The organism is Nocardioides phosphati (assembly GCF_014646375.1).
GTDB lineage: Bacteria > Actinomycetota > Actinomycetes > Propionibacteriales > Nocardioidaceae > Nocardioides > Nocardioides phosphati.
Genome location: NZ_BMNI01000008.1, coordinates 1 through 114,139, shown reverse-complemented (window position 1 = coordinate 114,139; position 114,139 = coordinate 1). Strand labels below are relative to the sequence as shown.

The window sequence follows — 114,139 nt, the reverse complement described above, 5'->3', positions numbered from 1 at the left end:
TCTCCTGCAGCAGGATCACCATCGCGGAGATGTTCTGCTCGTAGGTGTGGAGCGGGCGCTGCACCGAGACCCCGGCGTACTTGTAGCCGGCGACGTGGACGACGCCGTCGACGCCCTGCACCGCCTCGCGGACGGCGTCGCGGTCGAGCAGGGTTGCCTTGATGAGCGGCACGCCGTCGGGCACGAACGCCTCGAAGCCGGTGGAGAGGTCGTCGAGGACGCTCGCCTCGATGCCGGCCGCCTGGAACGCCCGCACCACGTGCGCCCCGATGTAGCCCGCGCCTCCGGTCACCAGCCAGCCCATGCCCACTCCTCCGTCGTACGTCGTGGGGCGCCGCCGCGCGATCGCTGCGGGTTCCGCCCGTGAGCAGCCTAGTCAGTGATACTGGCCCGGTGAGATCCCTCGTGGCTGGTGTGCCGATCCTCGCCGCGCTCGGCGCGGGGAGCCTGGCGGGCTGCGCACCCGCGGCTGCTCCTGCCCTGCAGGAGGTCTCGTCGACGACGCTGGCCGGCAAGACGATCGTGATCGATCCCGGCCACCAGCTCGGCAACCACAACTACCCCGACCAGATCAACGCGCCGGTCGACGCGGGTGGCTTCCAGAAGCCGTGCAACACGACCGGCACCGCGACCAACGGTGGCTACCCGGAGGCGACGTTCGCGTGGCAGGTGAGCCTGCTGCTCAAGGCGAAGCTCGAGGCCCGCGGCGCACGCGTCGTGCTGACCCGCACGAGCAACCGCCAGGACCGCTGGGGGCCGTGCGTCGCCTACCGCGGCCGCCGCGGCAACCGGTTCGCCGACGGCACCCACGCCAACCTCAAGATCTCGATCCACGGCGACGGGTGCAACGGCTGCGGTGCCGGCTTCCACGTCATCGCGCCCCAGTCGCGTGCCGGCTGGACCGACGACATCGCCACCTCGTCGCTCGCCTTCGCCAAGCAGGTGCTGGCCGCGCTGCACAACGCCGGGCTGCCCTACGCGCCGTACGTCTCGGGTGGCGACGGCCTCGACGTCCGCGGAGACCTGGGCACCCTGAACTGGTCGGACCGACCGGCCGTGATGGTCGAGCTCGGCAACATGCGCAACGCGACCGACGCCGCGCGGATGACCAGCTCGACCGGCCGCGATCGTTACGCCACCGCCCTCACCCGGGCCATCGTCCAGCGCCTCACCTGACCCCGCCGAGGCGGCACATCTGGTGGGCCGAGGCGGCACATCTGGAACGGCGAGAGGGCAGATGTGGCGCGCATCCGCACCACATCTGCCCTCTCGGCACGCAGCTCCTGCCGTCTCGGCAGGAGAGCGGATCAGCGCGGGGCGAGGCGGATCGCGCCGTCCATGCGGATGACCTCGCCGTTGAGGTAGTCGTGCTCGACGATGAACGCCGCGAGCTGGGCGTACTCGTCCGGGCGGCCGAGCCGCTTCGGGAACGGCACGCCGGCGGCGAGCGTCTTCTGGAACTCCTCGTTGACGCCCGCGAGCATCGGCGTCTCGACGATGCCGGGAGCGATCGTGCAGACCCGGATGCCGTACGTCGCGAGGTCACGCGCCGCGGGGAGCATCAGGCCGACGACGCCGCCCTTGGACGACGAGTAGCCGGCCTGGCCGACCTGGCCCTCGAAGGCGGCGACCGAGGCGGTGTTGATGATGACGCCGCGCGCGTCGTCCGCGAGCGGCGCGGTCTTCGCGATCTGCTCGGCGGCGAGCGCGAGCACGTTGTAGGTGCCGACCAGGTTGATGTTGATGACCATCGCGTACTTCGCGAGGTCGCCGACCGAGCCGTCCTTGTTGAGGATCCGGCCGGCGGTGCCGACGCCCGCGCAGTTGACGACGGTGCGGAGCGGGACGCCCGCGTTGGCAGCGGTCGCGACGGCCTCACGCACCTGGTCGACGTTCGTCACGTCGACGGCGACGTAGTGGACACCGGCGACCTCGGGGGCCTTCTCGATCGAGCCGGCGAGGTCGAACGCGAAGACGGTCGCGCCCTTCTCGGCCAGCGCCTTCGCGGTCGCGGCGCCGAGTCCGGACGCGCCACCGGTGACGATCGCGGCGGTGTTCTCTACCTGCATCTGTGTCTCCTCATGAAGTCTGGTGCGCCCATTCTGGCCCGCGCCTCCCCGCCGGGTACGCCGGGTCCCCGGCGCGTGAGATCGGGACCCTCGACAACGCCCCCCAACGACGTACGCCTCGCGGCGTGAGCGGCGCGCCCGCTACTCGTCCACGAGGCTCGACGCGCCCGCAGAACCGAGCGCTGTACGTCGGGTGAGGGCTGTGGAGAGGCGTTCTGTGGAACTCGTGTGACTCGGCCTCGATCACCAGGCGCAGCAGCCGCTCCACGCACGGAGAAGGCGGCGTTCCGCTACGACTGTCGGCGCTACACCGCGATGGTGCGCGCGGGGTGGCGCGTCGTGCGCTTCGTCTACGAGGACGTCATGGCCCGGCAGGACGACGTGCGGGAGGTGCTCACCGATCTCGTGGCGCTCGGCCCTCAGACGACGTACGTCGATCACGTCCCAGGTCTGGACCGCCGGGTGATGGGCGGCATCTGACCGCGCGAGGTGTACGTCGTCCGAGGGGCGCTGCCGCAAATGCGCGACGGCGCCGCACCCGGAGGGATGCGGCGCCGCTGCGGCGTACGAAAGCGATCAGCCCTTGCGTGCCCGCGAGGTGATCTTCGCGCGCTCGTTCTTGTCGAGGACGACCTTGCGGATGCGGGTCATCTCCGGGGTGACCTCGACGCACTCGTCGTCGCGGCAGAACTCCAGGCACTGCTCGAGGGAGAGCTCGCGCGGGGGCGTGAGCTTCTCGAAGTTGTCGGAGGTCGCGGACCGGATGTTGGTCTGCTGCTTCTCCTTGGTGATGTTGACGTCCATGTCGTCCTGGCGGGAGTTCTCGCCGATGATCATGCCCTCGTAGACCTCGGTGCCCGGCTTCACGAAGATGACGCCACGCTCCTGCAGGGAGGTCATCGCGTGGGCGGTGGCCGAGCCGGCGCGGTCGGCGACGAGCGAGCCGTTGTTGCGGGCGCGGATCTCGCCGGCCCACGGCATCATGCCCTCGGAGATGGACGACGCCATGCCGGTGCCGCGGGTCTCGGTGAGGAAGTCGGTGCGGAAGCCGATCAGGCCACGCGCCGGGACGACGAAGTCCATGCGGACCCAGCCGGTGCCGTGGTTGGTCATGTTCTCCATGCGGCCCTTGCGGACGGCGAGGAGCTCGGTGATCGCGCCGAGGTACTCCTCGGGGGCGTCGATCGTCAGGCGCTCGACGGGCTCGTGGCGCTTGCCGTCGATCTCCTGGGTGACGACCTGCGGCTTGCCGACGGTGAGCTCGTAGCCCTCGCGGCGCATCTGCTCGACGAGGATCGCGAGCGCCAGCTCGCCACGGCCCTGGACCTCCCAGGCGTCGGGACGCTCGGTCGGGAGGACCTTGAGCGACACGTTGCCGATGAGCTCCTGGTCGAGGCGGTCCTTGACCATGCGGGCGGTGACCTTGGAGCCCTTGACCTTGCCGACGAGCGGCGAGGTGTTGGTGCCGATGGTCATGGAGATCGCCGGGTCGTCGACCTTGATCAGCGGCAGCGCGACGGGGTTCTCCGGGTCGGCGATGGTCTCGCCGATCATGATGTCCGGGATGCCGGCGATGGCGACGATGTCGCCCGGGCCCGCGGACTCACCGGGGACGCGCTCGAGGCCCTCGGTCACGAGGAGCTCGGTGAGCTTGACGTTCTTGATGGTGCCGTCGGCCCTCATCCAGGCGACCTGCTGGCCCTTCTTGAGGTTGCCCTGCTTGATGCGCAGCAGCGCCAGGCGACCGAGGAACGGCGAGGCGTCGAGGTTGGTGACGTGGGCCTGCAGCGGCGCCTCGTCGTCGTACGCCGGCGCGGGGATCGTGTCGAGGATCGTCTTGAAGAGCGGCTCGAGGTTGTCGCCCGCGGGGAGGGAGGCGTTGGCCGGCTTCTCCAGGGAGGCGATGCCCGCCTTGCCCGAGGCGTAGATGACCGGGAAGTCGAGCGCGTCGTGGCTGTGCGAGTCGTCGAGCAGGTCCATGAAGAGCTCGTAGCACTCGTCGACGACCTCGTCGATGCGCGCGTCGCCACGGTCGGTCTTGTTGACGACCAGGATCACGGGCATGTCGGCGTTGAGCGCCTTGCGAAGCACGAAGCGGGTCTGGGGGAGCGGGCCCTCGGAGGCGTCGACGAGGAGGACGATGCCGTCGACCATCGACAGGCCGCGCTCGACCTCGCCACCGAAGTCGGCGTGGCCGGGGGTGTCGATGATGTTGATGGTCATGCCGCCGGCGGGGGCGTGCTCGCCGTTGTAGGCGATGGCGGTGTTCTTCGCGAGGATCGTGATGCCCTTCTCGCGCTCGAGGTCACCGGAGTCCATGACGCGGTCCTCGACGCCCGACTCCACCTGGTGGGCGGAGAACGCGCCACCCTGCTTGAGCATCGCGTCGACGAGCGTGGTCTTGCCGTGGTCGACGTGCGCGACGATGGCGACGTTGCGGATGTCGTTGCGGGTGGTTGCGGCCATGCGGAGGCAGCCTGCTTTCAAGTGGGATTCAAAGAACGGTGAAACGGTCTGGGGTGCCCGAAGACAGGCGGGCAACCTCGCGATTCTATCGGCGCTCGGGGTGTGCTCTGGCATCGTGAGCGTGACGTCACAGTGGAGGGGGCGCGGATGGCCGGCGCAGCCGAGGTCGAGCGGCGCATCGAGGAGTACGCCGAGCGGCTCGCGCAGCTGTCGTAGTCCACCGCTCAGGCGAAGCCGGGCGCGTGCTCCTCGAGCAGGCCACGGAAGCCGATCTCGACCTCGAGCTGGCACAGGACGCCGATGCCGCCCATCCAGACCCGGTGGATCAGCATGTACTCCGGCGGCAGGTTGATCTTGAACGCCCGGCTGAGGTTCTCCGGGGTCGGGATCGCGACGCGCGTGGCCTCCCCGCGGAGCCAGTCGCGGGAGAACGCGAAGGTCCTCTCGCGGGCGGGTGCGAGCAGCGGGCGGAGGTAGTCACGCAGCGCGCTGCTCTCGAAGCGGGTGTGGGGGAGCAGCCAGCCCTGGGCGCGCATCTCGTCGGCGACGCCGTCCCAGTCGTCGTCCGCGGCGAGGCGGAGCAGGCCGCCGAGGGGTGCCGGCAGGCCGTCGGGCAGGCGGGCGGCGGCACCGAAGTCGACGACGCCGAGCCGGCCGTCGGTCATCACGCGGAAGTTGCCCGGGTGCGGGTCGGCGTGGAGCAGGCCGGTGCGCGCCGGGCCGCTGATCAGGAAGCGGGCGTACTGCTCGCCGACGCGCTGGCGCTCCTCCGGGGTGCCGTCCTTGATCACGTGGGCGAGCGAGTGCGGGCTGTCCAGCCAGGTGGTGATCAGCACCCGCTTGCTGGCGTGGACGACGGCCGGCACGGTCACCGATGCGTCGCCCTCGAACTCGGCCGCGAAGACCCGCTGGGCCGACGCCTCGAGCTCGTAGTCGAGCTCCTCCACGGCGCGGTCGGCGATCTCCTCCAGCAGCGGCTTGATGTCGACGCCGGGCGCGATCAGGCCGATCAGCCGGGCGACCCGGGAGAGCGTGCGCAGGTCGGAGGCGAGCGCCTTCGCGGCACCGGGGTACTGCACCTTGACCGCCACCGGGGTGCCGTCGGCCCACACCGCCTTGTGCACCTGGCCCAGGCTGGCGGCCGCCGCCGGCCTGTCGTCGAAGCTCGCGAACTCCTCGCGCCAGCCCGCGCCCAGCTCCTCGCTCAGGACCTCGTCGAGCATCCGGATCGTCATCGGGGGAGCGGCGTCCTGGAGCTTCGTGAGGACCTCGCGGTACGGCCCGGCGATCTCCTCGGGCAGCGCCGACTCGAAGATCGAGAGCGCCTGGCCGAGCTTCATCGCCCCGCCCTTGAGCTCGCCCAGGACCGTGAAGAGCTGGTCGGCGGTCCGGCGCTGGACCTCGCTCAGGACCGCCTCGGCCGGCTTGCCGCCGATCCGCTTGCCGACCCCGAGCGCCGTGCGACCGGCGTACGCCGCCGGCAGCGCCGCGAGCCGCGCCGTACGGCCGAGGGAGCTCTTGCGCATGCGGGAGCGTTCGTCGTCTGCCACGCCCCCGAACCTACGCGCCCGGCCGAAGCCGCGCTGGTGGTCACGCGAAGCCGCGCCTGTGGCCATGCAAGGATGTGCCGCCGTGACGATCATCGCGGCAGCAGACGGCTCGGCCCTCGGCAACCCCGGCCCGGCCGGCTGGGCCTGGTACGTCGACGAGGAGCACTGGGCCTGCGGTGGCTGGGCGCACGGCACCAACAACATGGGCGAGCTGACCGGGGTGCTCGACCTGCTCCAGCAGACCGCGCACCTCGACGAGGACCTGCTGATCTACTGCGACAGCCGCTACGCGATCGACTCGATCACGAAGTGGATGCCCGGCTGGAAGCGCAAGGGCTGGAAGAAGGCCGACGGCAAGCCGGTCATGAACGTCGAGATCATGAAGGCGCTCGACGCCGCCATGCGCCCCAACGTCCGCTTCGAGTGGGTCAAGGGACACGCGGGCCACGAGCTCAACGAGGCCGCCGACAAGCTCGCGAACGCGGCAGCCGCCTCCTGGAAGCTCGGCGTCGCCCCCGACCCGGGCCCCGGCTACAGCGGCACCGGCGTCGCCGAGGTCGCCCGCGGCGAGGCCCACGCGGCGTACGCCCCGACGGTGGTCGCGCCCGAGCCCGACCTCTTCGGCGAGGTCCTCACCGACGAGGAGGAGGTCGTCGCGCTGGAGCGCTCCCTCCTCACCGACGAGGTACGCCGCGACCCCGCCGCGGTCGCCCGCCTCCTGGACCCCTCGTGGAGCGGCATCCCCGCCTCGGGCGTGCTCTGGTCACGCGCCGACGCCATCGAGGCCATCGCTCCCTACGACAGCGAGGTGAGCTTCGACCTGACCCGCGTCGAGCGCCTGGCGCCCGGCGCGCTGCTCGTCCTCGGCCGGATCATCGGCGACGACGGTGCGGTGCTGACCAGCTCGCTCTGGATCCGCGCCGGTCACACCTGGGCCCAGCGCTTCCACCAGTCCACACCCGAGGCCTGAGGGTCGGCTGCGGGTCTCCGGCCTGCGCTGGGCTCCCGCCCGGCTCAAGGTTCGCGCTGCGCTCGCTGGCGCTCGCTCCGGCTCACTGAGCCGGGCAGGAGCCCGGCTCCGGCCTGAGGTCCGCTCCCGGCTTCAGGCGAGCGCGCGGTCCAGCGCAGCGCTCACGTGGAGCGTCGTGCCCGGGAAGACGGGGACGTCGACGTCCGACTGCTTCACGAGGAGCTCCAGCTCGGTGCAGCCGAGGATGACGCCGCCGGCGCCCTGCTCCCAGAGGCTGTCGATGAGCTTGATGGCGCGCTTGCGGGAGGAGTCGACGACCTTGCCGTGGACCAGCTCGTCGTAGATGACGCGGTTGATCTCCTCGTGCGTGTCGGCCGAGGGGACGATCACCTCGAGGCCGTGGGAGGCGATGCGGTCGGTGAAGAAGGTGCGCGACATGGCGAACGTCGTGCCGATGAGGGCGACCTTCTCGATGCCCTGCGCCTTCACGGCCTCGGCGACGACGTCACCGAGGTGGAGGAGCGGGATGCCGACGGCGGCCTCGACCTGCTCCGCGACGCGGTGGAAGGTCGTGGTGCAGAGCATGAGGAAGTCGGCTCCGGCTGCCTCGACGCCGCGAGCGGCCTTCGCGAGGATCTCGGCGACGTCGTCCCAGCGCTCCTCCTCCTGGAGGGCGGTGAGCTCGGCGAACTCGACCGACGCCATCACCGTGCGGGCCGAGTGCAGGCCGCCCAGGCGTGACTCCACGCCCGTGTTGAGCAGCTTGTAGTACTCCGCGCTGGACTCCCAGCTCATGCCACCGACAAGACCGATCGTCTGCATGCGGGGAGTCTGCCAGATCGGTCGCCGCGCGATCGACGGCCGGTCCGCGGAAAGGTCGTCGATCGCGCGGCGACTCGGGCATTCTGGGCGAATGAACGAGGCGGCTGGCGGTGCGACCCGACGGATCGCCGCCCTCCTCGCCGTGGCGCTGGCCTACTACGTCGGCGCACGTCTGGGGCTCGGGCTCTCCCTGGTCGCGGACAACGTGACGCCCCTGTGGCCACCGACCGGCATCGCGGTGGCGGCGTTCGTTCTCTTCGGGCGGTCGATGTGGCCGGCGGTGGTGATCGCGGCGTTCCTGGTCAACCTGCCGATCAGCGCGAACCCGCTCGCTGCCGGCGTCACGGCCGTGGGCAACCTGCTGGCGCCGCTCGCCGCCGCGCTGCTGCTGCAGCGGTTCGGCTTCCGGCGCGAGCTCGACCGGCAGCGCGACGCCCACCTGGTCGTGGTCTGCGCCCTGGCGAGTGGCGTGGTCAGCGCGACCATTGGCACCGCGACCCTCGTCGCCTCCGGAGCCGTCGCGAGCGAGCGGTTCCTCGGGGCCTGGGCGGTCTGGTGGACCGGCGACACCATGGGAGTCCTCCTGGTTGCGCCGATGCTCCTCGCCGTGCCGCTCTTCTGGGAGCAGCCCGCCTGGCGCCTGCGCGAGTGGGTCGAGGCCGGGGCGATCTGCGTGTGCGTCGCGGTGATCTCCCTGCTCGGGCTCCGTGCGGACCTGCCGGTGCTCTTCCCGATGCTGCCGTTCCTCGGGCTGGCGGCCTGGCGGCTGCAGCTGCGCGGGGCCGCGCCGGCGGCGCTGGCCGCCTCGGTGGCGACCACGTGGTCGGCGGCCCAGGGGGTCGGCACCTTCGACCACGGCAGCCTCCTCGCCCGGATGCTGACCCTGCAGGCGTTCAACGCGAGCGTCGCCCTGATGTCGTTCTTCCTGGCCGCCGTGGTGACCGAGCGGCGGCGTACGGCTGCGCTCCTGCTCGTCCGCGCCGACGCGCGCCGCGAGCGTGAGCACGAGATCGCGGTGGCGCTGCAGCAGACCCTGCTGCCGGGGCGCCTGCCGGCGACGCCTGGCGTCGAGATCGCGGCCCGCTACATCCCCGCCAGCTCCGACATGCAGGTCGGCGGCGACTGGTACGACGTGGTGCCGCTGTCCGCGGGCCGGCTCGGCCTGGTGATCGGCGACGTCGCCGGCCATGGCCTCGAGGCCGCCGCGACCATGGGCCAGGTGCGGATGGCCGTGCGGGCCTACGCGCTGCAGGACCCGTCCCCGGTCTCCGTGATGGCCGGCCTGCAGCAGCTCGCCGCGCAGTCGCCCGGCGCCACGATGACGACCCTGCTCTACCTGCTCTACGACCCGGCCTCGAGCATCGTCAGGTTCGCCAACGCCGGCCATCCGCCGGCCCTCGTGGTCGATGCCGAGGGTGCGGCGTTCACGGTCGAGGCGTCGTCTCCGCCGCTCGCGGTCTCGGCCACGACCAGGTACGCCGAGGGCAGCCTCGTGCTCCGTCCCGGCGCCACGCTGGTGATGTACACCGACGGCCTCGTCGAGCAGCGTGGCATCTCGATCCAGGTCGGGCTCGACCAGTTGCGGGCGAGCGCCGCGACGTTGGCCGGAGCCGGCGTCGAGGAGATGTGCAACGGTCTCCTGGCCCTGCTGGAGGACCAGGAGACCGTCGGGGACGACGTCGCGCTCCTCGTGCTGCGGACACACCCGTCGGACGGCGCGCCCCTGCACATCGACGTCCCCGCGGAGCCGGAGTTGCTGGTCCAGGTCCGGCTCGCCATGCGGCGGTGGCTGCGCGAGGCCGGCGTCGACGACGAGGTCGCGGGAGAGGTCCTTCTCGCCTGTGGCGAGGCGTGCAACAACGTCGTCGAGCACGCCTACGGCGGCGTGTCCGGGACCCTGGAGCTCGACGTACGGCGGGCCGGGTCCGGCATCGAGGTCGTGGTCCGGGACCGGGGCGTGTGGCGTCCCGAGGCCGACCGCGGCGGCGGCTGGGGACTCCACCTCGCGCGTGCCGTGATGGACGAGGTGGAGGTGCGCCGCATGGCGAACGGGACCGAGGTCGTCATGCGCCGGGACCTCCGGCCGGAGGAGGGGACATGAGCGAGATCGCCGACGTGGTGGCCCTGGACGTCGCCGACATGCGGGTGGTGCAGGTGAGGGGCGAGATCGACCTCTCCAACGCGCGCGACGTGCTCGACGAGATCGGCGACGCGGTCCGCAGCGGGGCCACGACGATCACGGTCGACCTCTCCGCGGTGTCCTTCCTGGACAGCTCCGGGATCGCGATGCTCTTCCAGCTCCGCCAGCGGATCGCCTACAGCCGCCAGGAGCTGCGGCTCGTCGTGCCGCCCGGCTCGCCGATCCGGCGGGTGCTGGAGCTGACCGGCGTGCCGCAGGTGATCCCGGTCATGGACACGCTCGAGGGAGGGCCGCCCGGACCTCCGTGACGCAGATCGCGGCGACACAGGTAAGGCTTACCTCATATCATCGTCCGGTGTCCGTCACCCATCCCCTCGAGCTGCCCGCCGGCGAACGCCGTGTCGCGCCGCTCGTGCGCCTCCTCGCCCGCCACGGCGAGCAGACGGCGCTGACGGGCAACGGCGCCGGATCCGGCCTCTCGTACGCCGACCTGGCCGGCCGCGTCGAGGCCTTCGCCGCCGCGCTCGGCCCGGCTCGCCGGCTGGTGCTCGTCGAGGCGGCCAACGACGCCGACACCCTCGTCGCCTGGCTGGGCGCTGCGGCCGCCGGCTGCCCCGTGCTGCTCACCGGGCCCGGGGCCGCGCGTGACGCGCTCGTGGCGGCGTACGACCCGGACGTGGTGTGGGACGGGTCCGGCCTCGAGGAGCGCCGTGCGACCTCTGCGCACGAGCTCCACCCCGACCTCGCGCTGCTGCTCTCCACCTCCGGCTCGACGGGCTCGCCGAAGCTGGTCCGCCTGAGCCACGACAACCTGCTCTCCAACGCCCGCGCGATCGCCGACTACCTCGGGGTGCGCGCCTCCGACGTCGCTGCGACGACGCTCCCCGTGCACTACTGCTACGGCCTCAGCGTCGTCCACAGCCACCTGGTCGCGGGTGCGACGGTCCACCTGACCGACCGCTCGGTGACCGACGCGGCCTTCTGGGAGGAGGCGCGCGCGGCCGGCGTGACCACGTTCCCCGGCGTGCCGCACACCTTCGAGATGCTCGAGACGCTGGGCTTCACCGGCGCCGAGCTGCCGACGCTGCGCTACCTCACCCAGGCCGGCGGGCGGCTCGCCCCCGAGGCGGTCGAGCGGCACGCGCGGCGCGGCGCCGCGCACGGCTGGGACCTCGTCGTCATGTACGGCGCGACCGAGGCCACCGCGCGGATGGCCTTCCTGCCGCCGCACCTCGCCGAGGCCGCCCCGGAGACGATCGGCATCCCGATCCCCGGCGGCTCGCTCACGGTCGAGCACCGCCCCGACCTGCACGCGGACCCGGAGATCGGCGAGCTGGTCTACCGCGGCGACAACGTGATGCTCGGCTACGCGACGACGCCGGACGACCTCGCGCTGGGCCGCACGGTCCACGAGCTGCGCACCGGCGACCTCGGCCGCCAGCGCGACGACGGCCTCTTCGAGGTGGTCGGCCGCTGCTCCCGCATCGCGAAGGTCTTCGGCCTCCGGGTCGACCTCGACAGGGTCGAGCGGGCCCTGCTCGCCGCCGGCACGGTGGCTGCGGCCGCCGACGGGGGAGACGCCCTCGTCGTCGCGGTCGCCTCGGGTGCTGCTGCGGTCGACACCGCGCGCGTGCGCGACGCGGTGCGTGAGGCGACCGGCCTCCCGCCCGCCGGCGTACGCATCGTCACGCCGGCCGACCTCCCGCGGCTGGCCAGCGGCAAGGTCGACTACCGGTCGATCGCGGCGCTGGGGGCCGCGGACGTCGCCCTGCCCGGCGCCGTGCCCGATGCCGTCACCGGCGCGCACGTCGCCGCGCTCTTCGCCACGTTGCTCGGACGACCCGCCACCGAGGCCGACTCCTTCCGCTCGCTCGGCGGCGACTCCCTGTCGTACGTCGAGGCGTCGCTGCGGCTCGAGGCACTGCTCGGGGGCCTCCCGGGTGACTGGACCTCGCGCAGCGCGGAGGAGCTCGCCGGGCACGCGTCGACCGACCGTGCCCACGCGCGGCCGTCCCGCTGGTTCCGCAGCTCGCGGACCGTCGAGACGACCGTCCTGTTGCGTGCGCTCGCGATCGTCACGATCGTCGGCAGCCACGCCAACCTCTTCGTGCTGCTGGGCGGCGCCCACACGCTCTTCGCCGTGCTCGGCTTCAACTTCTCCCGCTTCCACGCCGACCTGCCGCGCGCCGAGCGGACACGTGCGGTCCTCCGCAGCGCGGCCCGCATCGCAGGCCCCGCCGTGCTCGTGATCGGCATCGTGTCGACGTACAAGGCGGGCGTCGGGTGGAAGCAGGTGCTGCTCCTCAACTGGCTGCTCGGTCCCGACCACTGGGTCAACCCGCAGTGGCGCTACTGGTTCATCGAGGTCGCGCTGCTGCTGATGCTCGCTGCTGCGGCGCTCCTCGCGGTGCCGGCGCTCGACCGGCTCAACCGGCGGCACCCGTTCGGCTTCCCCCTGGCGCTCGTACTGGTCGGGCTGGTGCCGCGCTACGGCCTGCGCGCCTGGCCGGGCGGCGACCTCGACCAGCGCGCGTTCGTGCTCGGCCCGCTCCACCTCGGGGGCGGCGACTACATGCACCGCGCCCAGATCGTCTTCTTCATCTTCGCCCTCGGCTGGGCCGCCGCCCGTGCGGCGTCGACGCGCCAGCGGCTGCTGGTCAGTGCCCTCGCGGCCGGCACGCTCTGGAGCTTCTTCGAGCACGAGCCCGCGCGCGACGCCTACGTGGTCCTCGGCGTGCTCGCGCTGACCTGGCTCCGCGACGTGCGGGTGCCGGCGCGGGTCGTGCCGGTGGTCGGCGCGCTGGCGTCGTCGTCGATGTGGATCTACCTCGTGCACTGGGAGATCTACCCGCACCTGGAGAACCGGATCCCCGTCCTCGCCACCCTGCTCTCGCTCGTCGCCGGCGTCCTCGCCTGGCGGCTGTGGACCCGCGGAGAGGCGGCGCTCAAGCGGCGTGCAGCATGATGGGGGCCGTTATGGACCGCTACGTGCTCACCCTCCGCTGCCCCGACCAGCCCGGCATCATCCGCGCCTTCGCCGAGGGCGTCGTGCAGGCGCAGGGCAACATCGTCGACAACAAGCAGTACTCCGACCCGGACACGGGCACGTTCAGCATGCGCACGGAGTTCGACAGCCCGCTGGCCGACGCCGGGGCGGTGCGGAGCCTGATCGACGAGGCACTGGCGGCGTACGACGTGACGATCACGCTGCGGCCGGAGTCGCAGAGGCGGCGCGTCCTGCTGATGGTGAGCAAGGCGGACCACTGCCTGCTCGACCTCCTCTACCGCTGGGAGAACGGCGAGCTGCCGGTCGACATCCCGGTGATCGTCTCCAACCACACCGACCTGCAGCCGATCGCGGAGCGCCACGGCATCCCGTTCGTGCACGTCCCGGTGACGCGCGAGACGAAGCCGGCGGCCGAGGCGCAGCTGCTTGCGCTCGTCGAGGAGCACGCCGTCGACTTCGTCGTGCTGGCCCGCTACATGCAGGTGCTCTCCGACGACCTCTGCTCGCAGCTGCCCGGCCGGATCATCAACATCCACCACTCGTTCCTGCCCGGCTTCAAGGGTGCGAAGCCCTACCACCAGGCGCACGCGCGGGGCGTGAAGCTGATCGGCGCGACCGCCCACTACGTCACGGCCGACCTCGACGAGGGGCCGATCATCGAGCAGGACGTGACCCGCGTCGACCACGCGTGGACCGCCGACCAGCTCGTCGCCCACGGCCGCGACGTCGAGCGGCTCGTGCTCTCGCGCGCCGTCGCCCGTCACGCCGAGGACCGCGTCCTGATGGTGGGCGTCCGCACGATCGTCTTCGCCTGACCGCAGCCGGCCGCGGGTGGTTGCGGGAATGCCGGCACGGGGTACGTGGTTGTCGCCGCTGGAGCCCCCGCATGTCGCGTCGGGCCCGCCGTCTGCTCGAGGAGGAGGACGCATGACCCGCATCGCGATGGTCAGCATGCACACCTCCCCGCTCGACCAGCCCGGCACCGGTGACGCCGGCGGCATGAACGTCTACGTCCTCGAGCTCTCGCGCCGCCTCGCCGAGCGCGGCATCGGGGTCGACGTCTTCACCCGGGCCACCTCCAGTCGCGCCCCGCAGGTCGTCGAGGTCGGCGACCGGATCCTGGTGCGCAACATCCACGCCGGCCCGTTCGAGGGGCTCGGCAAGGTGGAGCTGCCCGGCCAGATGTGCACCTTCGCCCGCGAGGTCATGCGCGTCGAGGCCTCCGCCCGCCCTGGTCGCTACGCCGCGATCCACTCCCACTACTGGCTCTCCGGCCAGGTCGGCGCGCTCGCGCGCGACCGCTGGGGCGTGCCGCTCGTCCACTCGATGCACACGATGGCGAAGGTCAAGAACGAGTCCCTCGCCGAGGGCGACACCCCCGAGCCGTCGGCCCGCGTCATCGGCGAGGAGCAGGTCGTCGAGTCCGCCGACATGCTGATCGCCAACACCGACATCGAGGCCAAGCAGCTCATCAACCTGTACGACGCGGAGCCCGGCCGCGTCGAGGTCGTCCACCCCGGCGTGGACCTCCACCGCTTCCGCCCCGTCGACAAGGCCGCCGCCCGCGAGGCGCTCGGGCTGCCCGTCGACGCCCACGTGCTGCTCTTCGCCGGCCGGATCCAGCCGCTCAAGGCTCCCGACGTGCTGCTCCGCGCGGTCGCGGTGCTGCTCGCCGAGTCGCCCGCGCTCCGCTCGCGCCTCGTCGTGCCGGTCGTCGGCGGCCCCTCCGGCTCCGGCCTCGAGCACCCCACGGCACTCGCCGACCTCGCGCGCGACCTCCGGATCGACGACGTCGTCCGCTTCGTGCCGCCGGTCCGGCAGGACCAGCTCGCGCTGTGGATGGCGGCGGCCACGCTCGTGGCCGTGCCGAGCTACAACGAGTCCTTCGGGCTCGTCGCGGTCGAGGCGCAGGCGACGGGGACCCCGGTGGTCGCGGCCGACGTCGGCGGGCTCCCGACGGTCGTACGGCAGGGGCACTCGGGGCTCCTCGTGCCGACGCACGAGCCCCGCGACTGGGCCAACGCCCTGCGCCGGGTCATCGAGGACCCCGTCCTCGAGCTGAACCTCGCGATCGGTGCGCGCGAGCAGGCGCGACACTTCTCCTGGGAACGAACCGCGGACCGCACGCTCGAGGTCTATGAGCAGGCGGCCCGCCTGATGCGTGAGGAGCTGGCTGTCGGATGACATCGCCCGCGGAGCTGCCCGACGACCTGTCCGGTCTGGCCAACCAGATCCCCGAGCAGGAGGCCGCCGTCGTGCGCGCCTGGCTCGACGACAACGGCATCGACTACGAGGAGAAGGTCCCCGGCCAGCTCTCCTTCGCGCTGCCCGGCGAGAAGAAGCTGCAGACCCCGGTCCGCCTCGACCTCGGTCCGCACGCGCTCGGCATCCACGCGTTCGTCTGCCGCAACCCCGACGAGAACCACGTCGGCGTCTACCGGTGGCTGCTCGAGAAGAACCTCCGCCTGTACGCCGTGGCGTTCGCGGTCGACAAGGACGGCGACATCTACCTCGACGCGCGGCTGCCGCTGAGCAGCGTGACGACCGACGACCTCGACCGGATCCTCGGCACGGTGCTCAACGTCGCCGACAACTCGTTCAACACGATCCTCGACCTGGGCTTCGCCTCGTCCATCCGCAAGGAGTGGGAGTGGCGGCTCTCGCACGGCGAGTCGACGAAGAACCTCGAGGCGTTCCAGCACCTGCGCCCCGACGCCGGCTGACCGAGGGGCAGCAGCGGCGCCGGGACGCGCGGGGCTCAGAGCCCCATGTCCTTGGCGATGATCGTCTTCATCACCTCGGTCGTGCCGCCGTAGATGCGGTTGACGCGGTTGTCGGCGTACAGCCGGGCGATGGGGTACTCGTTGATGAAGCCGTAGCCGCCGTGGAGCTGCAGGCAGCGGTCGATCACGCGGTGCGCGACCTCGGTGCAGAAGACCTTCGCGGACGCCGCCTCGGCGGGGGTCAGCTCGCCGGCGTCGAGCGCCTCGAGGGCGCGGTCGGCGACGGCCTGGGCGGCGTCGACCTCCGCCTTGCAGGCGGCCAGCTCGAACTTGGTGTTCTGGAACGACGCCACCGTCTTGCCGAAGATCGTGCGCTGCTGGACGTAGTCCTTGGCGAAGCGGACCGCGGCCTCGGCCTGCGCGTAGGCGCCGTGGGCGATGCCCCAGCGCTCCGAGGGCAGGTTGCGACCGAGGTAGGAGAAGCCCTGGTTCTCCTCGCCGAGGAGGTCCTCGACGGGGACCCGGACGTCCTCGAAGGAGAGCTCGGCGGTGTCGGAGGTGCGCAGGCCGAGCTTGTCGAGCTTGCGGCCGACCGTGTAGCCGTCGGAGTGGGCGTCGACGGCGAAGAGCGAGATGCCGAAGCGGCGGTCGTCGTCGCGCGGCGGGCTGGTGCGGGCGCAGACGATCACCCGGTCGGCGAGGACGCCGCCGGTGATGAAGGTCTTGGCGCCGTTGAGCACGTAGTGGTCGCCGTCGCGCTTGGCCGTCGTGCGCATGCCGGCGAGGTCGGAGCCGGCTCCGGGCTCGGTCATCGCGAGTGCCCACATCTCCTCGGCGGAGACGAAGTTCGGCAGGTAGCGCTGCTTCTGCTCCTCGGTCGCGAGCATCTTGATGTACGGCAGGGCGAGCAGCACGTGGACGCCGGAGCCGCCGAAGGTCACGCCCGCGCGGGCGGTCTCCTCGTACTGGATCGCGGTGAACTTGTGGCTCTCGATGCCGGCGCCGCCGTACTCCTCGGGCACCTCGATGCCGAAGATGCCGAGCTCCGCGAGCTTGGTGTAGAGCTCGCGCGGCACGATGCCGGCCTGGAACCACTCGTCGTAGTGGGGCACGACCTCCGCGTCGATGAAGGCGCGAAGGGTCTGGCGGAACGACTCGTGGTCCTCGTCGTAGACGGTGCGGTGCATCGATTTCCTCCGGGGGATGAGGGCTGCGCGTGGAAGTGCCCGCCGGACGCCCGGCGGGACAGGTCTGGTGTAGCACGCCGCGGCTAGGGTGTGGTCCCGACCCCGACCCGAAGTGGAGGACCCGTGGCACCCGCCGAGCCCGTACGCCGCCTCGGTCGGCCGCCCTCGACGGTCGACGGCCGGACCGTGCCCGAGCGCCTCGTGAGCGCCGCGCTGCGGCTCTTCGCCGAGAAGGGGTTCGAGGGCACGTCGGTCCAGGACGTCGTGACCGCGGCCGGGGTCACCAAGGGCGCGATGTACCACTACTTCGGCTCCAAGGAGGACCTCCTCCACGAGATCTACGCCCGCGTGCTGCGGATGCAGATGGAGCGCCTCGAGCGGGTCGCCGCGCAGGACCTCCCGATCGCCGAGCGGGTCCACGCCGCCGCCACCGACGTCGTCGCCACCACGATCGAGAACATCGAGAGCGCGACGATCTTCTTCCGCTCCCTGCACCAGCTCGGCGAGGCCCAGCAGCGCGCCGTACGCCGTGACCGTCGCCGCTACCACGAGCTCTTCCGCTCGATGGTGGTCGCGGGCCAGGAGGCCGGGGCGTTCCGTGCCGAGGTCGACCCCGAGCTCGCTGTCGACTACTTCTTCGGCTCGGTCCACCACCTGCCGATGTGGTGGAACCCGCGGGGGCGGCTCAGTGGCGCCGAGGTCGGACGCTCGTTCGCCGACCTCTTCCTCGCCGGCATCACCGCGGGCTGACTCCGCCCCTTCGGGCAGGCCGTTGACAGCGGACGACGCCGTCCTCCACGCTATACCGACCGGATGGTATGAAAGTCTGGTCATCCGTCGAGGGAACTGAGAGGTTGGGTCACATGAGCATGCGCTTCGAGGGGAAGACCGCGATCGTCACCGGAGCGAGCCGCGGCATCGGCCTGGCCATCGCCGAGCGGCTGGTCACCGAGGGCGCCCGCGTCGTCATCACCGCCCGCAAGAAGGAGGCGCTCGACGAAGCCGTCGCCGCGCTCGGCGGGCCCTCCGTCGCGCTGGGCGTCGCGGGCAAGGCCGACGACGCGGAGCACCAGGCCGACACGGTCCGGCAGGCGATCGCGACCTTCGGCAGCCTCGACATCCTGGTCAACAACACCGGCATCAACCCGGCGTACGGGCCGCTGGTCGACCTGGACCTCGACGTCGCGCGCAAGGTGGTCGAGGTCAACTGCATCGCCGCCGTCGCGTGGGTGCAGCAGGCATGGCGAGCGTGGATGCAGGAGCACGGCGGCGCGATCGTCAACGTCTCCTCGTTCTCGGCCGTCCGGCCTGCTCCCGGCATCGGCTTCTACGGAGCCAGCAAGGCGATGCTCGCCTCGCTCACCGAGCTGATGGCGGTCGAGATGGCGCCGTCGGTCCGGGTCAACGCCGTCGCGCCAGCGGTGGTCAAGACCCGCTTCGCGGAGAAGCTGTACGACGGGCGTGAGGACGCCGTCGCTGCGGGCTACCCGCTCAAGCGACTCGGCGAGCCGGAGGACATCGGCAGCCTCGTCGCGTTCCTGCTGTCGGACGAGGCCTCGTGGCTGACCGGTCAGCTGGTCGTCGCCGACGGCGGCCTCAAGCTGGCCGGGGCGATCGAGTGAGCCACCCCCTGAAGGACAGCGGCGTCGTCGTCACCGGCGCGGCCGGCGGCATCGGCAGGGCGCTCGCCGCCCGCCTGGTCGCCGGGGGCGCGCGGGTCGTCGTCAACGACATCGACGCCGAGCGCCTCGCCGTGACCGCCGCCGAGATCGGCGCCCACGCCGTGCCCGGCGACGCGGCCTCCGAGGCCGGCGTGGCCGCCCTCGTGAAGGCCGCCGAGGAGCACCTCGGGCAGGTCGACGCGTGGTTCGGCAACGCGGGCGTGGTCCGGGGCCTCGGGCTCGACGCGAGCGAGGCCGAGTGGGCCGCCAGCTGGGAGATCAACACGATGGCGCACGTCCGCGCCGCCCGGCTCCTGGTCCCCGGCTGGATCGAGCGCGGCGGCGGTCGCTACGTCGTCACCGCCTCGGCCGCGGGCCTGCTGACGGCGCTGGGCACGGCGACGTACTCGGTGACCAAGCACGGTGCGGTCGCCTTCGCGGAGTGGCTCTCCGCGACCTACCGCCACCAGGGCGTCGTCGTGCAGGCGATCTGCCCGCAGGGCGTCGACACCGCGATGCTCGCCGACAGCGGCCCGATGCGGCCGATCCTCGTCGGCGACGGAGCACGTACGCCGGAGGAGGTCGCCGAGATGACCTGGGCGGCGCTCCAGGACGACCGGTTCCTCGTCCTCCCGCACCCCGAGGCGGGCGACTACTACCGGGCCCGCGTCGCAGACACCGATCGGTGGCTCGGCAGCATGAACAGGCTGCAGCAGGCGATGGACTCCCAGGAGGGTGCTCGATGAAGGCATGGCAGGTGGGCGAGCTCGGCGAGCCCGCGAAGGTGATGCAGCTGGTCGACGTCCCCGACCCCGAGCCGGGGCCGCGGCAGCTCGTCGTCCGCGTCCTGGCGTCGCCGGCGAACTTCCCCGACGCGCTGATGTGCCGTGGGCTCTACCAGGTCAAGCCGGAGCTGCCCTTCACGCCGGGCGTCGAGCTCTGCGGCGAGGTCGTGGCGCTGGGTCCCGACGTGAGCGGGTTCGAGGTCGGTGACCGCGTCGTCGGGGCGTCCGTGCTGCCGCACGGGGGCTTCGCCGAGCTCGCCGTGATGGACGTGGGCCTCACCTTCCCCGCCCCGGCCGTGCTCGACGACGCCGAGGCCGCGAGCCTCTACATCGGCTACCAGACCGGCTGGTTCGGCCTGCACCGTCGCGCGCAGCTGAAGGCGGGCGAGACCCTGCTCGTCCACGCCGCGGCCGGTGGCGTCGGCAGCGCCGCCGTCCAGCTCGGCAAGGCCGCCGGCGCCCGCGTGATCGGCGTCGTCGGAGGCCCGGACAAGGCCGAGGTCGCCCGCAGGCTCGGCGCCGACGTGGTGATCGACCGCCACACCCAGGACTTCGTCGAGGTCGTGAAGGCCGAGACCGGCGGCCGCGGTGCCGACGTCATCTACGACCCGGTCGGCGGTGACACCTACGCCCGCTCGACCAAGTGCATCGCCTTCGAGGGCCGGATCCTCGTGGTCGGCTTCGCCGGTGGCGACATCCAGTCGGCCGCGCTCAACCACGCGCTGGTCAAGAACTACTCGATCGTCGGCCTCCACTGGGGCCTCTACAACCTCTACGACCCGCCCGCCGTCCAGGAGTGCCACCGCGCGCTCACCGAGCTGGCCGACCAGGGCCTGGTCAAGCCGCTCGTCAGCGAGCGGCTCGCCCTCGCCGACGTGGCCGACGGCGTACAGCGTCTCGCCGACGGCGTCACCGTCGGCCGGGTCGTGTACGCCGCAGGGCCGGCGTCGTGAGCGGAGCAGGCCCCGAGCCGCTCGTCGACGCGGTCCTCTTCGACTACGGCGGCGTGATGACCGGCCCCGTGGGCGAGTCGATCCGGGCGTGGCACGCGGCCGACGGCATCGACCCGGCGTCGTTCACGCGGACCCTGAAGCAGTGGCTCTCCCGCACCGTCGACTGGGAGACGCCGATCCACCGCCTCGAGACCGGCGCGATCAGCATCGAGGAGTTCGAGCAGCTCTTCGCCGCCGAGCTGACCACCGTCGAGGGGGAGGTGCCCGAGCCGACGGGCATCCTCGGCCGGATGTTCGCCGAGATGCGGCCCGAAGCCGCGATGTTCGCGCTGGCCGAGGAGCTCCGTGCCTGCGGAGTCCGCGTCGGCCTGCTCTCCAACAGCTGGGGCAACACCTACCCCCGCAAGCGGATCGACACGCTCTTCGACCCGATCGTCATCTCCGGCGAGGTCGGGCTGCGCAAGCCGCAGGCGGCGATCTACGCGCACGCCGTCGCGCGCCTCGGCCTCCCCGCTGACCGCGTCCTCTTCGTCGACGACGCCGAGCCCAACGTCCTCGGCGCCCGCGCCGCCGGCCTCCGGGCCCTCCTCCACACGGATCCGGCCGGCACCCGGGCCGCCCTCGCGGCCCTCGTGCCCGCACTCGCCCCCACCTCCCGAGAGGCACACGCATGACCACCACCGACTCCGCGTCCGGCTCGCCCCGCGGCCTCGACCTGGCGAAGCTCGGCGCCTGGTTCGCCGCGGAGATCCCCGGCGCGGGCTCCTCGCTGAGCGCGACCATGATCGCCGGCGGCAAGTCCAACCTCACGTACGTCGTCTCCGACGGCGCCCAGGAGTGGGTGGTCCGCCGCCCGCCGCTGGGTCACGTGCTCGCGACGGCCCACGACATGTCGCGTGAGTACCGCGTCATGACCGCCCTGCGCGACACCGCCGTGCCGGTACCGCGGACCTTCGGGCTCTGCGCCGACGACAGCGTCCTCGGTGCGCCGTTCTACGTGATGGAGCGGGTGACCGGCACGCCGTACCGGCTCGCCGATGAGCTGGTCGCGCTCGGGCGTGAGCGCACCCGCACGATCTCCGAGCGGCTGGTCGACACCCTCGCCGCCCTGCACGCGGTCGACCCGGTGGCGGTCGGGCTCGGCGACTTCGGCAAGGCCGAGGGCTACCTCGGCCGTCAGGTCGCCCGGTGGAAGAAGCAGATGGACGCGTCGTACTGCCGCGACCTGCCGGCGGCCGACGAGCTCCACGCACTGCTCGCGGCCGACGTGCCGGAGGAGTCCGCGGCGGGCATCGTGCACGGTGACTACCGCCTCGACAACGTCCTCGTCGACGACCACGACCAGTGCACCGCCGTGCTCGACTGGGAGATGGCGACGCTGGGCGACCCGCTCGCTGACCTCGCCCTGATGCTGATGTACCACCGGCTCGGCGAGGCCGACGGCGGCCTCGCGGTCACCAACGCCTCGGCCGCCCCGGGCTTCCTGTCCGAGGAGGAGATCGTCGAGCGTTACGCCCAGGGCAGTGACCGTGACCTGTCCCGTTTCGGGTTTTACCTGGGGCTGGCGGCGTACAAGCTCGCCGCGATCCTCGAGGGCATCCACTTCCGCTTCCTCCAGGGCCAGACGGTCGGGGAGGGCTTTGACACCATCGGCGACGCGATCCATCCGCTTCTCGACGCCGGCCTTGCTGCTATGAAGGAGAACCACTGATGGACTTCGCGTTCGACGCCCGTACCGAGGAGCTCCGCGCCTCGATGCTCGACTTCATGGAGCACCACGTCTACCCGGCGGAGAAGGTCTTCCACGACCAGCTCGAGGAGCTCGACGACCGCTGGGCCTGGGACTCCGCACCGGTCATCGGCGAGCTCCGTGCCGAGGCCCGCAGGCGCGGCCTGTGGAACCTCTTCCTCCCCGGCGAGGAGGGCGGCGGCCTGACCAACGTCCAGTACGCCACGCTCGCCGAGATCTCCGGCCGCAGCATGCACCTGGCGCCCGCCGCGATGAACTGTGCCGCCCCCGACACCGGCAACATGGAGGTGCTCGCGGTCGCCGGCAGCGACGCCCAGAAGAAGAAGTGGCTCGAGCCGCTGCTCAACGGCGAGATCCGCTCGGCGTTCGCGATGACCGAGCCCGACGTGGCCTCGTCCGACGCGACGAACGTCGAGCTCAGCATCGTGCGCGACGGTGACTCCTACGTGCTCAACGGGCGCAAGTGGTGGATCACCGGCGCGATGAACCCCAACGCGAAGATCTTCGTGGTGATGGGCAAGACCGACCCCACGGCCGACCGGCACCGCCAGCAGTCGATGATCCTCGTCGAGCGCGACACCCCCGGCTTCGAGGTGGTCCGCGCGATGCACGTGCTCGGCTACGACGACCACGAGCACGGCGGCCACGCCGAGCTGCGCTTCACCGACGTACGCGTCCCGGCGGAGAACCTCCTGATGGGCGAGGGCGACGGCTTCGCGATCGCGCAGATGCGCCTCGGCCCGGGCCGGATCCACCACTGCATGCGGTCGATCGGCATCGCGGAGCGGGCCGTCGAGCTGATGTGTGAGCGCGCCGACAGCCGCGTCGCGTTCGGCAGGAAGCTCTCGGAGCAGGGCGTCATCCGCGACTGGATCGCCGAGTCGCGGGTCCGGATCGAGCAGCTCCGCCTGCTCTGCCTCAAGGCCGCCTGGCTGATGGACACCCAGGGCAACAAGGCCGCGCACACCGAGATCCAGATGATCAAGATCGCCACGCCAGCGGCGGTCGAGTGGATCCTCGACAAGGCGATCCAGACCCACGGCGCCGGCGGCCTGTCCCAGGACTTCCCCCTGGCCAACATGATCGCCGGCATCCGCACGCTGCGCTTCGCCGACGGTCCCGACGAGGTCCACAAGAACGCCCTCGCCCGTGCCGAGCTCCGGCGCCAGGCGGACCGCCGCGAGGGCCGCTCATGACCACCATCGACACCGTCCGCGGCCCCGTCGACAGCGCCGACCTCGGCGTCACGCTCATGCACGAGCACGTCTTCGTCCTGACCTCCGACGTGCAGGCCAACTACCCGGACGAGTGGGGCTCGGAGGACGCGCGGGTCGCCGACGCCGTCGTGAAGCTGCAGCGCGCCTGGGACGCCGGCGTACGCACGATCGTGGACCCGACCGTGGTGGGGCTGGGGCGCTACCTCCCGCGCATCCAGCGGATCGCCGAGCAGGTGCCGCTCCAGATCGTCGTGGCGACCGGCATGTACACCTACAACGACGTGCCCTGGTTCTTCCACTACCGCGGGCCGGCGCTCGACGAGATGGTCGGCGCGTCGGTGCCCGACCCGATGGTCGACATGTTCGTGGGCGACATCCGCGACGGCATCGCCGGCACGGGCGTCAAGGCCGGCATGCTCAAGTGCGCCATCGACGAGCCGGGGCTGACGCCGGGGGTGGAGCGCGTGATGCGGGCCGTCGCCAAGGCCCACCTGCAGACCGGCGTCCCGATCACCGTGCACACCCACCCCGGCACGCGTGCGGGCCTCCACGTGAAGCGCGTGATGTGCGACGAGGAGGGCGTGGACCCGGGCCGGATCGTGCTCGGGCACAGCGGCGACACCAGCGACTGCGACCACCTCGCCGAGCTGGCCGACGCCGGCTTCGTCCTCGGGATGGACCGCTTCGGCATCAACCTCGAGGTGAGCTTCGAGGACCGCGCCGCCACGCTCCTCGAGATGGTGCGCCGCGGCTACACCGACCGGATGGTCCTCTCGCAGGACGCCAGCTGCCACATCGACTGGGTGGACCCCGGTGTGATGGCCTTCCTGCCGCAGTGGCACTACACGCACCTCTTCGAGGACGTCTTCCCCTACGTGCTCGAGCACGGGATGACCCAGGAGCAGATCGACACGATGCTCGTCGACGTGCCCCGCACGTTCTTCGAGGGGAAGTAGCCGATGGCCGTCACCACCACCCAGGTCCGGCTGGCGTCGCGACCCGTCGCCGAGCCGCTCGACAGCGACTTCGAGATCGTTACCGAGGAGCTCCCCGAGCCTGCGGAGGACCAGGTCGTGCTCCGCACGCTCTACCTCTCGCTCGACCCCTACATGCGCGGCCGGATGAGCGACGCCGAGTCGTACGCCGACCCCGTCCCGCTCGGCGGCGTGATGGTCGGCCAGACCGTCTCCGAGGTCATCGCCTCGCGCTCCGACCGTCGTGCCGTGGGTGACGTCGTGCTCGCCTACACCGGCTGGCAGAGCCACGCCGTGGTCGACGCCCGCATGACGAAGAAGCTCGACCCCGACGCGGCGCCGGTCACGACGGCGCTCGGCGTGCTCGGCATGCCCGGCTTCACGGCGTACGGCGGGCTGCTGGCGATCGGCCAGCCGAAGCCGGGGGAGACCGTGGTCGTCGCGGCGGCCACGGGTCCTGTCGGCTCGGCGGTCGGGCAGATCGCGAAGGCGAAGGGCGCGCGTGCCGTCGGCATCGCCGGTGGCCCGGAGAAGTGCCGGCTGCTGCTCGAGGAGTTCGGCTTCGACGCGGCCGTCGACCATCGCTCACCGACGCTGCGCGACGACCTCGCCGCCGCGACGCCGGACGGCATCGACGTCTACTTCGAGAACGTCGGCGGCCATGTCGCGACCGAGGTGACCCGGCGACTCAACCGCTTCGCGCGGGTGCCGGTCTGCGGCCTGGTCGCGGGCTACAACGGCACCGAGCCGGTGGGCGACCACGACCGGCTGCCCGCGTTCATGCGGCGGGTTCTGACGAAGAGCCTCACGGTGCGCGGCTTCATCCAGGACGAGTTCCTGCCGACCCACGGCGCGGAGTTCCAGCGCGACATGACCGGGTGGATCGCCGACGGCACCGTGCGGTACCTCGAGGACGTCGTCGACGGCCTGGAGAACACGCCGGAGGCGTTCCGCGGGCTGCCGGCGGGGCGCAACGTCGGCAAGCTCCTGGTCAAGGTCGCCGACTGACCTCACCGCAACGACGGCCGGGCGGGCTGCTCCTCCCGAGGAGCGGCCCGTCGGCGCGGGTGCGTCAGAGGTCGAGCTTGTAGCCCAGGCCGCGGACGGTGACGAGGTACTTCGGGTCGGACGGGTCCGGCTCGAGCTTGGCGCGCAGCCGCTTCACGTGGACGTCGAGGGTCTTGGTGTCGCCGACGTAGTCGGAGCCCCAGACCCGGTCGATCAGCTGGCCACGGGTGAGCACGCGGCCGGGGTTGCGCAGGAACATCTCGAGGAGCTCGAACTCCTTGAGCGGCAGCCGGGTGTCGACGCCGTCGACGGTCACGACGTGGCGCTCGACGTCCATGCGAACCGGGCCGGCCTCGAGCGTCTGCGGGGCGAGGTCGCCGGTGTCGCTGCCGCGGCGGAGGACCGCGCGGATCCGGGCGACCAGCTCGCGCGGGGAGTACGGCTTGGTGACGTAGTCGTCGGCGCCGAGCTCGAGGCCGACCACCTTGTCGACCTCGTCGTCCTTGGCGCTCACCATGATCACGGGGACCGAGGAGGTCTGCCGGATCTGGCGGCACACCTCGGTGCCGGGCAGGCCGGGGAGCATGAGGTCGAGCAGGACGATGTCGGCACCGTTGCGGTCGAACTCGGTCAGCGCGTCGTTGCCGTTGGTGGCGACCGCGACCTCGAACCCCTCCTTGCGCAGCATGTACGTCAGGGCGTCGATGTAGCTCTCTTCGTCCTCGACGACGAGTACGCGGGTCATGAGCTCTCCTCCTGGTGGGGGATGAAACGGGGAAGGGTCAGGGTGAAGGTCGATCCCTCGCCCTCGACGGACCAGACCTTGATCTCGCCGCCGTGGGTGGCGGCGACGTGCTTGACGATGGAGAGGCCGAGGCCGGTGCCGCCGGTGGAGCGGTGGCGGGCGGGGTCGACGCGGTAGAACCGCTCGAAGATCCGGTCGAGGTCGCCGGCGGGGATGCCGATGCCCTGGTCGGTGACGGCGATCTCGAGGGTCTCGTCGAGGCCACGCACGGCGACCGCGACGGAGGAGCCCTCGCGCGAGTAGTGGACGGCGTTCGCGACGAGGTTGCTGACCGCGACGGTCAGCTGGTCCTTGCTGCCGTTGAGGAGGAGACCGGTGTCGCCCCCGCTGACCACGGCGATGCCCTTGGCCTGGGCGTCGATGGCGCTGGTGTCGACGGCGACCGCGACGATCTCGTCGACGGCGACCGGCTCGGGCTGGGCGACGGGCTCGTCGCCCTGGAGCCGCGAGAGGTCGATGATCTGCTGGACCAGGTGGCTGAGCCGGTCGCTCTCCTTGAGCATCCGGCCCGCGAACCGCTCGACCGCCTCCGGGTCGTCGGACGCGTCGTGGACCGCCTCGCTGAGCAGCCGGATGGCGCCGACCGGGGTCTTGAGCTCGTGGCTGACGTTCGCGACGAAGTCGCGGCGGATCGAGTCGACGCGGCGCTCGCGGGTGCGGTCCTCGAGGAGGGCGAGGACCAGGCGCGAGCCGAGCGGTGCGACGCGGGCGGTGACGTGGCGGACCTGGCCGCGGGTGCCCATCGCGAGCTCGAACTCCGCCTCGCGGATCTGGCCGTCGCGCCGCACCTGGCGGATCAGCGCGGCCAGGGCGTCGTCGCGGATCCCGCTGCCGTGCACCAGCCCGAAGGCGTACGCCGGCGCGCTCGCGCGCAGCACCACGTCCTGGTCGTCGACGACGACGGCGCTCTGCCGCAGGACGGAGAGGACCGAGGTGATGCCGGGCGGTACGGCCGGCGCGGGGGTCTCGGGCTCGCGGTTGAGGATCCGGTCGCTGTAGTGCCACGCGAGGGTGGCGCCTCCGCCGACGGCAAGGCCTGCGGCAGCGGCGATCGTCGCCTGCAGCAGGTCGGTGGTCACGCCGCGATCGTACGCACTCCGTCATCCTGTGTTGCCCGTCTGGACGCCTCCCGGCAAGAATTCGCCGGCCGTTCACCGGTCGGCCCCAAGTCGTCACCCGGCTTCCCTACGGTGGCCGGATGCGCCACCACTTCTCCGAGCAGCTCGACGTCGTCTTCGACGACCTCGCTGGTCTCGCCGCCTCTGTCCAGACCGCCGTACGCCGTGCCACCGAGGCCCTCGTCAACGCGGACGGCCCGCTTGCCGAGGGCGTGATCAGCGGCGATGCCGACATCGACGCGCGCCGCGACCGCACGGAGGAGAAGTGCTTCCGCATCCTGTCGCTGCAGCAGCCGGTCGCCGGTGACCTGCGCACGGTCGTCGCCGCGCTCCGCATGGGCACCGAGCTCGAGCGTGCCGGTGACCTGGCCACCCACGTCGCCAAGGTCGCCCGCATGCGGGTGCCCGGCCACGCCGTGCCCGACGACCTCGCGCCCGTCGTGGCGCGCATGGCGGAGATCGCCGTCGAGATGATGGGCAGCTGTGGCGAGATCATCGCCGGGCGCGACGTCGCCGGGCTGGTCGCCCTCGGCGCCCTCGACGACGAGATGGACGAGCTGCGCGCCCGCACCCTCACGGCGCTCGTGGACGGCGACGGCCGCCACGGCGTCGAGGCTGTCATCGACCTCGCCCTGATCAGCCGCTACTACGAGCGGATCGGCGACCACGCGGTCTCCGTCGCCAAACGCGTCGCGTACGTCGTCACCGGCGAGCGCCCCTGACCCGCCGCCCGCACCCACGGCGAAGGGCCCCTCTCCCGCGGTGGGAGAGGGGCCCTTCGGCGTACGGCGGGTGGGTCAGCGACCCTGGTTGGCGACCGCGGCGGCAGCGGCGGCAGCAGCCTCGGGGTCGAGGTACTCACCACCGGCGACGAGCGGCGTGAGCGACTCGTCGAGGCGGTAGACCAGCGGCTGCGCGGTCGGGATGTTGAGCGCGGCGATGTCCTCGTCGGAGATGCCGTCGAGGTGCTTCACCAGCGCGCGCAGCGAGTTGCCGTGGGCGGTGACGAGGACGGTCTTGCCGGCCTTGAGGTCGGGCACGATCTCGCCCTCCCAGTAGGGGACCAGACGCTCGACGACGTCCTTGAGGCACTCGGTGCGCGGGACGTCGATGTCGGCGTAGCGGACGTCGTCGGCCTGCGAGAACTCCGAGCTGTCGTCGAGCTCCGGCGGCGGGACGTCGTACGAACGGCGCCACAGCTGGAACTGCTCCTCGCCGAACTTCTGCAGGGTCTCCTTCTTGTTCTTGCCCTGCAGGGCGCCGTAGTGGCGCTCGTTGAGCCGCCAGTCGCGCTTGACCGGGATCCAGTGGCGGTCGGCGGTGTCGAGCGCGAGGTTGGCGGTGTTGATCGCGCGGCGCAGCAGCGAGGTGTGGACGATGTCCGGGAGGACGCCGGCCTCCTTGAGCAGCGTGCCGCCGTTGACGGCCTCGGCGCGACCCTTGTCGGTCAGGTTGACGTCGACCCAGCCCGTGGAGAGGTTGAGCGCGTTCCACTCGCTCTCGCCGTGGCGGAGCAGGACGAGCGTGTACGTCATCAGTTGCCGTCGCCCTCGGTGGAGCTCGACTCGTGGCTGTTCTTCTGCATCTCCTCGACGGTCTCGCCGTGCATCGGCACAGCCGCGTCGGGGGCGCCGTTCTGCCCGGCCCACTGGCCGCCCTCGGAGTTGTGGACGACCGGGACGCCGAGCGTCACCGCGCCGGCGTTGGCGAAGTCGAACTCGACGTCGACGACGTCACCGAGCGAGAAGTTGCCGGTCACCGGGATGCCGCCGACACCGTTGGGGATGTCGACCGTGCTGGTCGCCAGGGTGACGTGGCCACCCGGCGCGATCGCGACGGGCTTCTTGAGCATGCCCGTGACGTCGCCGGAGACACCGGTGAGCTTGTCGGTGACGTCCTTCGTGGAGCCCACGGCGTCGACCTTGTTGTTGACGACCGTGAACACGAGGGTGCCCTTGCCCGGCTGGTCGTCGTTGGCCACGATCACGGCGTCGAGCACGTCGACCGCGGCGTCGCGGTGGTTCGTGCCGGCGGCCGGCGTGTAGATGTGGTCGGTCGCCTGCTCCGTGCAGGAGGCGAGCGCCGGGGCGGCGAGAAGGAGCGCGCCGGCGCCGAGGAGGCGCGCGGTCCGGTTGCTGATCAGCATCTATGAGGCCTTCGTCAAAGTCGTCAGTGCGGGCTAAGAGTAGCGTCAGCGGGCCACGCCGAGGGTCGCGCCCGTGATGAGAATGCCCACTCCGAGCAGCCCCGTCCACACACCGGCCACGAGCAGCAGCCTCGGAGCGCCCGTGCGGAGGGCCAGCAGGAGCGGGAAGTGGCGGATTCCGTCGGCGTTGTCGGCGACCAGGCCGGGCAGTGCGACGAGCACGTGGACGCCCAGGCCGAGCAGCGCGGCGAGGATCGTGATGAGGATGCCGGGCGGGTCGCCGCCCTCGGTGCCGTGCGCGCCGCCGTACGACAGGAAGGCGGGCCAGAGCGCGAAGCTGAGCATCCACGGCACGAAGGAGAACCGGGTCCGGCGCAGCACGCCGGAGTTGGTCAGCATTGCGATGCCCAGGATGAAGAGGTGGGTCGCGCCGGCGATCACGCCGTTGGCCACCGACAGGGGTACGACGAGGAGCACCGCGATCGTGAGGGCGAACCACACGGTGCCGTGGTCGACGACGCCCTGGGCGATCGGCTTGCCCGGGAAGCCGTGGCGGCGGTCGCGCTGCACGTCGATGAGGTCGTTGTGCCAGCCGAGGATCACCTGGCCGGTCAGCACCGTGGCCAGCACGAGCGCGACCTGCGCGAGGGGGCGGCCGTCGATCGCCGCGCCCACCGCGACGAAGAGCGCGGTCAGGGCGGCCTGCCGCGGGTGGCTGGCCCGGAAGAGGCTGACCGGGAGGCTGCGGGCGAGGTCGGCGCGCGCAGGCAGCCGCAGCCGGCGTACGGCGGGGCCGGGCCGGGCGGAGGCGGTGCGCTTGCGGGGGAGCCGGATCGACTTGGCGGACATGCGGCCCAGTATTCACCGACGAGGCCCTCCCGGTGGGCTCCGTCACGCCGGACCGGCCGATCGGGGGACATCGCGTCCGGAACCGATAACCGTCCGGCCGAACCGCACACCTGTTCGGAACCGGGGTCCCACCACAGGGGTCACAGATCTGTCAAGCCTTCATTGCCGTCCTGACCTGCACAAACACACGAAAGGGGTGCTCGCGACACGTGTTAGACTAGTCACCTAGGAAGGGGTACCTGACATATGACTTTCACCGTCGGCGAAACGGTTGTCTACCCGAATCACGGGGCGGCCGTCATCGAGGACATCGAGTACCGCACCATCAAGGGTGAAGAGCGGCAGTACCTGGTTCTCCGCATCGTGGCGCAGCAGGACCTCGTGGTCCGTGTTCCCGCGTGCAACCTGGACCTGGTCGGCGTGCGCGACGTCGTGGACAAGGAAGGCCTGGACCGGGTCTTCGGCATCCTGCGTGCGGCCCACGTCGAGGAGCCGACCAACTGGTCGCGCCGCTACAAGGCCAACCTGGAGAAGCTGCACTCCGGCGACGTCATGAAGGTGTCCGAGGTCGTCCGCGACCTGTGGCGCCGTGAGCGCGACCGCGGCCTGTCGGCCGGCGAGAAGCGGATGCTGGCCAAGGCGCGCCAGATCCTCGTCTCCGAGCTCGCGCTCTGCGAGAACACCAACGAGGACAAGGCCGAGGCCCTGCTCGACGAGGTGCTCGCGTCCTGATCCCGCTCCACTGAGCGCATCAACAGCTGAGCGTTCGAAGGCCCCCGGCTCTTGCCGGGGGCCTTCGGCATTTCCGGCACCTCGCCGCCGCGGCGCCGGGCCGTCGCCGCCCCGATCGCACGACCTCACACCCTCCGGCGTACGCCGCTCACGCGCGCGGCCGCGGCAGATGGCGCTGCGGTGACGGGGCGTTTTCCTCGCCGAAACACCGCGCAACCCGATCGTCACGCACGGGCCGTGAGGCGGTGCGTTCATGTTGACGCCGCGCAGGACCTTTGTGAATTGATTCGCAATGTCCGGTTGCGACGCTCCTCGCATCCGATGGCAACCATCGGCAGGTCCGACCCCTGGTCCACGCGACGTCAGCGCCGACGCGGCGTACGCCAGGGGCATTCCGCAAGGAGAACTGCAGTGACGATCACCGACACCGGCGCCCAGAGCGCCACCGTGACCGCCAAGGGCGGCACCTGGATCGAGGACTGGCGTCCCGAGGACGCGGCGTTCTGGGAGGGCGGCGGCAAGGCCATCGCCAAGCGCAACCTCCTCTGGTCGATCTTCGCCGAGCACCTCGGCTTCTCGGTCTGGCTGCTGTGGAGCGTCAGCGCTGCCCTGCTCGCCAAGCAGGGCTTCGTCTTCACGCCGCAGCAGCTCTTCTTCCTGGTCGCCGTGCCGAACCTCGTCGGCTCGCTGATCCGGATCCCCTACACGTTCGCCGTGGGCAAGTTCGGCGGCCGCAACTGGACCGTGGTCAGCGCGCTCCTGCTGCTGATCCCGACGGTCCTCTACGTGGTCGCGGTGCAGAACCCCGACACCCCGTTCTGGGCGTTCATGCTGATCGCCGCGACGGCCGGCTTCGGTGGCGGCAACTTCGCCTCCTCGATGGCCAACATCAACTTCTTCTACCCGGCTGCGGAGAAGGGCAAGGCCCTCGGTCTCAACGCCGCCGGCGGCAACATCGGCGTCGCGATCATCCAGTTCTTCCTGCCGATCATCGTCGGCGCGGGCGGCGCTTTCGGCCTCTTCAAGCTGGCCACCAAGATGGTCGACGGCAAGAAGGTCCCGGACGTCCACCTCGAGTACGCCGGCTTCCTCTACATCGCCCTGGCGGTCATCGCCGCCGGTGCCGCGTTCTTCTTCATGAACAACCTGCGTGAGGCCAAGTCGTCGCCGAAGGACCTCCTCCCGGTCCTGAAGCAGAAGCACACCTGGGTGATGTCGTTCCTCTACATCGGCACCTTCGGCTCGTTCATCGGCTACTCGGCCGCGATGCCCCTGCTGATCAAGATCAACTTCTTCCGCCAGCCGGTCCCGACCGCCGAGCCGCTCGGCATCAACTTCGTCTACTACGCGTTCCTCGGCGCGCTCGTCGGCTCCGTCGCCCGCCCCGTGGGCGGCATCCTGGCCGACAAGTTCGGTGGCGCGAAGGTCACGCTCTACACGTTCGTCGCGATGATCCTCGGCACGCTCGGCATCTTCTGGTCGCTCACGCAGCTCACGCCCGTCCCGGTCCCGCCGGCTGACGTGCTCGCCGGCTGGGTCGCCGACCCGAGCACCTTCCCGGGCTACAAGCCGGCCGTGGTCGCGGCGGTCAACGAGAACAAGCACCACTTCGCGCTCTTCCTCGGCTTCTTCCTCTTCGTCTTCGCCGCCACCGGCATCGGCAACGGCTCGACGTACCGGATGATCCCGCTCATCCAGAAGCACCACGCGGTCGAGGCGACCGAGGAGGGCACGCCGGAGCGTCACGTGGCGCTGCTCAGGGCGACGAAGCAGGCCTCGGGTGTCATCGGCATCGCCGGCGCCATCGGTGCCATCGGTGGCTTCCTGATCCCGATCACGTTCGGCTCGCCGTGGGTCACCGACCCGGTCGCGGCCTGCAAGACGGCGTTCCTGATCTTCACCGCCTTCTACGCGGTGTGCCTGGTCGTCACCTGGTTCAACTACATCCGCAAGGGCGGCAGCTCGCTCGGCCACGCCGACATCTGACCTGCCTCCACCGGCTCGCTCGCCGAGCCACCCCAGACGCCGTACGCCGCCGGGCCCAGCTCCCCGGCGGCGTACGGCACCTTTGGGCGGGTGGGAAAAGGTTGTCACCTGCCCGAAACATGGGGGAACGGCGGCGAAATCCGGCACACCTAGCGTGAACAGCGATACCCGACTCGAGGAGCTGGCTCGATGACCCCCACGCTTGTTGCACCACCGCACGTCCCCGCCACCGCGCCCGCCGGCGGCACCTGGATCGACGAGTGGCACCCGGAGGACGACGCCTACTGGGAGGGTGTCGGCCGCGCGGTCGCCCGCCGCAACCTGCTCTGCTCGATCTTCGCCGAGCACGTCGGCTTCTCGGTCTGGCTCCTCTTCTCGGTCCTCGCGGCCTACCTCCCGTTCGCGGGCTTCGACTTCTCGACCTCCCAGCTCTTCCTCCTGGTTGCGCTGCCGAACCTCGTCGGCGCGCTGCTCCGCCTGCCCTACACGTTCCTCCTGGGGCGCTTCGGCGGTCGCAACTGGGCGACGGTGAAGACCTCGCTGCTGCTCCTGCCGACGCTCTCTTTCGCCTTCTTCGTGCAGCGGCCCGAGACGCCGTACGCCGTCTTCGTGGGGATCGCGCTCCTCGTCGGCCTCGGTGGCGGCGGCTTCGCCTCCTCGATGGCGAACATCAACTTCTTCTACCCCGCCTCGGCCAAGGGCCTCGCGCTGGGCCTCAACGCCGCCGGCGGCAACCTCGGCGGCGCGGTCATGCAGTTCTTCGTGCCGATGGTCGTCGGCGCCGGCGGCCTCTTCGGCCTGGTCAAGGGTGGGCACCTCCACCTGCAGGCCGCGGCCTACCTCTACGCCGCGCTCGCCGCCGTCTCGGCGCTCTGCGCCTTCCGGTTCATGAACAACCTGCGCGCGGCGAAGTCGAGCCCCAAGGCGGTGCTCGCCCTCTTCGGCCACCGGCACACCTGGGTGATGGCGCTGCTCTACATCGGCACCTTCGGCTCCTTCATCGGGTACGCCGCCGCCATGCCGCTGTTGATCCGGCTCAACTTCGCGGTGATCCACCCCGAGACGGGCCAGGTCACCGGCATCCACTTCGCGTACTTCGCCTTCATCGGCGCCCTGGTCGGTGCGCTCTTCCGCCCGGTCGGCGGCTGGCTCGCCGACCGGTTCGGTGGCGCGCGGGTCACGCTGTGGGCCTTCGGTGCGATGATCCTCGGCACGCTGGGCGTCCTCGCGACGCTCGCCCAGGTCACGCCCAACCCGGCCAAGGACCCCGCGGTGGCGCTCGGCAACGAGCACCTCTTCGTGTGGTTCCTGCTGAGCTTCACCTTCATCTTCGCCGCGACGGGCGTCGGCAACGGGTCGACGTACCGGATGATCCCGCTGATCTGGCGGCACAAGCACACCGCTGACGCGGAGACGTCCGAGGAGCACGAGGCCGGTGTCGTCCGCGCGACGAAGGAGGCGAGCGCCGTCATCGGCATCGCCGGTGCCGTCGGTGCCCTCGGTGGCTTCCTGATCCCGATGGCGTTCGGTGCGCCGTGGGTGGCGGACCCGTTCGCCGCGGTGCGCACGGCGTTCGTCGTCTTCGCCGGCTACTACGTCTTCTGCCTGGGCCTGACGTGGTTCGAGTTCACGCGCAAGCACCTCTTCACCGACCGCATTCCGAGCCTGGCCCACGCCCGCATCTGACACAGTCGGGCCTGCCCGCTGCCCGTCGAGGAGATCCCATGAGCACCACCACCCACTGCCCCTACTGCTCCCTGCAGTGCGGCATGCGGCTGTCCGGACCGGCCACTCGTGGGGGCACCGTCGAAGTCTCGGAGTGGCCGGAGTTCCCGGTCAACCAGGGCGCCATGTGCCGCAAGGGCTTCACGTCCGCGCAGCTGCTCAAGCACCCGGAGCGGATCACCACGCCGCTGATCAAGGACGACGCGACGGGGGAGTACCGGGCGGTGCCGTGGGACGAGGCGCTCGACTTCGTCGCCGGCCGGCTCACCGAGCTCCGTGACGATCACGGGCCGGACTCGATCGGCATCTTCGGTGGCGGCGGGCTGACCAACGAGAAGGCCTACCAGCTCGGCAAGTTCGCCCGCGTCGCCGTGGGCACGAGCCAGATCGACTACAACGGCCGCTGGTGCATGAGCTCCGCGGCCAACGCCGGCATCCGTGCCTTCGGCGTCGACCGCGGCCTGCCGTTCCCGCTCGCCGACATCGAGCAGACCGACGTGCTGGTCCTGGTCGGCTCCAACCTCGCCGAGACGATGCCGCCCGCCGCGCGCCACCTCGTCAAGCTCCGCGAGAACGGCGGCAAGGTCGTCGTCATCGACCCGCGCCGCACCTCGACCGCCGACAAGGCCGACGTCGTGCTGCAGCCGACCCCGGGCTCCGACCTGGCCCTCGCGCAGACGCTGCTCCACCTGATCATCGGCAACGGCCACGTCGACGAGGAGTACGTCGCCGCGCGCACCACCGGCTGGGACGACGTCAAGGCCTCCGTCATGGCCTGGTGGCCCGAGCGCGGCGAGCGCGTCACCGGCATCACGGCCCCCGAGCTCCGCGAGCTCGCCGAGCTCCTCGGCACCGCGGAGAAGGTCACCATCCTCACCGCCCGCGGCGCGGAGCAGCAGGCGCAGGGCGCCGACACCGTCGTGGCCTGGATCAACATCGCCCTCGCGCTCGGCATGCCCGGCAAGCAGTACGCCGGCTACGGCTGCCTCACCGGCCAGGGCAACGGCCAGGGCGGTCGCGAGCACGGCCAGAAGGCTGACCAGCTGCCCGGCTACCGGATGATCGACGACCCGGCCGCGCGCGAGCACGTCGCCGGCGTGTGGGGTGTCGACCCTGCGTCGATCCCCGGCAAGGGCCGCTCGGCGTACGAGCTGCTCGACGCGCTCGGCCAGGAGGACGGGCCCAAGGCGCTGCTGGTCTTCGGCTCCAACATCATCGTCAGCGCCCCCAACGCCAACCACGTGGGGGAGCGGCTCGATGCGCTCGACCTGCTCGTCGTCGCCGACATGGTGATGAGCGAGACGGCGGCGCGCGCCGACGTGATCTTCCCGGTCACGCAGTGGGCCGAGGAGACCGGCACGATGACCAACCTCGAGGGTCGCGTGATCCTGCGCCACCAGGCGGTCACGCCGCCGGCGGGCGTCCGCAGCGACCTCGACCTGATCAGCGGCCTCGCCGAGCGGCTCAAGTCGCCGGTCGCCTTCTCCACCGAGCCGGAGGAGATCTTCGCCGAGCTCGGCCGCGCCAGCGCGGGCGGCAAGGCCGACTACTCCGGCATCACCTACGACCTGGTCCGCGAGCAGAAGGGCGTCTTCTGGCCCGCACCCGCCGGCCAGGTCAACGCCGACGGCACGGTCGGCACCGAGCGGCTCTTCGCCGACCGTTTCTTCACCCCCGACAGGCGGGCGAAGTTCATCGCCGTCGAGCACCACGGCCCGGCCGAGGTCCCCGACGCGGAGTACCCCCTCTTCCTCACCACGGGCCGCGTGCTCGCGCAGTACCAGTCGGGCGCCCAGACCCGCCGGGTCAAGGACCTGCCCGACGACGGCGCCTTCATCGAGATGCACCCGACGCTGGCGCGACGCGCCGGCTACGTCGAGGGCATGTCGGTGACGCTCGAGACGCGACGTGGTGTCATGGTGGCCCCGGTCAGGGTTGTCACCACCATCCGGCCCGACACGGTCTTCGTGCCGTTCCACTGGGTGGGTGCCAACAAGCTGACCAACGACGCGCTCGACCCCTACTCCCGGATGCCGGAGTTCAAGGTCTGCGCAGCCCGGATCACTGCGGCGGAAGGTGCGGCAACGGCATGAGCAACAAGCGAGAGCGTCTGGTCATCGTCGGCAACGGCATGGCGACGACCCGGCTGGTCGAGGAGCTCGTGGCGCGCCGCTACGACGGTGACATCACCGTGCTCGGCGACGAGGACCACCCGGCGTACAACCGGATCCTGCTGTCGGCCGTGCTCGAGGGCACGCACCCGATCGACGCGCTCACGCTGCGCCAGCCGGAGTGGTACGCCGCGCAGGGCATCGACCTGCGCACGGGTGCGCGCGTGCTCGAGATCGAGCGCGAGCTGCGCGACGTGATGCTGGTCGACGGCACCAAGATCGAGTTCGACAAGCTGGTCCTCGCGACCGGCGCCATCCCGACGCTGCCCCCGATCCGCGGCCTCGTGCAGCTCGACGGCGCGCTCCACCCCAAGGTCCACGCCTTCCGCAGCCTCGCCGACTGCGAGCGGCTGATCGAGGCCGTCGACGCGTTGCCCGAGGGCTCGCGTGCCGTCGTCGTCGGCGGTGGCCTGCTCGGCCTCCAGGTCGCGCGTGCGCTCAGCGTCCGCGGCGTCACCACCGAGGTCGTCGAGGGCACCGAGCACCTGCTGTCGCAGCAGGTCGACCGTCGTGGCGGCACCGTCCTCAAGCGCCACCTCAAGAAGCTCGGCACCGAGGTCTACACCGGCGCCCGCGCCGTACGCCTGACGGAGGAGGGCCTGAAGCTCGACAACGGCTTCATGCTCGAGACCGACCTCGTCGTGCTCACCGCCGGCGGCCGCCCGTCGACCGCCCTGGCCCGCCGTGCCGGCCTGACCGTACGCCGTGGCGTCGTCGTCGGCGACCGTCTCGAGTCGGTCGACGACGACGCGATCTTCGCGATCGGAGACTGCGCCGAGCACGCCGGCAAGGTGACCGGCTTCGTGCCGCCCGCGTGGGAGCAGGCGGGCCTGCTCGCCGCGCACCTGACCGGCGAGGACGTGAAGTACGAAGGCTCCCGCTCGGTCGCACGGCTGCGTGCCACGGGCCTCGACGTCGCCGTCCTGGGCGACCCCGAGCACACCGAGGGTGACGTCGTCGAGGTGACCAACCCGATCGTCGGCACGCACCGCAAGCTGGTGGTCGACGGCAACGTCATCGTCGCCGGAACCCTGATCGGCGACCTGTCGCGCATCGGCCTGATCACCCAGCTCTTCGACCGGCGCACGATCCTGGCCGACGCCGAGCCGGGCGAGCTGCTGATGGCCGACCGGCCCGAGGGCGACAGCTCCATCCTGCTTCCCGACGACGCCGAGGTCTGCGCGTGCGCGGGCGTCAGCGCCGGGCGGATCCGCTCCTGCCGGACCTTCGCGGAGGCCAAGGAGAAGACCCGCGCCACCACGGGCTGCGGCGGCTGCGGCTCGGTCGTGCGCGAGCTCATCGAGGCGGCGCGCACCCCCGTCTGACGCGACGAGCGGTCGCCCGGGCAGCGCGCGTCAGCGGCGTGGGCCCCGGGTGAGGACCGTGTCGGCCCCGTGTGAGCCGCGCCTCGTCCCGTGGGTGCGCTGAGCGGGGGAACGCGCTGCCTGAAACATTCGGGCCGGAGGGTGAGGCATCTGTTTCCTCACCGAAACATTCGGAAACTCCGGGGCCACACTGCCTGCTTAGCGTAGGGACCGAGCTGAAAGGCAGGTCCCCATGAGCACTCGCAAGACCCTTGTTGTCGCCGGTCACGGCATGGTCGGTCACCGCTTCGTCCAGGCCGCCATCGAGCGTGGCCTCACCGAGCGCTACGACGTCATCGTCTACGGCGAGGAGCCGCGCGAGGCGTACGACCGCGTTGCCCTCACGTCGTACTACGAGGTCGGCGCCGACGCCCTCTCCTTCCTGCCCGGCGGGCAGTACGAGGACCCGCGGGCGAAGGTCGTGCTCAACACCCAGGTCACCGCGATCGACCGCGACGCCAAGACGGTCGCGCTCTCCGACGGCACCACCCAGGCGTACGACGTGCTCGTGCTCGCCACGGGTGCCGCGCCGTTCGTGCCGCCGGTGCCGGGCAAGGACCTGCAGAACGTCTTCGTCTACCGCACGATCGAAGACCTCCAGGCGATCGAGGAGGCGGCGAAGACCGCCAAGGCCGGCGTCGTCATCGGTGGCGGTCTGCTCGGTCTCGAGGCCGCCAACGCGCTGCACCAGCTCGAGGTCGAGACGCACGTCGTCGAGCTCGCCCCCCGCCTCATGGCCGTCCAGGTGGACGACGCCGGTGGCGCGACGCTGAAGCGTCACATCGAGAGGCTCGGCCTCACCGTCCACACGGGCGTCATGACCGAATACATCGAGGGGTACACCGACGCAGAGCTCGTCGACGAGGACGCCGAGGGCAACACCGACGGCAAGGTCTCCGGCCTCAAGTTCAAGGACAACGACGAGGTCCTCCCCGTCGACATCGTCATCTTCTCCGCCGGCATCCGCCCGCGCGACCAGCTGGCCCGCGACTGCGGCCTCGAGGTCGCCGAGCGCGGCGGCATCCTGGTCTCCCCGAACATGCAGACCTCCGACGAGTCGATCTACGCGATCGGCGAGTGCGCGGCCCCCGGTGGCCGGATGTACGGTCTGGTCGCCCCCGGTTACTCCATGGCCGAGGTCGCCGCCGACCACCTGCTCGGTGGCGCCGGCGAGTTCCTCGGCGCCGACATGTCCACCAAGCTCAAGCTCATGGGCGTCGACGTCGCCTCCTTCGGTGACGCGTTCGCGACCACCGAGGGCTCGCTCGAGCTGGTCTACTCCGACGCGGTCGCCGGCATCTACAAGAAGCTGGTCATCAGCGAGGACTGCACCCAGCTCCTCGGCGGAATCCTCGTGGGTGACGCCTCGTCGTACGGCATCCTGCGGCCGATGGTCTCCAGCGGCATGGCGCTGCCGGAGAACCCCGAGGACCTGATCCTCCCCGCGTCGCGTGGCACCGCCCAGATCGGCATGCCCGACGAGGCGCAGGTCTGCTCCTGCATGAACGTCACCAAGGGTGAGATCTGCAAGGCGATCCACGACGAGGAGCTCACCGACGTCCCGGCGATCAAGCAGTGCACGAAGGCGGGCACCGTCTGCGGCTCCTGCACCAACATCCTCAAGAACCTCCTGACCGAGGAGATGGAGAAGGCGGGCAAGGCCGTCTCGAAGGCGATCTGCGAGCACTTCGACCACTCCCGCCAGGAGCTCTTCGACCTGATCAAGATCGGCAAGCTCGCCAGCTTCGACGCGGTGGTCGCCGCCCACGGCACCGGCCGTGGCTGCGACATCTGCAAGCCGGCCATCGCCTCGATCCTGGCCAGCCAGTTCAACGGCCACGTCCTCGACAAGAAGACGGTCGGCTCGCTCCAGGACACGAACGACGCCTACCTCGCCAACCTGCAGAAGAACGGCACGTACTCCGTCGTCCCTCGCATCCCCGGCGGGGAGATCACGCCTGAGAAGCTGATCGTCATCGGCGAGGTCGCCCGCGACTTCGGCCTCTACACGAAGATCACCGGCGGCCAGCGCATCGACATGTTCGGTGCCCGCGTCGAGCAGCTCCCCGACATCTGGAAGCGCCTCGTGGAGGCCGGCTTCGAGTCCGGCCACGCCTACGGCAAGTCGCTGCGCACGGTGAAGTCCTGCGTCGGCTCCGAGTGGTGCCGCTATGGCGTCCAGGAGTCCGTCGCCATGGCGATCGAGCTCGAGCTGCGCTACCGCGGCCTGCGCTCGCCGCACAAGCTCAAGGGCGGCGTCTCCGGCTGCGCCCGCGAGTGCGCCGAGGCGCGCGGCAAGGACTTCGGCGTCATCGCGACGGAGAAGGGCTGGAACCTGTACGTCGGCGGCAACGGCGGCGCCATCCCGGCCCACGCCCAGCTGCTCGCGTCGGACGTCGACTCCGCGACGCTGATGAAGTACCTCGACCGCTTCCTCATGTACTACATCCGCACCGCCGACCGCCTGCAGCGGACGTCGACCTGGATGGACTCGCTGGACGGCGGCATCGTGCGGGTCAAGGAGATCGTCGTCGACGACGCCCTGGGCCTGGGTGCCGAGCTGGAGGCCGAGATGGCCCAGCACATCGACTCGTACTTCGACGAGTGGAAGGCGACCCTCGAGGACCCCGAGAAGCTCGCGCGCTTCGTCTCGTTCATCAACGCCCCGGGCACCCCGGACCCGAACATCTCGTTCACCGAGGACCGTGGCCAGATCCGCCCCGTCAACTTCGACGAGCCCGTCTCCCTCGGTTCGTCCATCCCGGTTGGAGCGCCCCAGTGACCAGCACCACGACCGTCTCCGGCGGCTTCATCCCCGTCTGCCGTCTCGACCAGCTCGAGGTCGAGCGCGGCGCGACGGCCCTCGTCCACGGCCAGGCCGTCGCCGTCTTCCGGACGTACGACGACCAGGTGTTCGCGCTGGGCAACTACGACCCGTTCTCCAAGTCCAGCGTGATCGCCCGCGGCATCGTGGGCACGCGCGGCGAGACGCCGTTCGTGGCCTCCCCGGTCTACAAGCAGGCGTTCGACCTCCGCACCGGCGCCTGCCTCGACGACGAGGGCGTCAGCATCCCGTCGTACGAGGTCAAGGTGGAGGATGGTGTCGTGCTGGTCGGACCGAGGCTGAAGCACCCGAAGAGGGGATGACCACGATGCTCGCCGAAGCTCCCGTCGAGGAGGGGCTCCGCCCGCTCGACGGCTACCGCATCGGCGTCACCGCTGCCCGCAAGGTCGAGGAGCAGGTGGCGCTGCTCGAACGCCGCGGTGCCGTCGTCGAGACGGCCCCTGTCCTGTCGATCGAGCCCTACGCGATCGACGAGGAGGCGCTGCGCCAGGCCACCCTCGAGGTGCTCGGTGGACCGGTCGACATCTTCGTCGCGACCACCGGCATCGGCCTCCGCTCCTGGTTCACCGCCGCGGAGTCGTGGGGCCTGCAGGACCTGCTGCTCTCCGCGCTCGGCGACGCCGAGATCCTGGCCCGCGGCCCGAAGTCCGTCGGCGCCCTGCGCTCGCACGGCCTGCGCGAGCTGTGGTCGCCGGAGTCGGAGACGTTCGAGGACGTGCTGGCGCACCTGCGTGGGCGTGACCTCACCGGCCGGCGCATCGTCGTCCAGGAGCACGGCCAGTCGCTCAACAACGTCGCGCACGCGCTCCGGCGCCAGGGCGCCGACGTCCACGTCGTGACGATCTACCGGATCGAGGGCGCCGGCGACCCGGAGCCCGTGTTCCGCATGGTCGACCACGTCGCCGACCGCAAGCTCGACGCCGTCACCTTCACCTCGGCGCCCGCCGTCGGGGCGTTCATGGAGATGGCCGGTGTCGTGGGTCGCCGCGAGGAGGTCCTCGCGGCCTTCCAGGCCGACGTCGTCGCGACCTGCGTCGGCCCGGTCACCGCTGCTGCCTTCGAGATGTGGGGGGTGCCCACCGTGCAGCCCGAACGCAACCGGCTCGCCGCCATGGTGAAGCTGCTCGAGACCGAGCTCCCGTCCCGCCGCGAGGGCACCGCTCTCGAGGTCGCGGGCCACACCCTGCTCCTCCACGGCGACGTGATCCTCGTCGACGGCATCGACGTCCGGCTCTCGCCGGCGCCGCTCGCCGTCCTCCACGCGCTCGTCGTCAACCCCGGCCACGTGGTCTCCCGGCGCGACCTGCTGGCCTGCCTCCCGACCGGCCAGGCCTCCTCGGAGCACGCCGTCGAGATGGCCGTCGCGCGGCTCCGTGCCGCCATCGGCACGCGGCTCGTGCAGACCGTCGTCAAGCGCGGCTACCGACTGGTGGTCGACGCATGAGCAGGCTCGTCACCGTCGCCCACGGCACGCGCCTCACCGCCGGCAACGCGATCGCGGCCGACCTGACCGCGCAGGCCTCGGCGCTGCTCGGCGCCCCCGCCACCACGTCGTACGTCGAGCTGTGCGCGCCGATCGTCAACGACGTGCTGGCCGGGTCCTCCGAGCCGACCGTCGTGGTGCCCCTGCTGCTGTCGACCGGCTTCCACGTGAAGGTCGACATCCCGGCTGCCGTGCACGGCTCGCGCGGTCCGGCGGCACTCACGCGCCCGCTCGGTCCGGACCCCGTGCTGGCAGGCGTGCAGCGGCGCCGGCTGCTGGAGGCCGGCGCACGCCCCGGCGGCCCGGTCGTCATGGTCGCTGCCGGCTCCAACGACCCCGACGCGGTGCCCGACCTCGCGCTCGCGCAGCGTCACCTCGCGGCCGTCTGGGGCGGGCCCGTGCTCGTCGCGACCGTCTCCGGTGCCGGCCGCTCCATCGAGGACGCGGTCGCCGAGGCGTCGCTTTACGGCGACGTCGCGGTGTCGACGTACCTGCTGTCGCCGGGGTTCTTCTCGCGCAAGGCCGCGACGCTCGCGACCGATGCCGGTGCCCGCTGGGTCTCCGACGTGCTCGGCGCCGACGCCGAGATCGCCGAGCTGGTGGCTCTCCGCTACCGCGAGGCGCTCGGCGCGCTGCGCCTCGCCGCCTGACGGCTCAGTAGACGAGGGCGGTCGCGATCGCGGCCAGGCCCTCGCCGCGGCCGGTCAGGCCCAGGCCGTCGGTCGTGGTCGCCGAGATCGAGACCGGGGCGCCGACCACCTCGGCCAGCACCTGCTCGGCCTCGGCCTTGCGCGCACCCATGCGGGGGCGGTTGCCGACGACCTGCACGGCGACGTTGCCGACGGTGAAGCCGGCGGCGCGCACCCGGCGTACGGTCTCGGCCAGGAGGGCGGTGCCCGCGGCGCCGGCCCACTCCGGCTCGGCGGTGCCGAAGTTGCTGCCGAGGTCGCCGAGGCCCGCGGCCGACAGGAGCGCGTCGCAGGCGGCGTGGCAGGCGACGTCAGCGTCGGAGTGACCCTCGAGGCCCGCGGGCTCGTCGGGCCAGTGGAGGCCGGCGAGCATCATCGGCACGCCCTCGGCGAAGCGGTGGACGTCGGTGCCGATGCCGATGCGGGGAATGCTGGTCACGGCACGATCATCGCGGATGCGACGATGGGGGTGTGAGCACCGTCCGACTTCGCTGGGGCACCGCGGGCCTCGTCGCCGGTGCCGCCGGCTTCGGCGTGGCCTACGGATCGGCCCAGTTCCTCGGACGCCGGCTGACGCCGTTCGACGCGGTGGCCGAGCTGGTCATCGACCTGACGCCGGGCTCGTTCTCGCACTGGTTCATCGAGCGCTTCGGCACGTCGGACAAGTTCGTCCTCGGCCTGATCATCGCCGTGCTGACGGTCGCGCTGCTCTTCGCCGCCGGCCGGCTCGCGGCCAGCGCGTGGTGGGCGCCCCTGCCGCTGTACGCCGCCCTCGGCGGCATCGCTGCCGTCGCGGCGCTCACCCGTGACGACTCCGCGCCCGACGACGCCGTGCCGGTGGCGCTCGGCGTGGTCACCTGGATCGTCGCCCTGGCGTTGCTCACCGAGCCGTTCGACCGGGCCCGCGCGGCGGGCGCCGGGGTCGGTGACCCGGTCCACGGCGACCCGGTCCACGGCGACCCCTCCCTCGGCGACCCCGCCCTGGGCGAGCTCGACCGGCCGACGCGCCGCTCGGTGCTGGTGCGCACCGGCCTGGTCGCCGCCATGGCCGGAGCCACCGCCGTCCTCGGTCCGCTGCTGGGTCACGGGCGCCGTCGCGTGGAGCAGGCCCGGCGGCTGCTCAACCTGCCGGTCACGCCCGCGCGCGTGCCGAAGGGCGTCTCGGTCGGCGTCGACGGGGTCGCGCCGTGGCAGACCCCCAACGCCGCCTTCTACCGGATCGACACCGCCTTCACGAAGCCCGCCATCGACCCCGCGGCGTGGAGGCTGCGGATCCACGGCATGGTCGAGCGCGAGGTCGTGATGACCTACCAGGACCTCCTCGACCAGGAGGTCACCGAGGACTGGATCACCCTCAACTGCGTCTCCAACCCGGTCGGCGGCGACCTGATCGGCAACGCCCGCTGGAGCGGCGTGCGCATCGCTCCGCTGCTGGCCGAGGCCGGGGTGAAGCCCGGGGCCGACGCGGTCCTGCAGACCTCCGAGGACGGGTGGACCTGCGGCACCCCGCTCGAGGCGCTGACCGACGGCCGGCAGGCGATGGTCGCCTTCGCGATGAACGGCGAGGCCCTGCCGATCGAGCACGGCTTCCCGGCGCGCGTCGTCGTGCCGGGGCTCTACGGCTACGTCTCGGCGTGCAAGTGGGTGGTGTCGCTCGAGGTGACCCGCTTCGACCGGATCTCGGCGTACTGGACGGAGCTGGGGTGGGCCGAGCAGGCGCCGCTGCAGATCAGCTCGCGCGTCGACGTGCCCCGCGAGGGGGAGGAGCTCGAGGCCGGCGAGGTGCGCCTCGCGGGCGTCGCCTGGGCCCAGCACACCGGCATCGCCGCCGTGGAGTACGCCGTCGACGGTGGCCCGTGGCTCCGCGCGGAGACCGCGGGCACCGCTCTCCGTGCCGACGGGGGTCCCAACCGCGACACGTGGGTGCAGTGGTCCGCGACGGAGAGCCTCGCGGCGGGGGACCACGAGGTCCGGGTGCGCGCCGTCGGCGACGACGGCTCCGTGCAGACGGGCGTCGAGCGCGACGTGGTCCCGGCGGGTGCGACCGGCTGGCACACGCGGCGATTCAGCGTCGGTTGAGCCCTGCGCGTCGCTATCGTCAGGACGTGCGACTGCAACGGCTGCTGCTCGACCCGCGACTCGACGGGCTGCGGCTGCGCTTCGCCCTCGTGATCACGGTGATGGCCGGCCTGATCGCCTACGTCGCGATGCTCGACGGCGTGGCCGCGCATCGCGCCGCCTCCGAGGCGGCGGTGGCCGGCCCGCGCGCCGGGGCCCGGCACGAGGGCCCGGCCCGGGCGACGCTCGCCGCGACCACACCCGCCCGCAACACCTACCGCGAGACCGCCAGTCAGGTGGGCTGGGACGCCGGCACCTTCAACGGCAGCCGCGCGACCAGCGGCGTGCTGAGCATCGGCACCCCGGCGGGCACGGTCGTGGTCGACGACAAGACCTTCGACTACGGCGCTTGGCAGGCCCCGTGGGTGACGCCCGGCCACGGCTTCACCGAGCTGGTTCCGTCGTGGAACGCCACGACGCCCAAGGGCACCTACCTCTCCGTCCAGGTGCGCGCCCGGACCACCGACGGCAGGCTCACGTCCTGGCAGAACTTCGGCCGCTGGACCACCCTCAACTTCGCCGCCTTCCGCAGCAGCGCCTCCGGCAGCCAGGCCGACGGCCTCTCGACGGTCGCCACCGACACCCTGAAGGCCGCGTCGGGGGTGACCTTCTCGGCGTACACGCTCAAGGTGCGGGTCGCGCGCCGGGTCGGCACCACGGCGACGCCCGCGGTCCGCGCGCTGGGTGCGGTCGCCTCGCAGCTCGCCTCGTCGCTGCCGGCGACCTCCGCCCCGCTGCTGGGCGCGAAGTCGCTCGCCGTGCCGGCGTACTCCCAGATGACGCACCGCGGCCAGTACCCCGAGTACGGCGGCGGCGGCCAGGCCTGGTGCTCGCCGACCTCCCTGTCGATGGTGCTCGCCTACTACGGCGTCCGCCCGACCGCGGCCGAGTACGCCTGGGTCGACGACGCCTACGCCGACCCGTGGGTCGACGAGGTCGCCCGCCGCGTCTTCGACTTCACCTACGACGGCGCCGGCAACTGGCCGTTCAACACCGGCTACGCCGGCAGCCGCGCCGCCCGCGCCGCCGTCACCCGACTCGCCTCGTTGCGTGACGCGGAGCGCTTCATCGCCCGCGGGATCCCGCTGGTTGCGTCGATCTCGTTCTCGTCGGGCCAGCTCACCGGGGCCCCCATCAGCAGCACCGCCGGCCACCTCGTCGTGATCTCGGGCTTCACCTCCGCCGGCAACGTCATCGTCAACGACCCGGCCGCCTCGAGCGACTCCACCGTCCGGCGCACCTACAAGCGGAGCGAGTTCGAGGCCGCCTGGCAGCGGAAGTCCCACGGCCTGGTCTACGCCGTCCGCGACGCCGCCCACACCTTCCCGACCGGCTACGGCCTGAGCTGAGCTCGCCGGCCGAGGCGTCGCCAATTAGCGCGCCGAACGGCGCCGACGCGTCGCTTCGCCACGAGGCGGGCAAGACGGTGAAGGCTTTCGTCAGCATGTGACGAGAAGTCTTCAGCCTCCACAACGCGGAAACTCCGCACCAGATGCTGGCACGGAGCTTCCGTCGTGGGTGCCCGCGGTGACGGGCGGCGGGCCGGAGCCGGGCTGTCGCCCGGCGCATTGAGCCGGAGCGAGCGCCAGCGAGCGGAGCGCGAACCTTAAGCCGGGCGACAGCTCGGCGCAGGCCCTACGTCGGGCACGGCGCAGGCCGGAGGCGCTCAGGCGCGGTGCTGCGCCACGGCGTACAGGACGACGGAGGCAGCCACACCGGCGTTGAGCGACTCCACCGAGTTGACCATCGGGATGGAGATGATCCGGTCGCAGTTCTCCGACACCAGGCGCGAGAGGCCGTCGCCCTCGGAGCCGACGACGATCACCAGCGGCTCGTCGGCGACCTCGTGGATGCCGGCGGTGGTGAGGTCACCGTCCATGTCGAGGCCGATGACGGTGCAGCCGGCCTCCTGGTACTCCTTGATCTGACGGTTCAGGTTGACCGTCTGTGCGACCTTCATGCGGGCGGCGGCGCCGGCGGAGGTCTTCCACGCGGCGGCGGTCATGCTGGCCGAACGACGGTCGGGGATGACCACGCCGTGCGCGCCGAACGCCGCGGCCGAGCGCACGATGGCGCCGAGGTTCCGCGGGTCGGTGATGTGGTCGAGCATGACGATCAGCGCGGGCTCCTGCGCCTCGCGGGCGACGTCGAGCAGGTCGTCTGGGTGGGCGTACTGGTACGCCGGCACGCGGGCCGCGAGGCCCTGGTTGCCGCCGAAGCCGCACATGCGGTCGAGCTCGGGCTTCGTGACCTCGAGCAGCGGCACACCGAGCTCGGCCGCCAGCTGGAACGCCTCACGCAGGCGGGCGTCGCGCTCGGCGCCCTCGGCGACGTACAGGCCGTTGACCGGCACGCCCTCGCGGAGCGCCTCGACGACGGGGTTGCGCCCGATGATCCACTCGGCGTCACCGGCGCTGCGCTTGCGCTGCGGGCGGCGGGCCTCGGACTTCTCCTTGGCCTGCTTGATCTTGTACTGCTTGTGGTACTCGCGCTCGGACGCCTTCGGGGTCGGGCCCTTGGCCTCGAGCCCGCGGCGGACGCGGCCGCCGGAGCCCGCGGTGGGGTTGCCCTTGCCGCTCTTCTTGATCGCGCCCTTGCGCTGCGAGTTGCCGGCCATCAGTCAATGCTCCACTTCGCCCCGGAGGGGGTGTCTTCGACGGTGATGCCAGCCGCCTTGATCTGGTCTCGGATGGCATCGGCTGCAGCGAAGTCCTTCGCCGCGCGAGCAGCGGTGCGCTGCTCGAGGAGGCCGGCGACGAGGGCGTCGACGGCCTGGATGAGCTTGTCGTTCGTGCCGGAGGCAGCGGTGCCCCAGGCAGGGTCGAGCGGGTCGAGGCCGAGCACGTCGAGCATCGCGCGTACGTCGGACGCGACGCCGGCCGCACCCTCGGTGTCGCCGTCGCCCAGCAGCTTGTTGCCGTCGCGGACCGCGTCGTAGATGACGGCGACGGCAGCAGGGGTGCCGAGGTCGTCGTCCATCGCGTCGGCGAAGGCCACGCGCAGCTCGGAGGAGGCCTCGGGCATGCCGGCGCGGTCGAGGAAGCCCTCGATGCGCTGGAACCCGACGGCGGCCTCGTCGAGCGCCTCGAAGCTGAACTCGACGTTCGACCGGTAGTGCGCCGCCACCATGTAGAACCGCAGCTCGATCGGGCGCACGCGCTCGAGCACGGACGGCACGACCAGCGAGTTGCCGAGCGACTTGCTCATCTTCTCGCCGGCGGTGGTGATCCACGCGTTGTGCATCCAGTACGTCGCGAAGCCATGGCCCGCGGCACGCGACTGGGCCTGCTCGTTCTCGTGGTGGGGGAAGCGCAGGTCCACGCCGCCGCCGTGGATGTCGAACGCCTCGCCGAGGTACTTGCCGGCCATCGCCGAGCACTCGATGTGCCAGCCCGGGCGGCCGCGGCCCCACGGGCTCGGCCAGGAGGCGGTCTCCGGCTCGGACGGCTTGCGCCCCTTCCAGAGCGCGAAGTCTCGCGGGTCGCGCTTGCCGCGCGGGTCCGCGTCGGCCGCGGCCTCCATGTCGTCGATCTTCTGGTGCGTCAGCGAGCCGTAGTCGGCGAACGAGCGCACGTCGAAGTAGACGTCGCCCGAGCCGTCGGCGGCCGCATAGGCGTGCCCACGCTCGATGAGGAGCTGGATCAGCTCGACCATCTCCGGCACGTGGCCGGTCGCCGCGGGCTCGTACGTCGGCGGCGCGACGTTGAGCGCGGCGTACGCCTTGGTGAGCTCGCGGTGCATGTCGTAGGCGAGGTTGAACCACGGGCGGCCCTGCTCGGCGGCCTTGGCGAGGATCTTGTCGTCGATGTCGGTGGTGTTGCGGATGAAGGTCACGTCGTAGCCCGAGGCGGTGAGCCAACGGCGCAGCACGTCGAAGTTGACGCCCGAGCGGATGTGGCCGACGTGGGGCTCGGACTGCACGGTCAGGCCGCAGACGTAGACGCCGACCTGCCCCTCCACGAGGGGCACGAAGTCGACGACGTCGCGACGGGCGGTGTCATAGATCCTGAGGGCCACCGGTGAAGTCTAGGGAACCTGAGCGGCTGGGCGTGCATCACCGGCGCGCATCGCGAGGGCACTCACGGTGGCCTGCCTAGGGTGGAGGCGTGATCAGGCGCCTGCTGGGCTATGTGCTCGCCTGGCTGTTGCTGGCAGCCGCGCTCTCGTTCGCGGTGCTCATCACGAGCTCCACGACGATCACCCTGGCGAGCCACGACACGAAGGTGGCACCCCAGCTGAGCCGCTGGACGACGATCCGCACCGGTCCGCTCCTGCCCGACCTGCGGCTGCCGTCGCACAGCTGGATCGGCGTCGAGCTGACCCTCGGCAACACCCGCGCCTCCTCCACCGACCAGCTGGTGGAGCGCTGGGCGCAGATCGCGGTGCGGCCCGAGAGCCAGGTGGACCGGGTGCGCTCCGCCGTACGCCATCTCGCGGTGGACGCCGCGCTGCGTGGGGGGTCCGCGGCGCTCATCCCGCTCGCCGCCTTCGAGCTCGTCGCCGTACGCCGGCGACGAGAGCCCGTCGAGCCGCACGCCGGCCGGCAGTGGGTCGCGGTGGGACTGGTCGGCGCGCTGGCCACGGGGCTGCTCGCCTGGCAGCCCTGGCGCAGCCCGGACCCGCTCTGGGTGGCCGACGAGTGGGAGCCGCTCGCCGACGTCGCCCCCGAGCTGACGCTGCCGAAGGAGCTGCACGACGTCCAGGTCGCCAAGGGCAGCACGACCGACGCGACGCGGCGCCTGCTGGCGAGCGCGGTGCAGTCCTACCGCCAGGGCAAGGAGTTCTACGCCCGGGCCGCGGCCAAGGCGCGGGGCCTCGACCTGCGGCAACCGGAGAAGGGCGAGACCGTTGCCCTGCTGGTCGCCGACCGCCACGACAACATCGGCATGGACGAGGTGGTGCGGGCGATCGGCGACACCGGTGGCGCCACCGCCATCCTCGACGCCGGCGACGACACGTCCTCGGGGGAGGCGTGGGAGGCGTTCAGCCTCGACTCGCTCGACGACGCCTTCCACGACCTCGACCGCTGGGTCGCCCCGGGCAACCACGACCAGGGCACCTTCGTGCGCGACTACCTCCATGACCACGGCTGGGTGGTCCCGACGGGCAAGGTGGTCGAGGGCCCCGGCGGGTCGACGCTGCTCTCCGCCGACGACCCGCGGGCCAGCGGCCTCGGCATCTGGCGTGACGACACCACGATGTCGGTGCCCGAGCTCGGCCAGGCGATCGCCGACGTCGCCTGCAAGGGGAAGCGGGTCGGCACGTTGCTGGTCCACGACTCCGACGCCGGCACCGAGTCGCTGCGCCGCGGCTGCGTCGATCTGGTCCTCTCGGGGCACGTCCACGTCGAGGTCGGCCCGGACCGCGTCGAGGGCGCCAACGGCGACACCGGCTGGACCTACACGGTCGGCACGACGGGCGGGGCGGCGTACGCCTTCGCACTGGGCAGCAAGCTGCGCCGGGCCGCGATGGTCACCCTCGTGACGTACGCCGACGGCCGGCCGGTGGGGCTGCAGGGCGTGACGCTGCAGACGAACGGCGTCTTCTCGGTCGGCGCCTACAAGCCGCTGGCGCTGACCCGCGCCGCTGACCCGCGCCGCTGACCCGAGCCGCTGACCCGCGCCGCTGACGCTCGCCTGCATGATGGCCCCATGAAGCGCCTCGCCCTCGCCGCCCGTCTGGTCCCGGCCGTCGTCGTGCTTGCGGCCTGCGGGATCGGCACCTACGGGGTCGACGACCTGCGCGGCCTCCCCGGCGTCCGCGCGGCGGCGGTGCACAAGCAGGCGATCGACACCGGCGCCTGGAGCTACACGGCAGTCGTCGACATGGACGCCCACGCGACCCGCGACCAGGTCGCGGGAGCGCTCGACGGCCTGGCGCGCTGGTACCAGGGCGACCACGGCGAGGAGGACGGCGTCCGGCTGTACGTCGGCGGCGACACCGTCGCGGTGCGCGACGGCTGGGGCGACGACGGTGGCCGGGGGCCGAACGCGATCATCACCGATGCCGGCAGCCACCGGCAGAACGTCGCGAGCGCGGCGGTGCTGCTGCGGGCCCGGGAGGTCTTCGATGCGCCGGTGACGGTCCGCGGCTACGGGTGGACGGTGCTCACCCCGCAGCCGCGCGCGGCGCTGCGGACGCTGCTCGACCACCCCGAGCTGGCCAAGGTGCCGGGCGCCGACCTGCACGCCCCGCAGGAGCTGGTGCCCGACGCGCCCCAGGACGACTGGCAGCTGCCCGCGTCGTTCGGCAGCTCCGAGGCGGTCCGCCGGCAGCACCTCACGACGTACGACAAGGCGGTGGCCAACGCGCGCCTCGTCCGCGGCGCACGGGCCCGGGTCAACTTCGTCGGCAGCGATCCGGGCGTCGACCCGCGCCCCACGGACACGCACCCCGGTGCGATCGAGATCCGGATGGACCTGCGCCTGCCGGGCATGGCCGGGCCCAGGGAGCTCGCGGCCGACCCGCTTGCCGACCCACGCTGGCCGATGATCAGGGCCCAGCTCGACCTGCTGCGCACGCTGCCGGAGGGGTCGCGGTTCTCGATCGACCTCGAGTGGGGCAAGGCCCCCGAGGGAGGCCCCGGCGGCTTCCGCTGGCTGGTCGACCTCGGCGTGGGCCAGAAGAAGCCCGGAAGGCCCCACGGCGCCTGGCAGCAGGCGGCGTTCGAGTACCTGAACCGCTGATCGCTAGGCTGTCCCGCGCGTCCTCGACGCATGCCGCGTTAACTCAGTTGGTCAGAGTGTCCGCCTTGTAAGCGGAATGCCGTCGGTTCGATTCCGACACGCGGCTCCACGCAGCAACTGGTCTTGACTGGCACGAAATCCGCCCGGATTCCGGCCAATCACGACCAGTTGCGGTTCCGGCCGGTCAGGCGACCTGGAAGCTCCGCTTCGACAGCCCCACGTGGAAGCCGTCGATCCGCTGGTCCGGCGCAGCGGTCGGATCCGTGGCAGCGCCGAGCGCCAGGAAGAGCGGCGTGAAGTGCTCGACCGTGGGGTGCGCGTAGGGCATGCCGGGCGCCTTCGACTGGTACGCCGCGAGCTCGTCGACGTCGCCGCGCTCGAGGGCCTCCTTGGCCCAGAGGTCGAAGTCGGAGGACCAGCCCGGGGCCTTCGCCTCGATCGACCAGTCGCGCAGGAACGGCAGGCCGTGGGTCATGAAGCCCGAGCCGATGACGAGCACGCCCTCGTCGCGGAGCTCCCGCAGCCGCTGGCCGAGGCCGAGCAGCTGGAAGGGGTCACGGGTCGGCATCGACATCTGCAGGACGGGGATGTCCGCCTCGGGGTACATGATCTTGAGCGGCACCCAGGCACCGTGGTCGAGCCCGCGCGTGCGGTGCTGGTGCACCTCCAGGCCGTCGGGCATCGCCTTGGTGATCCGCTGCGCGAGCCACGTGGAGTCGGGCGTCGCGTAGGTCATCTCGTAGTACTTCTGCGCGAACCCGCCGAAGTCGTAGACGAGGGGAGCGCCGTTGGCGGTGAGGGAGAGGGGCGCCTTCTCCCAGTGCGCGGAGACGATGAGGATCGCCTTGGGGCGCGGCAGGTCGCGCGCCCAGTCCTGCAGCTGCCCGTGCCAGACGGGGTCCTCGAAGAGCATGGGCGAGCCGTGGCCGATGTAGAGGGCGGGCATGCGGTCCGTGGTCATGACTCCTCCAATGGTTGACGCGTCAACTTTATTCCGGGAATCCCGTCCGCGAAAGCACGAACGGCGCGACCCCCGTGCCGGGGCCGCGCCGTACGTCGTGTGCGGGGTGCGTCAGCTGCCGGTGGCGCTGAACGTGCCCGCGAGCGGGCCGAACGGCGTCGTCAGCGTGTAGCTGCCGGTGGCGGAGCCCGTGGACCAGCCGCTGCCCGAGAACGTGCCGCCGAAGTCACCGAACCAGGTGTCGACGGCGATCGTGCCCGCCGCGCTGTCGCCGCTCCACGTGCCGCTGAAGGTCGCAGTCGCGGTGCCGAGCGGGGTGCGCCCGACGCAGCTGCCGGCGAGCGTGCCGGCGACCTCGTCGAGGTTGTAGGTGCAGGACAGGCCGTACGTCGAGGTGCGGTGCGGCGCGGCCTGCGCCGGCGTGGCACCGACGGCGAGTCCGGCGGCGGCCATGCTGAGGCCGGCGGCTCCCGTGGCCAGGGCGTGCGTGAGCTTCATGAATCCCTCCCAAGATCCGGTGTGATCGACGCCACTCCCATGGCGTCGGCTGCAACCTATGCCCGCTGCGGCATCGGCGTCAACGACTTCCCAGATCTGGCCCGGCGGCCCCGTGCAGCGACCAGTCGACGGCTGTCCCGCCCTGCTGCTCGAGCAGTGTGTTGACGGTGCTGAACGGCTTGGACCCGAAGAACCCCCGGTACGCCGAGAGTGGCGACGGGTGCGCCGACTCGATGGCCGGCACGTCCCCCAGCCACGGGCGGAGGCGCCGCGCGTCGTTCCCCCAGAGGATCGCGACGAGCGGTCCGCCGCGGCGCGCGAGGACGCGGATCGCGTGCTCGGTGACGCTCTCCCAGCCCTTGCCCTTGTGGCTGTTGGAGCGCCCGGGCTCGACCGTGAGCACCCTGTTGAGCAGCATCACGCCGCGGTCCGCCCAGGCAGACAGGTCGCCGTGGGGAGCGGGTGCGATGCCGAGGTCGGTCTGCAGCTCGGCGTAGATGTTGGCCAGGCTCGGCGGCAGCGGCTGCACCTCCTGCGGAACGGAGAAGGACAGCCCGACCGGGTGGTCCGGGTTCGGGTAGGGGTCCTGGCCCACGATGAGCACACGAACGTCCGCGAGCGGCCGCTGGAAGGCGCGCAGCACGCGATCGCCTGCCGGCTGGTAGCGCCGGCCGGCCGCGAGCTCGGCGCGCAGGAAGGCGCCCATGGCCTCGATCTGCGGCTCCACCGGGGCCAGTGCCTCGGCCCAGTCGCGCGCGACCAGGCCCTTCTCCACGAGTGCGTCGAGCGTGCTCACGCGCGCCAACCTAGCGCCGGCGGCTCAGCGCCGCGCCACCCTGGTCGCGTCAGGTGAGGACCTCGGCAGCCGCCCGCTGTCCCGCCCGCACGGCGCCGTCCATGTAGCCGGTCCAGTACGTCGAGGTCTCGGTGCCGGCCCAGTGCACGCGGCCGTGCGGCGTACGGATCGAGGAGCCGACGGTCGACAGCGTGCCGAGGCCCATCACCGCGACCGGCGCCCCGCGGGTCCACCGCTCATGGGTCCAGTCGTGCTCGGTGTAGTCGATCGGGCTGAGCGCCTGCTTGCCGAACATCCGCGCGAAGCCCTCGAGGACAGCCTGGCGCCGCGCATCGACCGAGAGCGTGCCGTACTGCGCCCACGTCGCACCGCCGACGAAGGCGAGCAGGATGCCGTGGCCGGTCGACGGCACGCAGTTGTCGAAGGCGGCCCGGACGGCGCCGGAGTCGCTGATGCCCATGCCTGACAGGCCGGCCTCGCGCCAGAAGGGCGTCGGGTAGACCGCGTCGCACTTCATCAGCCGGCCCATCCGCATCTGCTCGAGCAGCTGGCGGCGAGCGGTGGGCAGGCCCGGGTTCCACACGATGTCGAGGACGAGCGGCGGGGGAGCGGCGACGATGACGCGCCGGCAGGTGACCCGGCCGCGGGCGGTGTGCACCACGGCGTGGCTGTCGAGCTGGTCCACCTGGCTGACGGCGGCGTCGAGCGCCACGTGGTCGCCGAGCTGGCTGGCCAGCCGCAGCGGAAGGAGCTGCGAGCCGCCGACGAACCGTCGCTCCTGCGCGCCGTGGGCCGTGTCGGCGTTGCGGTCGAAGGTGCCGGGCGTCGTCTCGTTGCCGGAGCAGGCGATGTAGTGGAGGACGAAGAGCAGCGAGAGCTGGTCGGGGTCGGCGCCGAAGCCGGGCTGGGTCCAGCAGCGGATCAGGTTGGTGATGCCGGCCGCGTTGAGCGAGTGCGTCCTGATGTACGCCGCGAGCGTGGTCGCATCCCACTCCGCCGCGCGCGGGTGGGCCCAGGGGGCGGCGACGTCGAGCTGGGCGGCCCAGCTGTTGAGCGTCTGGAGCAGCAGGAGCGCGTCGAGCAGGATGGTCGGGTCCGGCGGGACGGTGCCGGTGTAGGTCTGGCGGCCGAGGAGCTTCGAGACGTAGACGTTCTTGCCGTCGACGTACTCCGGGAACGTCGCGACACCGAGCTCCGCCGCGAGCGCGGCGACGTGGTCCTGGGTCGGGCCGATGAACGCGCCGCCGGCCTCGATGGTGCCGCCGCTGGTCAGCTGGTGGTTGAGCAGGCGGCCGCCGACGCGGTCACGGGCCTCGACGACCAGCACCGAACGCCCCGCACGTGCCACGTCGCGGGCAGCCACGAGCCCGGAGAGGCCGCCGCCGATGACGACGGTGTCGACCGAGGCGGGCAGCGCGCCCTGCAGCGTCGCGGCGTTCGCCTCGGCGGTGAGGCCCTCGGTGGCCAGTGCGCCGAGCGTCAGGGCGGCGCCTCCGAGCAGGTGGCGGCGGCTGAGGTCGATCGGCATGGCGGCTCCTGTGGCAAACGTGAATGTGATTCAGGTTTGAGGGTAGGCTCCGGATGTGTCCCGTGTCACCCCTTCGCCCGACCTCGTCGCTCCGCGCCGGCGCGTGCCCACGCAGGCGCGCTCGCGCGCCCGGGTCGCGCTGATCCTCGACGCGGCCTCACGGGTCGTTGTCGAGCGCGGCGTCGACGAGCTGACGACGACGGCGGTCGCGCAGGAGGCGGGGATCCCCGTCGCCTCGATCTACCAGTACTTCCCCGACCGCGACGCCGTCCTCCTCGCGATCGTCGAGCGCGACACCGAGGAGATGGACGGCCAGATCCGCCTCGACCTGGCGGCGCACCAGCCGGCCTCCGTCGCGGAGCTGATCGAGACGGTGATGGGCTCGTTCCTCGCGGTCTATGCCCGCCGGCCGGCGTTCATGCGGATCTGGCTGCGCGGGCGCACCAACGCGGCCGTCCACGAGCACTGCATGCAGCACAACCGGAGCATCGCCGCCGAGCTCTTCCCCTACGCGACCGCCGTCGGCGTGATCGCGCCGGAGACCCCCGAGCGCGTCGGCGAGTTCGTCGTCGAGATGGGCGACCGGATGTTCCAGCTCGCCTTCGAGAGCGACCCCGACGGTGACCCGTTTCTCATCGCCGAGGGCCGCCGGCTGCTCACCCGCTACCTCGAGCCGTACGCCGCGCGCCGGGCATAGGAGCGAGGTGCGGCCCCGACCGCCCGTCCCGCGCGCGGCACTGGCCGCGCAAGGACCTCAATCGAGTGTGAGGCCGCGGCGGTGATCAAGCGGGATTGAGCACTTCGGTCGTGGCGATGCGGTGCGATCGTCGTGCGCAGGACCGGATCGGTTCGGCGCCAGGCTGCTAGGCCGTGGCGCCACCCGTCGCGAGCGCCTCGCGCGAGGCCACGGCGTACGCGGCGAGCCAGACGACGGCGGCCATGACCACACCGCGCAGGACGAGGGCGACCTCCGAGGTCCACGATGGCCCGGTGCCCGCGAGCTCCAGGGCCGCCGCGACGCAGAGGACGGCCACTCCGGCAATCGCGAAGCGCGCGATGCGGGTGCCGGCCGCGGAGCGCCACTCCTCGGGCACGGCGGCGGCGATCGCCGCCGCAGACCCGCGCAGCACGAGGCCGGTCGCCAGGATGCCGAGGACAACGAAGGCCGCGTCGTCGACGCCTCCGATGCGGAGAGCGCTGGCGGCGACGCCGAGGACGGCGCCCGTGCGGGCCAGGCGGAAGCTGTCGCGGGTGACTCCGTCGCCCCGGACCACCTCGTCGTCGGCCGCCTTCGCGAGCCACGCGACACCGACGAGCGCCACCACCCAGCCGGCCAGCGCAGCTGCCGGGAGGTCGGCGTACAGGGTGAAGGCGGAGCCGAGCACGACGCCCACGGCGAGGAGGAGGGGCGCGGTGCGGGGGTTCACTTGAGGGCCCGCGAGTTGGCGGAGGAGTGCCGGCGCTTGGGGTTGGCGCCGATGCCCATGCGGGACGTGCCGGCCGAGGCCCACTGGTCGAGCCAGGCGTCGATCAGTGGCCACGTGGTGGTGCGGGCGCGGCGGCCGGTGAGCATGCCGAGGTGGCCGCCCGGAACCGCCTCCCAGCGCACGGCGGGAGCCCCCTTCAGCATCGCGACGATCGGCCGGACCGCACCCAGCGGGGCGATGCCGTCGGTCTCGCCTCCCATGACCAGCACGGGCACCTTCACGTTGCGTACGTCGATCGCGTGGTCGCCGAGGTCGAGCCGGCCCGTGCGGAGCTCGTTGTTGCGGACCACGCGGTGGTAGAGCTGACCGAACGTGCGGCCGGGGTAGGCGATCATGTCGCGGCCGAAGGCGTCGACCGCCTCGAGCTGCGCGAGGAAGTCGGCGTCGTCGAGGTTCTGCGCGGTGACCAGCGGCTTGGTGAGCAGCTTGTCGACGGCGGAGAGCTGGAAGCCCCAGCGGACCAGCGCCTTCGGAGCGCCACCCGCGAGCTGGTAGCCCTTGGTGATCACCCGCAGCGCCTCGGGCATGTTGGCGTTGAGCAGCGGCCGGAACGGCGCGATGAGCGGGACCTTGCTGATGTCCCACGGGGAGCCGAGCGTCGTCAGGGACGCGACCGGCAGCTCGGGGTGGGCAGCCAGCGTCAGCACGGAGAAGATGCCGCCGAGGCTCCACGCGACCAGGTGGACGGGGCGGCGGCCGGTGTCGCGGTGGACCGCGTCGATCGCGGCAGGCAGGACCTCGTCGACCCAGTGCTCGAACCCGAGCGCACGGTCCTTGAACTTCACCTCGCCGTACTCCACGACGTACGTCGGGCGCCCGCGCGTGACGAGGTGCTCGACGAGGGAGCAGCCGCGGCGCAGGTCGTAGCAGCTCGACGGCGCCGCGAGCGGCATCACCAGCAGGACCGGGTCGCCGAACGGGTCGACGCCCTCGGCCGCGTCGTAGCGGAAGACGTAGCGGAGCGGCCCCTCGTCGATGAGGGTGCGGGGCATCGGCCGCAGGTCGGCCAGGCCGCCCTTGAGGACCTTGTGCGCCACGTTGCTCGCCGCTGAGGCGACCTGATCAGGCTTGGGGATCAGATCCATGCGCGGAAGACTATCGACATCAGGCGGGTGTGACGCTAGACACGGTGCATGAACTGGAAAGCACTGGTGGCGGTCGGGGCGGCGGGAGTCGGCGCTCTCGCGACGCGCGACCTCACGCAGAAGAGCCATGCGCTCAAGCGGAACTTCCCCGTCATCGCGAATGCCCGCTACTGGCTCGAGAGCATCGGTCCCGAGCTGCGCCAGTACATCGTCACGAACGACGACGAGGAGCGGCCGTTCAGCCGCGACCAGCGCCGCTGGGTCTACTCGTCGGCCAAGCTGCAGAACAACTACTTCGGCTTCGGCACCGGCAACGACGTCGAGAACACCAACGGCTACACGATCATCAAGCACCGGACCTTCTCCGACGTCGCTCCGTCCACGGCCATCCATGCCGGCGAGGAGGTGCCGATCCCGTCGGCGAAGGTGCTCGGCGGGCCGCGCGACCGCAAGCACGCCTTCCGGCCGAACTCCATCCTCAACATCTCCGCGATGAGCTTCGGCTCGCTGTCGGGCGCCGCGGTCGAGGCGCTCAACAAGGGCGCGAAGATCGCCGGCGTCCTCCACAACACGGGCGAGGGCGCCCTGTCCGACCACCACCGCCAGGGTGGCGACATCGTCTTCCAGATCGGCACGTCGTACTTCGGGTGCCGTGACGAGCAGGGCCGCTTCGACATCGAGCGGCTCAAGGAGGTCGTGCAGACCGCGCCGGTGAAGGCGATCGAGATCAAGCTCTCGCAGGGCGCGAAGCCGGGCCTCGGCGGCATGCTGCCGGCGGCGAAGATCAGTGAGGAGATCGCCGCCATCCGCGGCATCCCGATGGGCAAGGACTGCTCCAGCCCGTCGCGCCACACGGCGTTCAACGACGTCGACTCGATGCTCGACTTCGTCGAGATGGTGGCAGCCGAGACAGGCCTGCCGGTCGGCATCAAGTCGGCCGTCGGCCACATGGACTTCTGGCACCACCTGCTCGACAAGTCCGGCCCCGACCGCAACGTCGACTTCATCACGATCGACGGCGGCGAGGGCGGCACCGGCGCCGCCCCGCTCGTCTTCACCGACTCCGTGTCGCTGCCGTACCGGCTCGGCTTCACCAACGTCTACAAGCTGTACGCCGAGGCCGGCCGCACCGACGAGGTCACCTTCATCGGCTCGGCGAAGCTCGGCATCCCGGAGAACGCCATCGTCGCCTTCGCGCTCGGTGCCGACATGGTCAACACCGCCCGTGGCGCGATGCTCGCACTCGGCTGCATCCAGGCCCAGAAGTGCCACACCGACCACTGCCCGACCGGTGTCGCGACCCAGAATCCCTGGCTGACCCACGGCCTCGACCCGACCGACAAGTCGGTGCGCGTCGCGAACTACCTCAAGACGATGCGCCGGGACCTGCTCAAGGTCGCCGAGGCCTGCGGTGTCGCCCACCCCGGCCTGTTGTCGGTCCACGACATCGACATCGTCGACGGCGTCCACACCAAGCGCCCGCTCGACGAGGTGTACGGCTACCAGGCCGGCTGGGGACTGCCCTCCAAGATGATCCGCGACGAGATCGCCGAGATCATGCGCCCCCGGCTGCCCGAGGACACGAAGGCGCCGGGGAAGTAGGCGCTCCGGCGCGCTCCGGGCTGCGTCCGACACCGGTGGCGGTAGCGGAGGGCTTCGCCAGAGTGTGTTGGGCCTCTGCCCGCGGAGTCTCCCGAGGACCTGGAAGAGGCGGTGGACTTCTCGTCACCTGGTGACCAGAAGTCCACCGCTTCTTCTCCCGGCCGGCGGGGTCGGGACAAGCCGGAAAGAAAGGCCCCCTCGGTGGCACGAAGTCTCCGCCGTGTTGGTGCCGGCCGGCGTCGCGTCGCAACGCCGCGTGATCAAGAGCCGTGTCGGCGAGGCGTGGGTGGGGTGGGCGGAGCCGGGAGTCTGGCGCAGCCCAGCCCCCTCACTCAGATCGCAGGCCGCCGCACGCGCCGCCGGCTGGGAGGGCGGACAGCGTCGAGCTCCTCGAGGAAGCCGGTCGCCCAGCGGTCGACGTCGTGCTCGCGGACCGTCTTGCGCATCGCCTTCATCCGGCGCGTGAGCTCCTTCGGCTCGGCGTTGGCCGCCTCGACGATCGCGGCCTTCATGCCGTTGATGTCGTAGGGGTTGACCAGCCAGGCCTGGTTGAGCTCGTGCGCGGCGCCGGCGAACTCCGACAGCACGAGGGCGCCGTCGTTGTCGTAGCGGCAGGCGACGTACTCCTTGCAGACGAGGTTCATGCCGTCGCGGTACGGCGTGACGACCATGATGTCGGCGGCGCGGTAGAGCGCGGCCATCTCCTCGCGCGGGTACGACGAGTGGAGGTAGGAGATCGCCGGGTGCCCGATCTTGCCGAGGTCGCCGTTGACGCGGCCGACGAGCATGTCGATCTCGTCGCGCATCCGGCGGTACTCGTCGACGCGCTCGCGCGAGGGCGTGGCGACCTGCACGAAGACGGTGTCCTCGACGTCGAAGGTGCCGTCGGCGACCAGCTCGGCGTACGCGCGGAGGCGGGGGTAGATGCCCTTGGTGTAGTCGAGGCGGTCGACGCCGAGCAGGACCCGCTTCGGGTGGCCGAGCGCGGCACGGATCGACTCCGCGCGGCGGCTGACCTCGGGGGAGCGGGCCAGCTCCTCGAAGTCGGCCGCGTCGATCGAGATCGGGTACGCGGCGGCGCGGACCTGGCGGCCGTCGGGGAGCGTCACGAGGTCGCGGTGGGTCTTGTGGCCCACGCGCTGGCGCACGAGGCGCACGAAGTTCTGCGCGCCGCCGGGGAGGTGGAAGCCGACGATGTCGGCGCCGAGCAGCCCCTCGAGCACGGCGCGGCGCCACGGCAGCTGCGAGAAGAGCTCGGCGGGCGGGAACGGGATGTGGAGGAAGAAGCCGATGCGCAGGTCGGGCCGGAGCTCGCGGAGCATCCGCGGCACGAGCTGCAGCTGGTAGTCGTGCACCCACACCATCGCCCCCGGGGCGGCCACGGCGGCCGCGCGCTCGGCGAAGCGCTGGTTGACCTTCCGGTAGGCCTCCCACCACTCACGCTTGAAGAGCGGCTTGGCCACGACGTCGTGGTAGAGCGGCCAGAGCGTGCCGTTGGAGAAGCCCTCGTAGAACTCCTCGACCTCCTGCGCGCTCAGGGGCACCGGGACGAGCTGCATGCCGTCCTCGACGAACGGCGCGAGGTCGTCGTCGTCCTCCTGGGCGCCGCCGGGCCAGCCGATCCAGGCGCCGTCGTGGACCCGCATCACCGGCTCGAGGGCAGAGACGAGGCCTCCGGGCGAACGCCGCCAGCGCGGCGTGCCGTCGGGCTCGATGACCCGGTCGACAGGGAGTCGGTTGGCGACGATGACCAGGTCGGCATTTCCGTTGGCGGTCACGACACGAACCTAGCGGACGGCCCGAACGCCGCCCGGGAGGGTGCTCAGCGCAGGACCCACGCCTCGAGGTGGTGGTAGCCGCGCACCGACGCGGGCGGGATCCGGCGTACGGCGACGTCCTCGGGGAGGATGGCGCGCAGGGTGTCGTTGACGAGCACGGTCGCGGGACGGGCGAGCGAGGTGAGCCGGGCCGCGATGTTGACGGTCTCGCCGAAGACGTCGCCGAGCCGGGCGAGGACGGGGCCGTGGGCGAGTCCGGCCCGCACCTGCGGGAAGGCGGGGTCCTGCTCGTGGCGGGAGGTGAGCTCGCGACCGATGGCGATCGCGTCGTCGGGCTCGTCGGCGATGAAGAGGATCTCGTCGCCGATCGTCTTGACCACGCGTCCGCGGTGCGCGGTCACGACCTGGCTGGAGGTCTGCTCGAAGTGCTCGATGAGCGCAGCGAGCTCGGCCTGGCTGAGCTTGCGGCTGGTGCTGGTGAAGCCGACGATGTCGACGAACCCGACGCAGAGCTCGGCTCCCTCGACGGGTGCGCCCAGGAGCTCGCGGGCGGTGGCCCGTGCCAGGTGCCGGCGCCACGCGTAGTCGTGGAGCTGCTGCACGATCGGGATCAGGGCGCGGGTCGCCTCGGCAGCCTGCGCGGGAGGGAGCGTCGCGATCTCGGGGGAGAGGCCGGCCTCCCAGTCGGCGAGCCGCGAGAAGGTGCGCCCGAGCGTGCGGATGATCGCGATGTCGTCGGCCTGCGGGATGACGCCGGAACCGACGAGCGTCTGGATCACGCGGAGCGCCTCGAGGTCGTCGTCGGTGAAGTGGCGCTCGTCGTCGCGCGTGCCCGGGAAGCCGAGCGCACGCCACAGCTCCGACAGCCGCTCGATGGGGACGCCGGTCGCCTCGGCGACCTCGAGGCGGGTGTAGCGCGGGCCGTCGCCGAGCAGCACGGCCTCGACCGCGTCGTACGTCGCGGCGAGGTCGTGTGCTGCAGAAAGAGACGAGGCCGGGGGCTGATCGCCCCCGGCCTCGTCGAAGTCAGTGCTCAAGAGTCAGGAGTCTCCGAGACGCTCGGCGGTGGTGGTCTCCAGGGCTGCCTTGAAGGTAGCCGACTTGCCCATGAGCTCGGCGACCTTCTCGCTCGTGAAGTGGAGGACCTCGAGGTCGGTCACGGAGACGACGGACGCGCTGCGCAGGCGGTGGCCCACGATCGCGGACTCTCCCACGGTGTCGCCGGGGCCCAGGCGCGCGATCTCCTCGCGACCCTTCCGGACCGAGACCTCGCCGGAAAGGATGATGTACGCCTTGTCCGCCGGGGTCTTCTCCCAGATCAGGCCCCAGTGGGCGGGGATGTGCACGGCGGTGCCGGCGTCGGCCAGCATCGCGAGCTCATCGTCGGAAAGACTGGAGAAACGGTCGAGTGCTCGCAGTGCGGCAACCGTGTTCTTGTCGGTCACGGGCAGGGTCCTCTCGCGGAATGTGACGTACCTCCCACGGTGATCTTCCCTGCCGACACGGGTCCTGTCCAGCGAATGCGTCCCATTGGTCACAGTCGTTCACAGGTGTTTCGGACCACCTGCGGGCACGCCGTACAAGCGAATGACACGTGTGTGATTACGTGTCAGGATGGGCCGTGCCCGGTCAATACGGGCAGTAGCACGTTCCAAGCGCGAAGGGGTCGAGACGCATGGACGCCGCCGAGTCGGTCAACCACGGAGAAGGCACCGAGGGTGTCACGCTCACCGAGCGCGATCGCGCCATCCTCGAATTCGAGCGCCAGTGGTGGAAGTTCGCCGGGGCCAAGGAGCAGGCGGTCCGCGAGAAGTTCGACATGTCCTCCACGCGCTACTACCAGGTGCTCAACGCCCTGATCGACAAGCCGGAGGCCCTCGAGGCCGACCCGCTGCTGGTCCGTCGCCTGCGCCGCCTCCGTGCTGCCCGCCAGCGCCAGCGCTCGGCCCGCCGCCTCGGCTTCGAGCTCTGAGCATGGCCCGCCCCGGTTCCCGCAGGGTCCGCGACGAGCAGGGCGCCGCGGCCCCGTCGTTCGTCGTGGTCCTGAGCGTCGTCGCCGTCGCCATGGCCGGCATCGCCCTCATCGCCACGCACGATTCCGGCAGTGGCATGGAGCCGGTCTCCGCGCCCGACCCGACCACCTCGGTCTCGGTCCACCCGACGACCTCGGTCTCGCCGACCGCCTCCGTCGCTCCCAAGCCGGTGCAGCGCAACGAGGTCAACGTCGAGGTCTACAACACCTCCAGCATCAAGAAGCTCGCCGCCCGCACGGCCGCCGACGCCGCGACTCTCGGCTGGCAGGTGCTCGGCACCGACAACTGGCCCGGCAGCGTCCCCGCTCCGACGGTCTACTACGGCCCGCGCCTCGAGGAGGCCGCGAAGCTGCTCGGCAAGGACCTCGGCATCCGCCGGATCCGGCCGTCGGTCGACCCCATGAAGCCGGACCGCCTGACCGTCATCCTCGACCGCACGTACGTCGAGGGCTGAGCCCCGGGTGACGACCGCCACGGGTGCGTGACGCGTCCCGTGGTTGAGTAGGACCATGCGCTTCACCTCGCCGGACGCCATGCAGCGGTACGCCGCCCTGGCCCGGGTCGCGGCGCAGACCGTCGTCGGCCTTGACTTCGACGGCACGCTCGCGCCGATCGTCGAGGATCCCGAGAAGGCGCGGATCCACCCGCGTGGCCCCGGCGTGCTGCTGACGCTGGCCGCCCAGGTCCGCGGGGTCGTGATCGTGACCGGTCGCCCCGCGCGCCAGGTGGTCGCGCTCGGCTCGCTCGACGACGTCGGCACCTCCTTCTCCGACCAGGGCCGCGAGCTGCAGGTCTTCGGTCAGTACGGCAACGAGCGGTGGAGCTCGCGCGACCGCCGGGTGATCGGCCCGCGACCGCCGCAGGGCCTGGCGTCGTTCCTCGGCGAGCTGCCGCGCATCCTGCGTCGCTGCGACGCCTCCGACGCCTTCATCGAGGAGAAGGGGCTCGCGGTCGCGGTGCACACCCGCCGCCTGCCCAACGCCGACGCGGCGTTCCAGTTGCTGCTGCCGGAGCTCGCCATCTCGGCGCAGCGCCACGGCATGAAGGTCGAGCCGGGCCGGCACGTCATCGAGGTGCGCGCCCCGGGCGCCGACAAGGGCGACGTCGTCCGCAAGCTCGCGCGCGACCTCGGAGCCGGTGGCTTCTGCTTCGTCGGCGACGACCTCGGCGACCTCGATGCGTTCCACGCCGTCGCCGAGCTGCGCGAGGAGGGGCTGCCCACGCTGCTGGTCTGCTCGGCCTCCGACGAGGAGAGCGCGCTGGTGCCGCTGAGCGACGTCGTGGTCTCCGGTCCCGACGGGGTGCTGACCTTCCTGGCGAAGCTCGCCGCCGACGCAGCCGCATCCTGAAACCGATTGGCGCGCGGCTTCGGCGTACCCGTAGTCTTGTGCCTGCTCATCGAGAGGGACTGAGGGAACGGCCCGACGAAGTCCCGGCAACCGCCACGTACCCCCTGCTTCGGCAGTCGTGGAAACGGTGCTAATTCCGGCCCGCGGCGAAAGACGGCGTGGGGAAGATGAGAGGGAGGTTCCTCATGAGCGTTGTAGAGACTGCTGCTGAAACCGGCGTCCAGGCCCTGCGGGACGGCGCGTTCGGCCACGCCACCAACCTGTCGTGCCGCGAGTGTGGCCACAAGATCGACCTCGGCCCCTTCTATGCGTGTCCGGAGTGCTTCGGCCCGCTGGAGATCGCCTACGACTTCCCCGCGATCACGCGTGAGGAGATCGAGGCCGGCCCGGCCAACATCTGGCGCTACAAGGCGCTGCTGCCGGTCCCGTCGGACATCGAGCAGAGCCCCAACATGGAGCCCGGCTTCACCCGTCTGCTGAAGGCGCGCAACCTCGGTCGCGAGCTCGGCATCGACAACCTGTGGGTGAAGGACGACTCGACCAACCCCACCAACTCCTTCAAGGACCGCGTCGTCGCCTGTGCGCTCAGCGCCGCCACGGAGCTCCACGCGAAGGTCTTCGCGTGCCCCTCGACCGGCAACCTCGCGAACGCCGTCGCTGCCGCCGGCGCCCGCGCCGGCATCAAGACCATGGTCTTCATCCCGGCCAACCTGGAGAAGCCGAAGCAGGTCAACTCCGCGATCTACACCGACTCGCTGGTCGCCGTGAACGGCAACTACGACGACGTCAACAAGCTCGCCTCCGAGATCGCCGGCGAGGAGGAGGGCTGGGCGTTCGTCAACGTCAACGTCCGCCCCTACTACGCCGAGGGCTCCAAGACGCTGGGCTACGAGATCGCCGAGCAGCTCGGCTGGCGCCTGCCCGACCAGATCGTCATCCCGGTCGCCTCCGGCTCGCAGCTGACCAAGGTGCACAAGGCGTTCCAGGAGCTGATCAAGCTCGGCCTGGTCGAGGAGAAGCCCTACAAGGTCTTCGGCGCGCAGGCCACCGGCTGCTCGCCCGTCTCGGTCGCCTACAAGGCCGGCGTCGACGCGATCCGCCCGGTCAAGCCGGACACCATCGCCAAGTCGCTCGCCATCGGCAACCCGGCCGACGGCATCTACGTGCTCGACATCTGCCGCGAGACCGGCGGTGCCGTCGAGGACATCAGCGACGACGAGGTCCGTGACGCGATCGTCCTGCTCGCCCGCACCGAGGGCATCTTCACCGAGACCGCCGGCGGCACCACCGTCGGCGTGCTGAAGAAGCTCGTCGAGACCGGCCAGCTCGACACCTCGCTCGAGACCGTCGTCATCAACACCGGCCACGGCCTCAAGACCCTCGACGCGATCGCCGACCAGGTGGGCGCCGCGGCGACAATCGACCCGTCGTACGACGCCTTCAAGGCCTCCGGCCTCATCTGATCAGGAGCTAACAGCAGCCATGAGCGTTTCCGTCCGCATCCCCACCATCCTGCGCACCTACACGGGCGGTCAGTCCGAGGTCACCACCGAGGGCGCGACCCTCGCGGAGGTCCTCGACAACCTCGAGGCCAGCTACACCGGCATCAAGGCGCGCATCCTCGACGACAACGGCGACCTGCGCCGCTTCGTCAACGTCTACGTCGGCAACGAGGACGTCCGCTTCCTCGAGAACCTCGCGACCGCGACGCCCGACAACACCCAGATCTCGGTCATCCCCGCCGTCGCCGGCGGCTGCTGAACGCCCGAGCAACGCGTGGACGCGGCCACCCTGTCAGCCCGACAGCGTGGCCGCGTCTGACATTTCGGCAGTGTCATCCCGGGCGAGGTCGTCAGCCTGACCCTTTCGTGCGGGGAGGTCTCAGCGCTTGACGAGCGCGACCACGGCGGCGTGGCCCCGACCGTCGACCTTGATCCGCGCCGCGTAGCCCGAGTCCCGGTCGTCCGGGACCGGGTTGCCCTGGTCGTCGAAGCGCTCGTTCGCGAGTCCGCTCTGGTTGATGTCGCGCTGCACGCGGGCGGCCTCGTCCTGGGAGAGGAAGAGCGACTCGATGCCGCAGCGCAGGCGCCACTCACGGTCGTCGCAGGCGAGGTAGGTCCCGCGGCCCGGCCGGGTGTGGCTGAACCGCCCGGCCACCATGAGGCCGTCGTTCTCCTCGAGCACGACGTAGAGGGTGCCCCGGCGCTCGTGGTCCTCGAAGCCCCTGCGTTCCGCCTCGGTCGGCTGCAGGTCCGGGTAGGCGAGGTCGACGTAGGCGCCACGGAGCGGGTCGATCGGGTCCACGGGACCGACCCGGAGCAGGAGCTCCTCGCCGGTGAGTCGCGCGGAGAGCTGGCCGTACACGGCCACGGGCACGAGCAGGAGCTGGGCGATGGTCGCGACGACGACCCACGTCGTACGGCGGGAGAGGGTGCTCATCGGTCGGTTCCTTCCGCGGTGATGACGTCGAGTGCCGTGGCCATTTCGCGCCGGCCCCGGTCCGCCACCCAGCCGGTCGCGGCGAAGACGATGCCGAGGGCCACGAAGAGCCAGGCGCCGGTGATGACCTCGGCGAAGACCGCGAACGCCTGCACGGTCGTGAAGACGGCCAGCGCGAGCACGGCGAGCCACGTCAGGTGCGGCTCGTCACGGAGTACGCCGATGGCGGCGACCGCGGCAGCCGCTGCCACGAAGACCGCCACGGCCACGACCGCCCGGGTGATGTCGGCGGCGCCGATGTCGCTGGAGGCGTGGCTCGACCACGCGCCGACGGCGAGCGCCGGGACGAGGACGAGCACTCCGGCGATGGCCTCGAGCAGGTCGAGACCGCGGGCCCGGGCCGCCGCGAGGGCGGCGAGGCCCACGGCCAGGGCGATCGCGGTCCACCCGGGCCAGCCGGCGTCGGTCAGCTCGTAGTTCCACGGGAGCGCGGCCACGAAGAGGGCGGCCAGGGCCCCGACGGCGCCGGCGAGCCGCCACGTCGCGGCGAAGCCACCGGCCTGGCCGTGGTGCAGTCGCGCGAGCGCGAAGCCGGCCGCCCCGAGGGCGCCGAACGCGAGCAGGACGCCGAACGGGCCTGCCGCGCGCTCGCCGAGCGTCCACACCAGCCATCCGGAGCCGAGCACGATGCCGACGACCAAGGGGGCGAGGCCGCGGACGGCGTACGCGTAGAGGAGGGCGCCGGCCGCCCAGACGCCGATCAGCGTCGCGTCGAACGCCGGCACCTGCAGGCTCTGGGCCGCCTGCAGGACGACCCCGCCGTACAGGAGGACGGCGAGGCCGCGGAGTCCGCCGACGACCGGCGAGCGACGGGTCCGGATCCTGCGGGCGGCGATCTCGGCGGCGGCGACGGAGGCGAGCCAGAGCAGCGCCACCGTGAGGAAGCGGCCGAGGGGCGGGAACCGGTCGAGGTTCGCGGCGACGAGCCAGATGACGCCGACGCCGACGAAGCCGGCGCCGAGCCAGAGGCCGAGGGCGGCGAGCGACCAGCGGCGTACGACGCGGTAGCCGCCCACGATCGCGGCCGCCTGGTCGGTGCTCACCACGCCGTCCGCGGCCCAGCGGGCGGCCTCGCGGGTGAGCCAGGCGAGCTGGGCGGGTGAGGCCGGGCGTTCGGTCGCCGCGGCGGGGGCAGAGGTGTCCATGTCGTCACTGTGACCCCGGGACCGCCCCGACGCATGGGCGCGGATACTCACGGGAGAGGGACCTTCGACCCCCTTCCCGCGGGACCCACGCGATCGTCCGACGCGCCCCGGCCAGACGGTGACGCTTGTCATGGTGTGTGCGGTGGGTGCGCTGCGTAGCCTCGGCCTCGTGGCTCTCGATCTCCTCGCCGCTGCTGCGGCCGACGCGCCGAGCGGGCTGCTCCCCGCGCGCGACCAGATGGCGCTCTCGCTGGGCTGGCACATCGTGCTCGCCTGCTTCGGTGTCGCCTTCCCCTCGATGATCTTCGTGATGCACTGGCTCGGGCTGCGCGGCAACACCACCGCCCTCGAGCTGGCGAAGCGCTGGTCGAAGGTCTCCGCGGTCCTCTTCGCGATCGGTGCCGTGTCCGGCACGGTGCTCAGCTTCGAGATGGGACTGCTCTGGCCCGGTCTCATGGGGAAGTTCGGCGACGTGCTCGGCCTGCCGTTCGCCTTCGAGGGGCTCGCCTTCTTCGTCGAGGCGATCTTCATGGGCATCTACCTCTACGGCTGGGGCCGCCTGCCCGCCCGCATCCACCTCTTCACGCTCGTGCCGATGGCGGTCGCGGGCGTGGTCGGCACCTTCTGCGTCCTCGCGGTGAACGCATGGATGAACAACCCGGCAGGCTTCCGGCTCGACGGGGTCGGCCCCGATGCGCGCGTCGTCGACGTCCACCCGTGGGCGGCGATGTTCAACGACGGCGTCTACCTGATGTTCGCGCACATGTGGGTCGCCGCCTTCGTCGTCGTGGGCTTCACCGTCTCCGGCGTGTACGCCGTGGGCATGCTCCGCGGGCGTCGCGACACCCACCACCGCCTCGGCTTCATGGTGCCGTTCGTGTTCGCCACGATCTTCGCGCTGGTGCAGCCGCTCGTCGGCCACGTCCTCGGGCTCCGCCTGGCCGACACGCAGCCGGCCAAGCTCGCGGCGTTCGAGCTGGCGACGACGACCGAGGAGGCGCCCGCCCCGCTGAAGATCGGCGGCTGGCTCGGCTCCGACGGCAAGGTCCACGGCGACCTCGAGATCCCCGCGCTCGGCTCCCTGATCGCGCGCAACTCCTTCGACAAGCCGGTGCCCGGCCTCGACACCGTGCCCGAGGCCGACCGGCCGCCGGTCAACATGACCCGCTGGTCCTTCCAGCTGATGGTCGCGTTCGGGTCGCTGCTGGCCGCTGCGGTGGCGGGCTACTGGCTGCTCCGCTGGCGCCGGTTCCCGGTGCTCGGAGGCCGCGACCTGCTCGAGAAGCGCTGGTTCCTGCGCTTCATGGCGCTCTCCGGCCCGCTCGCGATCCTCACCATGGAGCTCGGCTGGATCGCCACCGAGGTCGGGCGCCAGCCGTGGATCGTCTACGGGATCATGCGCACCGAGGAGGCGGCCACCGACAACCCGTGGCTCTGGTTCTCGCTGGGCGGCGTGGCCCTGCTGTACGCCGGCCTCACCGCCGCGGCGTACGTCGTGCTGCGGGGGATGTCGCGCCGCTGGCGCGAGGGCGAGACCGACCTCCCCTCGCCGTACGGTCCGGCGCACCTCGACGACGCGACGGCGGCCCACTGATGGGCATCGAGACGGTCGTCGCCGCGGCCCTCTTCGTCGGCGTCCTCGCGTACGCCGTCTTCGGCGGCGCCGACTTCGGCTCCGGCTTCTTCGACATCACCGCCGGTGGAGCGCGCGGGGGAGCGCGGCTGCGCACCCTCATCGACCACAGCATCGGCCCGGTCTGGGAGGCCAACCACGTCTGGCTGATCTTCGTGCTGGTCACCTGGTGGACGGCGTTCCCCACGGCGTTCGCGGCGGCGATGACGACGCTGTGGCTGCCGCTGATGCTCGGCCTGCTCGGCATCGTGCTGCGCGGAGCGAGCTTCGCCTTCCGCAAGTACGCCGCGACGCTGGGCCAGGCGCGCCTCTTCGGTGTGGTCTTCGGGATCTCGTCGCTGGTCGCACCGTTCTTCCTCGGTGCCGCAGCAGGGGCGATCGCCTCCGGGCGCGTGCCCGCCGGGGGCCACGGCGACCTGATCACGTCCTGGCTCAACCCGACCGGCATCGTCGGTGGCCTCGTCGCGGGCGGCACGTGTGCCTTCCTCGCCGGGTCGTTCCTGGTCGCCGACGCCGCGCGCGCCGACCAGACCGACCTCGCCGAGGTGCTCCGGATCCGCACGCTCGGCGTGGGGGCAGTGACCGGCCTCGTCGTCTTCGCGGGTCTGTTCCCGCTCATGCACGACGCGCCCACGCTCTACGACGGGCTCTCCGGCCGCGCCCTGCCGCTGGTGCTCCTGTCGGCGGTGGCCGGCGTCGCGACCCTCGTCCTGATCGCGCGACGGACCTACGGGCTCGCGCGCTTCACCGCTGTTGCTGCGGTCGCGACGGTGGTGCTCGGATGGGGCGTGGCGCAGTACCCGTGGATCCTCGTCGACGAGGTCACCTTCGCCGACGCAGCTGGTGCGCCCGCCACGCTGCAGGCGCTCACGATCGCGGTGGCGCTGGCCGCGGCCATCGTGCTGCCGGCCCTGGGCTACCTGCTGTACCTGACCCAGACGGAGCGCTGGACGAAGCACTGAGGCCACCTCCGGTTGGGTGCCGGTTCACGGGGCTGTGGTTGAACAGCAGCCATGAGGCGAGAGGGCTGGATCGGTGCAGGCGTGGTCATCGGAGCGGTCGGCGCCGCCGTCGGCGGCCTGACGTACGGCGGCCGCGAGCTGCTCCACCGCCAGGCCGCGATCGCGCGCGACGTGATCGGCAAGCCGCTGGGTGAGCAGGCACCCAACGCCGACAAGGTCTACAAGAAGCGCTTCGGTGACCCGGCCGACCTCCTCATGCTCGGGGACTCCCTGGCCGCCGGGCTCGGGGCGGACCTGCCGTCCGAGACGCTCGGCGCCCGCCTCGCCAAGGGCACGGCCAAGCGGATCCACCGCTCGGTCCGGCTGACCACGGCCGCCCGGGTCGGCAACCACACCAGCGAGCTCGCCGAGCAGATCGACAGCCTGCCGGCGGCGTACCGGCCGGAGGTGGCGGTGATCGTCGTCGGCGGCAACGACGTCACCCACCGGCACCCGGTGCCGGAGAGCGTGGCCCACCTCGAGGCGGCGATCCGTCGCCTGCAGGAGCGCGGCGCGGAGGTCGTCGTCGGCACCTGCCCCGACCTGGGCATGCTCCGGGCCGTCCCGCAGCCGCTGCGCAGCCTCGGCTCGCTCGCGTCGCGCCAGCTCGCCACGGCGCAGCGGACCGCGGCGCTGGCGCTCGGCGCGCGGGTGGTCGACCTCGCCCGCATGGCCGGTCCGTTCTTCGTGACGAACCCCGACGAGATGTTCAGCGTCGACCGCTTCCACCCGTCCTCGCTGGGCTACCGGCGTACGGCGAAGGCGATGCTGCCCAGCGTCGTGGCGGCGTTCGGGGGAGAGGTCGAGGTGCCGCTCGGGCACCACGTGCCCCTGGTCCGCTAGAAGCGCTGCTCCACGGAGCTCGTCGTGTCGATGGAGTCGCGGTGGGCGCGGTCGGTGCCGCTGCCGCCGCTGAGGGCGTCGGCGAGGCCGTCGACGGTCTGGAAGGTGTCGTTGCCGCCGAGCCCGTAGAGCTTGTCCTTGCCTGCTCCGCCGGTGAGCACGTTGGCACCTGTGCCGGGGGTGGTCGGGTCGCTGCCGGTGAGGGTGTCCGCGCCCTTGCCGCCGGTGAGGTTCTCAACGTCCCTGCCGATCCGGTCGGACTCGCCCGACGCCCCGTCGTCGTACAGGCCATTGAGGGAGAGCTTCACCGCCGCGCTGCGGGAGGCGTACGACGCGGTGTCGGTGCCGTCACCGCCGGCGATCAGGTCCGAGCCGTTGGCCGTGGTGCCCTCGGTGAAGAGGTCGTTGCCGCCGTAGCCGAAGAGGTCGTCGTCGCCGCTTCCACCGTCGAGGACGTCGTTTCCGTACGGACCGGTCGAGGAGTCGCCGCGGAGCACGTCGTCACCGTCACCCCCGTAGAGCCGGTCCGCGCCGGCCTGCCCGAGGACGGTGTCGTCTCCGGAGCCGCCGTACAGCCTGTCGGCGCCGTCGTCGCCGATCAGCCTGTCGCTGCCGCCCCGGCCGAGGAGGGTGTCGTCCCCGACGAAGCCGTCGAGGGTGTCGGCCGCGCTGCTGCCCGCGAGGGTGTCGTTGCCGGTGCCCCCGATCAGGTGCGTGATGCCGAAGCCGAGGGTGTCGGCTTCGCCGGATGCGCCGTCATTCGCCTCGCCGTCGATGGTGAGCGACACGGAGGCGGCCCGGTTCGAGTAGTCCGCGGTCACGCCGGACTCGCCGTCGACGACGTTCACGATGTCGGGCCCGTCGGCACCGCCCGCGTTGCCGACGAGGCCCGCGAGGTAGGTGCCGCCCGCCCCGAGCGTGACCGTGTCGTGGCCGGCTCCGGGGCGCACCGTGCAGGCGCAGCCGGCGCTGAAGTCGTCGTTGCCGAGGCCACCGTTGACAGCCTCCCAGCCAGCTCCGTCGATGTTGCCCGGTGCGAGGCCCTCGGTCATCAGCATCGCTCCACCGGAGTAGAAGGATCCGTGCAGGGACCCGTTGAAGCTCGAGGCGTCGAGGGTGTCCGTGCCGTCTCCGGCCTGCCAGTCGAGCATGCCGTCGAAGTTCTCGCCCAGGGCGACGGTGTCGTTGCCGGCACCGGTGCTGATCGAGTGGAAGCCGTCGGCGACGATCTCGTCGTCGCCGTTGAAGGTCTGGACCGAGTCGGCTCCGAGCAGGTTGTCCTCGCCGAACGCACCGTCGTCGGCTACTCCGTTGAGCCTGGCAGTGACCGGGGCGCCATCGGTGTAGAAGACCGCCTTGTCAAAGCTGGCGGTCGCGTCGCCGATGAGGTCCTGATAGCCGTCCCAATGGACGTTGATGACGTCGGCGTAGCCGTCCTCGCCGCCGGGGTGGTCGCCGTCGAGCGCGTCGGCCCCGTCCGAGTCGATGACGACGTCGGAGCCGTCGCCGCCGTACGTCAGGTCGTCGCCCCCGTCGCCGTTCACCGTGTCGGATCCGGCCCCACCGTCGAGCTGGTCGTCCCCGGCGCCGCCGCTGATGGTGTCCGCTCCGTCGGAGCCGGTGAGGGCGTCGTTGCCGTCGCCGCCGCCGATGGTCAGCACGTTGGTCTGGAACGGCACGCCACCGAGGTCGATGGTGTCGGTGCTGTGGCCGCCCGTGGCGCCCCGGAACCCGTAGCCCTCGGCGCCCCACTGGCCGTCGAAGGCGATGTCGGGCGTGAGGTCGCCGTCCGTCGAGAACTGGTACGTGGTGTTGTTGCCGACCCAGTCGACGGTGACCGGCGCGTTCGCGCTGGTGCCGTCGAACCTGACGGTGTCGTACTGGCCGGCCGGCAGGGTGAGCAGCGCGTCGGTGCCGTCGAGGCCGGTCCAGTCGGAACTGACGTCGACGATCCAGTCGTCGGCGAAGGAGTCGGCGTTGACGACGATCGTGTTGACCGTCCGTACGTCGACGCCGCACTCGTCGCCGTTGACCGCCCCCGAGCCGTCGTGGATCCACAGGTGATGCGAGGGCCCCTCGACGGAGAACCGCTCGTTGTAGGCGTAGTTCGCGGCGTTGACGCTCAGCGTGCCGGAACTGGCACTGCAGCTGAGCGTCGCAGCGTGGGCGGGGGAGGCGAGCCAGACCGGCGTGAAGCCGATGGCGACCGCGGTCAGGCCGCGGAGGAGGAGGGGGCGGACGGACATGGCTTCCTCCGGAAGGGACGGCGACGGCGTGGAGCGAGCCGCCGAGCCGACCGGCCTCCAGCCTAGGTCTGCGTCCGGCCCGTGTCACTCGATCGGGGGCTTTGCACTCTCAGGGGTCGAGTGCTAAACATGACGCTGGCACTCTCGACATGAGAGTGACAACCGGACCCGGCGCCAGCTGAGGTCCTCGTGGTCGGCGGGAAGGGTCTGCCGGCAGCGAGGATCGTCCGTCGCGGGCAGCCCGCCACGGTCCCCACACACCAACTCATGGCGAAGGAATCGCAGAGTCATGGCGAAGCTGATTGCATTCAACGAGGAGGCCCGCCGCGGCCTCGAGCGGGGTATGAACACCCTCGCCGACGCGGTCAAGGTCACCCTCGGTCCCAAGGGCCGCAACGTCGTCCTGGAGAAGAAGTGGGGCGCCCCCACGATCACCAACGACGGTGTCTCGATCGCCAAGGAGATCGAGCTCGAGGACCCCTACGAGAAGATCGGGGCCGAGCTCGTCAAGGAGGTCGCGAAGAAGACCGACGACGTCGCCGGTGACGGCACGACGACGGCCACCGTCCTCGCGCAGGCGCTGGTCCGCGAGGGCCTCCGCAACGTCGCCGCGGGCGCCAACCCGATGGGCCTCAAGCGCGGCATCGAGGCGGCTGTCGCCGCCATCACCGAGCAGCTCCTCGCGCAGGCGAAGGACGTCGAGACCCGCGAGCAGATCGCGGCCACCGCGACCATCTCCGCCGGTGGCGACGCCACCGTCGGCGAGGCCATCGCCGAGGCGATGGACAAGGTCGGCAAGGAGGGCGTCATCACGGTCGAGGAGTCGAACACGTTCGGCATCGACCTGGAGCTCACCGAGGGCATGCGCTTCGACAAGGGCTACATCTCGGCGTACTTCGTGACCGACCCGGAGCGCATGGAGACGGTCCTCGAGGACCCCTACGTCCTCATCGCCAACCAGAAGGTCTCCAACGTCAAGGACCTGCTGCCGATCCTCGAGAAGGTCATGCAGTCGGGCAAGCCGCTGCTCATCCTCGCCGAGGACGTGGACGGCGAGGCGCTGTCGACCCTGGTCGTCAACAAGATCCGTGGCACCTTCAAGTCCGTCGCCGTCAAGGCCCCGGGCTTCGGTGACCGCCGCAAGGCCATGCTCCAGGACATCGCGATCCTGACCGGCGGCCAGGTCATCTCCGAGGAGGTCGGCCTCAAGCTCGAGTCGACCGGCCTCGAGCTGCTCGGCCAGGCCCGCAAGGTCGTCATCACCAAGGACGAGACCACCATCGTCGAGGGTGCCGGCGACGCTGCGCAGATCGAGGGCCGGGTCAACCAGATCCGCGCCGAGATCGAGAAGTCGGACTCCGACTACGACCGCGAGAAGCTCCAGGAGCGCCTCGCCAAGCTCGCCGGCGGCGTGGCCGTCATCAAGGTCGGCGCGGCCACCGAGGTCGAGCTCAAGGAGCGCAAGCACCGCATCGAGGACGCCGTGCGCAACGCCAAGGCCGCTGTCGAGGAGGGCATCCTGCCCGGCGGTGGCGTGGCGCTGGTCCAGGCCGGCAAGGTCGCGTTCGAGAAGCTCGAGCTCGAGGGCGACGAGGCCACCGGTGCCAACATCGTCAAGGTCGGCATCTCGGCTCCGCTGAAGCAGATCGCGATCAACGCGGGCCTCGAGGGCGGCGTCGTGGCGGAGAAGGTCGCCAACCTGGAGCCCGGCTTCGGTCTCAACGCGGCCACCGGCGAGTACGTCGACCTGATGGCTGCGGGCATCATCGACCCGGCCAAGGTCACCCGCTCGGCCCTGCAGAACGCCGCCTCCATCGCGGCGCTCTTCCTCACCACCGAGGCTGTCGTCGCCGACAAGCCGGAGAAGGCTGGCGCTGCCATGCCGGGTGGCGATGGCGGCATGGGCGGCATGGACTTCTGATCCGGCTGCTCGACCCGTTCGAGAGCATCGCGAAGGGCTCCGGCTTCGGCCGGGGCCCTTCGTGCATTTCACCCACGGCCCACGGGCGTGCGAGACTTGGCGTATTCGGCCGAACGGGGCTTCCACCCTGCAGGCCGAACAGAAGGGCCCCGGTGTCTTCCGGGGCCCTTTGCCTTTCCCCGTCCGCCCCGTGGGTCAGCTGACGCCGGCGGGTCGGAACTGGACGCTGATGCGGGGGCCGGAGGCAGCCACCTTCGGCACCGCGTGCTGCCAGGTGCGCTGGCACGAGCCGCCCATCACCAGCAGGTCGCCGTGGCCCATCGTGAAGGCGATGGAGGCGCCGCCCGCCTCCGGCCGCAGCAGCAGCCGGCGGGGGTCGCCGAACGACAGGATCGCGACCATCGTGTCCTCGGTCGAGCCGCGGCCGATCCGGTCGCCGTGCCACGCGACCGAGTCACGCCCGTCGCGGTAGTAGCAGCACCCGGCCGTCTCGAAGGGCTCGCCCAGCTCGGGCAGGTAGTGGTTCGTCAGGGCCTGGCGCGCGCTCGTGAGCAGCCGGTGGGGGAGGCGGTCGTCGGCGGCGTACGTGTGGACAAGGCGGGGGACGTCGACCACGCGGTCGTACATCTCGCGCTGCTCGGCACGCCACGGGACGTCGCGGACGAGGGACCGGAAGACGTCACTGGCGCCGCGGACCCATGAGCGGCGTACGTCGACCCACGCGCCGTCGCCGAGGACGGTGCGCTGCACCGACCCCCGCAGACGGCCGAGTGACGCCTCGGAGGCCAGGTCGAACAGGTCGCCCTGGAACTCGACGCTCATGGCCACAGGCTAGCAGTGGATCGAACAGAGATTCGATCGCCCCGAGGGGTGGCCTAGTCCAATTGGGCCATTTCCGCAGTGAGTGCGCCGCAACGTCGGGCCGATCGAGGACACTCTGCAAATGGAAACGAGGTCGGGGGCGCAGCAGATGACGAGTACGCCCAAGCTGAAGTACGTGCTCGTCCGCGACCACCTGCGCTCCCTCGCCGCCGACGCCGACCCCGGCACGGCCCTTCCCTCCGAGCGCGAGCTCGTCCAGCAGTTCGGCGTGGCGCGGATGACGGTGCGCCAGGCAGTCGACGCCCTCGTTGCCGAGGGCCTGCTCGAGCGCAGCCCGGGACGCGGCACGTTCGTGGCCGAGCCGCAGCTGCCCGCCACCGGCATCCAGGGCTTCACTGAGGACATGCGCCGGCGGGGCATCGACACCGACTCCACCACGCTGCTCGCCCGCGTCGAGAAGGCCGGTGCCGGCATCGCGCGCGCCCTCGGCCTCACCGCCGGCGACCCGGTGATCCGCTGGAAGCGCGTACGCCGCGGCGACGGCGTCGCGATCTGCATCGAGGACACGTTCCTCAACGAGGTCATGCTCCCCGGCTTCCTCCAGCCCGCCATGCCCGCCAGCCTGTACGCCGTCCTCGACCGCCGTGCGCTCCGGCCGACCTGGGCCGAGGACGTCTTCACCGCGGCCGTGGCCACGCCCGACGAGGCCGCGCTGCTCGGCATCGAGCCCGGCGACCCGGTCCTGCAGATCAGCCGCCGCGCGCTGCACCGCAACCGGCCCATCGCCGTCACGCGGTGCGTCTACGTGGCGGCGCTCCACTCGGCGCACGTGCAGTACACCGACGTCTGACGCTCTCGTCCTGACGCGAGCGTCGCCCGGACCAGCGGATCGTCGGTCAGCGGCAGCGTTGCGCCGCAGCGCGGAAGCGCGCGGTCAGCTCGGGTGAGGCGGTCTTCGCCTGGATCTCCGCGGGCGTGAAGTGGCTGACCAGCTCGGTCGCGAAGCAGCGGCCCTGCCGGTGCGGCCACCCCTGCTGGAGCAGGCTCCGGGCGACGTAGGTCCGGCTGACGGCGAGCTCGAGCGCGGCGTCGGAGTGCTCCCCGGATCCCTTCGCGTCGGTGCCCGGGTCGCAGGAGGTGAACAGCAGCCCGTCGTCGCCGACCTCCTTCACGCTCGCGGTTCCGGCCGGACCGCGCGCGATCCACCGGGTCAGCGCGGTGTGCAACTCGTGGGCGTCGCGCGCGGTGTCGCCGACGTACCGGACCTTGACGCAGGTGCGGTGGTCCTCGGTGTAGGCGACGTAGTGGTCGCCGCCCCAGCCGTCGGTCGCCTGCAGCGCCTGCGGCAGCGGAAGCCGTGCCGCCAGCGTGAAGAGCCATCCGGTCGACTCGAAGGTGCCGCTGTCGAGCTTCTTCTGCCCCTTCTCCAGTGTCGGCGTGCCCACCGTGCGGGCGTGCTCGTCGTCCCACGTGATCGTGAACGGGTCGACGAGGTTCTCCTCCGTCGTGGGCGGCTTGCGGAAGAGCTTGTCGACCTCGTCCTCGCCGTCGAGGGTCGCGACCGCCAGCAGCGCCTCGCCGAGGACGTAGGGGACGCCCATCATCGTCTGGAGCACCTCGGGCACCCCCTTGATCGACTCCTCGGCGTCGTCGGTCTGCCGGTCCCGGTCGCGTTGCAGCGCGCGGCGGGCCTTCGGGCCGAGCTGGGCGGCGTACTTCGTCTCGATGCGGCGCGCGTCGCCCTCGACCAGCGCGTCGTACGCCATGCCGGAGCTGTCGTCGGCGTCGGAGAGCTTCTTGCTGCGGGCACCGGCGTCGAAGTTCTGGTCCTGGAGGACGTGGACCAGCTCGTGCACGAGCGTCGACCTCACCGCCGGGGTGATCCGCGTGCCACGCACGCGGATCTGCTTGTCGTCGAAGGAGTAGTACGCGAGCGTGCCGCCCTGGTTCAGCTTGTCCTGCTCCTTGAAGAGGTCCACCTTGCCGTGCACGAGGCCGAGCGCCCGCAGCATGCCGGTGAACTGCTCGAGCTCCTTGCGGTCCTTGGCGTCGAGGTCGTCCTCGTCGGCGGCGAGCCCCTTCTCGAAGACCTTCGGCGTCTGGAACTCGACCTTCACCGGGTGCTTGAACTCGAGGTGGCGAAGCTTCGCCGCGAGCTTGACGTAGGGCACCACCCGCGCATCCCACGCCTTCGGGTACGTCGGTCCCTTCGGCTTGTCGTCACCGAACGGCGAGCAGCCGGCCGGGAGCAGGAGCGCCGTGCAGACCAGGCCGGCGAGGGTCGGACGGAGGACGCGCTTCACACGCGGAGGCTAGACCGGACCAGCGCCGCACGTCTCCTGAACGGCCTCGGACGTCGAGGTCACGCCCGACGTCATGCCCCGATGTCGTCCGCGTCCACGATCCGGTAGGCGTAGCCCTGCTCGGCGAGGAAGCGCTGGCGGTTCTGCGCGAAGTCGGCGTCCACGGTGTCGCGGCTGACGATCGTGTAGAAGTGCGCGACCTTGCCGTCGCGACCCGGGCGCAGCAGCCGGCCGAGGCGCTGGGCCTCCTCCTGGCGCGAGCCGTAGGAGCCCGAGACCTGGATCGCCACCTCGGCGCTGGGCAGGTCGATGGAGAAGTTGGCGACCTTGCTGACCACGAGCAGCCCGACCTCGCCGTGGCGGAACGCGTCGAAGAGTCGCTGCCGCTCCTTCACCGTGGTCTCGCCGGTGATCACCGGGGCGTCGAGGGCGCCGGCGATCTCCTCGATCTGGTCGAGGTACTGCGCGATCACCAGCGTCGGCTGGTCCTTGTGCTGCTCGACCAGCCGCTTGACCACGTCGATCTTGTGGTGGGTGCAGGCGGCCAGGCGGTAGCGCTCCTCCGGCTCGGCGGTCGCGTAGACGATCCGCTCGCCGTGCGGCAGCGTCACGCGGACCTCGACGCAGTCGGCCGGCGCGATGTAGCCCTGCGCCTCGATGTCCTTCCACGGAGCGTCGTAGCGCTTGGGCCCGATCAGCGAGAAGACGTCGCCCTCGCGGCCGTCCTCGCGCACGAGCGTGGCGGTCAGGCCGATGCGCCGGCGGGCCTGCAGGTCAGCCGTCATCCGGAAGATCGGAGCGGGGAGCAGGTGCACCTCGTCGTACACGATGAGGCCCCAGTCGCGGGCGTCGAGCAGCTCGAGGTGCGGGAAGGCGCCCTTCCGCTTCATCGTCAGCACCTGGTACGTCGCGATGGTGACCGGCCGGACCTCCTTCACGGAGCCGGAGTACTCGCCGATCTCGTCCTCGGTGAGGCTCGTGCGCTTGACCAGCTCGTCCTTCCACTGGCGCGCGGAGACCGTGTTGGTGACGAGGATCAGCGTCGTCGCCTTGGCGTGGGCCATCGCCGCCGCGCCGACCAGCGTCTTGCCGGCGCCGCACGGGAGCACGACGACGCCGGAGCCGCCGTGCCAGAACGACTCAGCCGCTTCCGCCTGGTAAGGGCGCAGGTGCCAGTCGCTCTGGTCGAGCTCGATCGGGTGCGCCTCGCCGTCGACGTACCCGGCGAAGTCCTCGGCGGGCCAGCCGAGCTTGAGCAGCGCCTGCTTGAGGTTGCCGCGCTCGGAGCCGTGCACGGCAACCGTGTCGTCATCGATGCGCTCGCCGAGCATGCCGGCGACCTTCTTCGCCCGCAGGACCTCCTCGAGCACCGGGCGGTCGGTGCTGCGCAGCACGAGGCCGTGGTCGGGGTCCTTCTCGAGCGTGAGGCGGCCGTAGCGCGCCATCGTCTCGGCGACGTCGACGAGCAGCGCGTGCGGCACGGCGTACCGGCTGTGGGCGAGGAGCGCGTCGACGACCTGCTCGGCGTCGTGGCCCGCGGCGCGGGCGTTCCACAGGCCGAGGTTGGTCAGCCGGTAGGTGTGGATGTGCTCCGGGCTCCGCTCGAGCTCCGCGAACGGCGCGATCGCCCGTCGGGCCTCGGGGGCCTTGGGGTGGTCGACCTCGAGGAGGAGGGTCTTGTCCGACTGGACGATGAGGGGGCCGTCGTTCACCGCGCGAGTCTAGTTGGTGGGGTGGTGGGTGGTGACCGTGCCGTGGGGCGGCCCGCCGGCCGCACTCCGCGCCGGCCTCACCCGGCTTCGGGCTCGCTCGCTGCGCTCGCTAGCACCCTCAAGTGCCGGGCGACCCCGGCGCTGCGCGCGGCCGCCACGCCACCTCGTCGCTGCCTCGCCTTGCGCGCTCCCGTCGTCGCGGCGGGTCAGTCGGTGGGGCGCACGGAGCCGATGCGGTGGACGGCGAAGGCGCGCTCGTCCTCGCTGCGGTGGTCGTACGCCGTGAGCTGGCCGCCCTCGACGCGGTGGGGGTCGACGATGCGCTCGGAGCGGGTGCCGTGGTTGTCGAGGTACTCGATGACGACGCTGGTGCCGCCCTCGATGGCAGCGCGGAGGGCGGCGAGGGCGCCGGCAGGGGTGTTGGCGATGACGTCGCGGCCGCGCGAGCTGGCGACGCGGTCACCGGTGCGGATGGCGGCGACGGCGGCGCTGACCTGGACGGCCTCGCGGGCGGCGTCACGGCCTGCGGGGACCGCCTTCGGCGTACGGGAGCGGAGGGAGTCGGGGCGGGCGACGTGGACGGTGCCGTCGGAGGCCTCGACCACCGGGGCCAGGCCGAGGTCGCGGAGGCGCGCGAGGAGGACGTCGATCGGGGCCGTGCTGATGACGACGGTCGGTGCGAGCAGGCGGAGGCCGAGCGGTGCCGCCTTCGGGTCGGCGACGAGGTGGGCGAGCGCGGCCTCGTCGTCGGAGCGGAGGAACGCCTCGGCGTAGCCCACGCGCACGGTGCCGTAGGTGCGGGCGGTGTCGTCGACGAGGTAGGTCAGCGGTTGGGGGACCGGCGTCCGCGAGGTCGACGCGAGGAAGTCGTGGATCTCCGCCGCGGCCCAGCCCGCGTCGAGCCCGCGGCGGATCGACGAGGCGGAGAAGCGGTAGACGGTGGCGCCGCCGCGCGACTCGACGTCGGCCACCTGCTGCAGCTGCGCGGCGAGCGCGGGAAGGAGGGGACCGGGGGCGATCGCGGTGAGGTCGCCCTGGATCAGCACGTGGTCGAGCGGCTCGGGCAGGAGCGGAGCGAGGACCTCGGCGGCCGCGTCGCCGGCGAGCAGCGCGCGTGCGGCGGGCGTCAGCACGCCCATGGCGACGAGCCCGAGCACCGACGCCTCCTCGACGGCGGACGCCACGAGGGCAGGCTGGTCGGCGGGACGCCGTGGCCGGAGCCAGCGGACGCGGGCGACGAGCGAGGGCAGGCCGGTGCCGGTGGCCAGCCCGGTGTCCTCGCCCAGTTCCGCGAGCTGCTGCAGGGTCACCAGCCGCGTGTCGACCTGGTGCGGGTCGACGAGCCCGGGTGCGAGCGCGTTGACCGCCTTGCCGGCCAGGTCGCGGCCACCGACCTTCGAGGGTGTGCGGGGCGAGGCCAGCCACGCGCGGGCGACCCGCTCCCACCGCTCGGCGGCCTCGAGGCGGCACCACGCGTCGTACGCATCGGTGGGGAGCCAGCAGTCGGCCTCGCCGACGGAGCCGGGGGCGAGCAGCGATGCGGACGCGGCGGCGTCGACGAGGAAGGCAGCCTCGCGTTCGTCGACGTGGAGCAGCAGTGCCGCCGTCTTCAGGTCGCGTACGCCCAGGCCGCCCGTCCGCAGGAGCGTCGGCGGCTGGGTGCCCCAGTGGTCGAGCAGCACCTCGATCCGGCGTACGGCGTCGAACGCCGCGCCCGCGGCCGTGCGCGCGACGAGCGTCGGGGACTGGGTAGTCGTGACCAGCTCGGGCTCCGGCACGGGCCCGCCGGGCGCCGTCGCGCGCGCGAGCAGCTCGGCGACGACCGTGACCGCCCGCAGCCCGTCCTCGCCCTCCCAGACCAGCGCCAGCTCCTCGAGCCGCGCCACCGAGTCCGCGGCCTCGAGCTCTGCCCGCGGGGTCGCGCCGCGGCCGACCAGGTCGTGGAGCACCGCCAGGTCGGCGAGGGTGAGCCGGTCGAGCGCCCGCAGCGTGGAGGCGCGGGTCGCCGCCCGCGAGGCCAGCTGCGTGGAGTCCTGCGGGGGAGGGGTGGCCAGGTCGGGGCGGAGGCGCAGCAGGTGCGCCAGGCGCTCCTCGGGCCACCGACGCAGCTGGTCGGCGAGCGAGCGCGGAGCGGAAGGGACGGTCATTTGGGCCCCAAACTACTCGGCGGCGCGTCTCTCAGCCCACGCTTGGCCTCGCACGTCACACTGCTCCGGTACCGCCGGGCGCCCTGCGCGCCGGTGACGCTCGCGAAAGGGGGCCAGCGATGGCCATGATCGAGGCCAGGAACCTGGCCAAGTCGTACGCCGGGAAGGCGGCCGTGTCGGGGCTCTCCTTCGACGTCCGCCCGGGCACCGTGACGGGCTTCCTCGGCCCCAATGGCGCCGGCAAGTCGACCACGATGCGCCTCATGCTCGGGCTCGACAACGGCTCCGGCACCTGCACGTTCGACGGCAAGCCGTTCACGTCGTACGCGCAGCCGATGCGCGAGGTCGGGGCGTTGCTGGAGGCCAAGCCCTTCCACCCGACGCGTTCCGCGCGCAACCACCTCCGGATGCTGGCCGCGGCCAACAGGATCCCCGACTCCCGGGTCGATGAGGTGCTCGGCCTGGTCGGCCTCCACGACGTGGCCGGCAAGAAGCCGAGCACGTTCTCGCTCGGCATGGGCCAGCGGCTCGGCCTGGCCGCCGCGCTGCTCGGCGACCCGCACACCCTGATCCTCGACGAGCCCGCCAACGGCCTCGACCCGCAGGGCATCCACTGGCTCCGCGAGCTGCTCAAGGCGCTCGCCGCCGACGGCCGCTCGGTCTTCGTCTCCAGCCACCTGCTCTCCGAGATGGCGCTGATGGCCGACGAGCTGGTCGTCATCGGCAAGGGCCGGATGATCGCCAACGGGCCGGTCGCGGACTTCACGAAGATGAGCGTCCGCAACCACGTCCGGGTGGTCACCCCGCAGGCGAGCGAGCTGGCCTCGCTCATCGGCGCGAAGCTCGCCGGCGTCGGCAGCGTCCAGCTGGCCGCCGCGGGCGAGCTCACCGTGACCGGGCTCGACGCCCGGGCCGTGGGCGACCTCGCCTTCGACAACGCGATCCGCGTCCACGAGCTGTCGACGCACCAGGCGACGCTCGAAGAGGCCTTCCTCGAGATCACCGGCAGCTCCGCGGAGTACAACGCGCACGCCCCGGAGCAGCACGCGCCGAAGCCCCCGACGACCCCGCAGGAGGGCCCCCGATGACCGCCGCACTCCGCTACGAGATCACGCGCCTGCGCACCCTGCGCTCGACGTGGTGGCTGACCTTCGGCGTGCTCTTCGTCGGCGTCGGTTTCACCGCGATCGCCTCGCTGGTGATCCGGCTCAACCTCCACACCGACGAGCTCAACGGCCAGCAGCTCTCGGGCGACATGGCGAAGTTCTACGTCGACGCCGCGATGACCCAGTTCTCGATCGTCGACCCGATGTTCTACCTCGTCGCCTTCGTCGCGGCCATCGTCGGCGTCCTCGCCTGGGGCCACGAGTACCGCCACGGCATGATCCGCGCGACGCTCACCGCCGTCCCCCAGCGCTGGGCGGTCTTCTCGGCGAAGTACGTCGTGGTGGGCGCCTGGGTCGTCGTGCTCGTGGTGACCAGCTGCCTGCTGTCGCTGCTGGTCGCGTCGATCTTCTTCATGGGCATCGACGTCAGCTATGAGGCGGAGGACATCCTCGTCACGATTCTGCGCCACGTCCTCTACAGCGTGCTCGTCACCTGGCTCGCGATGTCGCTAACGGTGCTCGTGCGTCACCAGACCTTCGCCCTGGTCATGCTCTTCCTGTGGCCGATGGGCATCGAGACCCTCGTGAAGGCCTTTGCCGTGATGGTCAGCGCATTCTCCGGCAACAAGGTTTACGAGCATGCCACGAGATTCCTGCCGTTCAATGCTGGCGGGCGGATCATGCAGACCTTCGGGGCTCTGCCGGGAGGGACCTTTGGGCTACAGCACCCGAGTCAGATGTTCGGTGACCCGCTAAGCCTCCTGGGAGGGACGATTGTGTTCGGTGGCTTCAGTGCCTTGATCACGGCAGGTGCGTTCGCGGCATTCGTGACCCGCGATGCGTAGTTGCCCCCGAGGTCGCCCGGGTCCCTATGTGATGTAATGCCCGCACCCATTGCCTGTGGATGGCAATGAATTGAGGATCTCGGGGGATGTTCACATGCAACGGTTTCGCCTTCTTGCGGTCGCGGCAGTAGTCGCAGTGGGACTCCTCTCGGTGCCGACCGGCTCGGCGAGCGCCGACGTGCAAGTGACCCAGCAAGCGAAGTTGGTCGGCCAGAGGCCGGTATCGGGGCGCTATGAGCGGTCTTTCAAGAACTACGGCGCGGTGTATACGTGCAACGACATCTACGTCGGGGAACTGTGTAACCCACTCAAGGTGTATGGCTATCGGGTGGCACGTGGCACGTTGCGGACCTCCCTCAACGCGTATCACATTCTCGATGGGCTAAAGGGATACGATTTCTACCTTGTAGACGTGGACGTCGATGTCACTGATCACTCGGGCACCGATCGAGGCGCATGGGCAGACTTCTATCTGACAACTCGCAATGCGACGATCGTGGACTTCTACGACTCCAAGTCGATTGCCGCGAAGGATGATGGGTGTCACAAGCTACGACTCACGCTGTCGACACCTTGGCCGTTCGTGAGTGCTGCTATGGACGCCGGGTCTGTCAATTTCTGTGACAGTCGTGCGTCCCTCACTGTCTCGCATTCGGGGACCCAGGGCCATTTTCATGCCAACCGGCTTGCCAAGATCAACCACCTCACGATGGAGCGGGTTGTGAAGGTCAAGCGGGGGGAAAAGCCAGTCTTTCGAATGCGCACTGTGGTCCCGACGGACTCGTGCACGGGAACCCGAACAATGCCCTTGGGCCAGGTGCTGTGTAGCTCGTATGACAATCGAACCTCAAGTGTGACCTACTCCGTCGGTACAAGTGGTTGAACGGGAGCACGTTGCCGATGCGTCTATCGGCGCCGACCCGGCGACGAGCCCCGAGCGGCTCGTCGTCGGGTTCGAACTCGACATGACGCTCATCGACACCCGTGCCGGCTTCGCCGCGACGCTGGTGGCCCTGGGCGACGAGCTCGGCATCGCCTTCCCGACCGCGGAGATGACCGCCCGCCTCGGCCCGCCGCTGGAGCACCTCCTCGCCGACCACCTGCCGGCCGACGAGATCCCGGCCGCGGGTGACCGGTTCCGCGCGATCTACCCCGAGCACGCGGTCCACGCCACGCCTGCCTTCCCGGGCGCCCACGAGGCCATCGCGGCCGTGCGTGCGGCGGGTGGCCGCGTCGTGCTGGTGACCGGCAAGTTCGCGCCCAACGCCCAGCTCCACGTCGACCACCTCGGCTTCGACATCGACCACCTCGAGGGGTGGGTCTGGGGCGTCGGCAAGGCCGAGGTGCTGCAGCGCGAGAGCGCCAGCGTCTACGTCGGGGACCACGTCCACGACGTCGAGGGCGCGCTCGCCGCCGGCGTCACGAGCGTCTCCGTCCTCACCGGCGGCTGCACGCGCGACGAGCTCGAGGCGGCCGGCACCCACGTCGTACTCGAGGACCTGACGGCGTTCCCCGCCTGGCTGGCCGGCCACCTCGCGGGGCAAACCGGCTCGCAGCGCTGAGCGGCGCCCACTACCCTTGGGCGTCGCGCCCCGCCGGGGGCGCAAGCAGCGCACGGAAGAGGTCAGAGCAGTGCCCGTTGGCAAGGTGAAGTGGTACGACGCCGAGAAGGGCTTCGGCTTCCTGTCGTACGACGGCGGGCCGGACGTCTACGTCCACGCCGAGGCGCTGCCCGAGGGCGTGACCTCGCTCAAGAACGGCACCCGCGTCGAGTTCGGCATCGCCCAGGGCCGTCGTGGCGACCAGGCGCTGCAGGTGCGCGTCATCGACGCCCCTGCCTCGGTCGCGCGCAACCAGCGCGACGCGCAGCGCAAGAAGCCCGACGAGATGGCGACCATCATCGAGGACCTCATCGTGCTGCTCGACGGCATCGGTGAGGGCTACCGCCACGGCCGCCGTCCCGACCCCAAGGCGGTCCGTCCGGTCGCCAAGGCGCTGCGCGCGCTCGCCGACGAGCTGGAGCTCTGAGCCCGCCCTAGGACGCCAGCCAGGCGTCGATGTCCTTCATCGCCCGGCTGACCAGGTCCGAGGGAGCCCGCGAGCCCCCGAACGACATCCGGGCCAGCTCCGCCATCGTCTCGTCGCTGAGCCCGTGCGCGGCACGCATCGTGGCGTACTGCCCCTCGAGGCGTGAGCCGAAGAGCAGCGGGTCGTCCGCGCCCAGGGCGATCTGCGCCCCGCCGGCCAGGAGCTGGGGGAGCGGCACCGAGGTGAGGTCGGAGTAGACGCCGAGGGCGACGTTGGAGACCGGGCAGACCTCGAGCGTCACGCCCGAGGCCGCGATCCGCTCGAGGAGCGCCGGGTCCTCCGCGCTGCGGACGCCGTGGCCGAGCCGGTCGGCGCGCAGCTCGTCGAGACAGGCGCGGATGTTGTCGGCTCCGCGCAGCTCGCCGCCGTGGGGCGCGAGCAGCAGCCCGGCGCGCTCCGCGATCCGGAACGCCGGCGCGAACTCGGACGTCGACCCGCGCCGCTCGTCGTTGGAGAGCCCGAAGCCGACGACTCCCCGCCCGGCGTACTGCGTGGCGAGGCGGGCCAGGGTCCGTGCGTCCATCGGGTGCCGCGTGCGGTTGGCCGCGACCACCACGGCCATGCCGACGCCGGTCTCGCTCGACGCCGCCGCGACTGCGTCGAGCACGAGGTCCGTGAACGCCGTGATCCCGCCGAAGCGCGCCGCGTAGCCCGACGGGTCGACCTGGATCTCCAGCCAGCGCCCACCCTCGCGGGCGTCGTCCTCGGCGGCCTCCCGCACCAGCCGGCGTACGTCGTCCTCGGTCCGGAGGACGGAGCGTGCGACGTCGTAGAGGCGCTGGAAGCGGAACCAGCCCTTCTCGTCCGCGGCGGACAGCCGGGGCGGCCACTCCTCGACCAGCGCGTCGGGGAGCGCGATGCCGTCACGCTCCGCGAGCTCGAGGAGCGTGGAGTGCCGCATCGACCCGGAGAAGTGCAGGTGGAGGTGCGCCTTCGGGAGTACGTCGAGCGGCCGCGCCATGACGGGAACCTACCGGCCCCGATGACCGAAACGGGCCGTCCCCGGAGGGGACGGCCCGTTCGTTGTCTGATCGTTGTCAGGCGCCGAGCTTCTCCGCGGAGGCGAGCAGTACGCAGGTGGCGACGGCCTCCATCGTGTCGCGCACCGCCTCCAGCGACGGGAACGACGGCGCGAGACGGATGTTGCGGTCGCGCGGGTCGTTGCCGCCCGGGAACGACGCACCGGCGGGCGTCAGCGCGATGCCGGCGTCCTTGGCGAGCTGCACGACGCGCGAGGCCGTCCCGTCGAGGACGTCGAGGGAGACGAAGTAGCCACCCGTCGGGTCGGTCCACGTGGCCACGTCGAGACCACCGAGCTTCTCCTCGAGCACCGAGAGCACGGCCGCGAACTTCGGCGCGAGGATGTCGCGGTGCTTGGCCATGTGCTGGCGCACCCCGTCAGCGGAGCCGAAGAACTCCACGTGGCGCAGATGGTTGACCTTGTCGGGCCCGATCGCGCCCTTGCCGAGGTGGGTGGTGTACCACGTCACGTTCTCGACCGAGGCGGCCAGGAAGGCGACGCCGGCGCCCGCGAAGGTGATCTTCGAGGTCGAGGCGAACTGGATCGGGCGGTGCGGGTGGCCCGCGGCCGAGCAGAGGCCGATGATGTCGGCCGTCTTGGCCTCGTCCTGGGTCAGGTGGTGCAGCGCGTAGGCGTTGTCCCACAGGATCTTGAAGTCCGGCGCGGCGGTCGGCATCGACGCGAGGCGCGCGGCGACCTCCTGCGTGACGACAGAGCCCGTCGGGTTGGCGTACGTCGGCACGATCCAGATGCCCTTGATGCTCGGGTCGGCCGCCGCGAGGCGCTCGACCTCGTCCATGTCGGGGCCGTCGGCGTTCATCGCGACGGTGACGGTGTCGATGCCGAACCACTCGAGCAGCGTGAAGTGGCGGTCGTAGCCCGGGACCGGGCAGATGAAGGTGACCTTCTCCTCCTGGCCCCACGGCTTCTCGCCGTCGACGGCCCCATGCAGCCACAGGTCGGTCAGCACCTCGCGCATCATCACCAGCGAGGCGTTGCCACCCGCCACGATCTGCGACGGCTCGCACCACAGCAGCTCGGCGAACATCTCCCGGATCTCGCGGATGCCCTCGAGCCCGCCGTAGTTGCGGACGTCGACCCCGTCGGCGTCCTTGTACGTCGTCGGCAGTGTGAGCAGGGCGTTGGACAGGTCCAGCTGCTCGGGCGCGGGCTTGCCACGCGTGAGGTCGAGCTTCAGGCCACGGGCCTGCAGCGCGTCGTACGCCGCCTTCTGCTCGGCGAGGAACGCGGCGAGCTCGTCGGGGCTGCGGTCGGCGAGGGGCTTCTGCTCGGTCACGGGCCCCATGTTTCCACGCGTGCGGGCACACCTCGACCCGGTGTCCGCAGACCCGTCGGCCGTGAGGCGGTGAGGACGGGGGAGGCGGCCCCGGTTCGACATCGGATCGGCGGACCCCGTAGAGTTCCGGTTTGGTGTTTCCCACCAAAACTTCGCCATGCCCACCCACCGGGTTTGGAGGAGTCGGGCAGCATCGGAGGGCACTAGCTCAATTGGCAGAGCACCGGTCTCCAAAACCGGGGGTTGGGGGTTCGAGTCCCTCGTGCCCTGCAAAGGCGCAAGCGCAGTCAGCGGAAGGTGAATGGAGTGTCGGACAACGACGCCGTGCAGGACCAGGCTCCGGCCCGGCCCAAGACCGGCCCGGTCACCTTCTACCGCCAGGTCCTGGCTGAGCTGCGCAAGGTCGTCTGGCCCACGCGCGAGCAGCTGGTCACGTACTTCTTCGTGGTCCTGGTGTTCGTCGTGGTGATGTGCGCGCTGGTGTCGGTCCTGGACCTCGGCTTCGGCAAGCTGATCTTCTCGATCTTCTCGGGCCCGGACGCCCGCTAAGACGCCAGCACTTCCCCGGCGGGTCCTCCCGCCGAGGTTTCAGGAACACGAAAGATGACGGAGCAGCACGTGTCGGAGCAGTACGACGAGGCAGCAGGCGACGAGATCGTCGAGGCGCCCGAGTCCGTCGACGCCGCAGAGGCCGAGCAGGTCGACGTCGAGGGTGACCTCGGCGCCGAGGGCGACGCCCCCGAGGCCGACGCCGCTGACGAGGACGAGGCTGACGAGGCGACCGACGACGCCGCCGAGGAGTCCGACCCGCTCGAGCAGTTCCGTCGCGACCTGTGGGCCAAGCCCGGTGACTGGTACGTCATCCACACCTACTCCGGCATGGAGAACCGTGTGAAGGCGAACCTCGAGAACCGCATCATCTCCCTCAACATGGAGGACTACATCCACGAGATCGTGGTCCCCATCGAGGAGGTCGCGGAGATCAAGAACGGCCAGCGCAAGCTGGTCAAGCGCACCGTGCTCCCCGGCTACGTCCTGGTCCGCATGGACCTCACCGACGAGTCCTGGTCCGCGGTCCGCCACACCCCGTCCGTGACCGGCTTCGTCGGCCACTCGCACCAGCCCGTCCCGCTCTCGATGTCCGAGGTCGAGGACATGCTCGCCCCGGCCGTCGTCGCGGCTGCCGAGGCCGAGGCTGCTGCGTCCGGCACGCCGTCCGCCGGTGGTTCCGCCCCGGCCGCGCGCAAGCCGGTCGAGGTCGCCGACTTCGACGTCGCCGACTCCGTCATGGTCGTCGACGGTCCCTTCGCCACGCTCCACGCGACGATCACGGAGATCAACGCGGAGTCGCAGCGTGTCAAGGCGCTCGTCGAGATCTTCGGCCGGGAGACCCCGGTCGAGCTCAGCTTCAACCAGATCCAGAAGGTCTGACCTTCCGGACTGGCTGATCGCCCGCTCCGCCGTACGACGGGGCAGGCGCAACGCAGGTGGCAGAGGCGTGAGGCGCCTCGCTAACGACCACGAGACAGAAAGAGATTGAAATGCCTCCCAAGAAGAAGATCGCCGCGCTCGTCAAGGTGCAGCTCCAGGCTGGTGCCGCGACGCCGGCCCCGCCGGTTGGTACCGCCCTCGGTCCGCACGGCGTCAACATCATGGACTTCTGCAAGGCGTACAACGCCCAGACCGAGGCCATGCGCGGCAACGTGATCCCCGTCGAGATCACCATCTACGAGGACCGCTCCTTCACCTTCATCACGAAGACCCCGCCGGCGGCGGAGCTCATCAAGAAGGCTGCCGGCATCGCCAAGGGCTCGTCGGTCCCGCACAAGGACAAGGTCGCCAAGCTGACCAAGGACCAGGTGCGCGAGATCGCGACCACGAAGCTGCCTGACCTCAACGCCAACGACATCGAGGCCGCGATGAAGATCGTCGAGGGCACTGCCCGCTCGATGGGCGTCACGACCGACTGAAACCGTGGGAGGGCCGCGCTGGCCCGCTGACCACATCTCCTCTTAACAACCGAAGGAAGAATCATGCAGCGCAGCAAGACCTACCGCGCCGCGGCGGCGACGTTCGACAAGAACGAGATCTTCGCCCCGCTCGCCGCGATCAAGATCGCCAAGGGTGCCAGCAAGAAGAAGTTCGACGAGACCGTCGACGTGTCGATGTCGCTCGGCGTCGACCCGCGCAAGGCCGACCAGATGGTCCGCGGCACCGTCTCCCTGCCCAACGGCACGGGCAAGACCGTCCGCGTCCTCGTCTTCGCCAACGGCGACAAGGCCGACGCCGCCCGTGAGGCCGGCGCCGACTTCGTCGGTGGCGACGAGCTCATCGAGAAGGTGGCCGGCGGCTGGACCGACTTCGACGCCGCTGTCGCGACGCCGGACCTCATGGGCAAGGTGGGCCGCGTGGCCCGCGTGCTCGGTCCCCGTGGCCTCATGCCCAACCCGAAGACCGGCACCGTCACCCCCGACGTGGCCAAGGCCGTCGCCGACATCAAGGGCGGCAAGATCGAGTTCCGCGTGGACCGTCACGCGAACCTCCACTTCATCATCGGCAAGGCCTCCTTCTCCGAGCAGCAGCTCGCCGAGAACTACGCCGCCGCGCTGGAGGAGATCCTGCGTCTGAAGCCGGCCTCCTCCAAGGGCCGCTACATCAAGAAGGTCACCGTCTCCACGACGATGGGCCCGGGCATCCAGATCGACCCCAACCGCACCAAGAACGTCGCGGCCGAGGACGAGGCCTGAGTCTCTTCCTGAGAATCAGCCGCGAAGGCCCCACCCGTTCCACGGGTGGGGCCTTCGTCATGTTTGACTACCGCCCATGTCCCACGTCGTGAGCCCGGCCACCCGTACCCGCCGGAACGTCCTGATCGTCCTCGGAGCCCTTGTGGTGCTCGCCCTGCTCGTGGCTGCGGTCGTGGTGCTCCAGAAGAAGGGCGACGACGACGGGGACTCCCTCGGCGGCCTGCACGAGCTCCGCAAGGACGAGTTCGCCAAGGCGCTGATCGACGCCCGCGAGAAGGCCGGCTCCTGGAGCTACGTCCAGACCACGACGCTCAACGACAAGATCCAGTCGGTCGTCGAGGGCAAGGTCACCTGGGACGGCAAGAAGGTCGACGTCGCCTTCGCGCCGCGCGGCGCCACCGGCGAGGCCGGCGAGGCCCGCTACGTCGACGGCACCTGGTACATCAACGACCCGCGACTGTCGAAGAGCAAGCCGTGGGCGAAGCTCGACAGCACCAAGTCGAAGGTCCTCGTCGACGCGCTCGACAACGAGGTGGACCCGCGCCGCCAGCTGGCGATCTTCGAGGACCCCGCCGGCTTCCAGGTCATCGGCACCGAGAATGTCGGCGTCGCCGTGGCGGTCCACTACCGGGTCACGGTGGCGATCGAGAAGGTCAAGGAGGTCACCAGCAACCCGGTCGTCGGCAACCCCGGCGACATGGAGGTCTTCGACGTCTGGGTCGACAACAAGGACCGCCTGGTGAAGATGACCACGCCGAGCGACATCGGCGCCATCAAGTCCGAGGAGATCCAGACGTTCACCGGCTACGGTGCCCCCGTGGCCATCGAGGCTCCGCCCGCCGCGCAGGTCCAGTCGACGGTGCTGAAGGCGAGGCCGGAGCGCAAGACCGAGGTCGGCAGCAACTGACCGACGTACGCCGTGCGCGCCCCGCGCCACCTCGATTTGGTGGCGCGGGGAGCGCCGCGTAGGCTCTGCACCTGAAACCAGAGACCGCCGGTCGTCTCCCTGCCCAGCAGGGTGACCGAAGGATCCGCGAAGCGGACGACCTGCGCAGGTGCACCAGAGCCGGACCGCGAGGTCCATGAACGCCCTGAGCGCTTGCGCCGGGGCGTTTTTGCATGATCCGGGGGTGGTCTCATCGAATCGGAAGGAGACCCATGGCGCGGGCAGACAAGGCAGCCGCTGTTGCCGAGGTCGTTGACACGTTCAACGCCTCCAACGGTGCCGTCCTGACCGAGTACCGCGGTCTCTCCGTTGCGGAGCTTCAGCAGCTGCGACGCTCCCTCGGCGAGAACGCTGACTACGCCGTGGTCAAGAACACGCTGGCCCTCATCGCCGCCCGTGAGGCGGGCTTCGAGGGTCTCGACGACCTGCTGACCGGCCCGACCGCCATCGCCTTCATCAAGGGCGATGTCGTCGAGGCGGCCAAGGGTCTGCGTGACTTTGCCAAGGCGAACCCCGCCCTTGTCATCAAGGGTGGTTTCCTGGACGGCAACGTCCTCGACGCTGCCGAGGTCGCCAAGCTGGCCGACCTCGAGTCGCGTGAGGTCCTGCTCGCCAAGGTTGCCGGTGCTCTCACCGCGACGCTGGCCCAGGCGCTCTACGTGTTCAACGCCCTGCCGTCGAAGACCGCGCAGCTTGCTGCCGCTCTCGAGGCCAAGGCCGCGAACGACCCCTCGATCCTCGCAGGTGGTGCCGGTGCCCCGGCCGCTGCCGAGGAGACCCCGGTTGCCGAGGAGGCCCCCGCGGCCGACGACGCGACCGAGTCCGCCGACGCCTGATCCTCGGGCTGACGCACCACACCACCTGAAACCCTGGCCGGCCTCCGGGCCGGACTTACGAAAGGACCGCCATCATGGCGAAGCTCACCACCGCCGAGCTGCTTGACGCGTTCAAGGAGCTGACCCTCATCGAGCTCTCCGAGTTCGTGAAGGAGTTCGAGGAGACCTTCGGCGTCACCGCCGCCGCTCCGGTCGCCGTTGCCGCTGCTGGCGCCCCGGGCGCCCCGGCCGCCGAGGCTGCTGCCGAGAAGGACGAGTTCGACGTCGAGCTCACCGCCGCCGGTGACAAGAAGATCAACGTCATCAAGGAGGTGCGCGCGCTCACCAACCTCGGCCTGAAGGAGGCCAAGGACCTGGTCGAGGCCGCTCCCAAGGTGATCCTCGAGGGCGTCGCCAAGGACGCTGCCGAGAAGGCCAAGGAGGCCCTCGAGGGCGCCGGCGCCACCGTCACGCTCAAGTGACCCTGACTCCCTGAGTCGCACGGACCGGGCGGTCATCCCTGCGGGGGTGGCCGCCCGGTCTGCCATTTCCCGCATTCCCGCCGTACGTCGTGGCGCCCTGGCTACCGGCGAGTACAAATAGTGGGCATCGGGTGACGTGGGCCACGAAAGGCCGTAACTTTGCGCTCACGGTCACGTTGAGTGCTCCGTGGGGGAGTCGACCCCGGTCGAAGTTCCCGAGACGCACGTTAGGAAGAGGAGCCCTCATGGGTGTTGACATCAAGATCGAGCATCTGACGAAGTCCTTCGGCAAGCAGCTCATCTGGAACGACGTCACGCTGACCATGCCTGCCGGCGAGATCTGCGTCATGCTCGGCCCGTCCGGCACCGGCAAGTCGGTCCTCCTCAAGACCCTCATCGGTCTCCTCAAGCCTGACCGGGGCTCGGTCATCATCGAGGGCACCGACATCGCCAACTGTTCGGAGAAGGACCTCTACGAGGTCCGCAAGCTCTTCGGTGTCCTCTTCCAGGACGGCGCGATGTTCGGCTCGATGAACCTCTTCGACAACGTCGCCTTCCCGCTGCGCGAGCACACGCGCAAGTCGGAGTCGGAGATCAAGAAGATCGTCCTCGAGAAGATGGACCTGGTCGGTCTGATCGGCGCGGAGTACAAGCTCCCCGGCGAGATCTCGGGTGGTATGCGCAAGCGTGCCGGCCTGGCTCGCGCGCTGGTCCTCGACCCCGAGATCCTCCTCATCGACGAGCCTGACTCCGGTCTCGACCCGGTCCGCACGTCGTTCATCAACCAGCTCTTCGTCGACCTGAACGCGCAGATCGAGGCGACGTTCATGATCGTCACGCACGACATCCACTCGGTGCGTGTCGTCCCGGACCAGATCGGCCTGCTCTACCACAAGCACCTGGCCATGTTCGGCCCGCGCGAGATGCTGCTGTCGTCCGACGAGCCGGTCGTGCGCCAGTTCCTCAACGCGCAGACCGTCGGCCCGATCGGCATGTCCGAGGAGAAGGACGCCGACCAGCTGGCTGCCGAGAAGGACATGGACCTTCCGCCGCTGCCGCCGATCCCGCTCCAGCTCGAGACCTCCAACGGCATCCCGCGCAAGTCGCAGCGTCCGCCGGGTGAGTGGTGCCGCCTCAACGGCGTCACGCCGCCTCCGGGCTCCTTCAGGGCGGACTCGATCCTGGCCGCCAACGCATCGTCGAAGGGCGAGGTCTGATCAGCGAGAGAAGCTGATCAGAGACAGCCATGACAGCAGTGACCGCTTCCAGGGCTCTCGCGCCTATCGGTTCGGCAGGCAAACTCTTCGCGTTCGCGCTGGATGTTGCACGGGGGCTGTTCCGACGACCGTTCCAGACTCGGGAGTTCTTCCAGCAGGCGTGGTTCATCGCCTCGGTGACCATCGTTCCGACCGCGCTCGTCGCGATTCCGTTCGGAGCGGTGATCGCCCTGCAGGTCGGTGGGCTCATCGCCCAGTTCGGCGCGCAGTCCTTCACGGGCTCCGCGTCCGTGCTGGCCGTCGTCCGTGAGGCCGGCCCCATCGCGACGTCGTTGCTGATCGCCGGTGCCGGTGGCTCCGCGATCGCGGCCGACCTCGGCGCGCGCAAGATCCGCGAGGAGCTCGACGCGATGATGGTGCTGGGCATCGACCCGATCCAGCGCCTCGTCGTGCCCCGTGTGCTCGCGTGCATGCTGGTGGCGGTCTTCCTCAACGGCCTGGTCAGCGTCGTCGGCGTGGCTGGCGGCTACGTCTTCAACGTGATCCTCCAGCACGGCACCCCGGGCGCCTACCTGTCGAGCTTCACCGCGCTCGCGCAGCTGCCCGACCTCTGGCAGGGCATGGTCAAGGCGCTCGTCTTCGGCCTGATCGCGGCGATCGTCGCGTCGTACATGGGCATGAACGCCGGCGGCGGACCGAAGGGCGTCGGCGACGCCGTCAACATCTCGGTCGTCGTGACGTTCATGCTTCTCTTCGTTGTCAACTTCGTGATGAGCGCGCTCTACATCCAGCTCGTCCCCCCGAAGACAGGCTGAGCGCATGGGTGCCCTCCTCGCGCTCCCGCAGCGCCTCCTCTCCTTCCTCGACCACCTCGGCGCCGAGCTGGCCTTCTACCTGCGCGCCCTGGTGTGGGCGCCGGTCGCGATCAAGCGCTGGTCGCGCGAGATCCTCCGCCTGCTCGCCGAGGTCACGCTCGGCACGGGTGCACTTGCCGTCATCGGTGGCACGGTCGGCGTCATCGTCTCGATGTGCTTCTTCACCGGCACCGAGGTCGGCCTCCAGGGCTACGCCGCCCTCAACCAGCTCGGCACCGGCGCGCTGACCGGCTTCGTGTCGGCGTACTTCAACACCCGCGAGATCGCCCCGCTGGTCGCGGGCATCGCTCTCGCGGCGACCGTCGGGTGTGGCTTCACCGCCCAGCTCGGCGCGATGCGGATCTCCGAGGAGGTCGACGCTCTCGAGGTCATGGCGATCCCGTCGATGCCCTTCCTGGTCACCACACGCATCCTCGCGGGTCTGGTCGCCATCGTCCCGCTGTACGTCGTGGGCCTGCTGTCGTCGTACTTCGCGACGCGGCTCGTGGTCACCCGCGGCTACGGGCAGAGTGTCGGCACCTACGACCACTACTTCCACGCGTTCCTGCCGCCGGGCGACGTGCTCTGGTCCTTCGGCAAGGTGCTCGTCTTCGCCGTCGTCGTCATCCTGATCCACTGCTACCACGGCTACACCGCCTCGGGCGGTCCGGCGGGTGTCGGCGTCGCGGTCGGCAAGGCGGTCCGGACGTCGATCGTGGCGATCAACGTCCTCGACCTGCTGCTCTCCATGGCGATCTGGGGAGCCTCGACCACCGTCAGGCTGGCGGGCTGACATGGGAATCCTGCGCAGCCACCGCCTGATCGGCGTGGTCTTCCTGTTGCTGATGGCAGCCTCGCTGTGGTTCACCTACGCGATCTTCAGCCAGAAGTTCACCGACTTCGTGCCGGTCACCCTGCAGTCCTCGACGATCGGGCTGCAGATGCCCGAGCGCGCCGACGTGAAGTACCGCGGCGTCATCGTGGGCCAGGTCCGCAGCTTCAAGCCCGCGGGTGACGGTGCCGAGCTCCAGCTGGGCATCTACCCCGACAGCATGAAGGCGATCCCCGGCGACGTGACGGGCGCGATCCTGCCCAAGACGCTCTTCGGCGAGAAGTACGTCTCGCTCGAGAGCGCGGGCGGAGACAGTGCGAGCCCCCTCCGGCCGCACGCGACGATCAGCCGCACGGCGGTCTCCACCGAGGTCGAGAAGGTCCTCAACGACCTGCTGCCCCTCCTGCGTGCGATCAAGCCCGAGCAGCTCAACTACACGCTCAACGCGATCGCGACCGCCCTCGAGGGGCGTGGCACCAAGATCGGCAACGGCCTGGTCACCCTCGACGACTACCTCAAGCGGTTCAACCCGAAGGTCGACGACCTGATCGCCGACATCCGCGAGACGGCGAAGGTCTCCGACGTCTACGCGGCCGCCCTCCCCGAGATCGGCACGATCCTGCGCAACTCCGTCTACACCGGCAACACCCTGCGGACCCGCGAGGCGAAGCTGCAGAAGCTCTTCGGTGAGGTGAGCGCCTTCTCCGACACGGCGCGCAGCTTCCTCGACGCCAACGAGAAGAACATCGTGCGCCTCGGCCAGCTCTCCTCCGTGCAGCTCAAGCTGCTCGCGAAGTACTCCCCGCAGTACGCCTGCTTCCTCCAGGGCATGGTCACGCAGGAGAAGCAGATCCGGCAGACGTTCCGCGGGCACATGCTCCACATCAACGCGGAGATCCTGAAGCACCAGCCGCGTGGCTGGAACGTCGGCGACCTGCCGGTCAATGGACTGGTCAACAAGCCGACCTGCCTCACGCTGCCGCGTGACGTCAACGACCAGGCGCACCCGTGGACCGCCGTCCCCGACTTCAACGACGGCGTCGAGGTCCCGACCGGCAAGGGCACGCAGCGTGTCGCCCCCGCCGACAGCGACTTCACGCCGTACGCCGGCACGTCGGCCGAGGCGGAGGCCCTGCGGGTCCTGCTCTCCCCGGTCGTCGGCACCGGCGCGTCCTCCGTTCCGGACGTGGCGGTCTTCATGCTGGCGCCGATGGCCCGTGGATCGGAGGTGAGCGTCCAGTGAGCCGCAAGGGACTCGACCGCAAGACCACCGGCGACCTCGTCCGGCTGAGCATCTTCATGGTGATCACGGCGATGGCGACCGCGCTGCTGGCGGCCACCATCGGCAACCTCAGCTTCGAGCGCACCCGCCAGTACCACGCGGTCTTCTCCGACGCGACCGGCGTCTTCAAGGGCGACGACATCCGCATGGCGGGCGTGAAGGTCGGCACCGTCAAGAACGTCGACATCGTCGACCGCACCCGGGCGCGCGTGACCTTCACGGTCCGCGACCAGACGCCGCTGACGCAGGCGTCGCACCTGACGGTGAAGTTCCGCAACCTCGTCGGTCAGCGCTACATCGCGATCTCGCAGGAGCCGGGGGAGACGGGCAAGCTCGCCGAGAACGCCACGATCCCGCTCGACCACACGACGGCAGCCCTCGACCTCACGGTCCTCTTCAACGGCTTCAAGCCGCTCTTCGCTGCCCTGTCGCCGCGCGACATCAACAAGCTCTCCTACGAGATCGTCCAGGTCTTCCAGGGCGAGGGCGGCACCCTCGAGGGGCTGCTTTCCGACACCGCGTCGCTGACCTCCACGCTGGCCGACCGCGACAAGGTCATCGGCGACCTGATCGACAACCTCAACACGGTCCTCAAGCACGTGGCCGACCGTGACGACGAGCTGGGCCGCCTGATCGTCAGCTTCCGCACGCTCGTCAGCGGCCTCAACCAGGACCGTGACGCGCTGCTCGGCCCGCTCGACCAGATCTCGGACCTCTCCGTCCAGACCGCCAGCCTGGTCAAGGGGCTCCGCCCCGACCTGGTCGCCGACCTCAAGCAGCTGCGGCGCGTGGCCGGCAACCTCGACCGCAACAAGGGCGAGATCGACCGCGTCCTGCAGGTGCTGCCGATCAAGCTGACCAAGATGGGCCGCACCGCGGTCTACGGCTCGTTCTTCAACTTCTACCTGTGCGAGTTCCACGGCCGGGTGATCCTGCCGGGCGGGAAGCGCCTGCCGATCGACTACAAGACCGCGGCCTCGAGGTGCAACCTCTGATGATCCCGTTCCGAGAGCGCAATCCCGTCGTCGTCGGCGCCGTCAGCCTGGCGGTGATCGGCACCGCCATGGTGGCAGCCTTCCGTGCCGGTGACCTGCCGGTGATCGGTGGCGGCGACACCTACTACGCGTCCTTCAGCGAGGCCGGCGGGCTCAAGGCCGACGACGAGGTCCGCATCGCCGGCGTCCGCATCGGCAAGGTCACCGACGTCGGCCTCGACGGCAACCACGTCAAGGTCGCCTTCAAGGTCGACTCGGGTGCCGACTTCGGCCCCGACACCGCAGCGGCGATCAAGGTGAAGACGATCCTCGGCCAGATGTACCTCGCGCTCCAGCCGTCGGGCCCCGGCCAGATGAAGGAGGGCGCGACGATCCCGGTCGACCGCACCAGCTCGCCGTACGACGTCGTCGACGCGTTCAGCGGCCTGGCCGACACCGCCGACAAGATCGACACCGACCAGCTGGCCAAGTCGTTCCGCACGCTCGCCGCCCTGACGCGCAACACGCCGGAGGAGTTCAAGGCGGCGCTGGCCGGCGTCTCGGCCCTGTCGCGCAACGTCGCGAAGCGCGACGACCAGCTCAACACGCTGCTCCGCAACCTCCACACCGTCTCCGCCGTCCTCGACAAGCGCGACGACGACCTGATCGGCCTGATGAAGGATGCCGACGTGCTCTTCCGCGCTGTCGTGGCCCGCCGCGAGGCGATCCACAACCTCCTGGTGTCGACCTCGACGCTCGGCCAGGAGCTCACCGCGCTCGTCAAGCAGAGCCGCGCGGACCTCGCGCCGGCGCTCGCCCACACCGAGAGCGTGCTGCGCGTCCTCAACAAGAACCAGGACAACCTCGACCAGTCCCTGCGGCTGATGGCGCCCTTCTACCGGGTCTTCGCCAACACGCTCGGCACCGGCCCGTGGTTCGACACCTGGATCTCCAACATGCCGCCCGGCCCGCAGCTCAACCGCGTCGCGCCGGCAGGGGAGGGCCGATGAAGAAGTTCCTGGTCCCCGGAATCCTGCTCATCCTCGTGCTGGCCACGGCGTTCGTGCTGCTCTCGGGCGAGGACCGCAAGACGCTCGTCGCCCACTTCCCGCGGACCGTCTCGGTCTACGAGGGCAGCGACGTGCGCGTGCTCGGCGTCCCCGTCGGCACCGTCGACAAGGTCGATCCCTCGGGCACCGACGTCGTCGTCACGATGTCCTACCCGGCAGACGTCAAGATCCCCGAGGACGCGAAGGCGGTCATCATCGCGCCGTCCGTCGTCGGCGACCGCTTCGTCCAGCTCACCCCGGCGTACGACGGCGGGCCGACGCTCGCCGACCGCGCGGTCCTCGACACCTCGCGCACCGCGGTGCCGCTCGAGCTCGACCAGATCTACCAGAGCCTCGACGACCTCACGACCGCGCTCGGTCCCGACGGTGCCAACAAGCACGGTGCGCTGAGCGACCTGCTCGTCTCCACGGCCAAGAACTTCAGTGGCCAGGGCGAGAAGTTCAACCAGACGATCCAGGACCTGTCGAAGCTGACCGGCACCCTCGACGACAACCGCGAGGAGCTCTTCAGCACCGCGGCGCGCCTCGAGCGGTTCGTCAACACGCTCGCGAAGAACGACGACACCGTCCGCACGTTCAACAAGTCACTCGCCGACGTCTCCGCCCTGCTCGCGGGGGAGCGCACCGACCTCGCGGCCTCGCTGCGCAACCTTGCGGTCGCGATGGGCCAGGTCTCGACCTTCGTCAAGGAGAACGAGGACTCCCTCGGCCGCAACATCACGGGGCTCAACCGGGTCGCGAAGGTGCTGGTCCGCCAGCGCGCCGCGCTCGACGAGACCCTGTCCGCGGCTCCGGTCGCGCTGGTCAACCTCGGCCACACCTACAACCCGCAGAACGGCACGCTCGACACCCGGGCCAACCTCGGCGAAGTGCTCAATCAGCTCACCGCTGACCCTGCCACCGTCCTGTGCGGCCTGACCAACAGCAAGACCGTCTGCAATCTCCTCGACGGGCTCAAGCTCCCGGCCCTGGGCCGCGCAGCGGCGCTGCAGCGGGGCGCGACGCCCGCGCCGTACGACCCGACGCTCGGTGGACTCGTGGAGGTGGCCCGATGACGCCCGCCCGCGCCGTACGCCTGGCCGTCCTGCTCGTCGTCGGCCTGCTCACGCTGAGCAGCTGCCGCTTCGACGTCTACAGCCTGCCGCTGCCCGGCGGTGCCGACACCGGTGACCACCCGATGACGGTGACCGTCGAGTTCAACGACGTCCTCGACCTGGTGCCCGAGTCGTCGGTGAAGGTCGCCGACGTGACCGTCGGCAAGGTGACCAAGGTCGACCTCGACGGCTACCACGCCAAGGTGACCCTCGAGCTCGACGACAAGGTCGACCTGCCGTCCAACGCGGTCGCCACGATCCGCCAGACCAGCCTCCTCGGCGAGAAGTTCGTCTCGCTCGCGGCGCCCGCCTCGGGCGCCAGCCCGCAGCGGCTCGCGAACCACGACGACATCCCGCTCGCCCGCACAGGCCGCAACCCCGAGGTCGAGGAGGTGCTCAGCGCGCTGAGCCTGATCCTCAACGGCGGCGGCGTGGCCCAGCTGAAGACCATCTCCCACGAGCTCAACCTGGCCCTCGAAGGCAACGAGGGCTCGGCCCGCTCGGTGCTGACCCAGCTCTCGACGCTGGTCGACAAGCTCGAGAAGAACAAGGGCGACATCGTCCACGCGATCACCTCGGTCAACCGCCTCGCCGTCAGCGTCGAGAAGCAGATGCCGGCGATCGACTCCGCGCTCGAGGAGCTTCCGTCGGCGCTCGAGTCGCTCAACCGCCAGCGCGACGACCTGGTCAAGATGCTCAAGGCGCTGGCGCAGCTGAGCGATGTCGGCGTCCGGGTGATCAAGGCCTCGAAGGCCTCCACGATCGACGCGTTCCACCAGCTCGACCCGGTCCTCTCGGCGCTCGCCGACGCCGGCGACGCGCTGCCCAACGCGCTGCAGATCTTCTTCACCTACCCGTTCCCCGACGCCAACCTGCTCTCGCGTGACCCGCAGACGGCGCGCGACCTGCGGATGGGTGACTACGTGAACCTCTCGGTCCAGCTCGACGTCGACCTGAGCGGCGGCACCACCAGCGGTGGCACCGGCGGCCCGGGCGGTGGCGGCACCCTGCCGCTGTGCGGCACGATCCAGCTCCCCGTGCTGTGCCCCTCCGGCACCTCGGGCGGCACGACGAGCACGAACCCGCTCGACCAGATCACCGGCAGCCTGCCCAAGCTGCTGCGCAGCGCCCCCGGGCAGACGACGCGGGTGAGCTACCGCGACCTGATGAAGCGCTACGACCCCGACCTCGTGGCCCTCCTCGTCCCGGGGGTGGCCCGATGATCACGCAGCGCACGAAGCTCCAGCTGATCCTCTTCGCCTTCATCACCGTCATCGGGTGTGCCTTCGTGGGTGCCCGCTACGCCCAGCTGGACCGCTTCTTCTACGACAGCTCGTACGACGTGACCGGCCACTTCCAGCAGTCCGGCGGCATCTACGACGGCGCCGAGGTCTCCTACCGCGGCGTCCAGGTCGGCAAGGTGACCGAGCTCAAGGCGACCCGCGACGGCGTCGACGTGGTGATGTCGATCGACAGCGGCCACGACAACATCCCCGCCGACACCCTGGCCGTCGTCGCGAACCGCTCCGCCCTCGGCGAGCAGTTCGTCGACCTCCAGCCGCGCAGCGACGGCAAGCCCTACCTGCGCGAGGGTGGCCAGGTCGCCGAGGCCGACACCCGCACCCCCATCGCGACCGCCACGCTCCTCGCCGACGTCAGCCGTACGGTCTCCGACGTCGACCAGGACGCCCTCGGCACGGTCGTCAGCGAGATGGGCCTCGCCTTCAAGGACACCGGCGACGACCTCGGCACCCTGATCGACACCCAGGACCGCTTCCTGAAGACCGCCAGCGACAACTTCGACGTGACGACCGCGCTGATCCGTGACGGTCGCACGGTGCTCGACGGGCAGCTGGCCTCGGCTGACTCGATCCGCGGCTTCGCCCGCGACCTGGCGCTGTTCTCCTCGACGGTCCGTGGCTCCGACAAGGACATCCGCGTCCTCATTGAGCGCGGCGCGGTCACCGCGAGCGTGCTCAAGGAGTTCCTCCACCAGCACGGCGTCGACCTCTCCGAGCTGCTCAACAACCTGGTCACGACCGGTGAGGTGGTTCAGCGCCACCTCCGCGGCGTCGAGACCATGCTGGTCGCCTACCCCTACGTCGTGCAGGGTGGCTTCACGGTGACCGCCAAGGACCCCGTCACCGGGCTGTACGACGCCCACTTCGGCCTCGTCTTCACCCCGAACCCCTCGGTCTGCCACGACGGCTACCAGAGCACCGACCGCCGGGCGCCCCTCGACGGCAGCAACCGGCCGATGGTCATGGACGCCCACTGCGCCGAGCCGCCGACCAAGAGCAACGCACGTGGCGCGCAGAACGCTCCGCGTGACCGCGTGGCTCCCGCGGTCGACGCCCCGGTCGTCGCGACCTACGACCCGGACACGGGTAGGGTCACCTGGACCGACGAGGTGCCCGCGGCCGACCGTCGTACCGACGTACCGGCTCCGGCCGGCCTGGGTGCGGACACCTGGAAGTGGCTCTATCTGCAGCCGCTCGGCGAGTGACCACCTCCTACAGGAAGTGACCAGATGACGCACGAGCCCGGCACTGCCGCGCGCCCGGCCCGACGAGCCCTGCTCGTCGTCCTCAGCCTGCTGCTGGCGGCCGCCCTCGCGCTCCTCGTGGTGCGCACGCTCCAGAACCGCGACGTCGAGGCGCCCGCCGGTGGCGGGTACGGCACCGCGTCGGAGCGCGCTGGCATCGAGGATGTCGCCGAGCAGTTCGTGCTGAACGTCGGCACCTTCGGCCCCCAGGACCTCAAGGACGGCACCATGCCCGACTACCGCCGTCGGGTCGGGTCGCTGCTCACCACGAAGTTCCGCGCCAGCTTCGACAAGCAGGTCCCGGCGCTCGAGCAGGGCGTGGCCCAAATCAAGCTCCAGAAGGTCGCCAAGGTCAGTGCTGTCGGGGTCGCGTCCGTCGAGGGCGACCGGGCCACGGCCTTCGTGGCGTGGGAGAGGACCGCGCGTATCGGCAAGGGCAGCTACGACGCCCCGGAGCAGACCCGCTCGAAGGTCGAGTTGGTCAGGGTCAAGGGGGAGTGGCGCGTGGACGACTTCACGCCCGTGACGGGGGAGGCCGCGAAGTGAGCGCCATCGACCTGTACGCCGTGCTCGGTGTCGCCCGCGACGCCTCGACCGACGAGATCCGCGCCGCCTGGAAGGGTGCCGTCGCGGACATGGACCCGACGGACCCGAAGCTCAACGTCTTCAACCAGGCCGGTGCCGTCCTCCTCGACCCCGCCAAGCGGGCGAAGTACGACGCGGAGACCGCGCCTGCGGAGGACGACGACAGCGACCCGGTCGCTGCCGAGGAGCCGGCCGAGGAGCCGGCTGGGGACGTCGCCGTCGCCGAACCGGAGGCCCCCGCGCCCACTGCCGCTCCGGTCGTCGCCGGCGGACGCGACGTGCCCACGTGGGTGCTCACGCTGCTGGCCGGGCTGACCGTGGCGGCCGTGCTCGCTGCGATCTTCGCCGCGGGACCACTCGGTCGTGCGCTGCCGGCGGCGGGCGTGCCCGACTCCCAGCAGCGGCTCGTCGACGCGGCGAACGCTGCGGAGAAGGCGGCCGTGCCGGTGCTGTCCTACGACTACCGCCACCTGGACCAGGACGAGAAGGCCGCGACGGCGCAGATGACCTCGAAGTTCCGCAAGGACTACGAGCAGACCTTCACCCTGATCAAGCAGAACGCCCCGCAGGTGCAGGCGGTCGTCGCGGCCACGGTGCTCGGCTCGGCGATCAGCCACGCCTCCGGCAAGACGGTCGACGTCCTGCTCTTCGTGGACCGCCCGACCAGCAAGAAGGGCGCCAAGGAGCCGGTCGTCTACCGCGACCAGGTGACCTTCTCGATGCGCCGGGTCGACGGCACCTGGCTCGTCGACGACATGCGGACGAGCCGTCCTGCTTGACCGGTGACGCTCCGGCGTTCATCATCGTCGTACCCTCCGGGATTTTTCCCGGTTGAGGGTTTGTGACGCGCGCGCTTCTGCGCTAACCTTCTTCTTTGCGTCTGCCCTCATATGCGGCCTGCCTCCAGGTGGCTGGTTCGTGGTCGGCGGCGCCAGATCACCGCGTTCCCTCAGAAGGACACCTCTTGGCCGCGCGCAGCTCCGCTGGTAACCCCCGTCGCATCTCCTTCGCGAAGATCACCGAACCTCTCGAGGTCCCGCAGCTCCTCGCCCTCCAGACTGACAGTTTCGACTGGCTGGTGGGCAACGAGAAGTGGCAGGAAGTCGTCCAGCGTCGCATCGACGCGGGCGAGGACGTCTCCACGAAGTCGGGTCTGACCGAGATCTTCGAGGAGATCTCCCCGATCGAGGACTTCTCCGAGACGATGTCGCTCTCGTTCGAGAACCCGGTCTTCTACGACCCGAAGTACACGGTCGAGGAGTGCAAGGAGAAGGACTTCACCTACTCCGCCCCGCTCTACGTCTCCGCTGAGTTCACCAACAACGAGACCGGCGAGATCAAGGGCCAGACCGTCTTCATGGGCGAGTTCCCGCTCATGACCGACAAGGGCACCTTCGTCATCAACGGCACCGAGCGTGTCGTCGTCTCGCAGCTCGTCCGCTCGCCGGGCGTCTACTTCGAGCGCACCGCCGACAAGACGTCCGACAAGGACATCTACACCGCGAAGGTCATCCCGTCGCGTGGCGCCTGGCTCGAGTTCGAGATCGACAAGCGCGACATGGTCGGCGTCCGCCTCGACCGCAAGCGCAAGCAGAACGTCACCGTGCTGCTCAAGGCCCTCGGCTGGACCAACGAGCAGATCCGCGAAGAGTTCGGCCAGTACGAGTCGATGATGCTCACCCTGGAGAAGGACAACACCCAGGGCGAGGACGACGCGCTGCTCGACATCTACCGCAAGCTCCGTCCCGGCGAGCCGCCGACGCGTGAGGCTGCGCAGACGCTGCTGAACAACTACTACTTCAACCCGAAGCGCTACGACCTCGCGAAGGTCGGCCGCTACAAGATCAACAAGAAGCTCGGCACCCACGAGGCGTTCGACCAGCAGACGCTGACCATCGACGACATCGTGGCGACGATCCGCTACGTCGTGGCCCTCCACGCCGGCGAGATCGAGCTGCCCAGCACGAGCGACGCCGCTGACGCGGTGCCGACCCCGGTCGACGCCGACGACATCGACCACTTCGGCAACCGCCGCATGCGCACGGTCGGCGAGCTCATCCAGAACCAGCTCCGCACGGGTCTCGCCCGCATGGAGCGCGTGGTCCGTGAGCGGATGACGACGCAGGACGTCGAGGCGATCACGCCCCAGTCCCTGATCAACATCCGCCCGGTCGTCGCGGCGCTGAAGGAGTTCTTCGGCACCTCGCAGCTCTCGCAGTTCATGGACCAGACCAACCCGATCGCGGGCCTGACGCACAAGCGTCGCCTCTCCGCGCTCGGCCCGGGTGGTCTCTCCCGTGACCGCGCCGGCATGGAGGTCCGCGACGTCCACCCGTCGCACTACGGCCGCATGTGCCCCATCGAGACCCCGGAAGGCCCGAACATCGGCCTGATCGGCTCGCTCGCGTCGTACGGACGGATCAACCCGTTCGGCTTCGTCGAGACGCCGTACCGCAAGGTCGAGAACGGTGTCGTCACCGACCAGATCGACTACCTGACCGCCGACGACGAGGACCGCTTCGTCATCGCGCAGGCCAACGCGGTCCTGGACGAGAACGGCCGCTTCGCCGAGGAGCGGGTGCTCGTGCGCCTGCGCCAGGGCGAGGTCTCCGAGATCCTGCCCGAGGACGTCGACTACATGGACGTCTCGCCGCGCCAGATGGTGTCGGTCGCGACCGCCCTCATCCCGTTCCTCGAGCACGACGACGCCAACCGTGCCCTCATGGGCGCCAACATGCAGCGTCAGGCCGTCCCGCTCATCAAGAGCGACAGCCCGATCGTCGGCACCGGCATCGAGTACCGCGCCGCCGTCGACGCGGGTGACGTCGTCACCGCGTCCAAGGCCGGCGTCGTCAAGGACGTCTCTGCCGACGCCGTCGAGGTCATGAACGACGACGGCACGTACTCGACGTACCGCATGGCGAAGTTCAAGCGCTCCAACCAGGGCACCTGCATCAACCAGCGCCCGCTGGTTGCCGAGGGTGACCGCCTCGAGGCCGGTTCGCCGATCGCTGACGGCCCCTGCACCGACAACGCCGAGATGGCGCTGGGCACCAACCTCCTCGTGGCCTTCATGCCCTGGCAGGGCCACAACTACGAGGACGCGATCATCCTGTCGCAGCGCCTCGTCCAGGAGGACGTCCTCACCTCGATCCACATCGAGGAGCACGAGGTCGACGCCCGCGACACGAAGCTCGGCCCCGAGGAGATCACCCGGGACATCCCGAACGTCTCCGAGGAGGGCCTGGCCGACCTCGACGAGCGCGGCATCATCCGCATCGGCGCCGAGGTCTCGACCGGCGACATCCTCGTCGGCAAGGTCACGCCCAAGGGTGAGACCGAGCTGACCCCGGAGGAGCGCCTGCTCCGCGCGATCTTCGGTGAGAAGGCGCGCGAGGTCCGCGACACCTCGATGAAGGTCCCGCACGGCGAGTCCGGCACGGTCATCGGCGTTCGCGTCTTCGACCGTGAGGACGGCGACGAGCTGCCCCCGGGCGTCAACCAGCTGGTCCGCGTCTACGTCGCCCAGAAGCGCAAGATCTCCGTGGGTGACAAGCTCGCCGGCCGTCACGGCAACAAGGGCGTCATCGCGAAGATCCTGCCGGTCGAGGACATGCCGTTCATGGAGGACGGCACCCCGGTCGACGTGATCCTCAACCCGCTCGGTGTCCCGCGTCGTATGAACATCGGCCAGATCCTGGAGCTCCACCTGGGCTGGATCGGCAAGCAGGGCTGGCACATCGACGCCGACCTGCGCGACACCGAGTGGGCCAAGCGCCTCATCTCCATCGGTGCCGACGAGGCCGCGCCCAACACGAAGGTCGCCACGCCGGTCTTCGACGGTGCCCGTGAGGACGAGATCATCGGCCTGCTCGGCTCCACCACGCCGACCCGTGACGGTGACCGTCTCGTCGGTGAGTCGGGCAAGGCGAGCCTGTTCGACGGTCGCTCCGGCGAGCCGTTCCCGGAGCCGGTCTCCGTGGGCTACATGTACATCCTCAAGCTGCACCACCTTGTCGACGACAAGATCCACGCGCGCAGCACCGGTCCGTACTCGATGATCACCCAGCAGCCGCTCGGCGGTAAGGCCCAGTTCGGTGGCCAGCGCTTCGGTGAGATGGAGGTCTGGGCGATGGAGGCGTACGGCGCCGCCTACGCCCTGCAGGAGCTCCTGACCATCAAGTCCGACGACGTGCCCGGCCGCGTGAAGGTCTACGAGGCGATCGTCAAGGGCGAGAACATCCCCGACTCGGGCATCCCGGAGTCGTTCAAGGTTCTCGTCAAGGAGATGCAGTCGCTCTGCCTCAACGTGGAGGTCCTCTCGCAGGACGGCTCCATGATCGAGCTGCGTGACGCCGATGAGGACGTCTTCCGCGCTGCGGAGGAGCTGGGCATCGACCTGTCCCGTCGCGAGAACCCCTCTGTCGAAGAAGTCTGAGTGAGTCACCAGTACGCCGGGTGACCGGCGTACGCGCGGCCCTCGGTCATCAAGTCTTTTCTCTTCAGTACTAACGAAGGACACAAGCCAAGTGCTCGACGTCAACTTCTTCGACCAGCTCAAGATCGGCCTGGCCACCGCGGACGAGATCCGCGGATGGAGCCACGGCGAGGTCAAGAAGCCGGAGACCATCAACTACCGCACGCTCAAGCCCGAGCGTGACGGCCTCTTCTGCGAGAAGATCTTCGGTCCCACCCGGGACTGGGAGTGCTACTGCGGCAAGTACAAGCGCGTGCGCTTCAAGGGCATCATCTGCGAGCGCTGTGGCGTCGAGGTCACCCGCTCCAAGGTCCGCCGCGAGCGCATGGGCCACATCGAGCTCGCCGCTCCCGTGACCCACATCTGGTACTTCAAGGGCGTCCCGTCGCGCCTGGGCTACCTGCTCGACCTCGCCCCGAAGGACCTCGAGAAGGTCATCTACTTCGCGGCGTACATGATCACCTCCGTCGACGAGGACGCGCGTCACCGCGACCTGTCCTCGCTCGAGGGCAAGGTCGACCTCGAGCGCAAGCGCCTCGAGGGTCGTCGCGACACCGCGATCGACGACCGCGCCAAGAAGTTCGAGGAGGACCTGGCTGCGCTCGAGGCCGAGGGCGCCAAGTCCGACGCCAAGCGCAAGGTCAAGGACGCCGCCGAGCGCGAGATGAAGCAGATCCGCGACCGCTCGCAGCGCGAGATCGACCGCCTCGACGAGGTGTGGAACCGCTTCAAGAGCCTCAAGGTCCAGGACCTCGAGGGCGACGAGCTGCTCTACCGCGAGATGAAGAACTGGTTCGGCAAGTACTTCGAGGGGCACATGGGCGCTGCGGCGATCCAGAAGCGCCTCCAGGACTTCGACGTCGAGGCCGAGGTGGAGTCGCTGCGCGAGACCATCGCGACCGGCAAGGGCCAGAAGAAGGTCCGCGCCCTCAAGCGCCTCAAGGTCGTCGACGCGTTCCGCAAGACCGGCAACCAGCCGATCGGCATGGTCCTCGACGCCGTCCCGGTCATCCCGCCGGACCTCCGCCCGATGGTGCAGCTCGACGGTGGCCGCTTCGCGACCTCCGACCTCAACGACCTGTACCGCCGCGTGATCAACCGCAACAACCGACTCAAGCGACTGCTCGACCTCGGTGCGCCGGAGATCATCGTCAACAACGAGAAGCGGATGCTCCAGGAGGCCGTCGACTCGCTGTTCGACAACGGCCGTCGTGGTCGCCCCGTGACGGGTCCGGGCAACCGCCCGCTCAAGTCGCTCTCCGACATGCTCAAGGGCAAGCAGGGTCGCTTCCGCCAGAACCTCCTCGGCAAGCGCGTCGACTACTCGGGTCGTTCGGTCATCGTCTCCGGCCCGCAGCTCCGGCTGCACCAGTGCGGTCTGCCCAAGCAGATGGCGCTGGAGCTCTTCAAGCCGTTCGTGATGAAGCGCCTCGTGGACCTGTCCCACGCGCAGAACATCAAGTCGGCCAAGCGCATGGTCGAGCGCGCCCGCCCGGTCGTCTGGGACGTCCTCGAAGAGGTCATCACCGAGCACCCGGTGCTGCTCAACCGTGCCCCCACGCTGCACCGTCTGGGCATCCAGGCGTTCGAGCCGCAGCTCATCGAGGGCAAGGCCATCCAGCTCCACCCGCTCGTCTGCTCGGCGTTCAACGCTGACTTCGACGGCGACCAGATGGCCGTCCACCTGCCGCTCTCCGCGGAGGCGCAGGCCGAGGCCCGCATCCTGATGCTGTCGACGAACAACATCCTGAAGCCGTCGGACGGTCGCCCCGTGACCATGCCGACCCAGGACATGATCATCGGCCTCTTCTTCCTCACCACGGACCGTCAGGGTCCGGGCGAGGGTCGGGTCTTCTCCTCGCCGGCCGAGGCGATCATGGCGTTCGACCGCAAGGAGATCACCCTCCAGTCGAAGGTCAAGATCCGCCTGACGGGCGTCGTCCCGCCGCTCGGCTCCGAGATCGAGGGCGACACGTTCCTCCTCGAGACCACGCTGGGCCGCGTCATCTTCAACGAGGCGCTCCCGGACGACTACCCGTACGTCAACTACGAGGTGGGCAAGAAGCAGCTCGGCGCGATCGTCAACGACCTGGCCGAGCGCTACACCAAGGTCGAGGTCGCTGCGTCCCTCGACGCCCTCAAGGACAACGGCTTCCACTGGGCGACCCGCTCCGGTGTCACCGTCTCCATCGAGGACGTCGTCACGCCGGACTCCAAGGCCCAGATCCTCTCGGGCTACGAGGAGCAGGCCGCCAAGGTCCAGAAGCAGTTCGAGCGCGGTCTCGTCACTGACGAGGAGCGTCGCCAGGAGCTCATCGAGATCTGGACGCAGGCCTCCAACGAGGTCGCGAAGGCCATGGAGGTCAACTTCGACAAGGCCAACCCGATCTACATGATGGTCGACTCGGGTGCCTCCGGAAACATGATGCAGATCCGTCAGGTCGCCGCCATGCGTGGTCTCGTGGCGAACCCGAAGGGTGACATCATCCCGCGGCCGATCAAGTCGAACTTCCGCGAGGGTCTCTCCGTCCTCGAGTACTTCATCTCGACGCACGGTGCCCGCAAGGGTCTCGCCGACACCGCCCTGCGTACCGCCGACTCGGGCTACCTCACCCGTCGTCTGGTCGACGTCTCGCAGGACGTCATCATCCGCGAGGAGGACTGCGGCACCGAGCGTGGTCTGCCGAAGAAGATCGGCGTCCAGACCGACAACGGTGTGGTCAAGCACGAGCACGTCGAGGTCGCCGCGTACGCCCGTACGTCGGCCGTCGACGTGGTCGACCCGGCCTCCGGCGAGCTGCTCGTCGCGGCCGGCGAGGACCTCGGCGACGTGCGCATCGGCCAGCTGGTCGAGGCGGGCATCACCGAGCTCAAGGTCCGCTCGGTCCTCACCTGCGAGGCCAAGACCGGCACCTGCGCGAAGTGCTACGGCCGTTCGCTTGCGACCGGCAAGCTCGTCGACATCGGTGAGGCGGTCGGCATCATCGCCGCCCAGTCCATCGGTGAGCCCGGCACGCAGCTGACCATGCGTACCTTCCACACCGGTGGTGTGGCCTCCGCGGACGACATCACGCAGGGTCTTCCCCGCGTCGTGGAGCTCTTCGAGGCTCGCTCGCCCAAGGGTCGCTCGCCGATCGCCGAGGCGGCTGGCCGCATCGAGATCGACGAGTCGGACAAGGCGCGCAAGATCCTGCTCACGCCGGACGACGGCTCCGAGGTCCAGGAGTACCCCGTCTCCAAGCGCTCGCGTCTGCTCGTCGCTGACGGCCAGCACGTCGAGGTCGGCCAGAAGCTGATCGTCGGCACCGAGGACCCGCAGGACGTCCTGCGCATCCTCGGTATCCGCAAGGCGCAGGAGCACCTCGTCGACCAGGTGCAGTCCGTGTACCGCTCGCAGGGTGTGTCGATCCACGACAAGCACATCGAGATCATCGTGCGCCAGATGCTCCGTCGCGTGACGGTCATCGAGTCCGGCGACACGAACCTGCTGCCGTCCGACCTGGTCGACCGCGTGATCTTCGAGTCCGAGAACCGTCGCGTCGTCTCCGAGGGTGGCAAGCCCGCCTCGGGTCGTCCGGTCCTCATGGGCATCACGAAGGCCTCGCTCGCGACCGAGTCGTGGCTCTCCGCGGCCTCCTTCCAGGAGACCACCCGCGTCCTCACCGACGCGGCGATCAACGGCCGTTCGGACTCCCTGCTGGGTCTGAAGGAGAACGTGATCATCGGAAAGCTGATCCCGGCCGGCACGGGTCTGGAGCGCTACCGCAACATCCGGGTGGAGCCCACCGAGGAGGCCCGCGCCGCGGCGTACTCCGTCACCGGCTACGACTCCTACGACTACGACTTCGGCGCTGGTGGCCAGGTTGTTGCCGTGGACGACTTCGACTTCGGTTCCTACCAGAACTGATCTCGCCGCCTCACGACCGAGGGCCCCGTCGCGCAGCAGCGCGGCGGGGCCCTCGGCCATTGCGGGCACATCTCGATGTGAGGGGTGTGGTGGGGGAGGAGTGCCACCACCCGTGGTGGAGCTTCAGTGCCCGAGCATCGCGAGGATGCTGTCAGCGATTTCCTTGCCCTTGGATTCAGCGACGAAGTGGCCGACCTCCGGGTAGCGGTGCACGTCCAACGCGGGAATCGCCGCTGTCCACTGTGCCAGCACGGACTTCTTCCCGAGGGGATCTCTCGCGCCGATGTGAGCGACGGCCGGAAGGTCCTTCCAGTGTTCCGGCACCTCGGTCTGCATCCGCTTGTAGAAGGCCGAGTTGTCCTGAGGGCCGTGGGTGGGATCGACGTACCTGTAGCCGTGGCCCCACACGGGCGTCTGCTTGACGTTCCGCTGCGAGCTCCGAACGTTCGGGAGGGAGCGCAGCGCCTCAGAGAACACGTAGCTCGGCGGGTCAAGTCCCTAGGCGTGGTGTACGAAACGAATCCTCCGTCGGGCGTGTCGCTAGGCGCTGATGGCGACCTCCTCGGT

At 70.7% G+C, this 114,139-nt stretch carries 102 protein-coding genes, 2 tRNA genes and 1 riboswitch (1 of these 105 cut by a window edge); of the genes, 71 read left to right on the top strand and 33 right to left on the bottom strand.

Annotation, left to right across the window (positions count from 1 at the left end):
* Positions 1-304, bottom strand: partial view of a UDP-glucose 4-epimerase GalE gene (gene galE / locus IEX47_RS14470; RefSeq protein ID WP_188784715.1) — the start only. 668 nt of this gene lie to the left of the window's left edge; only the first 304 of its 972 coding nucleotides appear in the window; the start codon lies at positions 302-304; its stop codon lies off the left edge, out of view.
* An 89-nt stretch (positions 305-393) separates the two neighbouring features.
* Between galE and IEX47_RS14465 the strand changes: the two genes are divergently transcribed.
* A complete protein-coding gene (locus IEX47_RS14465) occupies positions 394-1,176 on the top strand; it encodes an N-acetylmuramoyl-L-alanine amidase family protein (RefSeq protein ID WP_188784714.1) in 783 nt (260 codons plus the stop codon).
* A 131-nt stretch (positions 1,177-1,307) separates the two neighbouring features.
* Here the strand turns inward: IEX47_RS14465 and IEX47_RS14460 are convergent, their stop codons facing one another.
* Positions 1,308-2,069, bottom strand: a complete 762-nt coding sequence (locus tag IEX47_RS14460) for an SDR family NAD(P)-dependent oxidoreductase (RefSeq protein WP_188784713.1) — start codon at positions 2,067-2,069, stop codon at positions 1,308-1,310.
* A gap of 228 nt (positions 2,070-2,297) precedes the next feature.
* Here IEX47_RS14460 and IEX47_RS14455 point away from each other — a divergent pair, with 228 nt between their 5' ends.
* Complete coding sequence (locus IEX47_RS14455) at positions 2,298-2,549, top strand: putative endonuclease domain-containing protein (RefSeq protein ID WP_188784712.1); 252 nt, start codon at positions 2,298-2,300, stop codon at positions 2,547-2,549.
* Positions 2,550-2,645: 96 nt separating this feature from the next.
* On the opposite strand, the gene typA is transcribed toward IEX47_RS14455, so the two are convergent.
* Together typA and IEX47_RS14445 are read right to left on the bottom strand one after the other, a co-directional pair.
* Positions 2,646-4,535: a translational GTPase TypA gene (typA, locus tag IEX47_RS14450; RefSeq protein ID WP_188784711.1), complete on the bottom strand. Its 1,890-nt coding sequence runs from the start codon at positions 4,533-4,535 to the stop codon at positions 2,646-2,648.
* 224 nt (positions 4,536-4,759) lie between these two features.
* A complete protein-coding gene (locus IEX47_RS14445) occupies positions 4,760-6,085 on the bottom strand; it encodes an ABC1 kinase family protein (protein WP_229662901.1) in 1,326 nt (441 codons plus the stop codon).
* Between the two features lie 82 nt (positions 6,086-6,167).
* Here IEX47_RS14445 and IEX47_RS14440 point away from each other — a divergent pair, with 82 nt between their 5' ends.
* Positions 6,168-7,055 carry a ribonuclease HI family protein gene (locus tag IEX47_RS14440; RefSeq protein WP_188784710.1) on the top strand — a complete coding sequence of 296 codons (888 nt, stop codon included), beginning with the start codon at positions 6,168-6,170 and terminating at the stop codon, positions 7,053-7,055.
* A gap of 132 nt (positions 7,056-7,187) precedes the next feature.
* Here IEX47_RS14440 and IEX47_RS14435 read toward each other — a convergent pair whose 3' ends face one another.
* Positions 7,188-7,877 (bottom strand): aspartate/glutamate racemase family protein, encoded by a 690-nt coding sequence (locus IEX47_RS14435; protein WP_188784709.1) that lies wholly within the window; start codon positions 7,875-7,877, stop codon positions 7,188-7,190.
* Between the two features lie 91 nt (positions 7,878-7,968).
* Between IEX47_RS14435 and IEX47_RS14430 the strand changes: the two genes are divergently transcribed.
* The 6 genes from IEX47_RS14430 (at position 7,969) to IEX47_RS14405 (ending at position 15,747) form a co-directional block, all read left to right on the top strand.
* Positions 7,969-9,978 (top strand): ATP-binding SpoIIE family protein phosphatase, encoded by a 2,010-nt coding sequence (locus tag IEX47_RS14430; RefSeq protein ID WP_188784708.1) that lies wholly within the window; start codon positions 7,969-7,971, stop codon positions 9,976-9,978.
* Complete coding sequence (locus IEX47_RS14425) at positions 9,975-10,325, top strand: STAS domain-containing protein (RefSeq protein WP_188784707.1); 351 nt, start codon at positions 9,975-9,977, stop codon at positions 10,323-10,325. The genes IEX47_RS14430 and IEX47_RS14425 overlap by 4 nt, the downstream gene beginning before the upstream one ends.
* A gap of 47 nt (positions 10,326-10,372) precedes the next feature.
* A complete protein-coding gene (locus IEX47_RS14420) occupies positions 10,373-12,982 on the top strand; it encodes an AMP-binding protein (RefSeq protein ID WP_229662900.1) in 2,610 nt (869 codons plus the stop codon).
* A complete protein-coding gene (gene purU, locus IEX47_RS14415) occupies positions 12,979-13,839 on the top strand; it encodes a formyltetrahydrofolate deformylase (RefSeq protein WP_229662899.1) in 861 nt (286 codons plus the stop codon). Before IEX47_RS14420 ends, purU begins: the two co-directional genes overlap by 4 nt.
* 112 nt (positions 13,840-13,951) lie before the next feature.
* Positions 13,952-15,208, top strand: a complete 1,257-nt coding sequence (gene mshA, locus IEX47_RS14410) for a D-inositol-3-phosphate glycosyltransferase (RefSeq protein WP_188784706.1) — start codon at positions 13,952-13,954, stop codon at positions 15,206-15,208.
* A complete protein-coding gene (locus IEX47_RS14405) occupies positions 15,205-15,747 on the top strand; it encodes a type III secretion system chaperone family protein (protein ID WP_188784705.1) in 543 nt (180 codons plus the stop codon). Before mshA ends, IEX47_RS14405 begins: the two co-directional genes overlap by 4 nt.
* Before the next feature lie 35 nt (positions 15,748-15,782).
* Here IEX47_RS14405 and IEX47_RS14400 read toward each other — a convergent pair whose 3' ends face one another.
* Positions 15,783-16,934: an acyl-CoA dehydrogenase family protein gene (locus IEX47_RS14400; RefSeq protein ID WP_188784704.1), complete on the bottom strand. Its 1,152-nt coding sequence runs from the start codon at positions 16,932-16,934 to the stop codon at positions 15,783-15,785.
* 123 nt (positions 16,935-17,057) lie between these two features.
* Between IEX47_RS14400 and IEX47_RS14395 the strand changes: the two genes are divergently transcribed.
* The 9 genes from IEX47_RS14395 (at position 17,058) to curA (ending at position 25,282) form a co-directional block, all read left to right on the top strand.
* A complete protein-coding gene (locus tag IEX47_RS14395; RefSeq protein ID WP_229662898.1) occupies positions 17,058-17,684 on the top strand; it encodes a TetR/AcrR family transcriptional regulator in 627 nt (208 codons plus the stop codon).
* Positions 17,685-17,797: 113 nt separating this feature from the next.
* On the top strand, positions 17,798-18,556 hold the full coding sequence (locus IEX47_RS14390; RefSeq protein ID WP_188784703.1) for an SDR family oxidoreductase: 759 nt from the start codon (positions 17,798-17,800) through the stop codon (positions 18,554-18,556).
* A complete protein-coding gene (locus IEX47_RS14385; RefSeq protein ID WP_188784702.1) occupies positions 18,553-19,341 on the top strand; it encodes an SDR family oxidoreductase in 789 nt (262 codons plus the stop codon). The genes IEX47_RS14390 and IEX47_RS14385 overlap by 4 nt, the downstream gene beginning before the upstream one ends.
* Entirely contained in the window at positions 19,338-20,333 is a 996-nt protein-coding gene (locus tag IEX47_RS14380; protein ID WP_188784701.1) for an NADPH:quinone oxidoreductase family protein, read from the top strand. The genes IEX47_RS14385 and IEX47_RS14380 overlap by 4 nt, the downstream gene beginning before the upstream one ends.
* Complete coding sequence (locus tag IEX47_RS14375) at positions 20,330-21,007, top strand: HAD family hydrolase (RefSeq protein WP_229662897.1); 678 nt, start codon at positions 20,330-20,332, stop codon at positions 21,005-21,007. The genes IEX47_RS14380 and IEX47_RS14375 overlap by 4 nt, the downstream gene beginning before the upstream one ends.
* A complete protein-coding gene (locus IEX47_RS14370) occupies positions 21,004-22,044 on the top strand; it encodes a phosphotransferase family protein (RefSeq protein ID WP_188784700.1) in 1,041 nt (346 codons plus the stop codon). Before IEX47_RS14375 ends, IEX47_RS14370 begins: the two co-directional genes overlap by 4 nt.
* A complete protein-coding gene (locus IEX47_RS14365) occupies positions 22,044-23,279 on the top strand; it encodes an acyl-CoA dehydrogenase family protein (protein ID WP_188784699.1) in 1,236 nt (411 codons plus the stop codon). The genes IEX47_RS14370 and IEX47_RS14365 overlap by 1 nt, the downstream gene beginning before the upstream one ends.
* Positions 23,276-24,256, top strand: a complete 981-nt coding sequence (locus IEX47_RS14360; protein WP_188784698.1) for a phosphotriesterase family protein — start codon at positions 23,276-23,278, stop codon at positions 24,254-24,256. Before IEX47_RS14365 ends, IEX47_RS14360 begins: the two co-directional genes overlap by 4 nt.
* 3 nt (positions 24,257-24,259) lie before the next feature.
* The gene (gene curA / locus IEX47_RS14355) at positions 24,260-25,282 is read left to right on the top strand and encodes an NADPH-dependent curcumin/dihydrocurcumin reductase (protein ID WP_188784697.1); all 1,023 of its coding nucleotides are present in this window, start codon (positions 24,260-24,262) and stop codon (positions 25,280-25,282) included.
* Between the two features lie 64 nt (positions 25,283-25,346).
* On the opposite strand, the gene IEX47_RS14350 is transcribed toward curA, so the two are convergent.
* Positions 25,347-26,027, bottom strand: coding sequence for a response regulator (locus IEX47_RS14350; RefSeq protein ID WP_188784696.1), 681 nt, complete (start codon positions 26,025-26,027; stop codon positions 25,347-25,349).
* Complete coding sequence (locus IEX47_RS14345) at positions 26,024-27,166, bottom strand: sensor histidine kinase (protein ID WP_229662896.1); 1,143 nt, start codon at positions 27,164-27,166, stop codon at positions 26,024-26,026. Before IEX47_RS14345 ends, IEX47_RS14350 begins: the two co-directional genes overlap by 4 nt.
* A gap of 119 nt (positions 27,167-27,285) precedes the next feature.
* Between IEX47_RS14345 and phoU the strand changes: the two genes are divergently transcribed.
* Entirely contained in the window at positions 27,286-27,927 is a 642-nt protein-coding gene (gene phoU, locus IEX47_RS14340; protein ID WP_188784695.1) for a phosphate signaling complex protein PhoU, read from the top strand.
* Between the two features lie 75 nt (positions 27,928-28,002).
* On the opposite strand, the gene IEX47_RS14335 is transcribed toward phoU, so the two are convergent.
* The 3 genes from IEX47_RS14335 to IEX47_RS14325 are packed head-to-tail and all read right to left on the bottom strand — an operon-like array spanning position 28,003 to position 30,200.
* A complete protein-coding gene (locus IEX47_RS14335) occupies positions 28,003-28,740 on the bottom strand; it encodes a phosphoglyceromutase (protein WP_188784694.1) in 738 nt (245 codons plus the stop codon).
* Positions 28,740-29,351 (bottom strand): hypothetical protein, encoded by a 612-nt coding sequence (locus tag IEX47_RS14330; protein WP_188784693.1) that lies wholly within the window; start codon positions 29,349-29,351, stop codon positions 28,740-28,742. Before IEX47_RS14330 ends, IEX47_RS14335 begins: the two co-directional genes overlap by 1 nt.
* A 45-nt stretch (positions 29,352-29,396) precedes the next feature.
* Entirely contained in the window at positions 29,397-30,200 is an 804-nt protein-coding gene (locus tag IEX47_RS14325; RefSeq protein ID WP_188784692.1) for a UbiA prenyltransferase family protein, read from the bottom strand.
* 246 nt (positions 30,201-30,446) lie between these two features.
* On the opposite strand from IEX47_RS14325, the gene IEX47_RS14320 reads away from it, so the two are divergent.
* The 9 genes from IEX47_RS14320 to IEX47_RS14280 all read left to right on the top strand — a co-directional run bounded on the left by IEX47_RS14320 (position 30,447) and on the right by IEX47_RS14280 (position 43,156).
* Positions 30,447-30,932: a CarD family transcriptional regulator gene (locus IEX47_RS14320; protein ID WP_188784691.1), complete on the top strand. Its 486-nt coding sequence runs from the start codon at positions 30,447-30,449 to the stop codon at positions 30,930-30,932.
* A gap of 411 nt (positions 30,933-31,343) precedes the next feature.
* The gene (locus tag IEX47_RS14315) at positions 31,344-32,918 is read left to right on the top strand and encodes an MFS transporter (protein WP_229662895.1); all 1,575 of its coding nucleotides are present in this window, start codon (positions 31,344-31,346) and stop codon (positions 32,916-32,918) included.
* Between the two features lie 189 nt (positions 32,919-33,107).
* Positions 33,108-34,604: an MFS transporter gene (locus IEX47_RS14310; RefSeq protein ID WP_188784689.1), complete on the top strand. Its 1,497-nt coding sequence runs from the start codon at positions 33,108-33,110 to the stop codon at positions 34,602-34,604.
* A 38-nt stretch (positions 34,605-34,642) separates the two neighbouring features.
* Positions 34,643-36,736: a molybdopterin oxidoreductase family protein gene (locus IEX47_RS14305; protein ID WP_188784688.1), complete on the top strand. Its 2,094-nt coding sequence runs from the start codon at positions 34,643-34,645 to the stop codon at positions 36,734-36,736.
* Positions 36,733-38,139 (top strand): FAD-dependent oxidoreductase, encoded by a 1,407-nt coding sequence (locus tag IEX47_RS14300; RefSeq protein ID WP_188784687.1) that lies wholly within the window; start codon positions 36,733-36,735, stop codon positions 38,137-38,139. Before IEX47_RS14305 ends, IEX47_RS14300 begins: the two co-directional genes overlap by 4 nt.
* A gap of 232 nt (positions 38,140-38,371) precedes the next feature.
* On the top strand, positions 38,372-40,960 hold the full coding sequence (gene nirB, locus IEX47_RS14295; RefSeq protein ID WP_188784686.1) for a nitrite reductase large subunit NirB: 2,589 nt from the start codon (positions 38,372-38,374) through the stop codon (positions 40,958-40,960).
* Complete coding sequence (gene nirD / locus IEX47_RS14290) at positions 40,957-41,325, top strand: nitrite reductase small subunit NirD (protein WP_188784685.1); 369 nt, start codon at positions 40,957-40,959, stop codon at positions 41,323-41,325. Before nirB ends, nirD begins: the two co-directional genes overlap by 4 nt.
* The gene (locus tag IEX47_RS14285; RefSeq protein WP_229662894.1) at positions 41,322-42,467 is read left to right on the top strand and encodes a uroporphyrinogen-III synthase; all 1,146 of its coding nucleotides are present in this window, start codon (positions 41,322-41,324) and stop codon (positions 42,465-42,467) included. The genes nirD and IEX47_RS14285 overlap by 4 nt, the downstream gene beginning before the upstream one ends.
* On the top strand, positions 42,464-43,156 hold the full coding sequence (locus IEX47_RS14280) for a sirohydrochlorin chelatase (protein WP_188784684.1): 693 nt from the start codon (positions 42,464-42,466) through the stop codon (positions 43,154-43,156). Before IEX47_RS14285 ends, IEX47_RS14280 begins: the two co-directional genes overlap by 4 nt.
* Positions 43,157-43,160: 4 nt before the next feature.
* Here the strand turns inward: IEX47_RS14280 and ispF are convergent, their stop codons facing one another.
* A complete protein-coding gene (gene ispF, locus IEX47_RS14275; RefSeq protein ID WP_373289233.1) occupies positions 43,161-43,625 on the bottom strand; it encodes a 2-C-methyl-D-erythritol 2,4-cyclodiphosphate synthase in 465 nt (154 codons plus the stop codon).
* 41 nt (positions 43,626-43,666) lie between these two features.
* Here ispF and IEX47_RS14270 point away from each other — a divergent pair, with 41 nt between their 5' ends.
* Positions 43,667-45,274, top strand: a complete 1,608-nt coding sequence (locus IEX47_RS14270; protein ID WP_188784682.1) for a molybdopterin-dependent oxidoreductase — start codon at positions 43,667-43,669, stop codon at positions 45,272-45,274.
* Positions 45,275-45,300: 26 nt separating this feature from the next.
* The gene (locus tag IEX47_RS14265; RefSeq protein ID WP_188784681.1) at positions 45,301-46,662 is read left to right on the top strand and encodes a C39 family peptidase; all 1,362 of its coding nucleotides are present in this window, start codon (positions 45,301-45,303) and stop codon (positions 46,660-46,662) included.
* 317 nt (positions 46,663-46,979) lie between these two features.
* On the opposite strand, the gene rlmB is transcribed toward IEX47_RS14265, so the two are convergent.
* Complete coding sequence (gene rlmB / locus IEX47_RS14260; RefSeq protein WP_188784680.1) at positions 46,980-47,930, bottom strand: 23S rRNA (guanosine(2251)-2'-O)-methyltransferase RlmB; 951 nt, start codon at positions 47,928-47,930, stop codon at positions 46,980-46,982.
* Positions 47,930-49,330, bottom strand: a complete 1,401-nt coding sequence (gene cysS, locus IEX47_RS14255) for a cysteine--tRNA ligase (RefSeq protein WP_188784679.1) — start codon at positions 49,328-49,330, stop codon at positions 47,930-47,932. The genes rlmB and cysS overlap by 1 nt, the downstream gene beginning before the upstream one ends.
* 89 nt (positions 49,331-49,419) lie before the next feature.
* Between cysS and IEX47_RS14250 the strand changes: the two genes are divergently transcribed.
* From IEX47_RS14250 to IEX47_RS14240, 3 genes are all read left to right on the top strand, one after another.
* Positions 49,420-50,916 (top strand): metallophosphoesterase, encoded by a 1,497-nt coding sequence (locus IEX47_RS14250; protein ID WP_229662893.1) that lies wholly within the window; start codon positions 49,420-49,422, stop codon positions 50,914-50,916.
* Positions 50,917-50,964: 48 nt separating this feature from the next.
* Entirely contained in the window at positions 50,965-51,999 is a 1,035-nt protein-coding gene (locus tag IEX47_RS14245) for a hypothetical protein (RefSeq protein WP_188784678.1), read from the top strand.
* Between the two features lie 32 nt (positions 52,000-52,031).
* Positions 52,032-52,108: transfer RNA gene (locus tag IEX47_RS14240), tRNA-Thr, on the top strand.
* A 75-nt stretch (positions 52,109-52,183) separates the two neighbouring features.
* On the opposite strand, the gene IEX47_RS14235 is transcribed toward IEX47_RS14240, so the two are convergent.
* The 4 genes from IEX47_RS14235 to IEX47_RS14220 all read right to left on the bottom strand — a co-directional run bounded on the left by IEX47_RS14235 (position 52,184) and on the right by IEX47_RS14220 (position 55,782).
* Complete coding sequence (locus tag IEX47_RS14235) at positions 52,184-52,960, bottom strand: dioxygenase family protein (RefSeq protein WP_188784677.1); 777 nt, start codon at positions 52,958-52,960, stop codon at positions 52,184-52,186.
* A 111-nt stretch (positions 52,961-53,071) separates the two neighbouring features.
* Positions 53,072-53,458 (bottom strand): hypothetical protein, encoded by a 387-nt coding sequence (locus tag IEX47_RS14230; protein ID WP_188784676.1) that lies wholly within the window; start codon positions 53,456-53,458, stop codon positions 53,072-53,074.
* A gap of 79 nt (positions 53,459-53,537) precedes the next feature.
* Positions 53,538-54,254: a uracil-DNA glycosylase gene (locus IEX47_RS14225; RefSeq protein WP_188784675.1), complete on the bottom strand. Its 717-nt coding sequence runs from the start codon at positions 54,252-54,254 to the stop codon at positions 53,538-53,540.
* Between the two features lie 49 nt (positions 54,255-54,303).
* On the bottom strand, positions 54,304-55,782 hold the full coding sequence (locus IEX47_RS14220; RefSeq protein ID WP_188784674.1) for a flavin monoamine oxidase family protein: 1,479 nt from the start codon (positions 55,780-55,782) through the stop codon (positions 54,304-54,306).
* Between the two features lie 55 nt (positions 55,783-55,837).
* On the opposite strand from IEX47_RS14220, the gene IEX47_RS14215 reads away from it, so the two are divergent.
* Entirely contained in the window at positions 55,838-56,479 is a 642-nt protein-coding gene (locus IEX47_RS14215; RefSeq protein WP_188784673.1) for a TetR/AcrR family transcriptional regulator, read from the top strand.
* Between the two features lie 166 nt (positions 56,480-56,645).
* Here IEX47_RS14215 and IEX47_RS14210 read toward each other — a convergent pair whose 3' ends face one another.
* Both IEX47_RS14210 and IEX47_RS14205 read right to left on the bottom strand, forming a co-directional pair.
* Complete coding sequence (locus IEX47_RS14210; protein WP_188784672.1) at positions 56,646-57,209, bottom strand: hypothetical protein; 564 nt, start codon at positions 57,207-57,209, stop codon at positions 56,646-56,648.
* On the bottom strand, positions 57,206-58,354 hold the full coding sequence (locus tag IEX47_RS14205) for an alpha/beta fold hydrolase (protein WP_229662892.1): 1,149 nt from the start codon (positions 58,352-58,354) through the stop codon (positions 57,206-57,208). The genes IEX47_RS14210 and IEX47_RS14205 overlap by 4 nt, the downstream gene beginning before the upstream one ends.
* A gap of 48 nt (positions 58,355-58,402) precedes the next feature.
* Here IEX47_RS14205 and IEX47_RS14200 point away from each other — a divergent pair, with 48 nt between their 5' ends.
* A complete protein-coding gene (locus IEX47_RS14200) occupies positions 58,403-59,956 on the top strand; it encodes an FMN-binding glutamate synthase family protein (RefSeq protein WP_188784671.1) in 1,554 nt (517 codons plus the stop codon).
* 332 nt (positions 59,957-60,288) lie between these two features.
* Here the strand turns inward: IEX47_RS14200 and IEX47_RS14195 are convergent, their stop codons facing one another.
* From IEX47_RS14195 to IEX47_RS14185, 3 genes are read right to left on the bottom strand one after another with little or no spacing between them, the layout of a single operon-like run.
* Positions 60,289-61,734, bottom strand: coding sequence for an alpha,alpha-trehalose-phosphate synthase (UDP-forming) (locus tag IEX47_RS14195; RefSeq protein WP_188784670.1), 1,446 nt, complete (start codon positions 61,732-61,734; stop codon positions 60,289-60,291).
* Between the two features lie 44 nt (positions 61,735-61,778).
* Positions 61,779-62,771, bottom strand: coding sequence for an adenylate/guanylate cyclase domain-containing protein (locus IEX47_RS14190; protein ID WP_188784669.1), 993 nt, complete (start codon positions 62,769-62,771; stop codon positions 61,779-61,781).
* Between the two features lie 3 nt (positions 62,772-62,774).
* A complete protein-coding gene (locus tag IEX47_RS14185; RefSeq protein WP_229662891.1) occupies positions 62,775-63,179 on the bottom strand; it encodes a Crp/Fnr family transcriptional regulator in 405 nt (134 codons plus the stop codon).
* Between the two features lie 230 nt (positions 63,180-63,409).
* Here IEX47_RS14185 and IEX47_RS14180 point away from each other — a divergent pair, with 230 nt between their 5' ends.
* The 5 genes from IEX47_RS14180 to IEX47_RS14160 all read left to right on the top strand — a co-directional run bounded on the left by IEX47_RS14180 (position 63,410) and on the right by IEX47_RS14160 (position 66,877).
* Positions 63,410-63,706, top strand: a complete 297-nt coding sequence (locus IEX47_RS14180; RefSeq protein WP_188784668.1) for a DUF3263 domain-containing protein — start codon at positions 63,410-63,412, stop codon at positions 63,704-63,706.
* Positions 63,707-63,708: 2 nt separating this feature from the next.
* A complete protein-coding gene (locus IEX47_RS14175) occupies positions 63,709-64,221 on the top strand; it encodes a LytR C-terminal domain-containing protein (RefSeq protein ID WP_188784667.1) in 513 nt (170 codons plus the stop codon).
* A gap of 55 nt (positions 64,222-64,276) precedes the next feature.
* The gene (otsB, locus tag IEX47_RS14170; protein WP_188784666.1) at positions 64,277-65,116 is read left to right on the top strand and encodes a trehalose-phosphatase; all 840 of its coding nucleotides are present in this window, start codon (positions 64,277-64,279) and stop codon (positions 65,114-65,116) included.
* Positions 65,117-65,159: 43 nt separating this feature from the next.
* A riboswitch (SAM riboswitch) is annotated at positions 65,160-65,290 on the top strand.
* An 11-nt stretch (positions 65,291-65,301) separates the two neighbouring features.
* Positions 65,302-66,579 carry a threonine synthase gene (gene thrC, locus IEX47_RS14165; RefSeq protein WP_229662890.1) on the top strand — a complete coding sequence of 426 codons (1,278 nt, stop codon included), beginning with the start codon at positions 65,302-65,304 and terminating at the stop codon, positions 66,577-66,579.
* 19 nt (positions 66,580-66,598) lie between these two features.
* Positions 66,599-66,877: a MoaD/ThiS family protein gene (locus IEX47_RS14160; protein WP_188784664.1), complete on the top strand. Its 279-nt coding sequence runs from the start codon at positions 66,599-66,601 to the stop codon at positions 66,875-66,877.
* Between the two features lie 120 nt (positions 66,878-66,997).
* On the opposite strand, the gene IEX47_RS14155 is transcribed toward IEX47_RS14160, so the two are convergent.
* Positions 66,998-67,555, bottom strand: a complete 558-nt coding sequence (locus IEX47_RS14155; protein WP_188784663.1) for a GDYXXLXY domain-containing protein — start codon at positions 67,553-67,555, stop codon at positions 66,998-67,000.
* Positions 67,552-68,760: a DUF2157 domain-containing protein gene (locus IEX47_RS14150; RefSeq protein WP_188784662.1), complete on the bottom strand. Its 1,209-nt coding sequence runs from the start codon at positions 68,758-68,760 to the stop codon at positions 67,552-67,554. The genes IEX47_RS14155 and IEX47_RS14150 overlap by 4 nt, the downstream gene beginning before the upstream one ends.
* Positions 68,761-68,929: 169 nt before the next feature.
* Between IEX47_RS14150 and IEX47_RS14145 the strand changes: the two genes are divergently transcribed.
* From IEX47_RS14145 to IEX47_RS14135, 3 genes are read left to right on the top strand one after another with little or no spacing between them, the layout of a single operon-like run.
* A complete protein-coding gene (locus IEX47_RS14145) occupies positions 68,930-70,354 on the top strand; it encodes a cytochrome ubiquinol oxidase subunit I (protein WP_229662889.1) in 1,425 nt (474 codons plus the stop codon).
* Positions 70,354-71,355: a cytochrome d ubiquinol oxidase subunit II gene (locus IEX47_RS14140; RefSeq protein WP_188784661.1), complete on the top strand. Its 1,002-nt coding sequence runs from the start codon at positions 70,354-70,356 to the stop codon at positions 71,353-71,355. The genes IEX47_RS14145 and IEX47_RS14140 overlap by 1 nt, the downstream gene beginning before the upstream one ends.
* Before the next feature lie 51 nt (positions 71,356-71,406).
* Positions 71,407-72,237, top strand: a complete 831-nt coding sequence (locus tag IEX47_RS14135) for an SGNH/GDSL hydrolase family protein (RefSeq protein WP_188784660.1) — start codon at positions 71,407-71,409, stop codon at positions 72,235-72,237.
* Here IEX47_RS14135 and IEX47_RS14130 read toward each other — a convergent pair.
* On the bottom strand, positions 72,234-74,483 hold the full coding sequence (locus IEX47_RS14130) for a calcium-binding protein (protein ID WP_188784659.1): 2,250 nt from the start codon (positions 74,481-74,483) through the stop codon (positions 72,234-72,236). The genes IEX47_RS14135 and IEX47_RS14130 overlap by 4 nt on opposite strands.
* A gap of 289 nt (positions 74,484-74,772) precedes the next feature.
* On the opposite strand from IEX47_RS14130, the gene groL reads away from it, so the two are divergent.
* Positions 74,773-76,404 carry a chaperonin GroEL gene (gene groL, locus IEX47_RS14125; RefSeq protein ID WP_107698731.1) on the top strand — a complete coding sequence of 544 codons (1,632 nt, stop codon included), beginning with the start codon at positions 74,773-74,775 and terminating at the stop codon, positions 76,402-76,404.
* A gap of 195 nt (positions 76,405-76,599) precedes the next feature.
* Here the strand turns inward: groL and IEX47_RS14120 are convergent, their stop codons facing one another.
* Positions 76,600-77,226 (bottom strand): alpha-ketoglutarate-dependent dioxygenase AlkB, encoded by a 627-nt coding sequence (locus IEX47_RS14120; RefSeq protein WP_188784658.1) that lies wholly within the window; start codon positions 77,224-77,226, stop codon positions 76,600-76,602.
* A gap of 121 nt (positions 77,227-77,347) precedes the next feature.
* Here IEX47_RS14120 and IEX47_RS14115 point away from each other — a divergent pair, with 121 nt between their 5' ends.
* Complete coding sequence (locus IEX47_RS14115) at positions 77,348-78,076, top strand: GntR family transcriptional regulator (protein ID WP_229662888.1); 729 nt, start codon at positions 77,348-77,350, stop codon at positions 78,074-78,076.
* Between the two features lie 46 nt (positions 78,077-78,122).
* Here the strand turns inward: IEX47_RS14115 and IEX47_RS14110 are convergent, their stop codons facing one another.
* The 3 genes from IEX47_RS14110 to IEX47_RS14100 form a co-directional block, all read right to left on the bottom strand.
* A complete protein-coding gene (locus IEX47_RS14110; protein ID WP_188784657.1) occupies positions 78,123-79,529 on the bottom strand; it encodes a hypothetical protein in 1,407 nt (468 codons plus the stop codon).
* A gap of 71 nt (positions 79,530-79,600) precedes the next feature.
* Positions 79,601-81,241 carry a DNA repair helicase XPB gene (locus tag IEX47_RS14105; protein ID WP_188784656.1) on the bottom strand — a complete coding sequence of 547 codons (1,641 nt, stop codon included), beginning with the start codon at positions 81,239-81,241 and terminating at the stop codon, positions 79,601-79,603.
* A gap of 206 nt (positions 81,242-81,447) precedes the next feature.
* The gene (locus IEX47_RS14100; protein ID WP_188784655.1) at positions 81,448-83,388 is read right to left on the bottom strand and encodes a helicase-associated domain-containing protein; all 1,941 of its coding nucleotides are present in this window, start codon (positions 83,386-83,388) and stop codon (positions 81,448-81,450) included.
* A 119-nt stretch (positions 83,389-83,507) separates the two neighbouring features.
* Between IEX47_RS14100 and IEX47_RS14095 the strand changes: the two genes are divergently transcribed.
* The 5 genes from IEX47_RS14095 to IEX47_RS14075 all read left to right on the top strand — a co-directional run bounded on the left by IEX47_RS14095 (position 83,508) and on the right by IEX47_RS14075 (position 87,367).
* Complete coding sequence (locus IEX47_RS14095; RefSeq protein ID WP_188784654.1) at positions 83,508-84,476, top strand: ATP-binding cassette domain-containing protein; 969 nt, start codon at positions 83,508-83,510, stop codon at positions 84,474-84,476.
* Positions 84,473-85,339, top strand: coding sequence for an ABC transporter permease subunit (locus IEX47_RS14090; protein ID WP_188784653.1), 867 nt, complete (start codon positions 84,473-84,475; stop codon positions 85,337-85,339). The genes IEX47_RS14095 and IEX47_RS14090 overlap by 4 nt, the downstream gene beginning before the upstream one ends.
* Before the next feature lie 94 nt (positions 85,340-85,433).
* Positions 85,434-86,222 (top strand): hypothetical protein, encoded by a 789-nt coding sequence (locus IEX47_RS14085; protein ID WP_188784652.1) that lies wholly within the window; start codon positions 85,434-85,436, stop codon positions 86,220-86,222.
* Complete coding sequence (locus IEX47_RS14080; RefSeq protein ID WP_373289231.1) at positions 86,215-86,901, top strand: HAD family hydrolase; 687 nt, start codon at positions 86,215-86,217, stop codon at positions 86,899-86,901. Before IEX47_RS14085 ends, IEX47_RS14080 begins: the two co-directional genes overlap by 8 nt.
* 70 nt (positions 86,902-86,971) lie before the next feature.
* Complete coding sequence (locus IEX47_RS14075; RefSeq protein ID WP_188784650.1) at positions 86,972-87,367, top strand: cold-shock protein; 396 nt, start codon at positions 86,972-86,974, stop codon at positions 87,365-87,367.
* 7 nt (positions 87,368-87,374) lie between these two features.
* Here the strand turns inward: IEX47_RS14075 and IEX47_RS14070 are convergent, their stop codons facing one another.
* Both IEX47_RS14070 and IEX47_RS14065 read right to left on the bottom strand, forming a co-directional pair.
* Entirely contained in the window at positions 87,375-88,388 is a 1,014-nt protein-coding gene (locus tag IEX47_RS14070) for an adenosine deaminase (protein ID WP_188784649.1), read from the bottom strand.
* Between the two features lie 76 nt (positions 88,389-88,464).
* Positions 88,465-89,745 (bottom strand): aspartate aminotransferase type Ic, encoded by a 1,281-nt coding sequence (locus IEX47_RS14065; RefSeq protein WP_188784648.1) that lies wholly within the window; start codon positions 89,743-89,745, stop codon positions 88,465-88,467.
* Positions 89,746-89,942: 197 nt separating this feature from the next.
* Between IEX47_RS14065 and IEX47_RS14060 the strand changes: the two genes are divergently transcribed.
* The 21 genes from IEX47_RS14060 to IEX47_RS13960 all read left to right on the top strand — a co-directional run bounded on the left by IEX47_RS14060 (position 89,943) and on the right by IEX47_RS13960 (position 113,572).
* A tRNA-Trp gene (locus IEX47_RS14060) sits at positions 89,943-90,015 on the top strand.
* Positions 90,016-90,051: 36 nt separating this feature from the next.
* Positions 90,052-90,294 (top strand): preprotein translocase subunit SecE, encoded by a 243-nt coding sequence (gene secE, locus IEX47_RS14055; protein WP_188784647.1) that lies wholly within the window; start codon positions 90,052-90,054, stop codon positions 90,292-90,294.
* 54 nt (positions 90,295-90,348) lie between these two features.
* Positions 90,349-91,176 carry a transcription termination/antitermination protein NusG gene (gene nusG / locus IEX47_RS14050; RefSeq protein ID WP_188784646.1) on the top strand — a complete coding sequence of 276 codons (828 nt, stop codon included), beginning with the start codon at positions 90,349-90,351 and terminating at the stop codon, positions 91,174-91,176.
* A gap of 110 nt (positions 91,177-91,286) precedes the next feature.
* Positions 91,287-91,715 (top strand): 50S ribosomal protein L11, encoded by a 429-nt coding sequence (gene rplK / locus IEX47_RS14045; RefSeq protein WP_188784645.1) that lies wholly within the window; start codon positions 91,287-91,289, stop codon positions 91,713-91,715.
* Positions 91,716-91,778: 63 nt separating this feature from the next.
* Entirely contained in the window at positions 91,779-92,492 is a 714-nt protein-coding gene (gene rplA / locus IEX47_RS14040) for a 50S ribosomal protein L1 (protein WP_188784644.1), read from the top strand.
* Between the two features lie 76 nt (positions 92,493-92,568).
* The gene (locus tag IEX47_RS14035; RefSeq protein WP_188784643.1) at positions 92,569-93,399 is read left to right on the top strand and encodes an SCO4651 family lipoprotein; all 831 of its coding nucleotides are present in this window, start codon (positions 92,569-92,571) and stop codon (positions 93,397-93,399) included.
* Between the two features lie 251 nt (positions 93,400-93,650).
* The gene (gene rplJ / locus IEX47_RS14030) at positions 93,651-94,274 is read left to right on the top strand and encodes a 50S ribosomal protein L10 (protein WP_188784642.1); all 624 of its coding nucleotides are present in this window, start codon (positions 93,651-93,653) and stop codon (positions 94,272-94,274) included.
* 74 nt (positions 94,275-94,348) lie between these two features.
* A complete protein-coding gene (gene rplL / locus IEX47_RS14025) occupies positions 94,349-94,735 on the top strand; it encodes a 50S ribosomal protein L7/L12 (RefSeq protein WP_188784641.1) in 387 nt (128 codons plus the stop codon).
* A gap of 245 nt (positions 94,736-94,980) precedes the next feature.
* A complete protein-coding gene (locus IEX47_RS14020) occupies positions 94,981-95,952 on the top strand; it encodes an ABC transporter ATP-binding protein (protein WP_188784640.1) in 972 nt (323 codons plus the stop codon).
* A 29-nt stretch (positions 95,953-95,981) separates the two neighbouring features.
* Positions 95,982-96,767 carry an MlaE family ABC transporter permease gene (locus tag IEX47_RS14015; protein ID WP_188784639.1) on the top strand — a complete coding sequence of 262 codons (786 nt, stop codon included), beginning with the start codon at positions 95,982-95,984 and terminating at the stop codon, positions 96,765-96,767.
* Positions 96,768-96,771: 4 nt separating this feature from the next.
* Positions 96,772-97,599: an MlaE family ABC transporter permease gene (locus tag IEX47_RS14010; RefSeq protein WP_188784638.1), complete on the top strand. Its 828-nt coding sequence runs from the start codon at positions 96,772-96,774 to the stop codon at positions 97,597-97,599.
* 1 nt (position 97,600) lies between these two features.
* Positions 97,601-98,881, top strand: coding sequence for an MCE family protein (locus tag IEX47_RS14005; RefSeq protein WP_188784637.1), 1,281 nt, complete (start codon positions 97,601-97,603; stop codon positions 98,879-98,881).
* Positions 98,878-99,915, top strand: coding sequence for an MCE family protein (locus IEX47_RS14000; protein ID WP_229662887.1), 1,038 nt, complete (start codon positions 98,878-98,880; stop codon positions 99,913-99,915). Before IEX47_RS14005 ends, IEX47_RS14000 begins: the two co-directional genes overlap by 4 nt.
* Entirely contained in the window at positions 99,915-100,904 is a 990-nt protein-coding gene (locus IEX47_RS13995) for an MCE family protein (protein WP_188784636.1), read from the top strand. The genes IEX47_RS14000 and IEX47_RS13995 overlap by 1 nt, the downstream gene beginning before the upstream one ends.
* Entirely contained in the window at positions 100,901-102,019 is a 1,119-nt protein-coding gene (locus tag IEX47_RS13990; RefSeq protein WP_188784635.1) for an MCE family protein, read from the top strand. The genes IEX47_RS13995 and IEX47_RS13990 overlap by 4 nt, the downstream gene beginning before the upstream one ends.
* The gene (locus IEX47_RS13985) at positions 102,016-103,281 is read left to right on the top strand and encodes an MCE family protein (protein ID WP_188784634.1); all 1,266 of its coding nucleotides are present in this window, start codon (positions 102,016-102,018) and stop codon (positions 103,279-103,281) included. The genes IEX47_RS13990 and IEX47_RS13985 overlap by 4 nt, the downstream gene beginning before the upstream one ends.
* Positions 103,278-104,564, top strand: coding sequence for an MCE family protein (locus IEX47_RS13980; protein WP_188784633.1), 1,287 nt, complete (start codon positions 103,278-103,280; stop codon positions 104,562-104,564). Before IEX47_RS13985 ends, IEX47_RS13980 begins: the two co-directional genes overlap by 4 nt.
* Positions 104,565-104,588: 24 nt before the next feature.
* Positions 104,589-105,149, top strand: coding sequence for a hypothetical protein (locus IEX47_RS13975; protein WP_188784632.1), 561 nt, complete (start codon positions 104,589-104,591; stop codon positions 105,147-105,149).
* Positions 105,146-105,967, top strand: coding sequence for a J domain-containing protein (locus tag IEX47_RS13970; RefSeq protein ID WP_188784631.1), 822 nt, complete (start codon positions 105,146-105,148; stop codon positions 105,965-105,967). Before IEX47_RS13975 ends, IEX47_RS13970 begins: the two co-directional genes overlap by 4 nt.
* 185 nt (positions 105,968-106,152) lie before the next feature.
* The gene (rpoB, locus tag IEX47_RS13965; protein ID WP_188784630.1) at positions 106,153-109,626 is read left to right on the top strand and encodes a DNA-directed RNA polymerase subunit beta; all 3,474 of its coding nucleotides are present in this window, start codon (positions 106,153-106,155) and stop codon (positions 109,624-109,626) included.
* 91 nt (positions 109,627-109,717) lie between these two features.
* On the top strand, positions 109,718-113,572 hold the full coding sequence (locus tag IEX47_RS13960; RefSeq protein ID WP_188784629.1) for a DNA-directed RNA polymerase subunit beta': 3,855 nt from the start codon (positions 109,718-109,720) through the stop codon (positions 113,570-113,572).
* A gap of 123 nt (positions 113,573-113,695) precedes the next feature.
* Here IEX47_RS13960 and IEX47_RS13955 read toward each other — a convergent pair whose 3' ends face one another.
* A complete protein-coding gene (locus IEX47_RS13955) occupies positions 113,696-113,980 on the bottom strand; it encodes a hypothetical protein (RefSeq protein ID WP_188784628.1) in 285 nt (94 codons plus the stop codon).
* Positions 113,981-114,139 lie beyond the last annotated feature (159 nt).

Excerpts from the sequence above, each read along its gene's own strand:
- IEX47_RS14460 (WP_188784713.1), bottom strand. The coding sequence starts at position 2,069 with ATGCAGGTAGAGAACACCGCCGCGATCGTCACCGGTGGCGCGTCCGGA.
- typA (WP_188784711.1), bottom strand. The coding sequence starts at position 4,535 with ATGGCCGCAACCACCCGCAACGACATCCGCAACGTCGCCATCGTCGCG.
- IEX47_RS14435 (WP_188784709.1), bottom strand. The coding sequence starts at position 7,877 with ATGCAGACGATCGGTCTTGTCGGTGGCATGAGCTGGGAGTCCAGCGCG.
- IEX47_RS14430 (WP_188784708.1), top strand. The coding sequence starts at position 7,969 with ATGAACGAGGCGGCTGGCGGTGCGACCCGACGGATCGCCGCCCTCCTC.
- IEX47_RS14425 (WP_188784707.1), top strand. The coding sequence starts at position 9,975 with ATGAGCGAGATCGCCGACGTGGTGGCCCTGGACGTCGCCGACATGCGG.
- purU (WP_229662899.1), top strand. The coding sequence starts at position 12,979 with ATGATGGGGGCCGTTATGGACCGCTACGTGCTCACCCTCCGCTGCCCC.
- mshA (WP_188784706.1), top strand. The coding sequence starts at position 13,952 with ATGACCCGCATCGCGATGGTCAGCATGCACACCTCCCCGCTCGACCAG.
- IEX47_RS14405 (WP_188784705.1), top strand. The coding sequence starts at position 15,205 with ATGACATCGCCCGCGGAGCTGCCCGACGACCTGTCCGGTCTGGCCAAC.
- IEX47_RS14400 (WP_188784704.1), bottom strand. The coding sequence starts at position 16,934 with ATGCACCGCACCGTCTACGACGAGGACCACGAGTCGTTCCGCCAGACC.
- IEX47_RS14390 (WP_188784703.1), top strand. The coding sequence starts at position 17,798 with ATGAGCATGCGCTTCGAGGGGAAGACCGCGATCGTCACCGGAGCGAGC.
- IEX47_RS14380 (WP_188784701.1), top strand. The coding sequence starts at position 19,338 with ATGAAGGCATGGCAGGTGGGCGAGCTCGGCGAGCCCGCGAAGGTGATG.
- IEX47_RS14370 (WP_188784700.1), top strand. The coding sequence starts at position 21,004 with ATGACCACCACCGACTCCGCGTCCGGCTCGCCCCGCGGCCTCGACCTG.
- IEX47_RS14365 (WP_188784699.1), top strand. The coding sequence starts at position 22,044 with ATGGACTTCGCGTTCGACGCCCGTACCGAGGAGCTCCGCGCCTCGATG.
- IEX47_RS14360 (WP_188784698.1), top strand. The coding sequence starts at position 23,276 with ATGACCACCATCGACACCGTCCGCGGCCCCGTCGACAGCGCCGACCTC.
- curA (WP_188784697.1), top strand. The coding sequence starts at position 24,260 with ATGGCCGTCACCACCACCCAGGTCCGGCTGGCGTCGCGACCCGTCGCC.
- IEX47_RS14350 (WP_188784696.1), bottom strand. The coding sequence starts at position 26,027 with ATGACCCGCGTACTCGTCGTCGAGGACGAAGAGAGCTACATCGACGCC.
- phoU (WP_188784695.1), top strand. The coding sequence starts at position 27,286 with ATGCGCCACCACTTCTCCGAGCAGCTCGACGTCGTCTTCGACGACCTC.
- IEX47_RS14335 (WP_188784694.1), bottom strand. The coding sequence starts at position 28,740 with ATGACGTACACGCTCGTCCTGCTCCGCCACGGCGAGAGCGAGTGGAAC.
- IEX47_RS14330 (WP_188784693.1), bottom strand. The coding sequence starts at position 29,351 with ATGCTGATCAGCAACCGGACCGCGCGCCTCCTCGGCGCCGGCGCGCTC.
- IEX47_RS14325 (WP_188784692.1), bottom strand. The coding sequence starts at position 30,200 with ATGTCCGCCAAGTCGATCCGGCTCCCCCGCAAGCGCACCGCCTCCGCC.
- IEX47_RS14320 (WP_188784691.1), top strand. The coding sequence starts at position 30,447 with ATGACTTTCACCGTCGGCGAAACGGTTGTCTACCCGAATCACGGGGCG.
- IEX47_RS14310 (WP_188784689.1), top strand. The coding sequence starts at position 33,108 with ATGACCCCCACGCTTGTTGCACCACCGCACGTCCCCGCCACCGCGCCC.
- IEX47_RS14305 (WP_188784688.1), top strand. The coding sequence starts at position 34,643 with ATGAGCACCACCACCCACTGCCCCTACTGCTCCCTGCAGTGCGGCATG.
- IEX47_RS14300 (WP_188784687.1), top strand. The coding sequence starts at position 36,733 with ATGAGCAACAAGCGAGAGCGTCTGGTCATCGTCGGCAACGGCATGGCG.
- nirB (WP_188784686.1), top strand. The coding sequence starts at position 38,372 with ATGAGCACTCGCAAGACCCTTGTTGTCGCCGGTCACGGCATGGTCGGT.
- IEX47_RS14285 (WP_229662894.1), top strand. The coding sequence starts at position 41,322 with ATGACCACGATGCTCGCCGAAGCTCCCGTCGAGGAGGGGCTCCGCCCG.
- IEX47_RS14280 (WP_188784684.1), top strand. The coding sequence starts at position 42,464 with ATGAGCAGGCTCGTCACCGTCGCCCACGGCACGCGCCTCACCGCCGGC.
- rlmB (WP_188784680.1), bottom strand. The coding sequence starts at position 47,930 with ATGGCCGGCAACTCGCAGCGCAAGGGCGCGATCAAGAAGAGCGGCAAG.
- IEX47_RS14245 (WP_188784678.1), top strand. The coding sequence starts at position 50,965 with ATGAAGCGCCTCGCCCTCGCCGCCCGTCTGGTCCCGGCCGTCGTCGTG.
- IEX47_RS14235 (WP_188784677.1), bottom strand. The coding sequence starts at position 52,960 with ATGACCACGGACCGCATGCCCGCCCTCTACATCGGCCACGGCTCGCCC.
- IEX47_RS14230 (WP_188784676.1), bottom strand. The coding sequence starts at position 53,458 with ATGAAGCTCACGCACGCCCTGGCCACGGGAGCCGCCGGCCTCAGCATG.
- IEX47_RS14220 (WP_188784674.1), bottom strand. The coding sequence starts at position 55,782 with ATGCCGATCGACCTCAGCCGCCGCCACCTGCTCGGAGGCGCCGCCCTG.
- IEX47_RS14205 (WP_229662892.1), bottom strand. The coding sequence starts at position 58,354 with ATGGATCTGATCCCCAAGCCTGATCAGGTCGCCTCAGCGGCGAGCAAC.
- IEX47_RS14200 (WP_188784671.1), top strand. The coding sequence starts at position 58,403 with ATGAACTGGAAAGCACTGGTGGCGGTCGGGGCGGCGGGAGTCGGCGCT.
- IEX47_RS14180 (WP_188784668.1), top strand. The coding sequence starts at position 63,410 with ATGGACGCCGCCGAGTCGGTCAACCACGGAGAAGGCACCGAGGGTGTC.
- IEX47_RS14175 (WP_188784667.1), top strand. The coding sequence starts at position 63,709 with ATGGCCCGCCCCGGTTCCCGCAGGGTCCGCGACGAGCAGGGCGCCGCG.
- otsB (WP_188784666.1), top strand. The coding sequence starts at position 64,277 with ATGCGCTTCACCTCGCCGGACGCCATGCAGCGGTACGCCGCCCTGGCC.
- thrC (WP_229662890.1), top strand. The coding sequence starts at position 65,302 with ATGAGCGTTGTAGAGACTGCTGCTGAAACCGGCGTCCAGGCCCTGCGG.
- IEX47_RS14160 (WP_188784664.1), top strand. The coding sequence starts at position 66,599 with ATGAGCGTTTCCGTCCGCATCCCCACCATCCTGCGCACCTACACGGGC.
- IEX47_RS14155 (WP_188784663.1), bottom strand. The coding sequence starts at position 67,555 with ATGAGCACCCTCTCCCGCCGTACGACGTGGGTCGTCGTCGCGACCATC.
- IEX47_RS14150 (WP_188784662.1), bottom strand. The coding sequence starts at position 68,760 with ATGGACACCTCTGCCCCCGCCGCGGCGACCGAACGCCCGGCCTCACCC.
- IEX47_RS14140 (WP_188784661.1), top strand. The coding sequence starts at position 70,354 with ATGGGCATCGAGACGGTCGTCGCCGCGGCCCTCTTCGTCGGCGTCCTC.
- IEX47_RS14135 (WP_188784660.1), top strand. The coding sequence starts at position 71,407 with ATGAGGCGAGAGGGCTGGATCGGTGCAGGCGTGGTCATCGGAGCGGTC.
- IEX47_RS14130 (WP_188784659.1), bottom strand. The coding sequence starts at position 74,483 with ATGTCCGTCCGCCCCCTCCTCCTCCGCGGCCTGACCGCGGTCGCCATC.
- groL (WP_107698731.1), top strand. The coding sequence starts at position 74,773 with ATGGCGAAGCTGATTGCATTCAACGAGGAGGCCCGCCGCGGCCTCGAG.
- IEX47_RS14120 (WP_188784658.1), bottom strand. The coding sequence starts at position 77,226 with ATGAGCGTCGAGTTCCAGGGCGACCTGTTCGACCTGGCCTCCGAGGCG.
- IEX47_RS14115 (WP_229662888.1), top strand. The coding sequence starts at position 77,348 with ATGGAAACGAGGTCGGGGGCGCAGCAGATGACGAGTACGCCCAAGCTG.
- IEX47_RS14100 (WP_188784655.1), bottom strand. The coding sequence starts at position 83,388 with ATGACCGTCCCTTCCGCTCCGCGCTCGCTCGCCGACCAGCTGCGTCGG.
- IEX47_RS14095 (WP_188784654.1), top strand. The coding sequence starts at position 83,508 with ATGGCCATGATCGAGGCCAGGAACCTGGCCAAGTCGTACGCCGGGAAG.
- IEX47_RS14090 (WP_188784653.1), top strand. The coding sequence starts at position 84,473 with ATGACCGCCGCACTCCGCTACGAGATCACGCGCCTGCGCACCCTGCGC.
- IEX47_RS14085 (WP_188784652.1), top strand. The coding sequence starts at position 85,434 with ATGCAACGGTTTCGCCTTCTTGCGGTCGCGGCAGTAGTCGCAGTGGGA.
- IEX47_RS14070 (WP_188784649.1), bottom strand. The coding sequence starts at position 88,388 with ATGGCGCGGCCGCTCGACGTACTCCCGAAGGCGCACCTCCACCTGCAC.
- nusG (WP_188784646.1), top strand. The coding sequence starts at position 90,349 with ATGACGGAGCAGCACGTGTCGGAGCAGTACGACGAGGCAGCAGGCGAC.
- rplK (WP_188784645.1), top strand. The coding sequence starts at position 91,287 with ATGCCTCCCAAGAAGAAGATCGCCGCGCTCGTCAAGGTGCAGCTCCAG.
- rplA (WP_188784644.1), top strand. The coding sequence starts at position 91,779 with ATGCAGCGCAGCAAGACCTACCGCGCCGCGGCGGCGACGTTCGACAAG.
- IEX47_RS14035 (WP_188784643.1), top strand. The coding sequence starts at position 92,569 with ATGTCCCACGTCGTGAGCCCGGCCACCCGTACCCGCCGGAACGTCCTG.
- rplJ (WP_188784642.1), top strand. The coding sequence starts at position 93,651 with ATGGCGCGGGCAGACAAGGCAGCCGCTGTTGCCGAGGTCGTTGACACG.
- rplL (WP_188784641.1), top strand. The coding sequence starts at position 94,349 with ATGGCGAAGCTCACCACCGCCGAGCTGCTTGACGCGTTCAAGGAGCTG.
- IEX47_RS14020 (WP_188784640.1), top strand. The coding sequence starts at position 94,981 with ATGGGTGTTGACATCAAGATCGAGCATCTGACGAAGTCCTTCGGCAAG.
- IEX47_RS14015 (WP_188784639.1), top strand. The coding sequence starts at position 95,982 with ATGACAGCAGTGACCGCTTCCAGGGCTCTCGCGCCTATCGGTTCGGCA.
- IEX47_RS14010 (WP_188784638.1), top strand. The coding sequence starts at position 96,772 with ATGGGTGCCCTCCTCGCGCTCCCGCAGCGCCTCCTCTCCTTCCTCGAC.
- IEX47_RS14005 (WP_188784637.1), top strand. The coding sequence starts at position 97,601 with ATGGGAATCCTGCGCAGCCACCGCCTGATCGGCGTGGTCTTCCTGTTG.
- IEX47_RS13995 (WP_188784636.1), top strand. The coding sequence starts at position 99,915 with ATGATCCCGTTCCGAGAGCGCAATCCCGTCGTCGTCGGCGCCGTCAGC.
- IEX47_RS13990 (WP_188784635.1), top strand. The coding sequence starts at position 100,901 with ATGAAGAAGTTCCTGGTCCCCGGAATCCTGCTCATCCTCGTGCTGGCC.
- IEX47_RS13985 (WP_188784634.1), top strand. The coding sequence starts at position 102,016 with ATGACGCCCGCCCGCGCCGTACGCCTGGCCGTCCTGCTCGTCGTCGGC.
- IEX47_RS13980 (WP_188784633.1), top strand. The coding sequence starts at position 103,278 with ATGATCACGCAGCGCACGAAGCTCCAGCTGATCCTCTTCGCCTTCATC.
- IEX47_RS13975 (WP_188784632.1), top strand. The coding sequence starts at position 104,589 with ATGACGCACGAGCCCGGCACTGCCGCGCGCCCGGCCCGACGAGCCCTG.